The 115,343-nt window shown below is 44.8% G+C and carries 86 protein-coding genes, 3 pseudogenes and 1 riboswitch (2 of these 90 only partly in view); of the genes and pseudogenes, 66 read left to right on the forward strand and 23 right to left on the reverse strand.

Annotation, left to right across the window (positions count from 1 at the left end; genetic code table 11):
* From NQ117_RS02475 to purT, 9 genes are all read left to right on the forward strand, one after another.
* On the forward strand, window positions 1–337 hold the 3' portion of the coding sequence (locus NQ117_RS02475) for an STM4011 family radical SAM protein (RefSeq protein WP_258276437.1). Its footprint begins 521 nt before the window's first position; the window shows 337 of its 858 coding nt (coding positions 522–858); its start codon lies beyond the left edge, outside the window; the stop codon is at window positions 335–337.
* 14 nt (window positions 338–351) lie between these two features.
* Complete coding sequence (gene cysC / locus NQ117_RS02480; protein WP_258276438.1) at window positions 352–861, forward strand: adenylyl-sulfate kinase; 510 nt, start codon at window positions 352–354, stop codon at window positions 859–861.
* Window positions 862–1,070: 209 nt separating this feature from the next.
* Window positions 1,071–1,496 carry a hypothetical protein gene (locus NQ117_RS02485; RefSeq protein ID WP_258276439.1) on the forward strand — a complete coding sequence of 142 codons (426 nt, stop codon included), beginning with the start codon at window positions 1,071–1,073 and terminating at the stop codon, window positions 1,494–1,496.
* Window positions 1,497–1,864: 368 nt separating this feature from the next.
* On the forward strand, window positions 1,865–2,584 hold the full coding sequence (locus tag NQ117_RS02490) for a suppressor of fused domain protein (protein WP_258276440.1): 720 nt from the start codon (window positions 1,865–1,867) through the stop codon (window positions 2,582–2,584).
* Window positions 2,585–2,685: 101 nt separating this feature from the next.
* Entirely contained in the window at window positions 2,686–3,270 is a 585-nt protein-coding gene (locus NQ117_RS02495) for a hypothetical protein (RefSeq protein WP_258276441.1), read from the forward strand.
* 50 nt (window positions 3,271–3,320) lie between these two features.
* The gene (locus tag NQ117_RS02500; RefSeq protein WP_258278141.1) at window positions 3,321–3,938 is read left to right on the forward strand and encodes a suppressor of fused domain protein; all 618 of its coding nucleotides are present in this window, start codon (window positions 3,321–3,323) and stop codon (window positions 3,936–3,938) included.
* A 46-nt stretch (window positions 3,939–3,984) separates the two neighbouring features.
* Window positions 3,985–4,860: a hypothetical protein gene (locus tag NQ117_RS02505; RefSeq protein ID WP_258276442.1), complete on the forward strand. Its 876-nt coding sequence runs from the start codon at window positions 3,985–3,987 to the stop codon at window positions 4,858–4,860.
* Window positions 4,836–5,648 (forward strand): class I SAM-dependent DNA methyltransferase, encoded by an 813-nt coding sequence (locus NQ117_RS02510; RefSeq protein WP_258276443.1) that lies wholly within the window; start codon window positions 4,836–4,838, stop codon window positions 5,646–5,648. The genes NQ117_RS02505 and NQ117_RS02510 overlap by 25 nt, the downstream gene beginning before the upstream one ends.
* Before the next feature lie 83 nt (window positions 5,649–5,731).
* A riboswitch (ZMP/ZTP riboswitch) is annotated at window positions 5,732–5,812 on the forward strand.
* 84 nt (window positions 5,813–5,896) lie between these two features.
* On the forward strand, window positions 5,897–7,057 hold the full coding sequence (gene purT, locus NQ117_RS02515) for a phosphoribosylglycinamide formyltransferase 2 (RefSeq protein ID WP_258276444.1): 1,161 nt from the start codon (window positions 5,897–5,899) through the stop codon (window positions 7,055–7,057).
* Between the two features lie 100 nt (window positions 7,058–7,157).
* Here the strand turns inward: purT and NQ117_RS02520 are convergent.
* Window positions 7,158–7,247: pseudogene (locus tag NQ117_RS02520) on the reverse strand (recombinase family protein); the annotation flags it as partial.
* Window positions 7,248–7,522: 275 nt separating this feature from the next.
* Between NQ117_RS02520 and NQ117_RS02525 the strand changes: the two are divergent.
* The 18 genes and pseudogenes from NQ117_RS02525 (at window position 7,523) to NQ117_RS02610 (ending at window position 48,671) form a co-directional block, all read left to right on the forward strand.
* Window positions 7,523–8,935 carry an NAD(P)-binding domain-containing protein gene (locus tag NQ117_RS02525; RefSeq protein ID WP_258278142.1) on the forward strand — a complete coding sequence of 471 codons (1,413 nt, stop codon included), beginning with the start codon at window positions 7,523–7,525 and terminating at the stop codon, window positions 8,933–8,935.
* A 34-nt stretch (window positions 8,936–8,969) separates the two neighbouring features.
* Window positions 8,970–9,893, forward strand: a complete 924-nt coding sequence (locus tag NQ117_RS02530) for a DMT family transporter (protein ID WP_258276445.1) — start codon at window positions 8,970–8,972, stop codon at window positions 9,891–9,893.
* A gap of 713 nt (window positions 9,894–10,606) precedes the next feature.
* The gene (locus NQ117_RS02535; protein ID WP_258276446.1) at window positions 10,607–10,765 is read left to right on the forward strand and encodes a hypothetical protein; all 159 of its coding nucleotides are present in this window, start codon (window positions 10,607–10,609) and stop codon (window positions 10,763–10,765) included.
* A gap of 571 nt (window positions 10,766–11,336) precedes the next feature.
* Window positions 11,337–12,404 carry a ribosome small subunit-dependent GTPase A gene (gene rsgA, locus NQ117_RS02540; protein ID WP_258276447.1) on the forward strand — a complete coding sequence of 356 codons (1,068 nt, stop codon included), beginning with the start codon at window positions 11,337–11,339 and terminating at the stop codon, window positions 12,402–12,404.
* Window positions 12,401–13,417, forward strand: a complete 1,017-nt coding sequence (locus tag NQ117_RS02545; protein WP_258276448.1) for an aminoglycoside phosphotransferase family protein — start codon at window positions 12,401–12,403, stop codon at window positions 13,415–13,417. The genes rsgA and NQ117_RS02545 overlap by 4 nt, the downstream gene beginning before the upstream one ends.
* Window positions 13,418–13,612: 195 nt before the next feature.
* Window positions 13,613–14,238 (forward strand): annotated as a pseudogene (locus NQ117_RS02550) (preprotein translocase subunit SecA); the annotation flags it as partial.
* 827 nt (window positions 14,239–15,065) lie between these two features.
* On the forward strand, window positions 15,066–15,449 hold the full coding sequence (panD, locus tag NQ117_RS02555; RefSeq protein ID WP_258276449.1) for an aspartate 1-decarboxylase: 384 nt from the start codon (window positions 15,066–15,068) through the stop codon (window positions 15,447–15,449).
* A 28-nt stretch (window positions 15,450–15,477) separates the two neighbouring features.
* Window positions 15,478–27,660, forward strand: a complete 12,183-nt coding sequence (locus NQ117_RS02560) for a non-ribosomal peptide synthetase (RefSeq protein WP_258276450.1) — start codon at window positions 15,478–15,480, stop codon at window positions 27,658–27,660.
* Window positions 27,661–27,806: 146 nt separating this feature from the next.
* On the forward strand, window positions 27,807–28,679 hold the full coding sequence (locus tag NQ117_RS02565; protein ID WP_258276451.1) for a CPBP family intramembrane glutamic endopeptidase: 873 nt from the start codon (window positions 27,807–27,809) through the stop codon (window positions 28,677–28,679).
* A gap of 4 nt (window positions 28,680–28,683) precedes the next feature.
* A complete protein-coding gene (locus NQ117_RS02570) occupies window positions 28,684–29,493 on the forward strand; it encodes a CPBP family intramembrane glutamic endopeptidase (protein ID WP_258276452.1) in 810 nt (269 codons plus the stop codon).
* Window positions 29,490–30,293 carry a CPBP family intramembrane glutamic endopeptidase gene (locus NQ117_RS02575; protein WP_258276453.1) on the forward strand — a complete coding sequence of 268 codons (804 nt, stop codon included), beginning with the start codon at window positions 29,490–29,492 and terminating at the stop codon, window positions 30,291–30,293. The genes NQ117_RS02570 and NQ117_RS02575 overlap by 4 nt, the downstream gene beginning before the upstream one ends.
* Before the next feature lie 14 nt (window positions 30,294–30,307).
* Window positions 30,308–40,579, forward strand: a complete 10,272-nt coding sequence (locus NQ117_RS02580; RefSeq protein ID WP_258276454.1) for a non-ribosomal peptide synthetase — start codon at window positions 30,308–30,310, stop codon at window positions 40,577–40,579.
* Window positions 40,580–40,612: 33 nt separating this feature from the next.
* Complete coding sequence (locus tag NQ117_RS02585; protein WP_258276455.1) at window positions 40,613–41,584, forward strand: hypothetical protein; 972 nt, start codon at window positions 40,613–40,615, stop codon at window positions 41,582–41,584.
* 40 nt (window positions 41,585–41,624) lie between these two features.
* Window positions 41,625–42,341, forward strand: a complete 717-nt coding sequence (locus NQ117_RS02590) for a thioesterase II family protein (RefSeq protein WP_258276456.1) — start codon at window positions 41,625–41,627, stop codon at window positions 42,339–42,341.
* A 21-nt stretch (window positions 42,342–42,362) separates the two neighbouring features.
* A complete protein-coding gene (locus NQ117_RS02595) occupies window positions 42,363–43,640 on the forward strand; it encodes an ACP S-malonyltransferase (RefSeq protein ID WP_258276457.1) in 1,278 nt (425 codons plus the stop codon).
* Between the two features lie 14 nt (window positions 43,641–43,654).
* The gene (locus tag NQ117_RS02600; protein WP_258276458.1) at window positions 43,655–45,022 is read left to right on the forward strand and encodes a M20/M25/M40 family metallo-hydrolase; all 1,368 of its coding nucleotides are present in this window, start codon (window positions 43,655–43,657) and stop codon (window positions 45,020–45,022) included.
* A 1,134-nt stretch (window positions 45,023–46,156) separates the two neighbouring features.
* Window positions 46,157–47,434, forward strand: coding sequence for a cytosine permease (codB, locus tag NQ117_RS02605; RefSeq protein ID WP_258276459.1), 1,278 nt, complete (start codon window positions 46,157–46,159; stop codon window positions 47,432–47,434).
* Entirely contained in the window at window positions 47,403–48,671 is a 1,269-nt protein-coding gene (locus NQ117_RS02610) for a cytosine deaminase (protein WP_258276460.1), read from the forward strand. Before codB ends, NQ117_RS02610 begins: the two co-directional genes overlap by 32 nt.
* A 260-nt stretch (window positions 48,672–48,931) precedes the next feature.
* Here the strand turns inward: NQ117_RS02610 and NQ117_RS02615 are convergent, their stop codons facing one another.
* A complete protein-coding gene (locus NQ117_RS02615; protein WP_258276461.1) occupies window positions 48,932–49,210 on the reverse strand; it encodes a hypothetical protein in 279 nt (92 codons plus the stop codon).
* A gap of 925 nt (window positions 49,211–50,135) precedes the next feature.
* On the opposite strand from NQ117_RS02615, the gene NQ117_RS02620 reads away from it, so the two are divergent.
* From NQ117_RS02620 to NQ117_RS02650, 7 genes are all read left to right on the forward strand, one after another.
* Window positions 50,136–51,260 (forward strand): RICIN domain-containing protein, encoded by a 1,125-nt coding sequence (locus tag NQ117_RS02620; RefSeq protein WP_258276462.1) that lies wholly within the window; start codon window positions 50,136–50,138, stop codon window positions 51,258–51,260.
* A 171-nt stretch (window positions 51,261–51,431) separates the two neighbouring features.
* Complete coding sequence (locus NQ117_RS02625) at window positions 51,432–52,415, forward strand: alpha/beta fold hydrolase (protein ID WP_258276463.1); 984 nt, start codon at window positions 51,432–51,434, stop codon at window positions 52,413–52,415.
* Between the two features lie 109 nt (window positions 52,416–52,524).
* Window positions 52,525–52,698, forward strand: coding sequence for an asparagine synthase (locus NQ117_RS02630; RefSeq protein ID WP_258276464.1), 174 nt, complete (start codon window positions 52,525–52,527; stop codon window positions 52,696–52,698).
* 258 nt (window positions 52,699–52,956) lie between these two features.
* Window positions 52,957–54,951 carry an NPCBM/NEW2 domain-containing protein gene (locus NQ117_RS02635; RefSeq protein WP_258278143.1) on the forward strand — a complete coding sequence of 665 codons (1,995 nt, stop codon included), beginning with the start codon at window positions 52,957–52,959 and terminating at the stop codon, window positions 54,949–54,951.
* 180 nt (window positions 54,952–55,131) lie between these two features.
* Window positions 55,132–55,848, forward strand: coding sequence for an alpha/beta hydrolase (locus NQ117_RS02640; protein WP_258276465.1), 717 nt, complete (start codon window positions 55,132–55,134; stop codon window positions 55,846–55,848).
* Window positions 55,849–56,151: 303 nt separating this feature from the next.
* Window positions 56,152–56,523, forward strand: a complete 372-nt coding sequence (locus tag NQ117_RS02645; RefSeq protein WP_258276466.1) for a hypothetical protein — start codon at window positions 56,152–56,154, stop codon at window positions 56,521–56,523.
* Window positions 56,524–56,856: 333 nt separating this feature from the next.
* Window positions 56,857–57,315: a cupin domain-containing protein gene (locus NQ117_RS02650; protein WP_258276467.1), complete on the forward strand. Its 459-nt coding sequence runs from the start codon at window positions 56,857–56,859 to the stop codon at window positions 57,313–57,315.
* A 208-nt stretch (window positions 57,316–57,523) separates the two neighbouring features.
* Here the strand turns inward: NQ117_RS02650 and NQ117_RS02655 are convergent, their stop codons facing one another.
* Window positions 57,524–57,856, reverse strand: coding sequence for a BLB8/JUQZ-1 family protein (locus tag NQ117_RS02655; RefSeq protein ID WP_258276468.1), 333 nt, complete (start codon window positions 57,854–57,856; stop codon window positions 57,524–57,526).
* A gap of 154 nt (window positions 57,857–58,010) precedes the next feature.
* Between NQ117_RS02655 and NQ117_RS02660 the strand changes: the two genes are divergently transcribed.
* The 5 genes from NQ117_RS02660 to NQ117_RS02680 all read left to right on the forward strand — a co-directional run bounded on the left by NQ117_RS02660 (window position 58,011) and on the right by NQ117_RS02680 (window position 65,288).
* Window positions 58,011–59,696 carry an extracellular solute-binding protein gene (locus NQ117_RS02660; protein ID WP_258276469.1) on the forward strand — a complete coding sequence of 562 codons (1,686 nt, stop codon included), beginning with the start codon at window positions 58,011–58,013 and terminating at the stop codon, window positions 59,694–59,696.
* On the forward strand, window positions 59,663–61,474 hold the full coding sequence (locus NQ117_RS02665; protein ID WP_258276470.1) for a cache domain-containing sensor histidine kinase: 1,812 nt from the start codon (window positions 59,663–59,665) through the stop codon (window positions 61,472–61,474). The genes NQ117_RS02660 and NQ117_RS02665 overlap by 34 nt, the downstream gene beginning before the upstream one ends.
* A gap of 51 nt (window positions 61,475–61,525) precedes the next feature.
* Window positions 61,526–62,821, forward strand: coding sequence for a response regulator transcription factor (locus NQ117_RS02670; RefSeq protein ID WP_258276471.1), 1,296 nt, complete (start codon window positions 61,526–61,528; stop codon window positions 62,819–62,821).
* 596 nt (window positions 62,822–63,417) lie between these two features.
* A complete protein-coding gene (locus NQ117_RS02675; RefSeq protein ID WP_258276472.1) occupies window positions 63,418–64,107 on the forward strand; it encodes a DUF6518 family protein in 690 nt (229 codons plus the stop codon).
* A 338-nt stretch (window positions 64,108–64,445) separates the two neighbouring features.
* Window positions 64,446–65,288: a hypothetical protein gene (locus NQ117_RS02680; RefSeq protein WP_258276473.1), complete on the forward strand. Its 843-nt coding sequence runs from the start codon at window positions 64,446–64,448 to the stop codon at window positions 65,286–65,288.
* A gap of 149 nt (window positions 65,289–65,437) precedes the next feature.
* On the opposite strand, the gene NQ117_RS02685 is transcribed toward NQ117_RS02680, so the two are convergent.
* A complete protein-coding gene (locus tag NQ117_RS02685) occupies window positions 65,438–66,076 on the reverse strand; it encodes a cysteine hydrolase family protein (protein WP_258276474.1) in 639 nt (212 codons plus the stop codon).
* A gap of 846 nt (window positions 66,077–66,922) precedes the next feature.
* On the opposite strand from NQ117_RS02685, the gene NQ117_RS02690 reads away from it, so the two are divergent.
* Entirely contained in the window at window positions 66,923–67,654 is a 732-nt protein-coding gene (locus NQ117_RS02690) for a DJ-1/PfpI family protein (protein WP_258276475.1), read from the forward strand.
* A gap of 87 nt (window positions 67,655–67,741) precedes the next feature.
* Window positions 67,742–67,966 carry a hypothetical protein gene (locus tag NQ117_RS02695; RefSeq protein ID WP_258276476.1) on the forward strand — a complete coding sequence of 75 codons (225 nt, stop codon included), beginning with the start codon at window positions 67,742–67,744 and terminating at the stop codon, window positions 67,964–67,966.
* Between the two features lie 340 nt (window positions 67,967–68,306).
* On the opposite strand, the gene arsC is transcribed toward NQ117_RS02695, so the two are convergent.
* Genes arsC through NQ117_RS02710 form a run of 3 tightly spaced genes read right to left on the reverse strand, consistent with a single transcriptional unit; the run spans window position 68,307 to window position 70,346 of the window.
* Window positions 68,307–68,729: an arsenate reductase (thioredoxin) gene (gene arsC, locus NQ117_RS02700; protein ID WP_258276477.1), complete on the reverse strand. Its 423-nt coding sequence runs from the start codon at window positions 68,727–68,729 to the stop codon at window positions 68,307–68,309.
* A gap of 24 nt (window positions 68,730–68,753) precedes the next feature.
* A complete protein-coding gene (locus NQ117_RS02705) occupies window positions 68,754–70,046 on the reverse strand; it encodes an arsenic transporter (protein WP_258276478.1) in 1,293 nt (430 codons plus the stop codon).
* Between the two features lie 15 nt (window positions 70,047–70,061).
* Entirely contained in the window at window positions 70,062–70,346 is a 285-nt protein-coding gene (locus tag NQ117_RS02710) for an ArsR/SmtB family transcription factor (RefSeq protein ID WP_258278144.1), read from the reverse strand.
* 218 nt (window positions 70,347–70,564) lie between these two features.
* Between NQ117_RS02710 and NQ117_RS02715 the strand changes: the two genes are divergently transcribed.
* The 5 genes from NQ117_RS02715 to NQ117_RS02735 all read left to right on the forward strand — a co-directional run bounded on the left by NQ117_RS02715 (window position 70,565) and on the right by NQ117_RS02735 (window position 74,501).
* Complete coding sequence (locus NQ117_RS02715; protein ID WP_258276479.1) at window positions 70,565–71,017, forward strand: MarR family winged helix-turn-helix transcriptional regulator; 453 nt, start codon at window positions 70,565–70,567, stop codon at window positions 71,015–71,017.
* A gap of 63 nt (window positions 71,018–71,080) precedes the next feature.
* A complete protein-coding gene (locus tag NQ117_RS02720; RefSeq protein WP_258276480.1) occupies window positions 71,081–72,145 on the forward strand; it encodes a flavin-containing monooxygenase in 1,065 nt (354 codons plus the stop codon).
* A gap of 134 nt (window positions 72,146–72,279) precedes the next feature.
* The gene (locus NQ117_RS02725; RefSeq protein ID WP_258278145.1) at window positions 72,280–72,627 is read left to right on the forward strand and encodes an ArsR/SmtB family transcription factor; all 348 of its coding nucleotides are present in this window, start codon (window positions 72,280–72,282) and stop codon (window positions 72,625–72,627) included.
* Between the two features lie 97 nt (window positions 72,628–72,724).
* Window positions 72,725–74,101: an NAD(P)-binding domain-containing protein gene (locus NQ117_RS02730; RefSeq protein ID WP_258276481.1), complete on the forward strand. Its 1,377-nt coding sequence runs from the start codon at window positions 72,725–72,727 to the stop codon at window positions 74,099–74,101.
* Window positions 74,102–74,123: 22 nt separating this feature from the next.
* Complete coding sequence (locus NQ117_RS02735) at window positions 74,124–74,501, forward strand: GNAT family N-acetyltransferase (protein ID WP_258276482.1); 378 nt, start codon at window positions 74,124–74,126, stop codon at window positions 74,499–74,501.
* A 422-nt stretch (window positions 74,502–74,923) separates the two neighbouring features.
* Here the strand turns inward: NQ117_RS02735 and NQ117_RS02740 are convergent, their stop codons facing one another.
* Entirely contained in the window at window positions 74,924–75,946 is a 1,023-nt protein-coding gene (locus tag NQ117_RS02740) for an MBL fold metallo-hydrolase (protein ID WP_258276483.1), read from the reverse strand.
* A 218-nt stretch (window positions 75,947–76,164) separates the two neighbouring features.
* Between NQ117_RS02740 and NQ117_RS02745 the strand changes: the two genes are divergently transcribed.
* From NQ117_RS02745 to NQ117_RS02755, 3 genes and pseudogenes are all read left to right on the forward strand, one after another.
* Window positions 76,165–76,746 (forward strand): TetR/AcrR family transcriptional regulator, encoded by a 582-nt coding sequence (locus tag NQ117_RS02745; protein ID WP_258276484.1) that lies wholly within the window; start codon window positions 76,165–76,167, stop codon window positions 76,744–76,746.
* A 373-nt stretch (window positions 76,747–77,119) separates the two neighbouring features.
* Window positions 77,120–77,257: pseudogene (locus tag NQ117_RS02750) on the forward strand (carboxymuconolactone decarboxylase family protein); the annotation flags it as partial.
* A 30-nt stretch (window positions 77,258–77,287) separates the two neighbouring features.
* A complete protein-coding gene (locus NQ117_RS02755) occupies window positions 77,288–77,554 on the forward strand; it encodes a hypothetical protein (protein ID WP_258276485.1) in 267 nt (88 codons plus the stop codon).
* Window positions 77,555–77,566: 12 nt separating this feature from the next.
* On the opposite strand, the gene NQ117_RS24110 is transcribed toward NQ117_RS02755, so the two are convergent.
* Complete coding sequence (locus NQ117_RS24110) at window positions 77,567–77,866, reverse strand: stalk domain-containing protein (protein ID WP_375163013.1); 300 nt, start codon at window positions 77,864–77,866, stop codon at window positions 77,567–77,569.
* 185 nt (window positions 77,867–78,051) lie between these two features.
* Between NQ117_RS24110 and NQ117_RS02760 the strand changes: the two genes are divergently transcribed.
* From NQ117_RS02760 to NQ117_RS02815, 12 genes are all read left to right on the forward strand, one after another.
* Window positions 78,052–78,750 (forward strand): response regulator transcription factor, encoded by a 699-nt coding sequence (locus tag NQ117_RS02760; protein WP_258276486.1) that lies wholly within the window; start codon window positions 78,052–78,054, stop codon window positions 78,748–78,750.
* 134 nt (window positions 78,751–78,884) lie between these two features.
* The gene (locus NQ117_RS02765; protein WP_258276487.1) at window positions 78,885–79,676 is read left to right on the forward strand and encodes a sensor histidine kinase; all 792 of its coding nucleotides are present in this window, start codon (window positions 78,885–78,887) and stop codon (window positions 79,674–79,676) included.
* 106 nt (window positions 79,677–79,782) lie between these two features.
* On the forward strand, window positions 79,783–81,291 hold the full coding sequence (locus tag NQ117_RS02770; RefSeq protein WP_258276488.1) for an alpha/beta hydrolase family protein: 1,509 nt from the start codon (window positions 79,783–79,785) through the stop codon (window positions 81,289–81,291).
* Window positions 81,292–81,304: 13 nt separating this feature from the next.
* Window positions 81,305–82,225, forward strand: coding sequence for an ABC transporter ATP-binding protein (locus NQ117_RS02775; RefSeq protein ID WP_258276489.1), 921 nt, complete (start codon window positions 81,305–81,307; stop codon window positions 82,223–82,225).
* A 1-nt stretch (window position 82,226) separates the two neighbouring features.
* The gene (locus NQ117_RS02780; protein ID WP_258278146.1) at window positions 82,227–82,988 is read left to right on the forward strand and encodes an ABC transporter permease; all 762 of its coding nucleotides are present in this window, start codon (window positions 82,227–82,229) and stop codon (window positions 82,986–82,988) included.
* 808 nt (window positions 82,989–83,796) lie between these two features.
* Window positions 83,797–86,412: a winged helix-turn-helix domain-containing protein gene (locus tag NQ117_RS02785; protein ID WP_258276490.1), complete on the forward strand. Its 2,616-nt coding sequence runs from the start codon at window positions 83,797–83,799 to the stop codon at window positions 86,410–86,412.
* Window positions 86,413–86,777: 365 nt separating this feature from the next.
* Entirely contained in the window at window positions 86,778–88,583 is a 1,806-nt protein-coding gene (locus NQ117_RS02790; protein ID WP_258276491.1) for a hypothetical protein, read from the forward strand.
* Window positions 88,584–88,609: 26 nt separating this feature from the next.
* Complete coding sequence (locus tag NQ117_RS02795) at window positions 88,610–91,393, forward strand: hypothetical protein (protein WP_258276492.1); 2,784 nt, start codon at window positions 88,610–88,612, stop codon at window positions 91,391–91,393.
* Window positions 91,394–91,430: 37 nt separating this feature from the next.
* On the forward strand, window positions 91,431–92,936 hold the full coding sequence (locus NQ117_RS02800) for a hypothetical protein (protein ID WP_258276493.1): 1,506 nt from the start codon (window positions 91,431–91,433) through the stop codon (window positions 92,934–92,936).
* A gap of 199 nt (window positions 92,937–93,135) precedes the next feature.
* Window positions 93,136–94,170: an McrC family protein gene (locus tag NQ117_RS02805; RefSeq protein WP_258278147.1), complete on the forward strand. Its 1,035-nt coding sequence runs from the start codon at window positions 93,136–93,138 to the stop codon at window positions 94,168–94,170.
* Window positions 94,171–94,313: 143 nt separating this feature from the next.
* Complete coding sequence (locus NQ117_RS02810) at window positions 94,314–94,940, forward strand: ATP-binding protein (RefSeq protein ID WP_258276494.1); 627 nt, start codon at window positions 94,314–94,316, stop codon at window positions 94,938–94,940.
* Between the two features lie 907 nt (window positions 94,941–95,847).
* Window positions 95,848–96,444 (forward strand): hypothetical protein, encoded by a 597-nt coding sequence (locus NQ117_RS02815; RefSeq protein ID WP_258276495.1) that lies wholly within the window; start codon window positions 95,848–95,850, stop codon window positions 96,442–96,444.
* Between the two features lie 135 nt (window positions 96,445–96,579).
* Here NQ117_RS02815 and NQ117_RS02820 read toward each other — a convergent pair whose 3' ends face one another.
* The gene (locus tag NQ117_RS02820; protein ID WP_258276496.1) at window positions 96,580–97,455 is read right to left on the reverse strand and encodes an ATP-dependent DNA ligase; all 876 of its coding nucleotides are present in this window, start codon (window positions 97,453–97,455) and stop codon (window positions 96,580–96,582) included.
* Between the two features lie 221 nt (window positions 97,456–97,676).
* Here NQ117_RS02820 and NQ117_RS24115 point away from each other — a divergent pair, with 221 nt between their 5' ends.
* From NQ117_RS24115 to NQ117_RS02825, 3 genes are read left to right on the forward strand one after another with little or no spacing between them, the layout of a single operon-like run.
* Window positions 97,677–97,856 carry a Ku protein gene (locus NQ117_RS24115; protein WP_375163044.1) on the forward strand — a complete coding sequence of 60 codons (180 nt, stop codon included), beginning with the start codon at window positions 97,677–97,679 and terminating at the stop codon, window positions 97,854–97,856.
* A gap of 8 nt (window positions 97,857–97,864) precedes the next feature.
* Window positions 97,865–98,176: a Ku protein gene (locus NQ117_RS24120; protein ID WP_375163014.1), complete on the forward strand. Its 312-nt coding sequence runs from the start codon at window positions 97,865–97,867 to the stop codon at window positions 98,174–98,176.
* A 20-nt stretch (window positions 98,177–98,196) separates the two neighbouring features.
* A complete protein-coding gene (locus NQ117_RS02825; protein WP_258276497.1) occupies window positions 98,197–98,466 on the forward strand; it encodes a Ku family protein in 270 nt (89 codons plus the stop codon).
* 960 nt (window positions 98,467–99,426) lie between these two features.
* Here NQ117_RS02825 and NQ117_RS02830 read toward each other — a convergent pair.
* From NQ117_RS02830 to NQ117_RS02840, 3 genes are read right to left on the reverse strand one after another with little or no spacing between them, the layout of a single operon-like run.
* Window positions 99,427–100,083 carry a GAP family protein gene (locus tag NQ117_RS02830; RefSeq protein ID WP_258276498.1) on the reverse strand — a complete coding sequence of 219 codons (657 nt, stop codon included), beginning with the start codon at window positions 100,081–100,083 and terminating at the stop codon, window positions 99,427–99,429.
* Complete coding sequence (locus NQ117_RS02835) at window positions 100,080–100,856, reverse strand: MerR family transcriptional regulator (protein WP_258276499.1); 777 nt, start codon at window positions 100,854–100,856, stop codon at window positions 100,080–100,082. Before NQ117_RS02835 ends, NQ117_RS02830 begins: the two co-directional genes overlap by 4 nt.
* Window positions 100,857–100,881: 25 nt before the next feature.
* Complete coding sequence (locus tag NQ117_RS02840; RefSeq protein ID WP_192023747.1) at window positions 100,882–101,022, reverse strand: hypothetical protein; 141 nt, start codon at window positions 101,020–101,022, stop codon at window positions 100,882–100,884.
* Between the two features lie 270 nt (window positions 101,023–101,292).
* On the opposite strand from NQ117_RS02840, the gene NQ117_RS02845 reads away from it, so the two are divergent.
* On the forward strand, window positions 101,293–101,871 hold the full coding sequence (locus NQ117_RS02845) for a DUF4097 family beta strand repeat-containing protein (protein WP_258276500.1): 579 nt from the start codon (window positions 101,293–101,295) through the stop codon (window positions 101,869–101,871).
* Between the two features lie 150 nt (window positions 101,872–102,021).
* Here the strand turns inward: NQ117_RS02845 and NQ117_RS02850 are convergent, their stop codons facing one another.
* The 8 genes from NQ117_RS02850 to NQ117_RS02890 form a co-directional block, all read right to left on the reverse strand.
* Window positions 102,022–104,640 (reverse strand): metallophosphoesterase, encoded by a 2,619-nt coding sequence (locus NQ117_RS02850; RefSeq protein ID WP_258276501.1) that lies wholly within the window; start codon window positions 104,638–104,640, stop codon window positions 102,022–102,024.
* Between the two features lie 404 nt (window positions 104,641–105,044).
* Window positions 105,045–107,177, reverse strand: coding sequence for a serine hydrolase domain-containing protein (locus tag NQ117_RS02860; RefSeq protein WP_258276502.1), 2,133 nt, complete (start codon window positions 107,175–107,177; stop codon window positions 105,045–105,047).
* 41 nt (window positions 107,178–107,218) lie between these two features.
* A complete protein-coding gene (locus NQ117_RS02865; protein ID WP_258278148.1) occupies window positions 107,219–108,151 on the reverse strand; it encodes an alpha/beta fold hydrolase in 933 nt (310 codons plus the stop codon).
* Between the two features lie 295 nt (window positions 108,152–108,446).
* The gene (locus tag NQ117_RS02870) at window positions 108,447–109,460 is read right to left on the reverse strand and encodes an alpha/beta fold hydrolase (RefSeq protein WP_258276503.1); all 1,014 of its coding nucleotides are present in this window, start codon (window positions 109,458–109,460) and stop codon (window positions 108,447–108,449) included.
* Window positions 109,461–109,695: 235 nt separating this feature from the next.
* Window positions 109,696–111,075 (reverse strand): sensor histidine kinase, encoded by a 1,380-nt coding sequence (locus NQ117_RS02875; RefSeq protein ID WP_258276504.1) that lies wholly within the window; start codon window positions 111,073–111,075, stop codon window positions 109,696–109,698.
* Complete coding sequence (locus NQ117_RS02880; protein ID WP_258276505.1) at window positions 111,072–111,746, reverse strand: response regulator transcription factor; 675 nt, start codon at window positions 111,744–111,746, stop codon at window positions 111,072–111,074. The genes NQ117_RS02875 and NQ117_RS02880 overlap by 4 nt, the downstream gene beginning before the upstream one ends.
* A 102-nt stretch (window positions 111,747–111,848) precedes the next feature.
* A complete protein-coding gene (locus tag NQ117_RS02885; protein ID WP_258276506.1) occupies window positions 111,849–112,154 on the reverse strand; it encodes a hypothetical protein in 306 nt (101 codons plus the stop codon).
* A gap of 158 nt (window positions 112,155–112,312) precedes the next feature.
* A complete protein-coding gene (locus tag NQ117_RS02890; RefSeq protein WP_258276507.1) occupies window positions 112,313–112,690 on the reverse strand; it encodes a VOC family protein in 378 nt (125 codons plus the stop codon).
* 353 nt (window positions 112,691–113,043) lie between these two features.
* On the opposite strand from NQ117_RS02890, the gene NQ117_RS02895 reads away from it, so the two are divergent.
* The gene (locus tag NQ117_RS02895; RefSeq protein WP_258276508.1) at window positions 113,044–114,513 is read left to right on the forward strand and encodes an amidohydrolase family protein; all 1,470 of its coding nucleotides are present in this window, start codon (window positions 113,044–113,046) and stop codon (window positions 114,511–114,513) included.
* Window positions 114,514–114,769: 256 nt separating this feature from the next.
* On the opposite strand, the gene NQ117_RS02900 is transcribed toward NQ117_RS02895, so the two are convergent.
* Both NQ117_RS02900 and NQ117_RS02905 read right to left on the reverse strand, forming a co-directional pair.
* Window positions 114,770–115,279, reverse strand: a complete 510-nt coding sequence (locus NQ117_RS02900) for a PCYCGC motif-containing (lipo)protein (RefSeq protein WP_258276509.1) — start codon at window positions 115,277–115,279, stop codon at window positions 114,770–114,772.
* Window positions 115,280–115,339: 60 nt separating this feature from the next.
* A protein-coding gene (locus NQ117_RS02905; RefSeq protein ID WP_258278149.1) for a YfbM family protein crosses the window boundary here: on the reverse strand, window positions 115,340–115,343 show its end. 479 nt of this gene lie beyond the right edge of the window; 4 of the gene's 483 nt are visible here — the last part of the coding sequence; the start codon falls outside the window, past its right edge — the gene reads right to left on this strand; the stop codon is at window positions 115,340–115,342.

Here is a 115,343-nt window from a genome sequence, read left to right on the forward strand (position 1 = left end):
TAAACCAGATTACTATTCTACCGAGGAAACTGCATTTTTGAGCGATATGGACCCTTATTTTATCCTTAATGCCAGAGATTACGATAGCATGGACAAGCCGTGTCGTGCCGGAAAAAATGTGTTTTATGTCCAAGGAGATGGGCGCGTAAAGCGTTGCTACAAAGATCGTCAAGTGATTGGAAATTTGTATAAAGACGGGCTTGATGGAATCTCTAAAGAACGCCCGTGTCGTATGAAGCAATGTGATTGTTATATAGGCTATATCCATATGGAAGAGCAGCCGTTCGATGCTATTTACGGAGAACGCGTACTCGAACGGATCGCAATATTATCGTAAAGGGGAACCGTGCATTGACAGGGAAGGCAATATGGTTAACAGGGATTCCAAGCTCTGGTAAAACGACAACAGCGTTAGCTTTGTCAGCGGCTCTTCAGGAAAGAGGCGTTAAGGTCGAATGCTTGGACGGCGATGAACTTAGACACAAGGTAGGACGAGAGCTTGGATTCAGTAAAGAAGATCGAATGGAGAATATTCGTCGTGCCGTCTATATTAGTAAGCTGCTGAATCGCAATGGGGTTACAACGATCATCTCCATGATTGCGCCATACAAGGAAATGCGGGATTATGCACGAGCAGAGCTGGAGCCATACGTTGAAGTGTATGTGCACTGTCCATTGGAGGAATGTGTGCGCAGAGATGTGAAAGGCTTATATGCAAAAGCAAAAAAAGGTGAGATAGCGGCATTTACCGGTATTTCTGATGTCTATGAACCGCCAGTGCATCCAGAAATTACGATACATACAGACCAAGATAGTGTGGAGTCTAACGTGCGTCACATTTTGGAGTACTTGATGAAATAATCAGAAACAGTGTCTCCGCCAAAAATCACTTACAAATATATCAAAACACCTTCAAGTGAACGACCACCTCGTGAGAGCGGGAGCACAATTTGGAGGTGTTTTTGCGTTTGCAGTAAAACTTTCACAAATTGAATTGGAATGCATATCCATAAAGGGTGATCTAATAATACTCTTGGTGAAAACTTATTTTTAGGAGGACAGTTGAAATTATGAGCTTGCGTAAAAAGGCACGGACAAGAATCTTTTTGTTGTTACTTACACTAGTATGTATCGTTCCATTAACAACGGCGAGCGCATTGGGGGATCCGCCAGTGACTCCTCAGAGCGGGGATGGAAAGTGGAATTGGGTAGGTGAAGATCGGCTAACTAGATTAGGCCCCAATTTTTATGTAAGCAGTCCTACTGTGAATTCTACTGGGGGAGATTTCAGAGTTTGTTCGACAGCGAACGATTACTATACTTTATATGAAGCTGATTCTGTGCCTAATCCTCCTGATTTAGTATGGACTGAAAAAACGGGTAGCGACGGTTGTGCGGTTTGGCGAAAAATCGGTAGATTTGTGGACGGAGACAACAGGAAAGCTGAATTTTATATCATTGGCTCTAAGCCGGCATACGTATGGTTTTATGATTGATCTGGAAACACATTATAATAATTAATCATATTAATTAAAACGTCATAAAAATCCTCAAAGGATGAAAAAGCATGAGATACACCTCTTATAATACCTATTGGAAGAGACTCTGGGCTTAGCCAATGAACATTATAGGGGGTGTATAATGTGACACATCGTATAACAATCGGTTAGAGAACATGAACACATATAGATAGCAATCCGCGCCCAGCGCGGTTTTTTTATTTTAACGATATAAATGTTAAACACATTATAAAAGTGCAAAGACTTTAAAAATATTGAATAGATCGGACTTTTCCCCTCGAATATAGACAGTATGGTATGATGAATGAGATGGAAATTAGAGGAATATAAAAGGAGAGGCTAACATGTCGAAATCTACGGAATATTCGGAGTCTGGGAATTTGATCTATCGCTATAGCGATAGACAAAATGAATGGCGGCGTCCAGTGCACGGGGAAGAAGAATGGATCGAGCAAATCGAAGACCACGTGCGCCTGCATATCGGGGAAGTCGAGTCCGTTTTTCACGAAATTCTATCGGATGTCGTTCATATTGACGTCCATGTCATAAAACCGACTCCCGAACGCAATTATTATACTTTGTTCACAACGGGCATGAGCTTTCTCCCCATGAATACGCCAGAAGATGCGGAAGACTTCGAATACGCGGAATTGATGATCTGCTTGCCGCCGGATTGGCCGCTCTCGCAAGAAGATTTGCAAAATCCGGACTACTATTGGCCTATTAAATGGCTGAAAATGTTGGCCCGCTTTCCCCATGACTACGACACTTGGCTAGGCTGGGAGCATACGATGCCTAATGGAGATCCCGCCGAGCCGCTATCGCAACAAACAGAAATGAGTGGAATCATTTTGTTGCCCCCCCTTGAAGTAGATGAAGATTTTCTATCACTAGAAATGGAGGATGGGCGGACCGTACACTTCTATTCCATTATCCCTCTCTATTCAGAAGAAATGGACCTCAAGTTGAAGTACGGTAGCGACCCGCTGCTGGATAAATTCGAAGAATACGGCATTAACGAGATTATCGATTTGAACCGGCACAATACGTGCAAAGCTGACTAGAAGTTTTGCAAAATAACAAGTGTGTTTCGATCGAAGATGACGGAAGCGGGTGGAAAGAGTAAAGCAACCTGATAGTTCATGAATTAGCGTAGGAGGCAGATATGGTAGATGAAAGGCATCTTATTTATTTCAAAGAACTCCTAGAAGGGAATGCTGAACTTTCTTTTCGGGCATATTTTTCAAATCATGAAGATTCTTTGCGTAAGCAATTTTCTCCGGCAAGATTTGCAAGACTAAAGTTTAAATCAATGGATGAAATAATAAAGATTCTTGACGAAGAAAAAGTATCCTACATCATTAATGTTCAGGCTGTTAGAAACGAGAAATATTTGGCGACATTTCATCCGGATGTATTGAATGAAAAAGGCAGGCTCAAGGAAGGATTCAAAGACACCCTATTTAATGGGACTGCTCACGATTTTAAAACTAAGGGGGAAAATGTAGCAGTACTTACCCTCCATACATTTATCGAATTCCCTAAAAACATCAATAATAAAAAGAATATAGAAAAGCTCGAAGATATCGAATATTTCGCCGAAACAGAATTATGGCTAGGAGATAGAAATCTTGGCCTCTTTTTACTGAAGGTGCTAGCATCTATTGAGTGTCAGTTCTCCGATGTAGATGATATTGTCCGTAGAGCAAAAGAAACTGTCACTAAGCACCAATCATTGAATGGAAACTAACTAACACCAGAACCAAAATTTAACCAAGAAAAGAAATAAAGCAAAAGGTGATGGCTGTGCAAATTAATAGAGAGTTAAGCCAAGAAAAGATTCTGAACTTCGACATCAGAAGAACAACTATTCTTCATTTATATATGAAAGAATGGGCTATGCCGGAGTATAGGGTCATAATGACAAAACCGGAGAATGGCATATATATTGAGATATATTATTTCCCATCCATTAATGATCAAACTCCTGCAAGATTCGCAACAGTCGGCCTATCTAATTCCATTCGAAAAAGTGGAACACCCACTGAGACTGAATGGATGTTAGCTATAACCCCCGATTTGGGACAAGAAAGCATGGATCGCATATTCTCCTATTTCTGCGACCTAATTGCCCATCATATTGAACATATAAAATCTTCCGAAGTACCACGAGTAATGACTGAGAGCGCACTCGCACCAGAGAATTGGACTACGAAAGCCCTTTTGATTGATGAACTAAGGGGCGAAAGTGAGGATTTAGAAGAAATAAAAATAGGTGAAGAAATCATTAGTGTCCTATGGGTAATACCAATTACTCATAATGAAGCAAGTATTATTTTACAAGAGGGCATAGATGCTTTTGATGCATACATAGAAAACCTTCACTATTCAATAATAGATCCCACTCGTCCTTATTAATTAGCAGTACACTGAGGAAAATAAGCTGAAGAGGATGGTGCACACTGTGAACAACAACATTACAGAAATCAATAGCCTAGAGAATTGGCAAAATGCTTCTTCTAAACGACGCGAAGATATTTGCAATTCGATACTAAATAAATTACCTGAAAGATTCAAACTTGCTAAACCATATGTTTTTAAAAACCCCCATAATGGTAATGAAATAGAAATACCATGTTTTTATGATGAGCTTTACGAAACACCTTTGAATTTAGTGTTTGGGGGAGACTTTATTTATGGTGCATCCGCTCAACATATGGAGAGCATCAGAAATATTTGCACCCCTAACGACTGGTCAATGATTTCTCAACTTATCCATCAATCTAAGGGTGATGAACATACTCGAATAGCCCCGTTCCTAATGAGCCGTTTCCCTGTTTACGAGTGGGTGCTGGAGGAGAATATCAATCTATCAAATGAGGAAGAAAGGCCTGATTTCTATAGCGAAGATGGCCCTTTCCCTACCTATGTTAACTTACAAGAAGCCGCATCTTTTTTAGAAAAAACCGGGTATAGAATGCCAAGGGATTGCGAGTGGGAATATGTCTCCAAGGAATTAAAGAATAATGTATTCATTTGTGGAGATGAAATTCCATCACGAGATTTATCCGATGACATTTGCCTTACACAGTTTGGTGATAGCAGGCTTAATAAGGCCGCTTCCAATATATTCGGCATAGCAGGTCTCGCCATCGCGGCATACACCCGCATTGGAGGAGTGAAGAACGAGATAATCGTTCGTGGAGGTGCTGCGGGATTTTACCCGTTTCAACACCCTTCGCAATGGGCTATGCTATTGACTGAACTGCAATTACCTCTAAAAAATATGCCTGGACAGTTAGCAGGCTTGCGGCTATGTCTCGACATACCAGAAATATAAACAGTGTTCCTGCTGAGTCGAAGTATTTTATGAGATGGGGAATGGTGATGATTGAACATAACAATCTTGAAGAATATCAAGATCCGGTCCATTACGATCTTGAATTTGACGGTGAAATGGACAAATATCAGTTCTATCTTGAGCTTGCTAGATCGAATCCTGGTGAAGTATTAGAACTCGCTTGTGGTACAGGCTTAACAACGATACCCCTGTCGAAGGCCGGCATTACAATGACCGGTGTAGATATCTCTTCAGAGATGCTCGCATATGCACGGTTAAAGGCGGAAGGGTTGACTGTTACTTTTATGGAAGGCGATGCCCGTACCTTCGAATCAGACAAGCGATTTTCGATGATTTATTTGACTGGTAATGCATTTCAGGCATTTTTAAGTGATCAAGATCAAATCGATTTGCTTACGACTGTTCATAAACATTTACAACCCGATGGAATCTTTGCATTTGAGACTCGTAATCCGGAGGGAACGGATTTATCCGATCAAGAGGAGGCAGAATGGGGATCATTTATTGATAAGGATGGGAATAACGTCAAGGTATCAGGCACACAATGTTACGATACGAGCCAGCACATCATGCATTGGGTCACGATGCGTGATTGGGGGTATAAGCGAACGACTTCCCGAATAGCTTGTCGGTTCACAGATCAGAATACGCTGCATTCTTTATTAACCCGTCTCGGCTTTCGTGTCGAACATCAATATGCTGACTGGGATAAAACGCCGTTCTCTCCGTTATCTTCATCTATCATTAGCGTTTGTAGGAAAGGTTAGGAGAGACGTAATATATTGCAATGAAAAATTGGAAATAGTTGCATTCCAGAAAGAAGTTCAGTATGATTTAACTGATAATGAATAGGTTTATGTGTGACTGGCGTAGCATGGGGGACCATGAGGGAGCACATAGATGACAACGGCCGTACGCCTGGGCAGAGGTAAGGGAGTGTATTTCCCTTGCCTCTTTCTTGTTTTTTTGTGACATTACTGATCTATTAATCTATGAAAAGGGGAATAAAACAACGATGCTGAACACAAAAAAGCTGTTATTGTTGGGCTCGGGAGAACTGGGCAAGGAAGTAATCATCGAGGCTCAACGCTTAGGAATCGACACGGTGGCAATTGACAGCTATGAGCATGCACCGGCTATGCAGGTTGCACACCGCCGTTACGTGGTCGATATGCTGGATGGGGAAAAGCTGCGGAGCGTGATCGAGCTGGAGAAGCCGGATTTGATTGTACCTGAAATTGAGGCTTTGGCTACGTCAGAGCTGGTGAAGCTCGAAGATGAGGGATATCGCGTAATACCGACCGCCAGAGCTGCGAAGCTGACCATGGACCGCGAGGGGATTCGCAGACTAGCCTCTGAGAAGCTGGGCTTGCCTACGGCAGGCTACCGATTCGCAGATACATACGAGGAATTTGTGGATGCGGTGCAACACATGGGCTATCCGTGTGTGATTAAGCCATTGATGAGCTCCTCCGGCAAAGGGCAAAGTGTCTGCCGCGGCGAGCATGATATTGAAGGTTGCTGGCAAACTGCCATGGAAGGCGGACGTGTGCAAAACGGCCGGGTCATCATTGAAGAGTTCATTACCTTCCAGTCCGAGATTACGCTGCTGACGGTTCGTTCAGTGAACGAAACAAGCTTCTGCCCGCCCATCGGGCACATTCAGGAGGACGGAGATTATATCGAGTCGTGGCAGCCACATTATATGACCGAACAGCAGCTAGAGGAAGCGAAGTCGATTGCTCAGGCTATCACAGATGAGCTCGGGGGCTATGGGTTGTTTGGTGTTGAACTGTTCCTGACGGCGGACAAAGTGTACTTCAGTGAAGTTTCGCCACGTCCGCATGATACCGGATTAGTCACCCTCGTCACCCAGAATCTGTCTGAGTTTGCGCTGCATGTCCGAGCTATCCTCGGATATCCGATTCCGGAGATTGAATTGATAACACCAGGAGCCAGCCGACCGTTGAAAGCGCCGCAAGCGCTGGAGGATTATAGGATTACAGGCGTTGAGCATGCTTTGGCCGTTCCGAGCACACAGCTGCGCATCTTTGGCAAGCCGGTAACTAAAGTAGGTAGAAGGATGGCGGTCGCCCTATCTGGAGCGGACACTGTGGAAACCGCACGTCAGCGCGCAAAGTTGGCACTGGATCAGCTGCAGGTGGAAAAAGCTTAATTCAAGTAGTTTAACAAACGTATCAAATAAAGAGATGGCGGTGTTTAGGATATTGATCCTTGCACCGTCATTTCTTGTTACTGGGACCGTTTATGTATTCTTCGAGTCCCTCCATTACTCTTTCAGCAATGAGGTTTCTTTCTAATTCCGCAATCACACACATCATTTGGAACATGGCTTTACTGTAGGGGTTCGTCAAATATCTATTTTATTTTTTTTATAATAAGCCCTTTACATACTATAGGGGGGTAGGGTATATTAATGTAAAATTAAGGAGGTGAGGCAATGTCGATGATTTCAGAAAATCTTAATCAAATCGTTGAAATCGATCCATGCAGCTCATAAGACGGTGCAAGATAAAGCCACCATTCAGATAAAGCAAGGAATACCCAAACAACAAGATTAAATCAAATCCAAGCCATGTGTACCATAAAAAATTCAAGAAGGGGAAAGGAATGAAACATGATGAGTTTAGAAGCTTTAAATGAACAAGTAAAAAGGGATCTTTCTTATCTTGCATTTGGAGGAGAGGACTGGATATCCCCAACCCATCATCCTGAGGGACATGTCTACGATACAGTTATTATAGGAGGCGGCCAGTGTGGCTTAGGTGTGGCCTTTGGGCTTTTGCGTGAAAGAATATCTAATATCCTTATCATCGACGAAAACGTTGAAGGATATGAAGGGCCATGGGTAACTTACGCTCGTATGATGACATTGCGTACGCTTAAACATTTGACATCCATTGATCTTGGAGTGCCTTCTCTGACTTTTCGCTCCTGGTGGGAAGCTCAATTTGGACCACAAAGTTGGGAGGACGTCGATAAGATTCCACGGAACGATTGGATGAACTATCTACGTTGGTATCGAAAGGTTCTTCATTTACCTGTTGTTAATGAGGTAAAGATGAAGCTTATTGAGCCTACAGGGGAAGATGTTTATCGACTGCATATTGAAGGAGCAGGAGCATCTTCTAATACATTACTGGCCCGCAAGGTTATCTTAGCTACTGGTATTCAAGGCGGAGGGGAGTGGCATGTACCATCTATGATTTCCGAAACATTACCTCGTCACCTCTATGCACACACCTCAGAAGACATTGACTTTAAGGCCCTAAAAGGTAAGAAGGTGGCCATTTTAGGCGGTGGGGCCTCAGCTTTTGATAATGCCAATTTTGCATTATCTGAAGATGTGGATTCGGCTCATGTGTTTGTTCGCCGTACGGAGATGCCACGCATTAACCCAATTCGAAAAATGGGGTTGTCTGGTCTAATTGATCGTTTTCATGTTCTATCTGATGCTGATAAATATTCCGTTATGGACCATTACTTTAAGCATCAACCTCCTACAAATGACACATTTGAACGTGCAGCTTCACATCCCGGTTTTGCATTACACTTAGGTGCACCATGGCTTGCCGTACAGCATGAAGTTGAGAAGGCTGTTGTCACTACTCCACAAGGTGATTTCACTTTTGATTTTCTAATCATCTCCACTGGTCTTGCGACTGATCATTCTTTACGTCCAGAGCTTAAGCTGTTCGAACACCATATTGCACGTTGGGGCGACTATTATCATGCACCTGATGAGATCGCCAACCATAGGCTTGATGCGTATCCTTACCTTGGCCCTGGCTTTACTTTCACATGCCGGGACAAAAAGGATACAAAGCTTCTTCATGGGCTCTTTGCTTTTAACTATTCCGCTTTAGTTAGCTGTGGTATCTCATCCTCTTCGCTTCCTGGAATGAGATATGGGATACCTAGACTCGTTTCAGCTGTGGCAGACCAGCTGTTCTCTGATAATCGTGAGGAGATTCTTAAAAACTTCTATTCTTATAATGAAGCCGAATTTGTAGGAGAATGGACAAAGACTTAATTTATGATTCAACGATTGAAGGGAGGATAGACAATTGGGAAAGGTCTTTACAAAATCGACGTGGGCATTACTATTATTAGTCTTTATTTGGGGTGGAAGTTGGCCGATCTATAAAATGGCTGTGCCTTATACGCCCCCGTTATTATTTGCAGGTATGCGTACATTGATTGGGGGGCTTATACTTGCAGCTCTCCTATATAAAATGAGAGACAGGATCAAATGGCGTGAAAATTGGTCGAAATATTGCATTTCCGCATTCTTGAATACGATTCTCTTTTTTGGGTTACAGACAGTAGGACTTAGTTATTTGCCAGGAGGACTGTTTTCAGTGCTTGTCTATTTTCAGCCCGTCCTACTTGGATTGTTTGCTTGGATTTGGCTTGGAGAGCACATGTCGCCGTTTAAAATCATCGGTATGATTATCGGATTTATTGGAATTGTAATTGTCAGTATGGACGGATTAACCGTTCATTTATCAATCATTGGCGTTGTCTTAGGGTTGCTTATGGCATTGAGCTGGGCACTTGGTGTGGTTTATGTGAAGAAGGTGAGCAACGAAGTAGATGCTTTCTGGATGGTGTCTTTGCAGTTTATTATTGGTGGAGTTATTTTAATAGGCACTGGATCAATTGTTGAAAGCTGGTCAGCAATTGAATGGAATGGTAAGTACCTTCTGGGACTCGGATACGGCGCCACTTTTGGCATTCCACTGGCATATCTCATTTACTATAAGCTTATTAATGCGGGAGAGGCAAGCAAAGTCGGTACATTCACGTTTCTTGTACCGATCATTGCAGTATTCAACAGTACGGTGTTTTTAGATGAACCGGTAACTTACCGCCTTGTCGTAGGGCTGTTATTAGTAGGTGTAAGTATTTATTTCGTGAATTATCGCGGAAAAAAGGTGAATGCTTCATTATTCAATAGAGCGCAGGCGAAATTTAATACGGAAAAGTAAAAGCGTAAGTTCTAGAGTAGCCAGAAATATTGTAGAACTTGGCACACCATGACGTTAGTACATTGAATTATCTGCTTACATCAACGGAAAAACACTACAAGGATGGATGCCTAACGTCATTATAGGTTGAAAATAAAAGTCTGTTTCCTAGTAATATCCCCTTTAAGTAGACACTCAAAAAAGACCGCATGTTATCATGTGGAAAAGAGTACCTTGAAGGGGATATTTTTTATGTCTAAAAAAGGACCAGTATTTCAACAGTATACGGATGACTTCAAATCAGAAAAACAATCGAGATTCCTCTAAGGTTACCGAACCTATATTCTTTTATAAAGTAGATACAACGTAATATTCGTTAAGAAAACTTCTAAAAAAAGACTGAATTATATACCGTCCAGTTGTATAAAAAGAGCCCTTGCATCCGTTTTGCGATTGCAGGGGCTCTTGCGTTTTAGATTACAGTCGACAGAATTAAATACCTTAGGTGAGCTGCCATGAAAGGGATATATGCTACAATTTGTTTTTCTGTAACTTTTCAAATAGGTTCATGCACTCTTCCAGTAAACGAGATTTTCTTTTGGCGCCAATGAGCCACCCAAATGAAACAGGGGTTTGATGAAAATCTTTCAGTTCAATAGGTACTATCTGCTTTTGCTGAACAAGAGGATGTTCAAAAAGAGGCCACCCTTACCGCGACGCTAGGTTATCTCAATGTGTATAAAGATGTTATCGCTATGATCGCTTCTGGACAGTTGGATGTCAAATCAATTATCACCAAAAAGATCGCACTGGACAACATTATTGAGGACGGCTTCCAAGCACTGACTACCGATAAGAGCCAAGCGAAAATTCTAGTTAGCCCTGAAATGTAAATATTAAAAAACACATGTAATTTAAAAAGCAGAGCACGGTAGCTATCGCCGCGCTCTGCTTTTCTATAGAGTCTTAAGGTCGCATGACAGCGAATTTATATATTTTATCGAATGAGTTTCTAAGGTAGCCGTAATGACAGCACTCGCGGCTCACATCATTGTTAAACTGTTTGAATAATTCTATTGATTTCTCACAAAGGGTTATGTTTAACTATAGATGTGAAATTGTATTTCTACTTTTTTCCTGCGAAAGGGGATGTTTTTAAATGACTGCTTATATGGTATTGGTGGTTTTAACTTAACCGAATATCGGGTGTAGTAAATTCCAATCTTTGATTATAGCTTGGAATGAGAAAAACCGGGAATATCACCCGTGTTTTTTGCTATGCCGTAAACAGTAACCTTTCGTGAATACTGCTGTTAGCGGGATACGATGATGGTCGTATCCCTTTTTGATTATAAGCCGACTTTTTGGCTTTTCGCCGCGAAACAGCAGCTTCTTAGGAGGCTGCTTGTTCGCGGTATTTTTATGCCCAAAAACAACTTTAGTTTATAGGGAAGGATCGGTTCAATGATTGATTTGAAACAATACGGCTATATCGAAGCCGAAACACCACCGATAGGTTTCATACCTGGAAGGGTTACAGAACTTCAGCGTGATCAATATACGGTCATCACCGAACATGGAGAAGTGACAGCTGTATTGAAAGGCGCGTTCTACCACACTGCGGGGACTCGGGAAGATTTTCCGTGCGTTGGCGATTTTGTATTGCTGCAATACAACGAAAACGGAGCTTCGCGCATTGCCAAATTGCTGCCTCGCCGCTCGAAATTTTCCCGTGCTGACTATTCGGGACACGCAGCAGAGTATGCCAAAACCATACTGGAGCAAGTCGTAGCAACGAATTTTGATTACGTATTTATCGTGTCGTCCCTAAACTGGGACTTCAAGGTCAGCCGTATCATGCGCTACCTGACACAGACACGGCAGAGCGGCGGCCAGCCTGTCGTAATCTTAACAAAAGCTGACTTGGCCCCGGATTTCAGCGCACCGTTAGCTGAGGTTCGGAAAACCGTTCCTGATGTGCCGGTACACGCAGTTTCTAGTCACACTGGGATTGGTTTAGACGGGTTGAGTGAATATCTGCAACCAGGTAAAACCGTGGTATTCCTCGGCATGTCCGGCGTGGGAAAATCCTCGCTGCTAAATGCCTTGATGAATCAGGAAGTGATGACTGTCAAGGCTATCCGTGAGATCGACAGCCGGGGCCGGCATACAACAACGCATCGCCAGCTTTTCATGCTCCCTTCCGGCGCGATGGTTATTGATACGCCAGGTATGCGTGAACTTGGGCTGTTCGATGCGGACGACGGGATCAGCGCGGGATTTAACGATGTGGAGGAAATATTCACACAGTGTCGCTTCAATAACTGCCGTCATCAGACGGAGCCGGGCTGCGCAGTTCTTGCAGCCCTTACTAATGGATCATTGGCGCCAGAGCATTGGGAGCGTTACCTTGTGCAGAAGAGGGAAAACAAGTTTGTGGATGATAAATCGAGGTATCTCATAGATAAACGGGCGTGGAAAAAGTCGATTACCATGCAACATAAGAGTAAAAAAGGAGGATACAAAAAATGAATAACGATGATGAAAGATTTGTAAAGCCCGAAATACTGGCGCTTGTTTTGAGTAAAATGCTCGACAAGACGATAATCCGCGCAGATTATCAACTCAAAGAGTTGCAGGGTGGGACAGTAGGAGATGTTCAGCTTGTAACAGGCATGGTTGAAACTTCCGATGGTGAAAATCTGCTGTATAAGGTGGTTTGGAAAACACAGAAAAAATTTGAGCGTTATGGTGATCCGAATTCATGGCGAAGGGAATATGACCTCTATTCATCGGATATCAAACAGCTTTTCTCCGATTCGTTCCGTTGTCCGGAGTGTTATCACGCCGAAATAAATGGCGATGAGATTCAACTGTGGATGGAATATATTGATGGTGTGTCAGGCTTACATCTGACCTCGGAAATGTATGAACATATAGCCGAGGAATTGGGGCGATTTCAAGGCAAGCTGTACACGGAACAACCAATCGTATTGCAGAATCTGCCCAATTTAAGCAAGGTTGAGTTTACGAAAAACTACTATCTGCGGTATCGGTCATGGAATGTTTTGTATGATTATATACGCTCCGATGACTGCGAAATTCCGAAGCACCTGTGTAAAATGCTCATAGACTTAGACAACAATGCGGACGAAATATTCAGTCGCATTGAAAAGCTACCAATCGTGCTTTGCCACAGAGATTTTTGGGTGGCAAACCTATTCTATTCGGACAGTAAAATCGTACTTATCGATTTGGATACCTCCGGATGGGGGTACATGGGCGAGGATATCGCGAGTTTAATAACGGATGAAGCGGACGTCTGTCATATGGTTGAATACTACCAAAAATGCATTCCGGCGTATTATAGGGGTTTTTCGGAATATGCGGATGTGTCCCATATCTCCGATCATTGTATCTATGAACTAATCCTTGCTATGTTCGGATACAGGCTTGTGGAGTGGTATAAATTCGCTGAGTCGCCCGAAGATAAATTATTGCACCTTACTACTTTGCAAAAAATCCATGAAATGAGAAATAGGTAGATGAATAACAAAAACAAATTCTTATTTCTCAAAGTCTGACGATTAACCAATTAGAAAATCGCGCTACATCAACAGCTCTAGCCTACAACTTTATTTACTTTCTACAAAAGTCGCTATTTGGGCGGCTTTTTTTATTGGACAGGGAGTTTGATTCATCCGGTGATTTGGTGTCAAACCGCCTTCCGGGGAGTGAGCCTGATTCACAAAGGGGGAGAAATCGGCGCCGTGATGGTGTCTACGAATATGGCAGGACGCGGCGTAGATATTCGGCTCGGCGGCGGCAACCCCACGCAAGCAGAGGTTGTCGCCAAGCTGGGCGGGTTGTATGTGATTGGTCTCATGTGAACGAAAGCGTGCGGATCGACGACCAACTGCGCGGGCGTTCCGGCCGCCAAGGTGATCCGGGAGCTTCCGTATTTTTCGTAAGTTTGGAGGACGAGTTGTTGCTTCGGTTCGGCATCAATAAAGCGATTCGCGCTCCTAGGCAGGATGAGGCTCTCGAAGAATCGGTGCTCCGCAGCCAAATTGCGCATATTCAGCGTTTTATTATGGGCCAAAACTTCCATATTCGTCAGGAACTGAACTGTTATTCAGATATGGTGGAGGATCAGAGGCGAATTCTATACGAGGAGCCGCTCGGAGGTTCGAATGATTCGGCAAAGTTTGAAGAGTTCGGGCTGAAGAGCCTTGCTTCCACTCGGTCTTATATTATCAACGATCAATACATCCAGAATAGGCGCAGCTCGTGGACCGCAGTGCCCATATTTGCTTTTTGGATTCGCAAGATGTTGAGTCCGGTATTCAAATGGGCGAAATTATGATCGAGAAGAATATGAGCAGACTCCTGTTATTAGGAGATTGCTCATATAATGTAGGAAACGGCCTGTGAGATTAGCAACGAGGGCAGGGGGCGATTCCACCTATGTCATCAAAATAAAGAACACGCTATTTTCAGAGTCTTCTTTATTTTTGATAGTGGATCGCGAGTAGAATGAATTTTAAATAAATATATGTTTATGTTTGTTAAGCTGCTGTTTCAATCAAAAGCGGAAATGCTTTTTTTTGTATAGGGCTCTTAATCTCTGGTATGGATGACCAAAAAAGAATTTTCCCCCTGTATTGTATAATAATCTCCCTATCGCAAGTGAAAGTTTAGCACTACTATAAGGGTAGGTTTCGATAACTTTCATGTATTTATGCTGTAACACTTTAATTAGTTACCGCTAAACCCTAGTTACGCGATTTGCAGCACCGAACTACCTGTATGATGAGCTGCTGTGATGTCAAGCCACTTTTTTAGTTTTACTGTAAGGATTTACAACCTACTAGAACCCGCACAATAGCAATAACCTGCCTAATTAACATGAGCTCGTCCAATAGGATGAGCTTACTAGCAACAAGATTCCACATATAAGCATGAGCTTGTCAGTCAACTTGCCCCCTCACAATCGCATGAAATTACCTATTCAACTCTGATCCCACACATAAGCATGAACTTACTTATTCCGTACGAACAGCTACATTGTCAAGCGTTTGTCACAGAATTACTTTTTTCAAAGGGCTGGATTGCTTCAGCTTGTTCTTTTCGTTAAGTCAGAGAAAGAACGTTCATTTTATCCAAAGACTACTCCATAAGGAGAGTGAATTCATGTTTAGAGAAATGCATAAGTCCAAAATTCACCGTGCTGTTGTGACAGAGGCCAATTTGAATTACGTAGGAAGCATAACCATCGATCAGGATATTTTAGATGCATCGAATATCTTGGAGAACGAAAAAGTGCAAATTGTCAATATAAATAATGGAGCCAGGCTAGAGACGTATGTTATAACCGGCCCAAGAGGATCGGGAATGGTTTGCTTGAACGGCGCTGCTGCCAGACTGGTGCAGCCTGGGGACCGCGTCATTATTATTTCTTATGCAATGATGGAGGAATCGATGGCCCGCACGTATCGTCCGCATGTTGTCATTATGGACGAGCATAATCGCATCGTGACGGAGGATTATCAGGAACTGCATTCCACAACGGTGTGATAAAACACAGAACGGAGGGCTGCCGACAATGAGAACCATCCGTAATTTGTCCAGCGTATTGCTGGAGCGCAAGGAAAATAATGCGGGAATTTTATTTTGCGAAAGTGGTCAGGAACGCTACTTGTCGTACAGCCAATTACATGCAATGGCGGGAAGAGCACTCCATCTGCTGCGCGAGCAGGGCCTTGGTCCAGGCGACTTTGCCGTCTTGCAGACGGAAGATAACGAGCGATTTATCCTTCTGTTCTGGGCTTGTGTGCTTGGAGGTATTGTCCCCGTACCTGTGACGGCTGCGCGTACAGACGAAGGACGCAAAAAGCTGATCCAAGTATGCAAGCAATTGAAAGCGCTTATATTTCTCTGCGATGAAGAGCTTTGGCCGGGAATTCAAGGCCACGCTTTGAAGCACGGAGAAGCGGAGGTGCTGGCCCAGCTCGAGTCTGGCAGAGTGCCAATTGCGGAGGTGCTTGTGGCGGCTGCCGATGCAGACCGGCCTATGGCGGAGCCGTATGACGCAGCCGAGACAGACACCGCATTCATCCAGTTTACATCGGGCTCTACCGGAGACCCCAAGGGAGTCGTACTGACGCATGGCAATCTTCTGTCGAACATGCGAGCCATTATCCAAGGGGCGCAGTCGACAGAGCGGGATTCTTCGCTAAGCTGGTTACCGCTGACGCATGATATGGGGCTCATCGGCTTTCATCTTTCGCCGCTGTTTTGTGGCATGAATCAGTTGCACTTGCCGACCTCGACGTTTGTGCTTCATCCGATGAAATGGCTGGAACTTACGCATAAGCATCGGGTGACATGCCTCTCTTCGCCGAACTTCGGTTATGTGCATTTTCTGCAGCACTGGAAGCCAGAAAGGGCGTCCGCATGGGATTTGTCTTGCGTCAGGCTGATTTTTAACGGAGCCGAACCGATATCGATCACTCATTGCCGCGATTTTTTGGAGGCGATGAAGCCGTACGGGTTAAAAGGGAATTGCATTTTCCCGGTATACGGGCTTGCTGAAGCGAGTCTGGCCGTGACGTTCCCGGGTACGGAAGAACTCCTAAATACCGTTAAGGTTGAGCGGCAATCACTCGCTGTTGGACAGCCTGTACGAATGGCTGCACAAGATGATCATGCCGTGATCGAGATCGTCGAACTGGGTTTCCCCGTACAAGAGTGCGAGGTGTGCATTTGTGACGAAGCCGGAAACCCTTCGGCGTCAGGCATCGTAGGCTTGATTCATATTAGAGGCCGTAACGTTACAAGCGGCTACTATAAGCGGCCCGATGTAAACAAGCAAACAATTTCCCCCGACGGATGGCTGAATACGGGAGATTTGGGTTTCTTACTGGAAGGGCGTTTATATGTGACCGGTCGCATGAAGGACGTCATTTTCGTCAATGGGCAAAATGTGTATCCGCATGATCTGGAGGCGTTGATTAGTGGCCTGAAAGGAGCCGAAATCGGGAAAACGGCGATTACCGCCGTTCAAGATGAGACGACCAAACAGGATGCGATCGCCGTTTTTATTCAACATCGAGGTAAGATCAGCGGATTTGTACCGCTGATGACCGAGGTGAAAAAACTGCTGAACGGATCAGCTGGTCTCGATGTTGTTTTTGTTGTCCCCGTTCGACGAATTCCGAAAACGACCTCCGGCAAAATTCAACGCTACCTATTGGCGGAGACGTTGCACGAAGGCGAGTTTGCCGATGTGCTTGCCGAACTGGCGGAACTGGAATCGTTGGCCGCGTCTACGCGCTGTGATGCGGAAGGCGACGATGCCTTGCGCGGAGATGTCGGCTTGGAGCCGGCCACAGAGACGGAGCAGCGGATCGTGTCCATCTGGCGCGAGGTATTGAATAAGGATTGCATAGGCCTGAAGGACAGCTTTCTTGAGAAAGGAGGCAATTCGCTCAAGGCGACCTATGCCGCGGCTAGGCTGCAAGAGGCGTTTGACGTCGAACTTACGCTAACAGAGCTGTTTTTGCATGATAAGGTGAGTGCGCTCGCCGCTTTGCTGGAGCAAAAGGCGCAGGAGGGTAAAGGAACTGCCACCACTGTTGCGCCGCCAGTGGCCAAAGCGGAGGAGAGGATGGTTTATCCGGCGACCTCGGCACAAAAGCGGCTGTTCATTTTGGAACAGCTAAATCCGGGGCTGCTCAACTACCATCTGTCGTTTGCGGTCCAGGTGAAGGGCCCTCTTAATATCGAACGATTCCATATGGCATGGCGGGCGCTTATCGAGCGTCATCCAGCGCTGCGGACGTCCTTTTATATGGAAGAAGGAAATGTGATGCAGCGCATCGATCAGGGGGGAGAGCCACCACTTGCCGTCGTTGACGGAAGAGGCTGGTCGGCGTCTACGCTGGCGCTGCGGCAGCGCAGCTTCCTGCAGCCGTTTCGTTTAGAGCAAGCGCCGCTGCTGCGCATGGAGCTTGTGCGCCTGGAGCACGAGTCCAACATGCTGCTGCTGGATATGCATCATATCATTACGGATGGAACATCGATGGGCATTTTGATGTCCGATCTTATGAAGTTTTACGAGGTGAACGCATCGGAGGCGTTATCCATTCATGGCGGGGATATAGCGCTGTGGGAGAAAGCGGGCCGAAGCGAAGGCTGGCTGGAGCGCCAGAAACTTTATTGGCGCGAAATCTTTCGGAATGGCGTGCCATCTCCGACGCTTCCGTCCCCCCTTCCAAGGCCGCATACGCCAAGCTATCGCGGGGCAATTGAGCGCTTCGAGCTGGATCCAGAACTTGCCGGATCGCTGCGGGCGTTGGCTAGACACGAAGGCGTAACGTTATACACCGTCTTGCTCTCGATTTATTATGTGTTACTCGCGAAATATACGGACGAATTGGACATCGTTGTCGGCACGGCAGCCGCGAGACGGGTGCGGCCGGAGCTGCAAGGCGTAGTCGGGATGTTCGTCAATATGGTTCCGATCCGCCTGCGTGGGGAAAGCGTTTTGCGTTTCGATCAGTGGTTGAAGCAGGTCAATGGAGAGGTACTGGCATCCATCGGCAATGGGGATGTGCCTTATGAAGAAATAGCCGAGCTGGCGAAAGTAAACCGGGAATATGGGCGAAATCCACTGTTCGATTCGGTGTTTACGCTGCAAAATATGGAGCTACCTGAATGGCGGAGCAAGGATGTCGTTTATACACCCCAAGCGATAGACAGCGGCTCCGCAAAGTTCGACCTGACTTGGGAGTGCGCGGATAACGGCGTTAGTATCGCATTTACGCTAGAGTATGCGCTGGATTTGTACGATGAGTGTGCCGCCTCGCAATTGGCTCGGCATTATGTAGCGCTGGCGCGGGCAGTTGCCGCGCAGCCTCATGCGACGCTTGGCGAGCTAGAACCTATCGCTGCGCAAGAGCAGGAACGGCTGCTCCGCCTTGGCCGTTCATTCGCCACACTGCCGCAGGAGTTGTCGCTGCACAGGCTGTTTGAACGGCAAGTGGTGAAGACACCGCGGCAGATTGCCGTTGAAATGGGCGAACGGGCGTATACTTACAGCGAGCTGAACGAGCGTGCCAACCGCTTCGCGCGAGCGCTTATGCGTTGCGGCATCGCGCCGGGGGATAAGGTGGCATTGCTGTTGGGTCGCTCGCCCAATATGATTGCGGCAATATTGGGAGTGCTGAAAGCCGGAGGCGTCTATGTGCCGATTGACCCGCAATATCCCGAAGAGCGGATTTTGTTTATGCTGCAGGATACGGAAGCACGGGTGATCGTGGCTACGGCTGCGACGATGGAGATGGTTGCCCGGATTGCTGAAGACAGCATAGATGTCATCGATATGGATGAGCTCGATACGAGATGGGCTGGCGAGTCTGGCCATGATCTGGACATCGATGGCTCGGCAGACGATCTCGCTTATATCATGTACACGTCTGGCTCGACTGGCAAGCCGAAAGGGATTATGACAGCGCATCGCAATGTGTCTCGGATTGCCGTTCATACCGATTATGTAAGCATTTCGGAAAATGATGCGTTGTTGCAGCTATCCAACTACGCCTTTGACGGTTCAACGTTCGATTTGTACGGAGCGCTGTTGAACGGCGCGAAGCTTGTGTTGGTAAGCGAAGAAGAGGTTGCCGACGTATTGCGGCTGACCGAGCTGATTGAGGGCAGAGGCATTACCGTATTCTTTGTGACGACGGCGTTGTTCAATACGCTGGTCGATCATGGGCTGGATTCGCTGCGGGGCCTGCGTCATATTTTATTTGGCGGAGAGCGGGCTTCCGCGCCGCATATCCGCAAAGCACTCCGCGCACTTGGACCGAGCGTGCTGCTGCATGTCTACGGACCTACGGAAACGACGGTGTTTGCTACCTGCTATCCGATCACGGAGTCATGGGACGAACAAGAAACGGCCACCGTGCCGATCGGTACGCCGATCGCGCGTTCAGAAACGCTGGTGCTGAATAAGCAAGGCCAATTACAGCCGGACTGGGTGCCAGGCGAGCTGTGGATTGCAGGCGACGGTGTCGCATCCGGCTATGTGAACTTGCCGGAGCAGACCGCTTCGAAGTTCCGGCCGCATCCGTTCCGGGAAGGTGAAACCGTGTATGGAACCGGTGACCTTGTACGCCGATTGCCTGATGGGAATTTGGAGTTTCTGGACCGGGTCGACAGCCAGGTCAAGCTGCGGGGTTACCGGATAGAATTGGGCGAAATCGAAAGCAGGCTGCTGGATTGCGCGGGCGTCAAGGAAGCATTTGTGACGCTTATCGAGAATGACGGCACGCGATATTTATGCGCTTATATCGTTGCGGATCAAACCGAAAGGCAAGCAAGCGTTCTGAGCCAGCTGACAGGTAAGCTACCGGCATTTATGATTCCCGCCGCGTTTGTGCAGTTGGAGAAGCTGCCTTTGAACGCAAACGGCAAGGTGGACAAAAAACATCTGCCCGCGCCGGAGCGCACGGCCCTATATGAAGCGCCCGCCACAGATACAGAAATCCTTGTCGCAGGATTGTGGCAAGAAGTGCTTCATGCGAAGCAGGTTGGCGCGCTTGATCACTTCTTTGAGCATGGCGGCCATTCCCTGAAAGCCACCGCATTGACCTCGGCCATCTACAAGCATTGCCGAGTGCGCATGCCGCTTCAGGAAATTTTCAAGCTGCCGACGGTCAGAGAGCAGGCTGCCTGGATCGATAGGGCTGCCAAGGAAGTGTACGAACCTGTTGCAGACGCGCCAAAAGCCGCATCATATCCGCTCAGCCCGCCGCAGCGGCGCATGTTTTTGGCGGAAAGCATGGCTGATATTGGACTAACCTACCATATTCCGCTTGCGCTTAAACTGTCGGGTGCGGTGGATGAAACCAGAATCGGGTCAGCACTTAGGGAATTGATCGAACGGCATGAGCCACTGCGGACCTCCTATCATTGGATCGACGGCGTTCCGGCCCAGACCGTGCATAATTCGGCCGATTTTATTCTGCAAACGGCGGAGCTCGCGCAGAGGACGCTGCAGGAATTCATGAGCGAGTTTTTCCGGCCGCTCGAACTTTCCGCTGCGCCGCTGCTAGCCGCATGTTATTGCCGTCCCGAATCAGAGGGAGTAGAAACTTATCTGCTGCTCAACATCCACCATATCGCGGCGGACGGCATATCCGTCAAGCTGCTGCTGGAGGAGTTAACCGCTTTGATCAACGGTGCTGAACTTGCGTTGCCGGCTCTGCATTACAAGGATTATGCCGTTTGGCAGGAGCGACAGTCCGACTCGGAACGAGCAAAGGCAAGCCGTGCGTTTTGGACGGAGCAGCTTGCAGAACCGCCGACGCCGCTCGATATGCCGCTGGATCGGCCGCGCGGCGATCGTCAGACATTTGCGGGAGATACGTATACCTTCCACATTCCGGCTGCTCTTGCCACGCGGTTGAAAGAGACGGCCGCAAGCGCCGGAGCGAGCATGAACAGCCTGCTTTTTGCGGCTTACGCGCTGCTGCTCAAGGGAACGACGCATCAGTCGGAAGTTACAATCGGTTCTTTGGCGGCAGGACGAACGCATCCGGACACAACCCGGATGATCGGCATGTTCAACCAGTTTCTGCCGATTCGGATGCGGGTGGCGGATGAGCTGCCAATCCAAGCGTTTGTCAGAGAGACCCATGGGCGATTGCTTGCCGCATACGAGCATGGAGATGTCAGCTTCGAACACATGATGGAAGCGGCCCGGTATCCACATGACCCGTCGCGCAACCCGTTGTTCGATACGATGCTGATCGTTCACAACCAGTTTGAGGACGAGAAGCTGGCGGCGCGCGGCGACGGCTGGAGCATGGAGCCTTTGCCCGTCAGCCACGGAACATCCAAGCTGGACTTCAAGCTTGATCTGTATAGCGATGGCGAAGGTGGTCTTCGGGCGGAGTTGGAGTACAATACGGGATTGTTTCATAAAGGCACGATGGAGCGGTTGGCGGATAGGCTGATTTACATTTTGGAGCAAACGACCAGCTGCCCCGACCTGATCTGTGGCGACGTCGCAATGACGACATCTGCCGAAGAAGCCGCCTTTACGGCATGGAATGATACGGGGCATCCGTACCCAGCAGAGAAGACGATTCACGGATGGTTTGCCGAGTCCGCCCGGCGATGGCCTGATCGGACGGCAGTGCGGTCGGCCGAAGGCTCGCTGACGTATGGGGAACTGAATGAGCGTGCCGAATGCATGTCTGCCGTGCTAAGAGGCAAGGGGGTTGCGGTCGAAACGATTGTGCCGATTGCCGCCCAGCGCTCGTTGTCCATGATGATTGCGATCATGGCGGTGCTCAAGGCGGGAGGGTCCTATTTGCCGATCGACCCGGAGCATCCGTCTGAGCGTATCCGAAACATTCTGGAGGATAGCGGGGCCAGGCTGCTTCTGGCGGGGGCCAAGTGGGTTCATATTCTTCCGGACTTTCAGGGAGAAACGCTCGATCTGGACGCGCTTGCGGCTGCCGCCGTATCGGAGCTGCCGAAGGGCGAAGAAGAAACGGACCTGTCGCCTCAAGCGGGCCCCGAGCATTTGGCGTATGTCATTTATACGTCAGGCTCCACCGGCAAACCTAAAGGCGTTATGGTGGAGCACCGTGCAGCGATCAACCGGCTGAACTGGATGCAGACGGCTTATCCGCTGAAGGAGCACGACGTTATTTTGCAAAAAACGCCGATAACGTTCGACGTTTCCGTATGGGAGCTGTTCTGGTGGAGCTTTGCCGGCGCTTCGCTTTATTTGCTGGAGCCCGGCGGGGAGAAGGAGCCGTCGGTCATGCTGCGCACGATTGAAGAGCAGGCGGTTACGGTTATGCATTTTGTCCCGTCCATGCTAGGTGTCTTCTTGCCCTATGTGGTGGACAGCGGAAGAAACGGTGAGCTTTGTTCCCTGCGATACGTATTTGCGAGCGGCGAAGCGCTCAAGCCCGCGCATGTCGCAGGTTTTTACAGCCTGATGGAGCGTGGCGGCGGCCAATGTAGGCTCATTAATCTGTACGGTCCGACGGAGGCAACAGTCGATGTCAGCTATTACGATTGCCCGGACACCGGAGTGGGTACGATTCCGATCGGCAAGCCAATCCATAACATCAGGCTTTACATTGTGGACGAACGGATGAGACCGCAGCCGATCGGCGTGTCCGGCGAGCTATGCATCGCGGGTGCGGGTCTTACGCGAGGATATCGCAACAGGCCGGATTTGACGGAGCAAAGCTTTGTTCCTAATCCATTTGCCGCAGGAGAGAAGCTGTATCGTACAGGCGATAGAGCAAGGTGGCTACCGGACGGCAATATTGAATATTTGGGACGCTTTGACCATCAGATCAAGCTGCGCGGTCTCCGCATCGAATGCGGCGAGATCGAGCACGCGCTGCTCTTGCAGGTGGAAGTTCGCGATGCTGTGGTGACGGCGGTGATGGACCATGCAGGAGAGCCGGCGCTTTGTGCATATTTCGTGACAGCGGATGGAGAGGCTCCGGAGGAAGCTAGCCTGCGGGCCGCACTTAAGGAACTGCTGCCGGAGTATATGATTCCTTCGTATTTTGTTGCTATGGAAGCGTTTCCTCTGAGTTTGAGCGGTAAAGTCGACCGCAGCCGCCTGCCGCAACCCCAGTTCGCTAAACAGGAGGCTTGCGGCGAGATGCCGGCTACGCCGACGGAGCAGCGGCTGGCCGAGCTTTGGCGGGAGGTGCTCGGTCTGGCCGCAAGCGGGCCAGACGACCCGGTGGCGATCGGGAGAGAAGCCCATTTCTTCCAATTGGGCGGCCATTCTTTGCGCGCCGCACAGCTTGCAGGCTTGATCGAGCAGCGTTATGGAGCGGCGTTTGCGATGAAGGATGTGTTCGACGCTCCTCTGCTGCGGGAAATGGCGGCCCGCATCGACAGCGCAGCTCCAAAGCAGGCTGCGGTTATTGCCCGGGTGGAAAGTCGGTCGTTCTACCCGTTGTCGCTCGCGCAGAACAGACTGTTTGTGCTGCAGCAGCTTTATCCCGACAGCACGGCCTACAATCTTCCGCTCGCTCTGAACCTGACGGGCAAGCTTGATCAGGACAGGCTTCGGGAGGCGATTCAAGGGCTGATTGACCGCCATGAACCGCTGCGTACCAGCTTTGACTGGGCAGACGGCAAGCCGGTTCAGTATGTTCATGAGCGGGTTTCGTTTAAACTCGCCGTGCATGCCTTGATGGATGCCACAGACTTGAATACATTTGCGCGTGCGGTCGTCCGCCCGTTCGATTTGCAAAAGGCTCCGTTAATTCGGGCGTTTCTCGCGACGGACGGCGAAAGTCGGCATACGCTGCTGCTGGACATTCACCACATCGTCGCCGATGGCGTGTCCATGAATGTGATGGCGCGCGATTTTGAGCAGCTGTATCGTGGCTGCTCCTTGCAGCCGCTGCCCATTGACTATAAGGATGCCGCCGTTTGGCAGCAGGAGTGGATGGCTTCAGAGGCGAGAAAGCAGCAAGAGCAATATTGGACGTTCCAGCTAGCAGGTACGCTTCCTACACTACAACTGCCGACCGACTATGCGCGTCCTCCTGAACAAAGCTTCGAGGGCGCCAAGCTTGCGCTGCCGATCCCGACAGTGCTTGCTGAAGGGATTGGAGCGGCGGCAGAGCAATGGGGCGTTACGCCATTTCATATCTGGCTTACCGCCTACCATACGTTATTGCATCTGGTGACAGGGCAAGACGATCTTATAGTCGGCACGCCGACCGCCGGCCGTTTCCATCCTGCAACCGAGTCTCTCGTCGGCATGTTTGTCAATACGCTGCCGATTCGCAGCAGGCCATCCGGAGAACTGTCATTTAGAGCGTTCGCTGAGCAGCTCAAAGAAACCGCGCTTGCGGCGCTGGACAACGGCTTGCTCCCGTTTGAGCATATGGTGACTATGCTGGATGTTCCGCGCGACCTGAGCCACAATCCGCTGTTTGACACGATGTTTGTCATGCAGCATATGGAGGCCGGACAAGCCGTGGCGGGCGCCATGCAATTCGAGGTGCAAGTGCCAGACAATCGCGTATCGAAGCTGGACTTGACGTTTGAGATTGCGGATCAGGGCGCAAAAGGCGCAGCCTTGACGATCGAATATGCGACTGCGCTGTTTAAAGAAGACAGCATACGCAGAATGGCGGAATGGTATTTCCGTATTGTCGGCCTTACACTAGCCGAGCCGGAACGACCGCTCGGAGAGATCGGACTGCTTGACGCCGCGGCGGCGGAGAAGCAGAGCGAAGCATTCAATCTTACGTCCGCGCCGTATGCAAGCGACGATACGGTAGAGGTTTACCTCGAAAGACAAGCGGCGGTAACACCTCAGTCCGTTGCAGTTGTGGCAGAGGACGGAGCGTTGACCTATTCGGAATTAAACCGGAGGTCGAACCAACTGGCGCAGGCACTCAGAAAGCAAGGCGTCATGCGCGAGGAGCGCGTGGCCGTCGTGATGGATCGTAGCCTGGAGATGATGATTGCAATTTTTGGCGTGCTAAAGGCGGGCGGAGCTTATGTGCCTATTACACCGGGCTTGCCGCCGGAGCGAATCCGCTACATGCTGGACAACTCCGGAGCCAAGCTTGTCTTGACGAAAGGCAAAGCCCAGGAAGGGCTAGAGATGTTCCTACCATCTATAGACGTTCATGCTATGGACGTTCATGAAACGATGGCGCAGGAGTGGGACGACTCTCCTGTCGAAAAGCTGCATGATTCACGTTCACTTGCTTATGTGCTCTACACTTCGGGATCGACCGGGCAGCCAAAAGGCGTCATGATCGAGCATCATTCCGTCATCAACCGGATTGGCTGGATGCAGAAGCATTACGGTCTGGACGCAAGCGGAGTCATTATGCAGAAAACGCCGATTACCTTCGACGTATCGGTCTGGGAGCTGTTCTGGTGGAGCTTTGCCGGGGCAAAGCTAGTCCTGCTGCTTCCGGGCGGTGAAAAGGACCCCGCGCTTATGCTGGACACGATCGCGCGGCATGGCGTAACAACGATGCATTTTGTGCCATCCATGCTGCATCTGTTCCTGGAGCATCCCAGCTTGCTAAGCGGTGAGGTAAGGCTCAAAAGCCTGAGTCATGTGTTCGCCAGCGGCGAAGCGCTAACTGCAGATCAGGTGCGACGCTTCCGTGAGCGGATCGGAGTTCCGTTTGATGCTAGGCTTGTGAACTTGTACGGCCCGACTGAGGCGACGGTTGATGTTTCCTATTACGATTGCTCTGATGGCGATATTCCGATCAACGATACTTGGCTCAATGTGCCGATTGGCAAGCCGATCGACAACATCTCGCTTTATATCGTGAGCGAAGCGATGAAGCTCCAGCCTGTCGGCATTGCCGGGGAACTGTGCATATCCGGCGCCGGACTGGCGCGAGGTTATATCAGCCGACCCGATTTGACGAAAGAAAAATTCGTTGATAATCCGTTTGCGGCGGGAAGTCTAATGTATCGGACAGGAGACCTTGCCAGATGGCTGCCTGACGGAACGATTGAATATTTGGGCAGAATCGACCATCAAGTAAAAATAAGAGGCCAGCGCATCGAATGCGGGGAAATCGAGCATGTGCTGCTCAGCCATCCGGCGGTTGTGGAAGCGGTGGTCATGAAGCGGGACGCTGTAAGCGGGAGCGAATATTTATGCGCGTACATCATTTGCTCCGAACCTGTGGGCCATCAGGAACTAAGGGATTTTGCTGCGCTGCGCCTGCCAGATTATATGGTTCCGCGAACCGTGGTGGAACTGCCAGCCATGCCCCTGTCTCCAAACGGAAAAATCGACCGAAAGGCGCTGCCGGAGTCGGAGCTGGCGGCGGATAGCGTCACTCCGTTTGTCGAAGCGGCAAGCGATATCGAACTGGCGATTGCCACCGTATGGCGCGAAATCCTGCAAAGGGAAGACTTCGGCATCCATCATCGTTTCTTTGATGTTGGGGGAGAATCGCTGCTGTTGGTGCGGGTGCATCAACGGCTGGAGGAGTTGTATCCCGGCGCTCTCGGCGTAACGGATTTGTTTAACTATCCAACGATCGCATCGCTTGCAGCGTATCTGGAGTCGAAAAATCGCGAGCTCGCGAACTGGAGCTGGAGCGGTCTGCCGATGGCAGAAAACTGCCTTAGTAGCGGCTATGTTGCAGAGCGTATCGACAGCGTTCAATTCCAACTGGACAGGGCCGTTGCGGAAGGGCTTGCGGAACTTGCAGCATCCCGCTCGGTGACCGTTGAAGCAGTGGCGTATGCCGTATATCTGTACTTCTGGCGCGGCGAGTCTGGCAGCAATCTGCTTGTGCTTCCGGCAATGACGGACAACGGGCTGATTGCCACGAAGGAAATTGACTTTACGGAGGTACGCGATTTCGATACGCTGCTTCTGCATGCTGCCAAACGGGTGAGCGCGGGAGAGTGTTATACCGTGCGGCAAATCAGAAAGCAGCCACAAGCCGAAGCCGGATTTGCATTGTTCCCGTTATTTGCAGGAGCAGCGCAGCACGGATTCAAGGAGCGGGAGGCACTATTGGAACGATTCGATGTTGTGCTGTATATGGCTGGCACTGCCGCACCAAGTGGGTCGGAAGGGTCAGAGCTTAGCGGGGTATGGACGTACGACGCCCGGCGCCTCGGTAAGAAGGCGGTGCTGGATTGGGCTTCCGCTTATCTGGAGCTGCTCTCGAGCGTGGTTGAGCAGTATCGTGCTGTAGCCGACAGGGCCGAATCAGGAGCGTAGCATGGACCAAACCGGGTTGCGTCCGACTTGAGCATACATCTATCCAACCGAAGTGCTTTGTAAAAACCACATCGAAAGCATAAGCTTCGGTGCTGAATGTCCAACTTTTTAAACACGCAATGCCAGAAGAAGAAAGGAGCTTTCCTGTGAAAAAAGTATTGTCCGTGATAGGGAATATCGCGCTTTATCTCGGCGTCTTTTATGCGCTGCTCTACCTGCTTCGCTCTACTTACAATTACGAAGCGACGCTATCCTTCGCCAAGTTTCTGGATCGCAACCCGGCCATGTTTATGGTTGTTCTATTCACGTTGATTACGCTTGTGTACATGCTCATCTTTCGTATCAAAGGCTGGATCTGGCCCGATGCGGAAAAAAATCTATTCCGCGCTGCGGGTTTCAAACGGCTGAGCGCCTCACGCGCCTTGCTGATGATTGGCCTAGGTCTTGCCGGAAGCTTGTTCAGCATCGGCCTTATCGTCATTGACGATATTGCGCAGCAATTTCCATCCATTCCCGCACTGGTCGACGATCTGATCAGGGGGGATTCGATCTGGTACGTCATTCTGGGCGCTGGTTTGATTGGCCCGGCATTTGAAGAAATATTGTTCAGGGGCCTCATTTTTAGGGAGTTTCGCAGAGTTGTGCCGGTATATGCGGCCTTGGTGCTGCAAGCCGCGGCTTACGCCTACTTCCAGCCGAGCGCGGCGCTTTCGGTCATCAGCATCGGTTCGGGTCTGATTTACGGGGTGCTTTATTTGCGCACCGGGTCGCTGTGGGCGCCGATTCTGGTACAAAATACGGCCATGGGCACAATCTTTCTATTTAAATACATCGGGTTCTATGAATGGTTTGACAAGCTAGGCGATGTTTCACTGTATATCATTACAGCGCTCTGTCTGGCTGCGTTGATTGGAGGTTCCGTCTATGTCTGGCGGACCTCCAGCAACGGCGGCATCGGCGCACGCGCGGATCAAGCAATGACGAATGACACGCCGCCGATAGCACAAAAGGGGGTCTGACCGCATGAAGGTGTGGGGAATGATGTTGGCTCGCGTTGCCGTTGTTATCGGCTTGTATTTTGCATGGTTTTTTACCGTGACGACATTATTTTTCGATTATGTGTATCCCACAAGCACGTGGTTTGAACAGAACACGGTAACCGTCATTATTTTGAACGATATAGTAGGTTTGCCGCTCATGGTGCTGGCCTGGAGGTTTATATTCAAAGAAAATCTGTTTAAGGCGGCCCAATTCCGCCTGATGGGTGGCAAATCGGTGGCGATCGCTCTATGGATCGGGTTTGGAGCCGGCCTGTTTACGGTCGCATTTTCCCGTCTTCCCATGATTGCATCCGACAAGTACCAGTTCCGTGAATTGTTTGATTACTTGAACCGCGCGGAATGGTATGTATTTCTGGTTTTCCTGATTCTCGGAAATATTTACAAGGAGACGTTGTTCAGAGGTATTCTGATGAATGAGTTCAGACGCGTGCTCCCGGTCTGGATCGCAATTGTGATTCAGGGCGTGTTGTACGGAGCGTTGTTCTTTTTCGGAGACATTCCGCTGTCGCTGTACGGTTTTCTCGGTGCGGTTATATTTGCGCTCTTGTATGTCTGGTTTAAATCCATCTGGGCGCCGATTGCCGCGCAAGTCGCCTGTCAGGGCAGCCAGTATCTGCTTTGGCATTACGGGCCTGAGACGACGGACGTCACCGTCATGTCCGTCGTGATGGCTATGGCGGCCGCCATGATTGCGGTTGGCATATTCCTTGCGCTCAAGCATCGCTCTCCGATCTCCGCGCCACTACCTTCCAAGGCGGTGACGTCGACATGAAGGGATTACGAATAGTGGGAAATACCGTCTTATATTTGGTCATTTATGCGGCGATTGTGATGCTTGTCAATCAAGTGCTCTTCAACTGGGTCGGCGATCCCGGGCTGAAAGACTGGATAAAAGGCAATTCCGGCATTGTGCTGATTGTATCCAATATCATCGTGCTTGCTGTCTATCTTCCGCTGCTGCGCTGGCAAAAAATTTCGCTGAGGGATTTGGGGTTTGTTCCTGCGCGAAGTGGATCATTGCTGCTATCCGCAGGGACGGGCATCTGGCTCGGCTTGTTTATCGCCGCGTTTACCCATCTTCCGTGGATAAAAGTTACATTTCCGGCTATTTCAAATCTGGTCGATTTTGTCGCCGGGGGCAGCCTGATCATTTTTGTGCTAGGCAGCTTGCTGCTGGGGTCTTTGCTTGAGGAATGGCTGTTCAGAGGAATGCTGTTCCATACGCTCACTCAACGCCTTTCGGTTCTGTGGACGGTTCTGCTCCAGGCCGTATTGTTCGGCGCGGTATTTATGAATGTGACGGTTGGCGCATTTGCGGCGCTGGGCGCGATCGTATACGGTGCCGTTCGCGCCGGATCGCATTCGCTTTGGGGTTCGCTTGCGGCCCATGTGTGCAGTACAGGTACCTTATATATCGTACTGCAATGGGCAGGTGATTGGAAATCCGGTACGCTTGGATTATTAGCTCTGATCAGCGGACTCGGCATCGCGGTACATGTGTTGCTGCTGCTGCGTGGGAGCGGCGGGAATGCGGTAAAAAAACAGGCCGTCAGAGATTCCATTACTAACTAGGAGGGGGAGGCGCCATGTTTCAACTGGATTTGCTGGATACCAAAAAAGACACATCAGGGAAGAAGGGGCGGAGCGGGGGCTCCGTCTCCAATGTTTCCCTCAAGGATATTGCGATTGTCGGGATATCCGCCAAGCTACCGCGCGCTGAATCCCATGATGCCTTCTGGGAGCTTCTACGGAGTGGTAAGGACCTGGTAGGCGAGTTTCCGGATTCCCGGAAGGAGGAATTGAAACCGTATTTGCGCCGCATGGAAGCACAATACGGATCCGTTTCCTTTTTTGACGGGGCGTATATCGAAGATATTTCAGGTTTTGACTATTCTTTTTTCCGGCTTTCGCCTAAGGAAGCTTCGCTGATGAGTCCGGCACAGCGCCTGTTCCTACAGACGGCTTGGGGCGCGCTTGAGAATGCGGGGTACGGCGGAGATGCGATGCATAGTTCGCGCACCGGTGTCTTTATCGGCTATAACGGTGACGCGCTGCATGATTACAAACGAATCATCGAAGCCCTGGACCCTGAAGCCTTGTCCATGGCGGCGCCCGGCAATCTGAGCTCCATGATCCCGAGCCGGATTTCGTATTTGCTTAATTTGCGTGGACCGGCAATCAGCGTGGATACCGCCTGCTCCTCCTCGCTAGTAGCGGTCCATCTGGCATGCCAATCAATTCGCAGCGGCGAATGCGAGGCGGCGATTGCCGGCAGCGTCAAAATTAACGTGCTGCCATTGGATACCGGCATACGGCTTGGCATCGAGTCAAGCGACAACCGGGCCAAAACGTTCGACGACTCGGCGGACGGAACGGGCATCGGCGACGGCGTGATTGCTCTGCTGCTGAAGCCGCTGTCCCGTGCGCAGGAAGATGGCGACCCCATTTATGCCGTCATCAAAGGCAGTGCGATCAATCAGGACGGCAGCTCGGTTGGCATTACCGCGCCGAACGCCCTCGCGCAGGAAGATGTCATTGCGCGCGCATGGCAGGACGCGGACATTGATCCCGAAACGATAACGTATATGGAGGCGCACGGCACGGGAACCTCGCTCGGGGATCCGATCGAAATCGACGGCCTGACGAGGGCCTTCCGAAGATATACCGATAAACGACAATTTTGCGCCATCGGCTCGCTGAAAACAAATATCGGCCATCTCGACCATGCCGCCGGCATTACAGGGCTGCTCAAGGCGATCCTGTCGCTTGCACACAAGCAGCTTCCGCCAACGCTTCATTACCGCTCGCCAAATCGCAACATTTCGTTTGTGGATTCGCCTGTTTATGTCAATGATGAGTTGACTCCATGGGACACGGACGGTGGAGCAAGAAGATGCGGAGTAAGCGCGTTCGGCATGAGCGGGACCAATTGCCATGTTGTGCTGGAGGAGGCTCCCGCCAGGCTACCTTCGGGTCATTCCGACAGAGTGGAGCTGTTCTGCTTGTCCGCGCACAGCATGACGGCACTGGAGCAACTCGTGCTGCAGATGCGAGACTGGACTCAACAGCATCACGGTGATGAGAGCAGCAGTCTGGCCAACCTTTGCTACACCTTGGCCGTCGGCCGGGGAGCCCATCGTTATCGCTTGGCGATTGCAGTAAGCAGCTGGGAAGATCTTGCCCAGACCCTGCATGCTGCAGTAGAAAGCGGCCTTACCGACCTTGCGCTGCCGAACGTCCGCTTCGGGATAGCCGATTCGGCTACGAAAGGAAATATGCAGCAGAAACCCGTTCCAAACGAACGGGAAATGGAAGCGCTGGAGCTAGGCCAACGGTACGTGAGCGGATACGAGATCGACTGGAAGGCGATCTATCGGGGACAACGCCGCCTTCGGATGTCGCTTCCTACGTATCCATTCGATGCTCATCGTTGTTGGGTGGAGGAGGCGCGTGCTGGAGCAGTACTTCCTACGCCATTTGCGGCCTGGAACGGAAATTCGCTCGGTGGAGATATTCCCGAGGAGCTTCAACAAGAAATGAACGAGACGTTTGCCAGATGGCAAGCCGCACTGCAGCGGAGCGGCGGGATGACGAGTCAGCGCCGCCAGGGCATTGCGTTAACTGGGGAGCGTTCCGGTCTGGAATGGGAACAGCATGTCGCAGATGTCTGGGGAGAGCTGCTTGGTTATGATGAATTGCCTGCGATGGCTAGGTTTTATGAGTTGGGCGGAGATTCCATAATTGCACTCAAAATTGTAAACCGGCTCAGCGAGCTTGCGGGTGTCCGCATTCAGGCGGCGGATTTACTGGGGCACGCGGATTTGCCTTCATTCACAGCCCTTATCGAGCGGCGAATCAGGGAGAGCGGCGCGGCGACAGCGCAAAGAACGAACGCCCAACATGATGGGCAAGGGGCGGACGTTGGGAACGGCGGACACGAGGTGAATGGCGGTTATGATGGGCAAGTGTCCAACAGGGGTTATGGCAGGCAAGCGGTGGCTGGTGGTGTTGGCTTCAGCGAGCATGTCAGGCCGTTGACCAGCCAAGCGTCCGGCGCATTGGCCGACGATAGGCTTGAGCCGATTCCAAAGGCCGCCTCGCAAGAGTATTATCCGGTTTCATCGCCGCAGAAACGCATGTATTTGCAGCAGCAGGCGATGCCGGATGATCGCAGCTACAATTTGCCCGAATGTTTGCACTTGGACGGGGCTATCAATGCAGACCGGCTGGAGGCCGTCCTGCAAGCCATTGTGGAGCGTCACGAGACGCTTCGCACCACCTTCCACGTCATCGAAGGGGAGATCAGGCAGCGCATTCACGCCGCCATTCCTTTCCGCCTGATTCGCATGGAGGCCGATGAAGCAGAAGCAGACGGCGTACTGCAAAGCCTGTTCCGGCCGTTCAGGCTCGATACGGCACCGCTGCTCCGCGCAGCCTTGCTGACGCTGGGGCCGGAGCGCCATGTGCTATTTCTGGATATGCATCATATTGCATCCGACGGCATGTCGGCGGGTATTCTTTTGTCCGACCTGATGACTTTATATCAGGACGGTTCGTTGCCGCCACTGCCGCTGCAATACAAGGATTATGCGGTATGGCAGGAGAGCAAGCCGCTCTCCGGGAACGCCGAACGGTATTGGCGCGAGCAATGCCAGAGAGAATGGCCAACGCTGGAACTTCCGACCGATGCCCCGCGTCCCCCAGTCAAAAGCAATCGCGGCGAAACGTTCGACGTGTACGTCGAGGCCGGTTTGATGACGGCTGTGCGCAGCCTGGCGGCCGAATCGAGCACAACTCCGTTTATGGTGCTGCTATCGGCATATTACACTTTTCTTGCCCATTATACAGGGGCCGAGGACATTGCCGTCGGCACGCCGATTGCGGGACGGACAAGGCGCGAGCTGGAAGCGATCGCGGGCATGTTCACCGGCACGCTGGCGCTGCGCGCTTATCCGCGCGCGGACAAGCCGTTCAAAGTCTTTTTGTCCGAAGTGAAAGAGATGGCGACCGGGGCTTATGCTCACGCCGACTATCCATTCGAGGAAATTGCACAATGGGTCGACAAAAGAGACGCCAGCCGAAGTCCATTGTTTGACACGATGTTCATCATGCAAAACCTGGGTATTCCAAATGCTTCATCTACGGGATTGTCGTATCGCCACCAGCGCTTTGAGCATGGCACGGCCAAATACGATTTGATGATTCAGGCTGTGGAGAATGGTGAGGAATTGCGGCTTGTCGTGGAGTATAATGCGGATTTGTTTTATCGCGCAACAGCCGAGCGGTTCATGCGGCATTATGTGCAGCTGCTGCGCAGCGTGACGCTTCGTCCCGATGCCGCGCTTGGTGAAGCGGAGATGCTGACGGAGGAGGAGCGCCTGCACATACTGGCGCTGGGGAGACGCAAAGCAGACTTTCCGACGACGCGCTGCCTTCATGATTGCTTCAAGGAACAGGCGGCGGCCGTTCCCGATCTGCAGGCCGTATCCTGCGGCGGTAAATCCATGACCTATCGGGAGCTGGATCACCGCACCGATGCGCTGGCGCGAACCTTGCGTGCCAAAGGTGTGGGACACGGCAGCGTAGTCGGTATCATGGCGAAGCGCTCCATTCCTATGCTGACCGCTATGCTCGCCGTTATGAAAGCCGGAGGCGCTTATATGCCTATAGATCCGCATTACCCCGAGGAGCGCATCCGCTATATGCTGGAGGACAGCGGCGCGGAGCTGGTATTCGCGGACGGCGTGCGTTCCGGAGCCGCGGACGGCGTACCGGCCATCTTGCAGGTGCTGGACATTGCGGATGAGACGCTATTCTCTGGCGGAGACGATGACGCCGCCCTAAGGCCGCAGGACGCAGCCGATCCGATGTATGTCATTTATACCTCCGGTTCTACGGGTCAGCCGAAGGGCGTCATTGTGCCGCATCGCAGTTTTTACAATTTCGGACATTCGCTCCGTTCGTTTTTTGAGGGGCAATACGGCGAAAGAGACAGATGTCTTAGCCTGACCAATATTTCGTTTGACGTCAGCGTAGCGGAGCTGTTTATGCCGCTGATGTTCGGCGCTTGCACGGTGCTGTACCCAGAGCCGAAATTGCTTGATCCGCGGCGAATTGCCGAGGTGATTGCGGAAGAGCGGATTACCTTCGCTTATTTGCCGCCGTCTTTGCTGAAAGAGGTTGCGCGGCTCCTAGAGCAATCGGCTTCCGCGATTACGCTAAACAAAATGCTTGTTGGGGTAGAGCCAATTCAAGATGGAACGTTGGAGCAGTATACGAAGCTTAATCCCGAGATTCGGATTATTAACGGCTATGGCCCGACGGAGGCGACGATTTGCTCCAATATGTACACATACAAGCCGGGTGCTTATCGCGGTGGCTATGTGCCGATTGGCGAGCCGATGCACAATGTCGAAATTTATATATTCGGCTATGGCGGCCAGCTTGCCCCTATCAATGCAGCCGGGGAGCTGTATATTGCCGGCAGCGGTCTTGCCGACGGTTATGTGAATAAGCCGGATTTGACAGATGAGCGCTTTTTGCCGCATCCGTACCGTGAGGGCCACTTTATGTATCGAACCGGCGATATCGCCAAGTGGCTACCGGACGGTAATGCGATGTATGTGGACCGGGCCGACCAACAGGTAAAAATCAGAGGCGTGCGGATTGAAATGAACGAGGTTCGCTCGCAATTGATTTCCCTTCCCGAGGTGGAGGATGCAGTTGTGGTCGTCCGCGAGCAGGCAAGCGGCGATAAGGAGCTGTGCGCGTATGTGGTCGCCTCGGACAAGCTCTCTTCGCGGGAATGGCGAAGAAGACTGAAAGACAAGCTGCCGGAGGCGATGATTCCGGCCTATATCACGGCGATTGACGCGATACCGCTGACGCCGAACGGGAAAGTGGACCGGCGCGCCTTGCCGGAGCCTGAATTCGGGCTTCGGGAACGGGGAGAGCTAGAGCTACCGCGAGACGAGATGGAAGAGCGCGTTGCCGCCATTTGGGAGGAAGTGCTGGACGATACGGCTGGGCCCATCGGTATTCACGACGACTTTTTCGAGCTTGGGGGCCACTCTTTGAAGGCTGCCATTTTGGCGAGCAAGCTGCAGCAGGCGACGGGGGCCTTGGTTCCGCTCAGTCTGATATTCGAGCTTACCTCCATTGCGGAAATGGCCGCCTGGCTGAAGGATCAGGACGGCACCGCTGCGGCGGCCGAGCCGATCCCGAAGGCGAAGCGCCGCGAGTGGTATCCGATGTCGCGCGCCCAGCGCCGCCAATACATGATGCAAATGCTGGCCGGAGACGCCACCATGTATCATGTGCCTTTCGCGCTCCGCTTGCAGGGCAGGCTGGATGTGGCACGGCTGGAAGACGCGTTTACGGCGCTGATCGGCCGCCACGAAAGCTTGCGGACGACCTTCCAAATGACAAAGGACGAGTTCAGGCAAATGGTTCATCCGCCGTATGCGTTCAAGCTGGAGAAGCTGGACCCTGCTGCTTTCACCGGGAACGAAGCGCTGCCGCTTGACGGCGCCAAGGTGACGAGGCTGATGGAAGTCTTCCAGCGTCCGTTTCATCTGGGCAAGCTGCCGCTGCTGCGGGCGGGGCTGCTGCGACTGAATGAGGAGGATCATCTGCTGCTGCTGGATATTCATCACATTATTACGGACGGCGTATCCTCCGGTTTACTGGTGAATGAGCTGTCGCAGCTGTATGCCGGACAAGCGCTGCCGGAGTTGCGCGTGCAATACAGCGATTATGCAGCGTGGCAGGAAGCCGGATTTGCAAATGCCGCTTATGCAGACGATGAGCGGTACTGGATGGAGGTCTTCGAAGGCAAGCTTTCTGTGCTGGAGCTGCCGACCGATCGGCCACGGCCGTCTCTGCCGAGCTATAAGGGCCGTCGCCATTCGTTCCGTCTGGACGCGCAGACAACGACGGAGGCGAGAAAGCTGGCGCGGGAAGCGAAAACGACGCTGTATACGGTGCTCCTGAGCGCTTTTGCCGCTATGCTGGCCAGATACAGCGGGCAGGCCGAAGTCATTGTGGGCACCCCCGCCGCAGGCAGGGATCATGCTGATACACATGGCATGATCGGCATGTTCGTCAATACGCTGGCGCTGCGGACCAGGCCGGAAAGAAACAAGACGGTACGGGCCTATTTGGCGGAGCTGCATAACCATGTCGTAGAGGCGCTTTCGCACCAGACGTATCCTTTTGAGGAGCTTGTCGAAGGGTTGAAGGCCGATGGGGACAGAAGCCGAAATCCTTTGTTTGACGCCATGTTTGTCCTGCAAAATATGGACCGTGCGGTGATGGAAGCAGGCAGCCTAGTCTTTCGCGAAGTACCGTTCGAGGCGGGGACAAGTAAGTTCGATCTGACAGTGGAAGCGGTAGAGCGGGAAGCGGAAATCGAGCTTCAACTGGAATACGCAACGGATTTATTTCATGAGGAAACCGCGCGCCGCATGGCGGAGAGCTATACCGTACTTGTGCGGGAGATGTGCAAATCACGCGATCGCACGGTTGGCGAGCTTGAGCTAATGAGTGAAAGCGAGCGGGGGCAAATGCTAGCTCAGTTGGTCGGTGGAGGCATGACGGTACAGGTCGCGAGTAGAGAAAGGAGCGATGGTAGGATGGAAATCCGAGCTGAGAAAGACATGACGGACCCGCAAGGATTCGCGGTGGCGGCTTCCGTGCAAGCAACGGCGGAATGGACGGGGTTTGTGCAGGAAGTGGAGCGCCAGGCGGCACGCACGCCAGATGCGGCAGCCATTCATTTCGGCTTGGAGACGGTGACGTACGCCGAGCTGAACGAACGCGCGAATCGGCTTGCCCATTCTTTGCGGGCGAAGGGCGTGGGGCCTGAGCGTATTGTTGCGCTGATGGCGTCCCGCAGCCCGCAGCTGCTTGTCGGCATATTGGGTGTTCTGAAAGCCGGAGGCGCATATGTCGCCATTGATCCCGCTTACCCGAAAGAGAGGATCGACTGGATGCTTGAGGATTGCGGCGAAGCGCTTCTGCTGACGGAAAAAGCATATGCGGGAGTCGTAACGAGAGCCGTTGCCGAGTGGTATCTGGACGATCCTGAGCTGTATTCGGCGGACAGAGGCAATCCGGAATGTGTCCATAAGCCTCACCATTTGGCGTATGTGCTGTATACGTCGGGCTCGACCGGTCGTCCCAAAGGAGTGATGATCGAGCATCGCGGGCTAGCACATTTCATCAGCGGCTTCAGAAACCGGATTCCATTTGAGAAGGGCCAGAGTATTTTGTCGATGGCATCGGCCTCCTTTGATATTTTTGTCGTTGAAAATCTACTTCCGCTCACAATGGGTATGCGGGTTGTATTGGCCAATGAAGAAGAACGAGGGGACGCCGCCTTACTGCAAGGCCTAATCGACACTCACAGCGTTGATGTGCTGCAAATTACGCCGTCGCGCTTCAAATGGTGGATGAATCAGCGTGACGAAACGGACGGTTTGCAAAAGCTGCGTATATTGATGATCGGGGCGGAGCCACTGACGGCCGATGTGCTCGGCAGGCTTCGCGCCGCCACCGGAGCCAAATTGTTTAATTTGTACGGCCCGACGGAGACGACGGTGTGGACCTCGATTCGGGAAGTGACCGAAGGCGAGGATATTTCGATAGGCACGCCGATTGAAGGCTCCGTCATGATGGTGCTTGATGAAGGACTGAAGCTGCAACCGACAGGCGTGACGGGCGAAATTTGCATCGGCGGGCCAGGCGTTGGGCGTGGGTATCTCAGCCATCCTGAATGGGATGTCGCTTTTGTGCCAAATCCGTATGCGTCGGGCGAACGCATGTACCGCACCGGGGACCTTGGGCGCAGGCTTGAAAATGGAGAGTTTGCCTATGCGGGACGCCGTGATTTCCAAGTGAAAATCAGGGGACACCGGATTGAAATCGGTGAAATTGAGCAGTTGCTGCTTCGCCATGAGCAGGTGAAGGAAACGGTGGTCACCGCGTTTCAGGAAGAGGATGGGGAATATGCGCTTTGTGCATATGTCGTTATGCAGAACGCCGCTGCAGCGGCTGCGGACCAAGGCGGCGCCTCGCCATCCGGTAGGTTGACCAGGCAGCTGCGCGAATATCTCGGGGACAAGTTACCTTCTTATATGGTTCCGGCTTTCATGGTCGTTTTGAATGAGATTCCGCTTACGCCAACGGGCAAAATCGACAGAAGGGCGCTGCCGATGCCGGGACCGGCCGACGCTGGCATACGTGAACTTGTTCCACTTTCGACAGATACCGAGCACAAACTGGCGGAGATTTGGAAGGAACTGCTCGGTACGGATACGATCAGCGCCAAGGACAGCTTTTTCGAGCTCGGTGGCCATTCCCTAAAGGCGGCAGGCATGGTTAGCCGCATTGCGGAACGCTTTGGCATCCAAATGCCACTCCGCGATATTTTTATGAATCCTACGCTGGAAGGTTTAGCGGCTCATTTGGACACTAGCGGAACCGAGGCGGCCGCACGCATCCCGAAACAGCCGGAGCGCGCGCACTACCCGATGTCAAGGCCGCAGCGCCGCCAATTTATGATGGAGCTGATCTCGGGCGAGGCAACGATGTACCATGTGCCGTTCGCCGTGCATATGCAAGGCAAGCTCGATGTGGAGCGTCTGGAGGAAGCTTTCCTTACGATAATGCGCCGCCATGAATCGCTGAGAACGACGTTCCATCACGAGGAGGACGAGTTCCGCCAGCGCGTGCATGCGGAACCGATATTTACGCTTGAACAGGGCGCCAGGCTGAGAATGGCGGCAGGCAAACTGCTCGCGGAAGGCGGAGACGAAGGATTGTTCGGCGGCATCAGCGCGCTGATGGAGCGCTTTATCCGCCCGTTTGATCTCGGCCGTCTCCCGCTATTCCGAGCCGGTTTAATTCCACTTGGCGAGGAGCGCCATCTACTGCTGCTGGACCTTCATCATATTATTACCGACGGCGTCTCCGTCAGCGTCCTGCTACAGGAACTGACTACATTATACGGCGGAGGCGAGCTTCCGGAGTTGGATATCCAGTATCGGGATTACACGGTATGGCAAGGAGAACAAATCGGCAACGAGGCCTATATAGGGCATGAGCGCTACTGGCTGGAGGCGTTCGAAGGGGAGCTTCCGACGCTTGATCTCAAGACGGCATCGCCAAGGTCAGAACTGCAAAACTTCGAGGGCGGTCTAATCAACTTCATACTGGATGAGGAGCTGTCGATCAAGATCAAGACGTTTGCGCGCGAGCGCAGTACGACGTTGTATACGGTGCTGCTCGGGGCTTATTCGATGCTGCTGAGCAAATGGAGCGGTGAGGAGGATATCATTATCGGAACGCCGGTAGCGGGACGCAATCATGCGGGGCTGGAAGGGTTGATCGGGATGTTCGTCAATACGGTCGCAATTCGCAACTTCCCGGAATCGTACCGGACCGTTGGCGATTATTTGTCCGAGCTGCATGAGGATGTGCTGCGGGCGTTGGAGCACCAGAATTATCCGTTCGAGGATTTGGTACAAAAGCTCGGAATCGAACAGGACCGCAGCCGCAATCCACTATTCGATACGATGTTTATTTTGCAAAATATCGATCGCGTCGCTTACCGTTCGGGCGGCATTGAATTCAACCCCAAGGAGTTCGATCCGGGCGTCAGCAAATTCGATTTAACACTTGAAGCGTCGGAGCAGGACGGCAGGCTCCGCTTTGCGCTGGAATATGCAAAAAGTCTTTTCCGCGAAGAGACTGCCCGGATGCTGGCGGATGATTATATGGCAATCCTACGCGCGCTGGTTGAAGACGGGGCAATGAAAAAAATCAGTGCTGTGCTTGCTGCTAGCAAACTTGATTGAACCAACATTTTTAGCCTAAGGAGGCGGCGAACGATGAAGCTGTCGATGGAAAGGAAACCGTTTAACGAGTTTTGGATGAACTGCATGCTGAACCAGGCATTTTCTATTGCGGTGTCGGTGGAGCCCAGCTACAGGGATGCGGCATATTTGAACATTTACCGTTACTATCCTTGGGAGGCCGCAACGGACAAGGACTTTCGCTATCCGACAATTGACACGCTGTATTATTTAGACGATCCGGCTAGATTCCCGCTGTCGCATGTATTCTGTTATATCGAGCCCGGTCATTTCCGCAGCAAGGAGACGGTACCGGAGGAAATCAGGGCGATGCTTGCCGGGGGACGCAATTTGAGCGTAAACGTCGATCTGTATGACTGGTTGCCAGGCAGCATGGCCTGGAAAAAGTTCCATTGGTATCATTATTCGCTGTTTAACGGATACGACAAGGAGCGAGGCACTTTCTACGTCATTGACGATACGCTTGCGGGCTATGAGGAGCACGAGGTGCCGGAGGAAAGGCTGCTCAAGGCGTACGGCAACTCGGAATACAACGTGAACCCGGACTATTTGGGCCCTGCCTTCTACGTATACAACCTGCAGGAAAAGGTCCAGCCCTACGAGTTGAAGCTGGCTGAAGTGGTGGAAAATGCGGAGCGGCTGGTGAGGGAGCTTGGCGAGTTCTCAATCGAGGGCATGTGGAATGTAGATTCCGACCCGGAGAAGAGGCAAGCGCATTTGACCTATGGCCTTGTCGGCGTCAACATCATTTGCAACCGACATATCGCCAACATGTCGCTGCTCCGCTCCATGCGGGAGAAGAGTCTGATCGACGAAGCCTTGTTCGAGTCGCTGTCCGGTCAGCTTGGCGCAGTGAAGGATGGTTGGGATCTGGTGAAGGACCGCTTTGTGACAGGAGACTTCGAACGCGGTAGAGAGCTGGTACTGGCAGATGATTTGTTCGCAAAAGAAAAGGTGTTCTGGACCACGCTGGTCGCCGGCGCGTAAAGGCCGTTTAAGTCAACATGTTACTCGGGAGGCGGGCGTTTTGACGATATCTTTAATTTGCTTGCCCTATGCAGGCGGCTCTGCACAAGTGTACAGGCGCTGGACGAACCAGTTGCATCCTGGCGTGCGTCTGGTGCCGGCCGAACTGGCGGGCAGAGGAAGCCGCATGGGCGAGCCATTCTATGCGGACGTGGCGGAGGCCGTGCGGGATTTGCTGCCGCTGGTGCTGGAGACGGCGCGTGGCTCCGATTCCTATGCTTTATTCGGCCACAGCATGGGCAGCCTGCTTGGTTATGAACTGCTGCATACGCTGCGTGAGGAAGGATTCCCGCAGCCTAGGGCAGCCTTCCTCTCAGGCAGAGGGGCGCCGCATTGCGAGCAGGAGGAGGCTCGCCAGACCCATATGCTTCCGGATGATGAATTTCTCGAAGAACTGAAACGGCTCGGCGGCATGCCGAGCGAGCTGTTCCATCATCGGGAGCTGCTGAATATGTTTATGCCGATCCTTAGAGCCGACTTCAAGCTTGTCGGCGAATACGAGCATGGGATGCGGCCGCCGCTGCCGCTCCGGCTCACCATCTTGAGCGGCAAAGATGATAGCTCCGTCAAAGGCCCGCTCGTTGAATGGGAGCGTTATGCGACGGGAGGATGCGAACTGATGCTGTTTGAGGGCGGACATTTTTTCCTGCATGAACGGGAACATGAAGTTGTAGCCATGATAAACAAAATGCTTACCGAGGCGCCTGCCCCGATCTGACTCTGAGGAGCGTGATGGAAGATGCTGAACAAACATGCGATATGGTTTCCCGGTCAAGGCTCACAGCGCGTTGGAATGGGAAAAGCGTTGAGCGAGCGGTATGCGGTTGTCAAGGCGACGATAGAGGAAGCGAACGAGGCGCTGGGCATGCGCCTTGACAACCTGATGTTTGAGGGACCAATGCCGGAGCTGACACGGACAGACAATGCCCAGCCCGCCATTCTTGCGCTTGGCGTGGCAATGTACCGCGTCTACAGCCGGGAATGGGGATACCTGCCTGCGGTGGCTGCCGGCCATAGTCTGGGCGAGATTACGGCTTTAACTTGCGCGGGGGCCATAACGTTACCGGATGCGCTCCGGCTCGTACGCCGCCGCGGCGAGCTAATGCAAAGGGCCGTCGCGGCGGGGATCGGCACGATGGCCGCCGTGAACGGACCGAGTCCCGATGTTGTAGCCAAAGTATGCTTGGAAACAAGCGCAGCCTGTGCGGAAGGCAGCCGTATTGTTGTGGTATCGAATATAAATTCAGAGCGGCAAACGGTCATTTCGGGACACAATGAGGCCGTCCATGAAGCGTCCGAAAGACTTTCCGCCCATGGGGCGGCAGTTATTCCACTGCAGGTTAGCGCGCCGTTCCATAGCCCGTTGATGGTGCCGGCGGCGGTGGAATTTGCCGAAGTGCTGAGTTGTGTCTCGTTTGGCGAAATGAATTTTCCCGTCGTTTCCTCTTTGACGGGTTTGCCTTACGGGAATACGGCAGAGATCGCGGGTATGCTGGCAAGGGGATTGACGGACCTCGTCAATTGGCCCGCCGTCCTTACATTTCTGAAGAGCATGGGCATTGCCGCTGCCGTCGAAATGGGTCCGGGCTATGTATTGAAACGGCTGGCTCCAACGGCACTGCGCGTATTTGCTTTTGACGACAAGGAGGATGAGGCGCATCTGTTTGCCGCAAGCCGGCAGACGGACGCTTATTCCATTGAACTGCTTAATCGTTGTCTGGCTATCGCCACTTGCGTCCGCAACCGCAACTGGAACACAGCCGAATATGAACAAGGCGTCGCTTCGCCTTACCGCGGTGTGCAGCAGTTAGTCGATCGGCTGCGGGAGACGGGAGAGCAAGTGGAAGAGGCGCATGTTCGGCAAGCGCTGGCGATGCTGGAATCGGTGTTTCGCACCAAAGGCTCTTCCGCCGAAGAGCAGGAGCGGCGGCTCGCAAGGCTGCGCGACGAGTTCGACCTTCCCAGCTTGCCAGGCGTTTCTCCTGCCGAGCGATCATACGCGGGCAGTCTATTATAGGAAGGAGCGGAGGCATGGGTATCCGGCTGGCCAATGACGAGTTTGAACAGGAGGGAGTCGAGCGCCCTGCGAAGCTGCCGTCTCCCGTGGAGATTTTGCAAGCATTGATCCGCTTCAATACAACAAATCCGCCGGGCGAGGAAGCCGCATGCATCATGTATATTCAGCAACTACTTGAGGATGCGGGCATTGAGACGCGCATTGAAGCGCTTGATCCAGCCCGTCCCAATTTGCTGGCCAGGTTGAAGGGCAGTGGAGAAGCACCGCCGCTGCTGTTGTACGGGCATGTCGACGTTGTTGGTGTCGACATGCAAGCTTGGAGTCGCGACCCGTTTGGGGGCGACATCCACGACGGCTTCGTCTGGGGTCGGGGCGCTCTTGACATGAAAGGCGGCGTGGCGATGCTCGTATCGGCTTTCCTCCGCGCGCATGTCCGCAAGCTGCCGCTCCGAGGAGATCTCATTCTGGCGATTGTCAGCGACGAGGAAGCAGGGGGCGAATACGGGGCTTCCTTCCTGGTCGAGCGGCATGCGGATTATTTTGCGGGCGTCAAGTATGCGCTCGGCGAATTCGGCGGCTTTACGTTTCATGCCCTAGGGAAAACCTTTTATCCGATTATGGTGGCGGAGAAACAGCTATGTTGGCTCAAAGCGACGATTCGAGGAGATGGAGGCCACGGATCCATGGGTAATTCGGGAGCCGACTGTATGGCGCAATTGGGGAATATGCTTCAATCGCTTAGCAGTAATAAGCTGCCGATACGTGTTGCACCAGCGGCCCGGTTAATGATTGAGGGAATGGCCACCACACTGCCGCTGCTGCCGGCGATGCTGCTGAGAGGGCTGCTGCGTCCCTGCTTAAGCGGCCTCATCCTGAAGCTGCTGGGAGAAAAGGGAGGGACGTTCACCCCGCTTCTGCGTAATACAGTCAGCGCGACCGTCGTTCGCGGCGGCGAGAAAATCAACGTTCATCCAAGCGAGATTACGGTTGAGCTGGACGGCCGAACGCTGCCGGGCGTCACGCCGCAGCAATTTATGGACGAGCTGCGCCGATTCGCGATTCATGATTCGATCGAGCTGGAAGTACTGCGCCATGACCCATGCACCGCAGTTCCCGACATGGGGTTATTCGGTTTGCTGTCCGATGTACTGAAAGAAGCAGATAAGGAGGCCGTACCGGTGCCGATGCTGCTGCCCGGAGGGACGGACGGTAGATGGTTTGCAAGGCTCGGCATCCAAACCTACGGTTTCCTGCCAATGCCGCTGCCAAAGGACATGCAGTTTACCAAACTGATTCATGCCGCGGATGAACGAATTCCTGTAGCAGCGATCAGGTTCGGCACGGATACGATTTACCGAGTGCTGGAGCGGTACGGTGTATAGCCATGATGTCTTTTAAAATGTTCTGAATACTCGCATTTACAATTTTATTAGCGCTTGAAATGGTCATTCGCATTTCAAGCGCTTTTTCATATTTGGAGGCCGACTGATCTTTTACATATTTGTGAAAGAAAATATAGTATTTTCTAAGAGTTTAGAAGCCAAATTTCACATTTTACTGTACTGTAACTTATCTTTGTTATTATGAACTGTGACAAGGTGCTAATCGCTTGGAAGGGATTAGAAATTATTGGATAGAATAATTATGAAGATGATGAGGTAATAAATTTGTACGCATAAGGAGATAAAACTATGGCAGAAAACAAATATTGGTTTTGAGCCAGCAGGACATGGTTTCGGCCTTGACACAAATAAACGGTGGGCTATATCATAAAATCTGTAAGTATATCAATGTAAAGGGTGTGGTACTTTTGAAAAGTTCAAGCTCCCAATCTTTTTCCACAAGCTTATTGTTAAGTGTTTTACTATTATTTTTGATGATTTCTATTAGTATCATCTTTACTACAGATGCTGGAGTGAAGCATACTGAAACTGGAAATCCATTATTTATTGCATCAGACAGACAAACGGGTACAGTTAAAATCTAATATACGTATTGAAAAAGAGGGACTGAGTCCCTCTTTTTGTACTTCAAGGGGCTTACATTGTTTATTTGTTAAGAGATAATAAGGTTGTAGACTACGAGCCTTGACATGAAGGGGTTTTCCTCCATCAAATTTGCTAACCACCACGAAATAAAAATTAAACTGAAGATCATAAAGAACCGCGCCGCTGATCCTATCAGAGTAGCTGTTAACATGAGCGAGAGGCGACGGAGACTTCACTTGCTAAAAAGGATAGATAACCAATGGTTAATATTGACATTGACAATTATATGTTTTTTCAAAATAATAGAATGTAATTGAATACTGGTACCTTTAAATCAGTCCAGAGAGGCTGGCAAGGGAAGCGGATTTATTTAATCACGCGTATATCAGGGCATATTCCGTCAGGAATGCTCTGCTTCTACGCGCGGTTTATGATGAAAAAAGAGGCTACTTGTCAGTTTGGAACATGACGAGTAGCCTCTTTTTCTGCTTTTTTGGTATCAGGACACTTTAAGCTGGAGGTATTCTGATGAGCAAACAAGATCAAGAGTTTTCGTGGCAAGAGGTACCGAAAACGCAAAGAAACCATTTTTGGAAGACGTTATCGGTAATGTTAGGGTTCACTTTCTTTTCGGCAAGCATGCTAGCAGGGGGAACGTTGGGAGTCAGCTTGACGTTCATGGAGTTCATAGGAATTGTGCTGGCTGGCAATTTGGTACTCGGCATCTATACAGGAGCACTGGCACATATCGCAGCCAAAACGGGACTTTCCACGCATTTGCTGGCAAAATATTCGTTCGGTGAGAAGGGTTCGTACCTGCCTTCGTTCCTACTGGGCTTCACGCAGGTCGGATGGTTCGGTGTCGGCGTCGCCATGTTCGCAGTTCCAGTCGCCAAAGCAATGGATTGGAACGTGTACCTGTTGATCTTTTTGTTTGGTTTCGCAATGACGGCAACAGCCATTTTCGGTATGAAGTCGCTCGTCATTCTGGGCTATATTGCGGTTCCGGCCATTGCCATTCTAGGTAGTTACTCCATGTTCGAAGGAGTAGGCTCACTTGGTGGATTGCAAGGGCTGCTCGATTACACGCCAACAGAGACGCTTACCGCAGCAGCAGCATTGACCATTTGTATCGGATCATTCATTAGCGGCGGGACGCTGACGCCTGATTTTGCCCGGTATTCCCAGACGTCTCGGCAAGCGGTTACCGCAACAGTCATTGCGTTCTTCCTGGGGAACTCACTCATGTTCCTGTTCGGCGCAGTCGGCGCAATGGCTTATAACCTGGCAGATATCTCGGAGGTCATGTTCCTGCAAGGTTTGACCATTCCCGCGATCATCGTTCTGGGGCTGAATATCTGGACGACCAACGATAATGCCCTTTACGCTTCCGGGCTGGGCTTTGCCAACATCACTAAAATTTCGAAAAAGTTTTTAGTGGTAGTAAACGGCATCGTGGGTACCATACTGGCAATGTGGATGTATAACAATTTCGTTGGATTCCTGAGTGTGCTTAGTGCGGCGGTACCGTCCATAGGGGCTATCATCATCGCGGACTACTTCTTTGTGAAGCGCAGAAACTATAAACCGTTTGCCGAGACAACTTTCATGAAGGTGAACTGGATAGCGATGGTGGCTTGGGCCATCGGCGTTGCCTTCGCCCAACTGGCTCCAGGAATTACGCCATTGAATGCACTGCTCGGTACGGCTGTGGCCTACATCGTGTTGACGTTAATCGTTCCTGCGAAAAAATATAATGAAAAGGGGAAAACAAATGATTATACAGAATGCAAAATTGCGGGGTAGAGAAGGTTTATGGAATATCGTCGTAAAAGACGGGAAGTTTGAACGAATCACGCAATCACTTGAAGCAGCTATAAATGAGGAGATAATTGACGTCAACGGTTCGCTTGTGCTGCCACCATTCATTGAACCTCATATTCATCTGGATACAACGTTAACGGCGGGCGAGCCAGAATGGAATTTGAGCGGAACGCTGTTCGAGGGCATCCAGCGTTGGTCAGAACGCAAGGCATTCCTAACGCACGAAGACGTAAAAACGCGCTCCAAAACGGCACTTAAGTGGCAGATCGCACAGGGCATCCAGCATGTCCGGACACATGTAGACGTCACCGATCCAAGCTTGACCGCCGTTAAAGCGCTGCTTGAAGTGAAAGAAGAAATGTCATCATACATTGATATACAGCTTGTTGCTTTTCCGCAAGAAGGCATTCATTCTTACCCGAACGGTGCGGAATTGCTGGAAGAGGCGTTGAAAATGGGCGTTGACGTGGTCGGCGGCATTCCGCACTTCGAATTCACTAGGGAATATGGCGTTGATTCGATGAAGGTCGCATTTGACCTCGCTGAAAAATACGACCGTCTTGTCGACATCCATTGCGACGAAATCGATGATGAGCAATCCCGTTTCTTGGAGGTTGTTGCTAAAGAAGCCTACGAACGCGGGCTAGGCTCCCGCACGACGGCAAGCCACACGACGGCGATGGGGTCATACAATGATGCATATACGTACAAATTGTTTAGATTGCTGAAGATGGCTGACCTTAATTTCGTCTCTAATCCTTTGGTCAACATCCACCTGCAAGGACGCTTCGACACGTATCCGAAAAGAAGAGGGCTGACTCGTGTCAAAGAGCTACAGGAAGCTGCTCTTAATGTATGCTTCGGTCATGATGACATCTTTGATCCATGGTATCCGTTAGGTACGGGCAACATGCTTCAGGTTCTGCACATGGGCATACATGCTTCGCAGCTGCTCGGTTACGATCAAATCGTGAATTCAATCGACTTGATTACGAAAAATAGCGCAAGAACGCTGCATATCGAGGATGTGTACGGCATTGAAGAAGGTAAAGATGCCAACTTCATCGTTCTTGAGGCAGAGAACGAATATGAGGCTATTCGTAAACAAGCCGGAGTGCTTTATTCGTTCAGAGGTGGCCGCAAAATCGCGGAAACAAAGCCACGTGATACGTCGATCATTCTTGAGGGCGGTTCGGAGAAGGTTACTTTCAATAAATAATCGAATGAATGAAACATGCAATGCATCAAGCAAAGCCTGCGCATTAGCCAAAGATCCCCTCATGGTGGACAGGGTAACAAGAGATCGCGTAATCGCGAACTCTTCCTGGATACAAGAGGGGATTTCTTGTGCATTCTCATTTACGTCCTCAGTTATTATAGTGATGTTCCAAATCTCAGTAGTGGCAGATCAGAGGATTATAAGACTGATAAATTCCATAAAAGATATCGAATATTTCGTCACTCAAAAAGCTCTGCTTATTATTTATTCTTTACGACTTCTTGATATAAGGTCTCCAAATACTGCTGAACACTTCGAAGTTCATCTTTTCCTCTTGGAGTAATGTCGTATAGGGAGTCCTGGCTATATAGATAACCTTCACTCAAAAGATAATCCAGTTCTTGTTTAACTTGCTGAGGACTAAATAGATAACCGTGACTGTTAATTTTGGATTGGATTCCGTCAGGCGTAATTGCATGTTGATCCGCATGAAACAACAGGTGAATTCGTGCAAATGAATTTTCGAAATCTGAATGCATATTGAAAAATCTCCCTTTTCATAAATTGTTCAATCACAGTTATTATTATTTTTCTGTCTCTACATTATGTATTTTCAGATATCAATAACTATAAGTTGTATTCTAACCAATCATGTAATTTCCATGTCCATATCCTACGTTCAATTAGAGATGCATTGAAATGCTATCAACATATTTAAAAGCAATGTGTCACATCGTGAACATAGCTAGCTGAAATAATGCTTTATTTTCAATGTTCGAAAGAGGCTGTTGGCATTGCGACTATTCCTCGGATAAAACATAAAATTGATGGTTTACATTAATGGAAACGCATGGTAAATTGAATACAAATCCTTTAAGTAGTCGCAAATCAAAAGGAGGGCGATCAAGAGCAGTAACAAAAGAAACGATTTCATGAGTTAAAGCAGTAAAATAACACACCAGAGTTTACAATCATTTGCTTCCCTCACTCCTACTTTACCCTCAAAAATATCATTTCACACTACAGCTATTTCCCTCACTACAGTCATATCTACTAAGCACTAAATTCCTTCAATCACCTTAAAACAGCTATGTAGCAACAAAGAATTATTCACTTCAGCACAGGACAATTTGAAGATCTTTCGATAAAGCTGAATCTATGCAAAGGGATTCCTTCTTCAAATTTTCACTCCCATGAAGTCTTTTTCTGCTATGCCTTTTTTCCATACCAACTCTCGTTCGACTGAAATAATACGCACTATCCACCGTTCAAACTTGACATATTGAGTACAGTATCTCTCTTTGCAGACGAGTTGATTCTTTGCGCATTCTTCACTGCGGCATCTATGTATAAATCTCACTTTACATACACCATGATCGGTACAAAATTCGGCTAACAAACGTTTACTCCTTACATTTGTTGAAGCTTTGTAAGAATATGATTGCCCAAATTAGGAGGGATACTATGAACTTTTTATCTAAAAAGGCATTGTCACTGTTAATGGTAGGTGCAATGAGTCTTTCTTTCTGGGCTCCTGTAAGTGAAGCTGCAGTTCCAGAGAAGAATCAATATTATAATGTTAAGTTGAAGGCTGATCTTAACAAACAGTGGGATAATCCTAATTCAAGCCAATCTAATAACAGTGGAGTTAATTTACACTATGCACACAATGGTGATAATCAAAAATACGTATTTTTCCCCCTTGATGGAGGATTGTTTGCCATTGTAAATAAAAGTAGTGGTAAAGCTACTTCATTTGCAAATTGGGACACAGAGCAGTTGGTACAACAAACTTGGACTGGCGCCACTAGACAACAATGGTATTTACGAAGTCAAGGAAATAATGATTTTGAAATTGTAAATCAAGAAAATGGGAAAGTCGCATCTTTTGGATCACGTGGCAGTGAGGAGTTTGTAGATTTGGATCATGCAAATCCTTCTGATCCAAATCGGCTATTTCGACTTTCAGCAGCCAATAGCAGCATTACGTTACCAACTTTGCCGGCAATAGGAACTAGACCGATTGCTCCAGTTTATACAACTGGAAATGTCGATGAACAATTACCTGATACTTCAAGCTCTGCTGTAGTTGGGGCGACTTTATTACCTTTTATCGTAGTACAAGATAACCAAGCGAGTGATTATACAAAAATAAACACTTCACCTTATTATGTTCTGGTGAAAGAGGAGTACTGGGAGAAAACGTTCTCAGCGGTTGTTCCAGCTGGACTTACTTACAATTATTCATTTACATCGGGTGTGAGTTCTGAAGATCAGCGAACGTTGACGGATACACTTTCAATAACTGTCGGAGCGGATTTTGGATTCGCATTTAAAGCAATAACAGCATCAATAAGAACCGAAATCACGAAATCATTACAAACAACAGTTAGTTCAACAACTAGCAAAGCAACAGAAGAAACTGTTTCAAGTAGTGTAACAAATCCATCTGGGGTAACAACAGGGTATACAGGATATCAACTGGTAACAAAATATACGTTAAAGAGAGCAGATGGCACACTTGTTCAAGAACCTTGGATTGTAAAAAACAACAAGATAACAATCGCAAGAAAAAATCCTCCACAATAATCATTTAGTAGAAAAGCTTATTGTAAAAAACCGCTGTAAGTCGCTATTAAAGCGGCTTTTTTTGTTCATGCTCCGTTCATATTGCATTCATGGAGAGGACATCTTGGTTTGCTAGACTTGCATCAGAGGATCGTAAAGCGATTGTACAGATAACAAGAGGAGCTGAACAGTTTGACACAACCAGCAGGAAAGGAAGTAAGGAATCGTACAAAAACAAAGACAGTCCTACATATTTTGCTTAAAGTAATCGTCGCGGTCGTTATAGCCATCCTACTTTTTATCGCGATTGTGTATACCACAAATAAAATCAGCAGTTATACCGAACAAAAAAGATTGGAACCATACGGTCAGTATGTATCTGTAGATGGGAAACAGATGAATGTGTTCATTCAAGGTCAAGGTGAAGAAACCATTGTGATTCTTCCTGGTTATGGAACAGCGGCACCTGCACTTGATTTTAAGCCACTTATATCAGAGTTAATCCCTTATTATAAAGTCGTAGTGATTGAACCTTTTGGTTACGGTTTGAGCGATCAAACCCAAAAGGGGCGCAGTACAGCAAATATCGTAAGTGAAATTCATGAAGCGTTACAAAGTCTCCATATAGATCGTTATATTCTCATGGGTCATTCTATTTCGGGGATTTATAGTCTGGATTATGTGAACCAATATCCAAACGAAGTGAGAGCGTTTATCGGGCTGGATAGCAGTGTTCCATCGCTGAGTGAGCGGAAGATTGATCCATCAGAAATAGAACCGATTAAATGGTTCCGCAACTTGGGCTTTCCCCGTTTACAATTGAAGCTGAGTGCTGACCCTTATGATGGACTACCCTATGATGAACAAACGAAAGAACAGTTGAACATTGTAAGACACAAAAACATGTATAATACAACCCAATTAAATGAGGCAGTGAGCATGTATTCCAACTTTAAAGCAGCAGAACAGCTAACTTTTCCTCCTCATTTACCTGTCCTATTCTTTGTCCAAGCGAATCACCCTGTGACGGACCGATGGATACCCGAGCATGAGAAGCAAATAGAGGAGTCTGTACATGGAGAAATGGTTTTATTGGATGCGGGACATTATTTATATCGTTCCCATCCAAAAGAAATCTCTGAAAAAATAATGGATTTTACGGGAGGAATAAAATAATTTTAGTTGCTTCAAAACCTTATCATCTTGAAGCATATTTAAACTAGTTAAGGTAAAAATAAAGATGGTGTATAAACACCAACTAACTACGATGTAGGGGGACTTTACAGTGAATATTCGTGAAGGTCTAATACCAACTGCATTAGGTTTGGCTGTTACAGGTGCAGGTTATGCGATGAAACAAAATCGCGGATCAAACAAAATGATTGCTAATACCGTTTTTGGTTTCGGTTTAGCACACGTAGTATTAGGCGTAATAGACCTTGTAGAGCATCGTCGTTAGAAACAAGGAGGGCCGAGCTGTGTTAAGCTCGGCTTCTTACATGATAGAAGGTTGAGTAAAAGGTGTTGCGGTCACTGATATTTATAATGATTGCACACGCTCTGTTAATTAAGCAGGGTAAAGTGTAACCCATCTGGGCTGCTAGCCCAAGCTTCAGAGGCAGCCATTACACAGCAGAGCAATCTTGTTGTTCAGCGAAACTTTGAAGTAAAAGCCCTTGGAGATATATGGGCGGAGGGCGATCGAGAGCGTAGATTTATAAATGCTCGAAAAGTATTTCAGCCAACAGGTCTATATGCACAAGCCAATGAACAAATTAAAATTGAAGTCACAGGTAACAAACCAATTACAGCGGTTATTGGGACACATCGTCATGATCAAGAGTGGGCGATTAGTTATCTATTACAAGCAGGTATAAACACCATTTCCTCACCAAATGGCGGTTTGTTGTCTTTTGATAACAGCAACAATGAAGGTAGTATTCAAGTAAATGTAGTAAGTGGGGGTAGTCCTGTTCCATTCTTTGTATTAGGCAAGCATACAAAAGCGGATTGGCAGGCAATGTTGAATGCTTATCCTACTTCACCTTCTGTTGTTCTTCAATCAGAAAAAGCTCTCTTCGTTTTCTATTATGCTACTGCTAAAGCTCATATCTTGAATCAAGACCCAGTTCCTGTGTTACAGACTTATGATACGTTTATTGCAGCACAGGATAAAATATCTGGACTATCTAATTCTGATCCTGATCCTAGACATCGCTTAGATAAGCATTTGATTGGGTTTGTTGAATCACAAACAACCATACCAGGGGCGTATGCATATGCAAATTGGGATGGGGCAATTATGCCTAAAGATACTGGAGCAAGTGCCGATACTTTAGACCTTACAAGAATGGGTTGGGGGCAGTATCATGAGGCAGGTCATTTAAGACAACAAGCACCTTGGAATTGGGATGGGATGACTGAGGTGAATGTAAATCTATATTCTATAGCCGCTAAGAAGGTTCTTAAACCTACTGAGCCTGGAAGGTCACAAGGCGAGTACTTAGCTGCTTTCACGTTTGTAGATCAGCCAACCAAAAATTTTTCAAACTCTCATTCAAAATTAGAAATGTTGTGGCAGCTTAATCTTGCTTTTGGAGATAACTTCTACCCAGAGTTACATCGATTATATCGTGAGATAGCAAAAGCGGATCTGCCAACAACAGATGATCAGAAAAAACAGGCATTTATTCTAAATACATCAAAAGTGGCCCGCTATGACTTGACGGCTTTCTTTGATAAATGGGGTTTACCTGCAACAAATGAAACACAAACAAAGATTAATTCATTGAATTTACCTCTTCTAACTGCACCAATATGGTTTGGGTCAGAGTCCAACATCATTAAACCGACTGATGGAATGGATAAGGTAAAGGGTATCATTGGGGTAACAACAAATAGCCAAGAGACTTCCAGTGCTTATGATGCAGCAGTACATGCATTTGACGGAAATACAAATAGTATCTGGCATAGTGAATGGAATAAACAAAATCAGTTTCCTTTCCATATTACAGCCAAGTTCGCAAATCCATCTACATTCTCCAAACTAACCTATCTACCACGACAAACTGGTGGACAAAATGGTATTATTACAAATTATAAAATCCTAACTAGTCTTGATGGGGTAACATTCAATCAGATTGCAACAGGCACTTGGGCAAATGACAGCACAGAAAAGACAGTCACTTTCACACCTACGCTTGCTAAATATGTTCGACTTGAAGTACCTCAAGGTGGTGGCACAAATGGCTTTGCATCTGCAAGTGAGATTAAAATCTTTGAAGCACCACAAGCTGTTACAACATATCTCAGCGATATCAATTGGTTCTCTGCCACAATAGGTTGGGGAACCATTCAAAAAGATCGTAGTGTTGAAGGAAATACACTTAAGTTAAATAACAAGACCTATACAAAAGGTTTGGGTACACATGCTAATAGTGAAATTGTCTACAAACTGAATGGGCAGTACACATCCTTTGCCGCGCTTGTTAGGGTAGATAATGAGGTAGGTACTGTAGGTTCTGTGGAGTTCCAAGTTGTTGTAGACAATCAAGTTGTATTCTCTAGTGGTAAAATGCATAATACTACAGAGGCAAAAGAGGTAAACGTTAATCTTACTGGAAAGAATGAGCTAAAACTTATCGTAACAGATGGTGGAGATGGTATTAATAGTGACCATGCCGATTGGGTAAATGCTCGTCTTATTAAATAGTTAGCCAGCAGGTGCAGTAAGTGAGAGGCCAAGTAGGAAGTGGCTAGTTGCAAATCACTCCCATTATAAAATGGGGGTGATTTTGCATTATTTAAACATAATTCAGTTGTGCAGATACATGAATACGTACATAATAAAAATTCAAGTTTAAAATGTAAACATCTTTGGGAGGTAATATAGGTGAAAAAATGGATAAAAGTTGCTGCATACTCTGTATTAAGTATATTCATTGGGGGCATTATTATTTTTTTCGTTTGGTCCCAGTTTACTTATAAACCAACCGAGGAAGCGCTCTTATTAGCAGAAAATAAAATAGATGAAGGTAACTTAGTGTTTGGACAGAAAGAAGCTAAAACAGGGGTTATTTTTTATCAAGGAGCAAAGGTAGAAGTAGAGTCTTATAGTTATTTAGGCAAAGAGCTTATGAACAGTGGATATTTTGTTGTGATGCCCAAATTACCATTAAACTTAGCAGTATTGGGAACAAATGCAGCAGACAGTATCATTGAAAAATATCCTGAAATTCAGAAATGGTATGTTGTTGGGCATTCACTGGGTGGATCCATGATTTCAAGGTATGCATTTCACCATGAAAATAAGGTAGACGGTATTATTTTTTTAGCTTCTTATCCAGCGGATGACTTCTCTACGAAATCAATTCCAATGTTATCTATTTATGGTGAAGTAGATGGTTTAGCAACTGTAGAAGAAATAAAAAATAGAGAAAATGTAATGTCAAAGAATACAACTATGCACATGATAAAAGGAGGTAATCATGCTAATTTTGGTATGTATGGTGAGCAAAAGGGGGACAATGCTAGTTTAATTACGCCAAAAGCTCAACAAGATGAAACTATAAAAGTAATGCTCGACTGGTTACAAAAACAACAAAAATAAGTTAGCACGCAATTTCTTAAAAACCACAATACAGAACACTTGTTCTTATTAAAATATGTATCATTTCCCCGCCATTCTTTAAATGTACTACATTTAATCTGCGTCAAAGCGGGTATTACAAAAAGAATCGGGGCTCAAGCGGTTAAGTTCAAAGATTGCCGTCCAAATGGATATGCGCTGCTTGAATAGCACGTACTAAAGTTGAAGATTGAAATTTCAGCAAGTTGACATCATGCTTCGTCCACTCCATATCATCTCGCATCTCATAATCTAAAATATGTTGAATAAGGAGATTGATAGATTATGAGAAAAGCACCTTTGAAAAGCAAAAAGGGAGCAGTACAGTCGGGGAAGAAGATCATAAGCCATAAAAGAATCGTTGTAAGTATTAAAAATGTCGTTCGAATTACGCAACTTGGCGATGGTTTTGCAAGGTTTGCCTTGGCACCGGTGACTATACCTGCATTTAGCTCTAGAAACATTACGGCTAGTATGAACGGGTACAACATGATTAGTGGTTCTTGGTTTTTAACTGGCACACAACAAGGTACACAACGAGGTTATGTGCACAATAACTATTCATCAGGAGAAAGCACATGGTTCTTCACTGCCTGGAATCCATCAAATGTAGCCATATCTGCTTTTTTTGTTGTTATTGGGAAGAGAAAGCCATAAGCATCTATTCGCATCAACGTTGAAGAATGTTCACAAAAGATTTGAGTTTATCTATTGTAATTAGCTATGTTAAGGATAAACTAAAAGGGAGCATGCAATTTTAATTCTACAGCGCGTGGAACACCCGTTTCACTCACATTGAAAATATAGTAGAAGACTACAAAGGCGTAGTCTTACTAAAGCAAAGAGGCTTAAGGTTATAGCATTCCTACTTCATAGGAAGCGGTATAACTTTAGGCCTCTTTGTGTTTATTTTCTGGTAATGGTTGCTTTGCTCATTGAAAGTAAGACGGTTTCTACAAAACTGCACCTTAGAAGTAGAGGAGAGTACTCATGAATATCGATAAAAAGATGATTGAAGATATGGTTCGTAAAATGGTCATGGAAAAAGTAGCAGCTGATGCTATTGAACAGAACGTTCATAAAGGCCCTGGAGGGATTACCTCTGTTAAAGTGCCAAATATGAAAGTAACAGAAGAGGATCGTCTCGATACAGGTAACCCTAATGATATCGTCTATTGTAAAGATCTTTTTTCTCTACAAGAAAGTCCAAGACTTGGCTGCGGTATCATGGAGATGAAAGAAACAACCTTTGACTGGACACTTAACTATGATGAAATTGATTATGTGATTGAGGGACATCTGGATGTTATCATTGATGGTACAAAGGTGTCAGCTGGTCCAGGAGAAATAATCCTGATTCCTAAAGGAAGTAAGATTCAATTTTCTGTTCCAGAATATGCACGATTTATTTATGTAACCTATCCAGCTAACTGGGCAGAACAAGCCTAATATTCTAGAGGAAAAGCGGTTAGAACACAAGAACACGATGAATATGAGATAAAGCTGTCGGATGACAAAAAAGAAACTAGCTATTAATTTAATTTTTACCCTTTGCACACGTTAGAATGGATGGGTCCTGAGCCCTGTTCATAAAATGACAGGGGTTTTAGATAAAAAGATGACCCCTGCAAATACAGGAGTCATCTTTTTATCTATCTTAACCTTTGACTGTGAAGTAATAGCGAGCAACACATTCACCCGTTTTGTCATTGTACACTTGGCCGTCTGCATTACCAGTTGTTGTTCGTGCAGTGACTTTTCCAGATTTGGATACGTATATTGCATCACTTGAATACAAGATATAAGAATATTTAGAACCTGTAGGCTTCATTTGAAAGGGGGCACCCTTGTACAGATCCACAAATTCTCCTGAAGGGCAGCTTGATAATGTTGCAGCAGCTTCAGCTTTCGTGAAGTTAGATGTAAATACTGTTCCCGTCACGCCTAAAGCAACAGCTAAACTTAAAAGTCCAAGTTTTGCTTTTTTCATATTGAATTCCCCTTAGTTAATTGAATTTAAGGCAACTGCCTCATATCCAAATGATAGCTAGAATCCTGATTTTCAAATAGGGGAATGGTATGACTACTTTTGGTAGTTTAATGACTTTTATCCCGCCAACTGGGCTCATATAGCTTAACGTTCTGTGAATGCCTTCATTTATGTAACACCATATTTCCCAATATATTTTATGTTTCCTTTGAAGTCTATTTATTATAGTGATATAGTAATAATTGATTCAATCATATGGATTAACTTACTATTACTAGGAGGTGCTTCTCATATTAAAAAGGAGCATAGAAACAAGCTTATCGTTTTGTCATCGATTATTATTTTGGTAGCAAGTGCAACTTGGTTTGCAAGGATATTGTTTGATCTACGAAACACCAACCCGTTAACCCCACAAGAAGTGAACCCTAAACACCAATCTGCATCAATCGTTATAAATAGTTTAAACTTTACTTTTCCTGAAGGAATGGACGAAAACAACAATCCATACTTACATTATATTGAAGACAAAACTAACATCGACATTCGGGTTAAAATGCCGTCTGTAACAACGTATGAAGATAGCCTTAAAGTGGAATTATCCAATGCAACTCCCCCTGATATGCTTACTACATATGAACCTAAAACATTTTATGATCTAGTAGAACGTGGAGAGCTAGCGCCACTAGATGAGCTTATTGCGTCATATGGGGCTGATCTGCAAAAGTATATTCCAGAAGAGGCATGGGATACCGTTCGTGTTAATGGTCATATTTATGCGATCCCAACTTCAAATGAAGCAAGTGGTGAAGAAGTGATATATGTTAGAAAAGATTGGCTTGATAATCTTAATTTAGACATTCCGACAACGATAGATGAGATTGAACATGTCATTCGTGCTTTTACGAAGGAAGACCCTGACCGTAACGGGTATGCGGATACATACGGTGTAACGTGGATGCAACATTTAAATCAGACGAGTCCGTTATTAGGTGCTTTTGGTGTTCAATTTGACCACTGGGTAAAAATTGATGGTCAATTAGCATATGCGAATATTTTGCCGGGAATGAAAGAAGCCGTATCCTTTCTTGCAGCATTAAACAAAGAGAAATTGGTAAAGCCGTTTTTATCATTTTCATCAACAAAAAAAGACTGGCTGCACCATACGATCGTTGATAACAACGTTGGTATGTTTTCTGGCTCGTATTATCACCAAACTTTAATTCATGACCTCCAACGTGAAAACGGAGTGGAAGCGGAGTGGATAGCAATTGATGCTCCGATAGGAAAGAATGGTGAACGGAGCACGAAAGCGCTTCCTTTAGTCAAAGGATATCATTTTGTACCTAAAAATAGTACCAATAAGGCCGAAGTTATAAAATTGTTAAATTTTATCGTTGAAGAAGGCAGAGAAACGTTAGATATGGGCTTTGAGCATCAAGTGTGGCATCGACAGGGCGAAAAAATCGTTTATGACTCAAATGAAGATAAAAAAGCAGAATACCGTGGCATCTATTCGATCCTTGCTAATGTACAAAATCGAGAATTATACGAAGCGAGAATTAAGCACAAAAAGGCGGTGGTTGAAAATTTACATAAGGCGGAACGTTTCGCTGTTGAAAGTGAATTCAAATTATATCAGACACCGACGATGCATCCCCAACATAAACAGCTTGAGCAGCAGCTGAAAGATTTATTAGATTTATTTGATGAAATGATTAATGGACAATCTTCAATGGATGAGTTTGATCGTTACGTTAACGAGTGGAAAGCGCTTGGTGGCGATCAAATTACGAAGGAAGTGAACGAATGGTATGCATCAAATCGTGCAAACAAAAAGTAACGCGATTGTGGTGCAAGGCGAGACAACAATATGTAAAACGAACGCAACTGCGCCTAAGCGTTTATTTTCTAATCGTAATCGTACCGTTAATAGTTGTAAGTTTATATGCTAATTTTCGCACACAGCAAATTGTAAACGATGAAGGAGATGCAACAACGAGCATCCAACTTGATATGCTAGCTATGTCTATTGACGATGTGGTGGAATCGATAGAAAGTTTATCATTCGATTTTGCAAATGATGAAGACACGATTGAGAAGCTTAAAATGATGAAACTTCAACCATCACCATCCCCTGTTGATGAGATCTATCTGCTCGATCATCTAGAAAAAGAATTGTCTCCACATGCTATTTTTTCGCACATATCCATCATTGATGTTCAATTGGAAACGATTTTTTCAACCAAATTTGGCGCGCGGAGAGAAAGTAGGTCGAAGATACAGCAGACAGCATCCACAATTTCTAAAATCATAGACCGTGGTCCCATATTTATAGATAACACAGAAAGTTTGCTATATGGCTCTCCAGCACGTGTATCTGATGTAGAGGGCGTTTCAATTATTCGGAAAATGAGCGATTACGATGGTGAAAATGCGGAACGTTATTTGTTTGCGACTATAAAAAAGAGCGTGTTAAATGAGAAATTAAGGCCACTTCAACGCCATGAATCTGTGCGAATCGATTTGTATTCAAAGCAGGGTACCCCAATTACAAGTGTTGGACGCGAAGCGCCTTCAGGTGATTGTAATGAAGGATGCGTTAAAGTGAAATATACCGATGATTATCATTGGCGCCTCGTATATCATGATCCAACGAAGCAATCGTTAGCTCAAACCGAACATATTAACTATTTTACAGTACTCATTATTATCGTTAGCGTTATATTGGCAATCTTGATTGCTTGGGGAGTGTATACACGTATTGCTGCACCGTTAGACAAATTAACGCGCGCGATGCGTAACATGATGCGTGGCAATTACGACGTTCGCCTAGAGAGTGATCGCGAAGACGAGTTTGGTTTTCTCATGGTAGCTTATAACCAGATGGCGGCGCATCAGAAGGAGCTTATTGAAGGTCATTATGAGCAGCAATTGCAGCTTACGCAGGCAGAGCTCAAATTTTTGCAATCACAAATTAACCCTCACTTTATGTACAACACGCTTGATTCGATTTATTGGATGGCTAAACATTACGATGCAGACGAAATTGGGGACATGGTACTAAACTTGGCGGCTTTTTATCGTGCTAGTTTACATAAAGGTGCGAGTACGTGCACGATCGAAGAGACGATTACACAGTTGAATTATTACGTTCGTGTACAACAAATCCGATTTTCGGACAAATTTGAAGTTATGTACGATATTTCGGATGACAGTAAATCCATTCCTCTATTAAAGCTGCTGCTGCAACCTCTAGTTGAAAATGCAATCATCCACGGCTTAAACTCCAACATATCAGATGGTAAATTAACGATTTCCAGTCACACGATAGACGATCGTCTTATGCTGCAAGTAGAGGATAACGGCAAAGGGATAGCGCCAAACAAACTTGCGATGATTCAAAATGTGCTGCATACGATACAAACACCAACTTGTGTTGCAAGCATGAAGCAAGTAGACGATGGGCAATTTTATGGATTAAGAAACGTGATGTCACGGGTTAACATGGTTTACGGTAATGATGCAACGATGATCGTCCATAGTGAAGAGAATCAAGGTACATCCATTACGATTGAACTTCCGCTCAAGCAATGCTGGGCAGCTGTTCATCACAAGTAACGGGTTCTATTGATATAATTTGCGTTAAACATAGAAATTGGGGGCGCATGTATGAACTTGCTTATCGTAGAAGATGAAGAGCGACTTCGCAACAGTTTAGTTCATTATATTCCGTGGGAAGAACATGGCATTCAAATTGTAGGCGCAGCAGAAACGGGCGAACAAGCGCTGCAATTAATCGAACGAAGACAGCCAGATATCGTGCTGCTCGATATTGAAATGCCGGATTTAAGTGGATTGGTCGTTGCAAAACATGTATCTAAGCATTATGAACATATAAAAATGATCATACTGAGCGGGCATGACGATTTTCAATCTGTCCAGAAAGCGATGGAGTTTGGAGTTAGTTTGTATTTGCTTAAGCCGGCAGGTGCAGAGCAAATAGTAGACTACGTGTTACATGTCGCTAATCAATTAAGAGAAACGTGGGCGCAGCAGCGTGAGCAGCTGTTGCTTCGGGAAAAATGGGAATATTACTTGCCTGGTGTGCGAGGTCGTGCGATTTGTGACATTTTAAATGGAAAGTATGACCGTGAACAATTAGGAATGTTAAATAATGACCTGCATCTTGGGTTCATGATGGATGGTTATTACGCGGTTGCTACGATTAAATTAGATGATCAACTTGCGGGACGTAGTGACGGTGGGTTACGTTCACAGCAAACGTTTGTGCTTTCCTCGATGATGCAAACTTGGCTTGCGGGGCATCAATGTTGGATTAATTCAGAGCAGAATGGCACGTTTGACATTATTTTCGCGTTACAAAATGATGCTGTAGACGGGATCATTCAAATTCATGCTTTATTGGAAAAAATATTAGGTCACATACGAATATGTTTGCAGTTGTCGGCAAGTGCCGGTATTTGCGGAAGCGTAGGCACGGTTGAAACGATTTGTGCGCAGTATAGTGAAGCGCGATCCGCTTTGAAGCAGCGCCATATTTATGGCAGTGGCATCGCCATACCATACCAAGCGACATATTGCGCGGGGCAAGGTGTTCGAAATAAGACGGTGCAATGCATCGTCCAAATTGTAAATGAAGAGATGGAGCAGGAAGTGACACTGCACGGGGTTGCTGAGCGTTTATTTGTTAACGCTTCTTATTTGAGCAGATTGTTTAAGCAGGAAATGGGCACATCGTTCTCGACCTATGTCATTGAGCGCAAAATGGAGCGGGCGAAACACATCTTGTTAGAAGGCGCCAAAGTGTACGATGCCGCCTACCGCGTCGGTTATCGCGACGTTAGTTACTTCACGAAAGTATTCCGAAAACATTGGGGCGTAACTCCCGGAAACGTGAAGCAAAAACGAGAGTACGACGATTATGCCGAGTTCGGGACACGGTAGCGAAGGGTTGATGTTGTAGCCTATGTTGATGGCGTTCATAGGAGGAGACAAGATGGACACCTTTTTAAAGTGCCTGTCTTGTCTCCTCTTTTGGTGAAACTCACAAAATGGATATTCTTCTGGATACGGAACAGCGCGGAGCCTTGAGCTGTTGCTGTGGCGATGGCCAGCTGCGCGCGATCTTCAAATCTACTACTTTATTTCTTTTGACACAATGTCCCCAAGTTCTTATCAAAATGAAATGACAAGAACTTTGTATCATTCCCGACATAATCCTCATTTGACCAGCTACAGACAATATGCTCAGCCCTTTTTAATTGAACTAACGGGAGAAGATTGGTTCAAATAAATTGGTTTTAACAAGTATCTCGGGTTTATGGTAAAATGTTTATTACATCTATTTTCCAAATAAATTCTACACTATTACGAAATTTGGGTAGTTGGAGATATGACAGGTTGGCTTAATGGCATTTTTGGTACTTCGGTAGATCATCGGCTATGTGTACTAACAGGACCTCGAGAAAAAGACTCTTTTCGATATTCTTAAGCTACTTGTCTCTGGATATGATAATAAGTTTGAGAAATTGGAGGGCATAATGGAAATATGTAATAAGTTGAATCAGGTTAGAATTGCGAGTAAATCAACTACAAAACAAAAAGTTTTTTCAATAGTAATTGCAATTATTGTCGGAGTTATTTTGGGTTTACTAGCAAAAGTTGTGGATAGTCCTGATTTCAACCCAATATTCACGAATATAGGTGATCGTCTTGGTATATGGGTATTTGTTGCAACCCTTTTATCGGTGTTCAGCTATTCGCCCAATTTAGCGGCTGTAAAAGTATTCGCCTTTTTTGGGTCGATGCTTACCGTTTATTATGTTTACACAACGCTAGTGCTACATTTTTCCCCGGAAAGAGAGATTGTTCTTTGGAGTATATGCGCGGCGGTATCCCCTGTTTGTGCTTATATTATGTGGTATGCGCGTGGAAGCGGATTGTTTTCTAATATTGTTTCGGCTCTTCCAATCGCAGTGTTGCTGTCAGAAGGGTTTGAATTACGTAACGCTTACTTACCCTTTCACACTCATTACTATTTAATATCATGGCTTATGGGAATATATTTCATAATGATAGTTGTGATGTTACTTACAATCTCAAAAAGCAAAAAGAAACTACTGACCATCCTACTAATAGCTATTATGTTATCTTTAATCATGATATATTTTAATGTCTTTGCCCGTCTATTCCCTGGGCTGAACAGTGGATTGCAAAGCGTGATCTTATAGGCATTACAGTTGCTTCAGCTATAATGTCAGAAAAAATGGGCATTTTTTATACGAAGGAATCAAGGAGGTATAATTTCATTCGTAAATCGGAATGGAAAGTGATCCTGAACCATTGGTCTTACTAGCAATCACTAACCCATCCAGCGCTGAATTTATTGATTATGTAAGTCAATGGGTGGTAGCAACGCTAGAGCATGTGGATGAAATTGCTGTCGAAGGGAATTTGTAATTTACTGATGCAATAGAGACACTGGATGTTGGGCACTGATTCTAGTGTTTTTTTTATGTGATACAATGAATGAAAGGGTAGAAGTTGGAAATTAGAACGGAGTGAAAGCTTGCTTAAGTGGAATAGCGATGTATGGGGAAAGCTGACAGGACCGTACAGTTCTGCAGAAAACGTATCTGTTTTATTGCAGCAGCTAATGCGGCAATATAGTCAGGAGATTTTTGATGAAATCTTTCAAGAGTACTTGTTCCATCAAAATACGATATATACGGCTACATATGCAGCGATGCCGTTTTTGGCACAAATAGCATGTTCTACATCTGATGCTGAAGTGCGCAAAGAGCTGTTTGTAAATTGCGGTATAATCGAGGCAAGCCGTGATGGGCACGATGAGGAACCATTTCCAGAATCTTGGGCTGAACTGGCTGAAGATGTAGGCAGCTCTGTCTGTACTGAATTGTATCGTGAATATCTAGAGGCCATTGGGAAACTCAAGGCGCTTACAAAGGAAGTATTCACCTATACAACTCATCACTCCATCGATGAGTCGGAAAAACGTTATATTCTTGTTGCGGATGCCGCTTATCGAGGTTCGTATATACTTGCCGATATGTTGATGACTTTTATTAACGGTGATGAGTATGTGGCCATGTGTCCGACCTGCGAAAATGATGTATTCATCTGGCCTCATGAAGATAATTCTGTAGAAATCGAAATACTTAAAGCCTATGAACAAGATCCCGTCTTTCACACTGATCAGGAATCCTATGAGATCATCCCGGTCACGTCATTTGCAGATGAAGAAATACGAACATTAGCGGAGCGGGCGGAAGCGATTGGGGAGCAAACATTGGTTAGGCATCTGTATTATTTAGCGGGGGAAACATTATGTCCATCCTGCCGCGAGAAAATTTCCGTATGGCCATCTTTACTTAGCACATTTTCAAAGTAGAGCGCAAGTATAGACATTATACTAGATTAGATTAGGGTAGAGTAGCCTAATCTGAGTTCGATAGCTCAATAAACGATAAGCAAAGGCTGCCGGCTGGGCAGCCTTTTGTGATCATGATGAGGTGGAGATTGATTAATTTAACGTTCAGTCTAACTGCGAGGAATATACTTCTCAATGAATTGATCGACGGTAATCGATTTTCCGAAATGATGAACTACGTGTTCGAGGACATGCTTTCTTTGTTCTTGTGTAAAAGCGGATGTTGCGTCTTCGACAACCGTCACCTCATAACCAAGGTCGTGTCCGTGTCTAAGCGTAGATTCTACGCAAACGTGAAGCGCATAACCTGCGATGTATATTTTTTTGATCCCTTGATTTCGGAGGAAGCTATCCAAATTTGATCCCGCAAACCCACTGGCCCCAGTTCTGCCCGACACAACAAACTCTCCGGATTCAGGAGTAAATGCTTCTCCGAATCGGCTTCCTGGTGAGCCTTTAATGAATGTTTTAAATGTGGAAATGGCAGCGCGCAAACCATACGTTGTATTGCCTAGTTCAATATGGTTTTCCTCAAAGAACAGTCCGCAGTGAATAATTTGGATATCGGTTTTCCTTGCTACCTCTAGTAATTTTTTGGAGCTTTCAATCGAATCAGCAAATTGTTGATGATCTTCGATCAAATGATGAATTTTTCCGTCTTTTGAGAGCCATTCATTCTGGTATTCAATTAATACCAGAGCTTCTTTTTCACGGATCGATACGTGGGAAGGTTGTTGTTGAATGGACATTTGAGTTCCTCCTTATATTTGTAAATGAAGTTTTCTATACAGTTCCATTTAAAGAAGGCGAAGGGACGATTAGGAAATACGAATATCACAGTATAAAAAAATTTAGTAGACGAGCTTTAGGAAAACGGCTTTACCTTGGATGCGGCTACGAAGAAAGTGGAGAAGCGATGAGGATGCAATGATGTGTTTAAAAAACACTTGGATATCACCATAATATCAAAGGTCCTATTAAGTTTAAAGAGATGTTTGTGTTGGAGATTAGTATCACGAACATCCCTTAACGATTTTCGTGACACAAACTTGTACTTATAAAGAAGGCCAACTGTTTATGTGAACGCTGTGGGACAAACTAGAATAAATGAGCAGGGAGAGGTTATTTAAGGAGCTGACTAGTGAAGATGCGAGCATCGAATGGCACGTACACGTAGCAAACAAGATATAACTTCGATCTTGCTTTTGATGACATCCCTGACGTACAAACACTCAACAGCAAAAAACGCAATGCGAAATTTGATGTTTCTCAATACATAGAAAATCCAAAGTTGCCAGAACGATTACCAAAGAGTGTTTCATTACAAGATGCAATCAAACCTGGGAAAGCATAGGTCTTATCGTATTGGGAAATGAAAATCTATTGATCAGAATTTGAAGTATGGCAATTACAACGATCATTTCATTTATACAATATGATTATTTTCCATATTCATACTGAAAAACTGCTATATTATCTAAAAGCGTAAACTTTCATTATATTAATGGTGGAGCGGGTAATCTTCCCTTCAGTATCATTACAATAATATCAATAAAGTGGAATAGTAGTTATATTTTATAAAAAGGAGGATAATTATGACCAAACAAGACATTTCGAAAACATTGCGGGAGGGACTGACGGCGAAGACCGAGAGAGTAGGAACGGCGGCGATGCTGCTGTATCCGGGGATGACGGCTCTGGACCTGGTTGGTCCGCAATACGTGTTCGCTGCGCTGATGCAATCCGTACATCTCGTTGCCAAGTCAAATGAGCCGGTGTTATCAGATACGGGATTGGCGATTGTCCCGACGATCACCTTCGAGGACTGTCCAGAGAAAGTGACGATTCTGTTTGTTCCGGGAGGTTCCGAAGGAACGCTAACCGCGATGGAGGATGAAGCCACGCTGTCCTTTGTAAAATCGAGAGGAGGGCAGGCGGATTATGTGACAAGCGTTTGTACGGGCTCTTTGATTTTGGCCGCCGCCGGACTACTTGAAGACTACAAAGCGACGTCCCATTGGGCGACGAAACACCTTCTGGAAGAGGCAGGCGTAGAGCCGGTGGAAGGAAGGGTGGTATTCGACCGGAATCGGGTGACTGGCGGTGGGGTTACGGCAGGGATTGATTTCGGCCTTGCGTTAGCCGGCCGTATTCGCGGTGACGAATACGCCAAGCTCATTCAGTTGATCGCCGAGTATTCGCCCGAACCCCCATACCGGGCTGGAACGCCATGTGAAGCAGGTGAAGCTGCAACCAAACATGTAACCGAAATGTTCGTCCCGTTCGTGACCAAAGCTCGTGAATTGCTGCAACGAGCAAACGATTGAACGTCTGAGGCATTACAACGCAATGATAGATCGTTTTATTTTGAACTAATCTTTATTTATATTAATTGAAAAAGAGGTTTTGAATCAATGAATAGCAATATCATTTGGGGAATAGTATTATTAGCGCTGAGTCTGTTTCTTAAGCCATTATTGGCGATTGTGGGGCTGAATGAAAAGTTGTTCGGATTGCACTTGCAAGGTGAAACTGTGTTTTCATTGAGTCCAATCTTAGTTAGGATTATTCTAGCAGTAATTGGGGTTATCATGCTTATCATCGGTGGTATGCAAGCTGCAAAGAAGAAGAATAAATAGTTGAAAGTATAAAGAGCACAACAATTGATCTTGCTACAATATTGAACATTTATAACCAAGGTACGGGGAATTTTTAATGCTTGCCCAAATAAGCGTAAGTGATATTAACGCCTTATTAGCCCCACAACAGGTCGGATCATCGATGTAGAATGCAGTTAAGATTAGAAATGGGATCGATAATTTTTCTTTTAAAGGATATCCCTTTAGTACTTGTCTACCTGCCAGCTTTATGTACAGAATGCATGTTAATACAACTAATTAGCTTTGTATTAGAAAAGGCGGCCGTTATTTTACGGTCGCCTTTTCTAATACCAGTTTTATATATAAGTATACAAGTAGCTTATTGACCTTCTTCAACAAACTTAACAATACGCGCTTTTATAGCGTCTCGAACGATTCTAAAGTGCATCATAATTTCTTCTTCAGTACCTGTAGTTTTTGCAGGATCTTCAAACCCCCAATGCCACTTCACAACAGAAGAGTTCGAAATGACAGGACAATGCTCATCCGCATGCCCGCAGAGTGTAACAACATAATCCGCACGGTTTAAAATCTCCGGATCAATGACATCCGAGGTATTATTACTGATATCAATGCCAGCTTCATTCATTGTTTGAATGGCTCTAGGATTTAATCCATGAGCTTCTAGGCCTGCACTATAAATTTCATAGCGATCTCCGCCAAATTCCTTCATAAAGCCATCCGCCATTTGACTGCGGCATGAATTACCTGTACATAGGAAGTAAATGAGTTTCTTCTCCATTTTTGTATTTCTCCTTTAGATTTACTAGTGAATGATGCTTAGCCATAAATACAGCCCTGTTAAAGTAATGAATAGTACGGGGATAGTCAGTACGATACCTACTTTGAAATAGTAGCCCCATGTGATTTTTACATTTTTCTTACTGAGAACATGAAGCCACAACAGTGTAGCAAGCGATCCAATAGGCGTGATTTTTGGACCAAGATCAGAACCTATAACATTGGCATAAATAAGTGCCTCACGAAGTACTCCTTGTGTATTCGTCTCCTGTATGGCCAGTGCGTCAATCATAACGGTTGGCATGTTATTCATAATAGAAGAGAGGATAGCTGCAACAAATCCGGAGCCCACTGTCGCGATAAACAGCCCTTGATCGGCCATCCACTGAAAGACCTTACCAAGTTCTTCTGTGAGTCCTACATTGCGCAGGCCGTATACTACGACATACATGCCGATGGAGAATACGACAACTGACCAAGGAGCGCCTTTGATAACAGCACCCGTTTGGACGACCTTACTGCTTCGAGCAAATACCAGAAACACGATAGCAGCTATGCCAGCAATGATGGATACTGGAATCTGTATGAGTCCACTTACCATGTACGCAATCAACAATACAGAAAGTACAATCCAAGAAAGCTTAAACATCCGCATATCTTTAATTGCTTCCTTAGGTTGTTTTAGTTGACTGAGATTATAGGTTTTTGGAATACTTTTTCGGAATACAAGATACAGCATGAGCAAACTTCCAGCAATAGAAAAGATAGTTGGAACGATCATTCGACTCGCATATTCAGCAAAACCAATGCCAAAGAAATCGGCCGAAACAATGTTAACTAAATTACTAACGATAAGTGGCAGCGATGCTGTATCTGAAATAAATCCACTCGCCATAATGAATGGCAAAATCATTCGGTCATCAAATTTGAGTGCCCGAACCATAGCAAGTACGATCGGAGTCAAAATCAGTGCTGCTCCGTCGTTTGCAAACAACGCAGCTACAGCTGCTCCTAGCAAAACAACATAAATGAACATGAGCGTTCCGTTGCCTTTAGCAAAACGCCCCATATGAAGGGCTGCCCATTCAAAGAAGCCTATCTCGTCGAGGATAAGCGAAATAAGAATAATGGCTACGAAGGTAAGTGTCGCATTCCATACGATACCTGTAACATCCCATACATCCTGAAAGTTAACGACTCCGAAGAGAAGGGCCAAGATAGCACCGCCAACAGCAGAATATCCGATGTTTAACCCTCTAGGCTGCCAGATGACAAAAATAAGGGTAACGATGAAAATAAGAGATGCAATGGCTAACATGTACTCCTCCTTATGTTATTTACAACAGTTTGGATTTATCTTGCTTAGTTCATCTTTCATAGACGGCAGTTCTTCAAGAATACCTTGTAAGTACGGTTTATCGTCCACATTCAAGGAATAGTAAATCCACTGACTGCGCCTTGTTTCTACGACTAACCCGCCATTTTTAAGCTTTTTCAAATGCTGGCTAATGTTAGGTTGTGTAGTTTGTAAAACATCGACGATATCACAGACACACATTTCCTTCTCTTTCAGAAGGGCCAGAATAGTCAATCGTGTTTTATCAGCTAACAGTTTCATCGTTTCAACAAGAGAATCTGTAGTTGATGTCAAAAAGAACACTCCTTTTAAAGATGATGAGATATTATCACCTTGAGGTGATGTATATCCAGAGCTTATTATACACAGAACATTATATAAGTAAACAGTTATATTAGTGATTAATTATATAAAAGATTCTTTTGTATTAGTTGCAAATTGCAAATATAACGGGTATAACTAAATGGAGGTGAGCAGGAATGAAGCCCAATCCTAGAGATTTACTACAAGTCATAGCACGTAATTTTGGTTTGTTGAATAAGAGCTGTTGTAATGTAGGTCATCATGATATATCACTAGTCCAAAGCCAAATACTTTACGAAATTGATCGTCAGCATCAACCTTCCGTACAACAAATAGCTGATACGTTGGGGATAGATATAACAACTTTTAGTCGACAAATACAATCGTTAGTGAAAAAGAACTTCGTTAAAAAGATTCAATTACCTGAAGACAGAAGGGTGTATGTCCTACTGTTAACAACGGAAGGTAAGTTTATTGCAGCTGCGATTGATAAAATGATCCAGGATTATTTAGAAAAAGTATTCTTGTGCATGAGTGAGTCGGAGCAAGACACCGTTCTGCAAGCTTTACAACTATTGAATGAAAGCATAATTAAAGCTAAATCGTTGTACTCGGCCGATGAATGCTAGAGCTAATTCTGCATTCACGCATAATACTTGTAAAATGCAAATATTATTAAGGGGATAATCAAGATGAGCATTAAATCGTATGACACCATAGTGATCGGTGGTGGGCAGGCAGGGCTGGCTTCGGGTTATCATCTACAGAAACAAGGGCTGTCTTATCTTATTTTGGAATCTCAACCTGAAGCAGTTGGTTCCTGGCCTAGATATTATGATAGCTTAAAGTTATTTTCACCTGCACATTATTCATCTCTTCCTGGAATGGAGTTTCCTGGTGAGATGGGCCGTTACCCAAGAAGAGATGATGTTATTACTTACTTCAAACAATACGTTAAGCATTTTTCACTTTCAGTAAAGACCAATGAACATATTGTACAGGTGAAGCGGGAAGGCGGACGATTCAATATCTACACTGCTTCTGGAAACACGTATGTATCAAAGACAATTATTAATGCTACAGGTTCCTTTCATAGTCCATACACCCCTCGAATTAATGGAATAGACAAGTTCAAAGGAAAAGTGATTCACTCATCGGTTTATCGAAATGCAGAGCCTTATAAGAAGCAGCGAGTTATAGTCGTTGGACGTGGTAATTCAGCTGTTCAAATCGCCATTGAATTGGCTGATGTAAGCCAAACCAGTTTAGCAGTACTTAAACCAGTTCACTTTGCCAAGCAGCGTATACTAGGGAAAGATATTCACTTTTGGTTTCGTCTAACTGGATTAGATACATTTCCTTTTTGGCGCTTCGGGATAAAGTCACCGAATCCAGCCTCCGTAATTGATTTGGATAATTATAAGAACAGAATAGATGCATTCAATCCGGATCAGAAAACGATGTTTACAGCTTTTTATCCCGAAGGGGTTATTTGGCCTAGTGGAGAAAAAGAGAAAGTTGACTCGGTCATCTTTGCCACGGGATATAAATCAAGCCTGTTCCATTTAGAGGGACTAGGTGCTGTGCATGATAATGGCGATCCTATACAAAAAGGAGGAGTCAGTACAGCTGTTCCAGGGCTTTACTATGTAGGTTTGTATGGTCAACGCTCGTTTGCATCAGCTACGATTCGCGGGGTAGGTTCCGATGCAGAATATGTTGTTAAACAACTTATGAGGTATCTGAAAAGAACATAGTTATAGAAGTGTCAATCTTTAAATCAAGAATTTTTGATTTAACATTGACTTTCATAAAAAATGGATGATATGATACCACCATAAATCAAATTAATTTGATTAAATGAGATTATAAAAGAGTAGGAGGGAAGATGATGTTTAAAGAACTTCCCATCGTGCAGCAAGGAGCACCAGAAGTCGATTTTGCAAAATATGAGGCAAAGTTTAAAGCATTAGCAGATCAAAAACGACTACAGATTATGTATGAGCTCACACAGAGAGGAAACACATGCGTGTGTGATCTAACCGATATTTTCGATATGCAGCAGTCTAAACTGTCATACCATTTAAAAATTTTACTGGATGCTGGTTTAATTCAGAGAGAAACGAAAGGTACATGGAGTTATTACGAACTTAACCAAGAGGAAGTTAACAATCTTCTCTCACCAGAGCTATGCTGCGTTTTCCGTTTGAATGATGTTAAAACAGGCGATTGTTGCTAATCGCTTTTGTTTTATGTAATTAATCAAAATAATTTGATTAAGAGAATGTGGAATTAATACTAACGATACGAAAATCAATAAATTATGGAGGTAATGAATGATGAATAAATGTTGTGGTGTTTTGCCTATAGCGATAATTGGTGGGGGGCCTGTAGGCTTAGCAGCAGCAGCTCATTTGGTTTCAAAAGGCGAATCCTTCGTTCTATTTGAGACAGCTAACGATATAGCAGGGAATATTAATCGATGGAGTCATGTACGTCTATTCTCTCCTTGGCAATTTAATATAGATAAAGTAGCCAAACAGCTACTCGAAGAAAATGGTTGGAAGGCACCGATTCATACTGATATTCCAACTGGTGCTGAGTTAGTAACGCAGTACCTTGCTCCACTATCAAAACTGCCGACAATTCAACCACATATCCACTTTAATGCAAAGGTTACTGCAGTAAGTCGTAAAGGTTTGAGTAAAGTAAAAACAGCTGGACGTGAAAAGCTGCCTTTTGTGCTGCATGTCACGGAGAATGGTGAAACAAAGGTCTACGAAGCAAAGGCTGTTATTGATGCTTCTGGTACATGGGCAACTCCTAATCCTGCTGTATCGAATGGGATATGGACGGATAAAGAGCTTGAATTGAAAGAACAGATTACTTACGAAGTTCCTGATTTGCTAGGTAAACAGAGAGAACGTTATGCTGGTAAACACGTACTTGTTGTTGGAAGTGGTCACTCTGCTATTCATGCACTGTTAGATCTTGAAAAGCTTAAGGAACAGGAGCCAGATACAAACATCTCTTGGATCATTCGCAAATCCCAAGTAAAAGAAGTGTACGGAGGACAAGAGAAGGACAGTCTTCGTGAACGTGGACAGCTAGGTATAAGGTTAGAGAATCTTGTCCTTTCTGGAAAAGTGCAAGTGTACCCATCATTCATGATTGAGAACTTCGAGCAATCAGGAAATCAGATTAATGTAATAGGATACAGTAACGGTCAGACAATCCAAGTTGAATCGATTGATGAAGTCATTAGTAATACCGGATCTCGCCCAGATATGGGCTTCCTTCGTGAAGTCAGAACGGATATCGATTCAGTAGTTGAGAGTGTCGGTGTGTTAGCTCCACTTATTGATCCTAATCTTCATAGTTGTGGTACCGTAAGGCCACATGGAGAGAAGGAATTACGTCAGCCTGAACAAGACTTTTACATCGTTGGAGCGAAAAGCTATGGTCGTGCACCAACGTTTCTTATGGCAACCGGATATGAGCAGGTTAGATCCATTGTGGCAGCTTTAACAGGTGATTGGGAAGCTGCAGAGAAGGTTGAACTAGATCTACCAGAAACAGGAGTATGTAACATAAGTCTAACTCGTGAAGAAAGCTGCTGTGAGACAGAGGAAGCTACCAAAGAAAAAATGGCTGAAAGTACTTGCTGTACAGTTAATCCAAGCCCAAGTAAGAGTTCATCCTGCTGCGGATAATCCTAAGGGAAGGGAAGCTACTATGAAGATCGAGATACGTAGAGCCAGGATAGATGATGCAGCTGCTCTAAACGATATTTATAACTATAATGTTGTTCATGAGCGAAACTCGACATTTGAGAGCAATTCTAAGACGCTTGAAAGCAGAGTGAAATGGATTGAGGAGTCAGGGGATCATTATCCTATCTTAGTAGGTGTTAGTGAGAATGTAATTGAGGAATGTGAGAAACTTCATTACTGGAAGTTACTTTCCCGTATTTTTGACTTTAATACAGGCAGCCGACAATTGTGTCGGAGTTTAGGTTTTAGAGAAGTTGGTGTGTATGAAAAACATGGCCAATTAGATGGTATATGGCTTAATGTTGTGATTGTTGAGAAGCTGTTTCCAAGCAATATGTAGATTCTAAAAAGAACATCATTTGTAAGAGCAATCAGGAATGAATAAAAGAAGAGATGTCATTGATTGTGACACAACATCCATATTGTCGGATGACAAGAACATAAGGACATTACCGATTAAGGCGGTAACTTTGATGATTGAGAGCGTCATTCACAGAATGCAGACGCCGCGAGCTTTTAACTTGGCGGACTATAGCCGAGCAATTAGGTCCACGTTCTGAACAGCGCCTGATAAATTTGTTATTCACAAATAAAATTCATATAACGAGGCGGTAAATTAGTGTTGATTCAAGCGATATTCAATCAATTTGGTGAAAAAGAAAAGAACAGGCAATCGACAGAGCGCTGCATAGAAGCGCCTAATCGTGCCTGTTTCAACTTCAAACAATCTATAGTAATCAATAATATTGATAATTCAAATTGCTATTCTTGCCAAACACTCATAGGGTCCCATGGTTTGATCTGATCGCCATATTTCCCAGCCAAAAAAGCTTTCATGTCTTCCAGCTTAGCAGGCACCTCGTTCCAAATTGGAAGGGGTGGTAACCCTCGTTTGCTCTTCAATAGGATATCCACTGTAACATACAAGCGTTCTGGCTGAATCCAATGAAGGAAGCGGGAAATATCAATTTGCTTGGTCAGGGACAAGGAATCAATATCGTCATTGTAATGCTTGTTGAACTCGCTGATCAGGTTCAGGAGGTACTCTCTCTGCTCCTTCACGAAGTCCAGGTCGCAGATGGCGCCATGTCCTGGAACAACGATTTCGGGTTTAATTTCATCAATAATGCGATCAAGCACTTTAACCCAATTGAGGGTTCCCTCTTCGCTGTATGCTGTACAACCGTTAAACACGACATCGCCAGCGAACAGCACCTTTTCTTTTGGCATCCACAACAGTAAGTCACTGTCAGAGTGGGCTGGAGCTACGTTGTAAATCATAACTTCCGTATCGCCAAGACGGATGTTGATATCGTCCTTTATCTCAATATTCGGGAGCACCCATTCTACGCCTTTCAGGTCGAATCCTTCAAATTCCGCTGCAAAAAACCGCTCCCCCGGAGTCAATTCCGGAGAATCCTTTCCTCTTCTGATGACGCTGTCCATCCAGGCGATATTTTCGGTGAGACGCTCTCTGGAGGCTTCCTTGTGCATAATAATGCAAGCATCTTCAAACACTTTGTTTCCCCAGGCATGGTCGCTGTTATAGTGCGAGTTCACCACATATGCGGGAGAGCCGCCGTTGCTTACTTCCACAAAAGCCTCCCGCATTTCCCGCGCATGGAACAAATCGAAGAACGTGTCATATACCAGCCCATCACCCTTGTTGATGAACCCGGCATTGGCCCAACTGATGCCGCGATACGGTGAAATGCCAGCAAAGACGTCATCTGCGACTTCAAAAAATTTAACGCGAGGTTTTTGGATAATACGTCCATACTTCATGAAAATTCTCCTTTGCGTATATGTTTTTGGGGCAAGGCATACTGACTATGTTTTTATTATAAAGAATGGAAAACAGGCATGCAAGCGTGCACTTGCATGCATCTGTTCTGTGCGATATGATAGTAACAAAGCAACATCACACTACATGGATGGAAGCGCTGCTGCATATACAAAACTTGTAGTAGAATAGGCTTAACATATATAAAAGGAGAAATACAATGCAAACTTCAGACAGAATCATTGAAGCTGCGACACGGCTCATCAAAAAGAATGGCTATCGGGGAGTAAGCACCAAAGCCATTGCAACGGAAGCTAAAGTCAATGAATCTACGATTTTTCGGCAATTTGGAAGCAAGCAAGGCATATTGGAAGCCATCATTGAAAGACATTCGGATATCCCGCAATTTGAGAAGCTGTTAAAAGAGGACGCGACCGATAATCCAGAAGTCGATCTGCTGAATGTAAGTCAGCAGTACCGTTTGTTTTTTCATAAAAATGCGGACATCATTTTAATTGGTATCCGCGACAAAGGAATGCTTCCCGTATTAGACAGAGTGCTAGCTGATCCGCCGCTGAAGCTGCACTCCTTGCTGGTTGAATATTTTGAACGCTTGCAGAAGAAAAAAGTTATAGCCAGACAGGATGCGCGTCTTGCCGCCATGTCTTTTCTCTCGATGTGCTACGGATTTCAGATGAGCGAGCTGATTCACCGGCAATATCAATCCCAACTCGTCACCGAGGAAGAGTTCTACAAGCACAGTGTCTCATTGTTTGTTAAAGGAATCTTGTCTCAGTCATAAGCTTTGTTGATTTATTTACATATGCCGAAGACTGCTTGCGCAGCTCTAACTCTAGAATAATCGAGAGAAGATGCATCAAGATGCTCGAAAGCACGTTATACTGCAACCGGACATTATTAATTTTCAAACACCAAACTAATAAAGCCTGTAGCCAGAAAACTGAACTACGACCTAAGAGATGGACACTTTTAAAAAAAGTGCCCTCTCTGAGAGCCCTGAAAAAGCCTTGCTTTTGAGTAAAAGAGAGATTCAATTGGGAAATGTAATCAAGAATACTAAAAAGCAGCTGCTCCTCATACGAGGGTGGACTGCTTTTTCTCGACTAGCTTTACCATTCGATTCACATTCATAACAAGTCGAATCACTTAAAGATATTGCTCCTGACGTTGCTAACTACATTATCGAGTTTGCATTTGGCGATATTTATTCCAGAGAAGGACTGAACCCAAAACAGCGGCAACTGTTTACGATTGCTTCCCTGACAACCCAAGGTGGAGTCGAGTCAGTACTTTATCTTAGAGCTGCTTAGGATTAGGCGCCCTTGGAAGTATGGATAGAGGTTATTGAAAGTTATACTGACATAAGGGTTTGGATAGCCCAAAACAAATTTATTCCTAATGAGATTATGGAAGTTCTTTCAGAAGATTCTTCAGAACGTGTGAGGTGGATGATTGCTTCAATAAACAGGTTACCTGAGCATCTTCAAATAAAAATGGCAAAAGATCATGACCTAAAGCTGCGCCAGCCGCCCATCCTAGTTGGTGTTAGCGTTAATGTAATGCAGGATTTGACGGAGTGGGATTATTGAAGGTGCAAACCATTAGACTACTGAAAATTCCACTGTTCCCCCCAGTGGTTCTGAGAGAAAACGTAGAGGAAGATAAGTTCTACCATCTTTAATCGTTACAGGGACGCTTTTAGCGTTAACCTGGGCTGTTTTGGCTCCACCATTAAGGCGTACAGTTAATTTCTTTTCTTTATTAATTATTATTATCGTTTTCGTAGCCTGTTCATAGGAATACATTAGTTTTACAGGATCTTTAAAAGATTTTATCTGTACCATTGTCCTTTTGTTTACTGTTAGTAGATTCTCCTGCAACGCGCCATCAATATAAACCAATATTTGTTTTTACGGCGCAGCGGAGATAGCTGATACAGGTGAATCTAGGGGAAAAGGTTAATTGAAATCATACATATAAAACTTAAGAAAAATAGTATACAGATAAAAAATCCCAATAGTGTAATTGTGGTGCTGAAAACCTTGTCTAGTAATGTTAAAATTTAGAGGGAAAGGAGCTTACTCAAATGATGAAAATTCTCGTCGTTGAAGACGATTTGGAGATTAACCAACTTGTAACTAAATATTTGGGAAAAGAGGGCTTAGAGATCGATTCGGCATATGACGGTCAGGAAGCACTCTCCTTTATTTTTAAAAATGAATACCAGCTTGTTATTTTAGATATGATGCTTCCAAAACTAGAGGGTCAGGAAGTATTGCGCAACATTCGGAAAAACAAAACGATTCCTGTGATTATCTTGTCAGCTAAAGATAGAGAGATGGATAAAATACTAGGTTTAGAGCTTGGAGCTGACGATTATATGTCCAAGCCGTTTACGATCGGGGAGCTGATTGCAAGGGTCAAAGCCCAGCTTCGCCGTTACACGAAATTTAATTCGAATGCCGCCGTCGGCGAAGCAGAGTTCATTCAACATGGAGACTTAAACCTGAATATGGAAACATTCGAAGTCACGGTCTCCGGTCAGAGAAAGTCTTTAACAGCAAAAGAATTTGCTATCTTGAAACTGTTTCTGACCCATCCCACCCGTGTTTTTACAAAATCACAAATTTTCGAAAGGGTTTGGCGGGAGGAAAGTATATCCGACGATAATACGGTGATGGTACACATCAACAGGCTGCGAGCAAAAATAGAAAAAGACCAGTCAAACCCCGTACATATTCAAACTGTGTGGGGTTTTGGTTATAAGCTCGGTGAGTTGGGATGAATATGTCCATTATAATTCTCGTCATCGTTCTTATCCTGTTGTGTTTCACTCTCCTTCTTAGGAACTTTCGTCTACAAAAGGAGATCAAAAAGATCGCGCAGACCACGAAACAAATACGAGCAGGCCATCTTAACTTGCGTTATCGGCTACTTACACCCCATAAACCTGTCGAAGATTTAGGCGGAGAATTAAATCGTCTAATTGATTATTTTCAAAAAACTTTTGACCGGACTCAATTTCTGGAGGATGAACGTAAGCAGATGATTGCAAACATTTCGCATGATTTACGTACGCCGCTTACCTCCTTACTCGGATACTTGGAAGCCTTAAGTTCTGACTCGACACTAACAGTTGAAGAAAAAAACAACTTTATCCGCATAGTCTCCGACAAAGGAAACCTTTTAATGGAACGACTCCAAGATTTTTTTGAGCTGGCAAAGTTGGAAGCAGACGACTCACAATCCGAACTTGTTGAAGTCAATTTGACAGGCATCTTACAAGAAGTGTTGGTTGAATTTTATCCCAATTTTCAGAAAGCGGCGATTACGCCTATTGTTAATATCCCTGATTCTCCCCTGTATGTCATGAGCAATCAAATCCAGCTAAGACGCGTTATAGAGAATCTGATGTCGAATGCTTTGCGTTATGGTCTGGATGGCAAAGAGGTTGGTGTTGCTGTTCGGGAACAATCGGATTACGTATGGGTCGATATATGGGATCGCGGTAAAGGGATATCTCCACAAGACCTGTCTCGTGTGTTTGAGAGATTTTATACGGGAGCAGCTTCTAGAAATCAATCCCTTCGCGGAACAGGATTGGGTCTTACTATTACGAAGAGCTTAGTTGAGAAACAAGGCGGTCAGATCACCGTATCCAGCATTGTGGGCGGGATAACCGTTTTTTCATTTAGCTTGATTAAAGGTTGAGAGGCTGCAGCACCGAACAGCTTGAACAATTAAGATTTTTGTTAGATATACGAAAAAGGTATGTTAGAAAGAGCTTGTATAGTTGACTTCAAAAGGAGGAAGTCAAATGAGAGGATTTGAAATCGCGTTAATTGCTATGAATTTGCTAACTGTGTTTTTAGGACCAAGTAAAAAACGGTCTAAGGCTTTTTTGTTGGGACTTGCAAGCATGAATGGGGTTGTGTTTGTTCTCCATGGAATAGTTGAAGGATTACGGTATCAAATGGTTTTTTCATACATTTTTGTTTTTTTGTTTGCGGTTTATGCTGTAGTAAAGGCAACTGTCGCGATCTCGGAAAACAAATTCACAAAAATTCTAAAGGGAATTGCAATCAGCATATCTATCCTACTCCTCACCATGACGTCTCTCATGGCTTATGCTCTTCCCGTCTTTAAACTCCCTTCGCCCACGGGCAATTACGATGTAGGCGTTCAATATACTTACTTTACGGATGATCAGCGCCTAGAGCCTTTCTTGAAAGGATCGACCGATAAGAGGGAACTCTCGGTGAAAATATACTATCCTGCGATACAGGATAAATCCAAACCCAATATTACTTATTTTCACGATTCTCCTAAACTCATAGAGGTATTCACCAAAGGCAATCGTTTGCCTAAGTTCCTGTTCAGCCATTTACGACTAGTTCAGACGCATTCACAAGAGGGCTTGCTATTGTCCGATAACGAAGAAAACTATCCAGTGATTTTGTTCTCCCACGGCGGCGGCACAACCATGGAAGTGTATATGTCCCAATGCGAGGATTTGGCCAGCCGTGGATATATCGTTGTTGCCATCAACCATACCTACGTATCGTCAGCAACCGAACTTCCTGGAAGAATTGTAACGGATCGAGATGCTACGGTGAACTTTGAAGGCGACCCATTGGATTCCATTACTCATATAATGGCTGATGATGCGAGTTTTGTGGTTGATAAGTTGGAGGAAATGAATGCCGGAAAAGTAGATTCTATCTTTGCAGGAAAACTCAATCTAGAGAAAATCGGTATCGCTGGTCATTCGTTGGGCGGTGCGGCGGCGTACAATCTGGCCATCAACGATAGTAGAATAAAGGCCGCAATTAATTTGGACGGCGCCGTGTATGCAGTTTCTGATGGCACCAAAGCGATCGCTCCTTTTCTCATGCTGGCGAATGACGAGTACATGATTCAGTCGGTTATGAGAGGTGAGCCCTTCATGCTTAAACTGGAGGAGATCCCGGCCCAAGATCAGGAAGCAGTCGCATCAGCCTATGGCGGTAAAGAAGCCTACATGGACATTTACAGAAAACAGGAACAAGCCGCCAGTGAACTTGCCGAAACTTTGAAGTCGTCCGACAGCTTATTGTTTATCGAAGGCAGTTCTCATATGAAATTCGCCGATATCGGACTTTTTATGGGTCCCGGTTTCCGCCGCTTTATCGGAATCAATGGGGAAACCTCATCTGAACAATGTTTGGATATAACCAGAGCTGTCACATTGAACTTTTTCAACCAATATTTGAAGGATGAAACCGGGGATTCACTGGAATCCGTACTACGCCAATATCCGAAGCTGCAAAAAGCCAAGTGGATGTAAGGGAGGTTTGCATGTGAGCGAGATTATACGAACCCGAAATCTGACCAAGCGTTACAATACAAAAACGGTTGTAAGCGATGTGAACATGACGATAAGAACCGGCGATATCTACGGCTTTCTAGGGCAGAACGGTGCGGGAAAAACGACAACTTTACGGATGTTAAAGGGGCTCATTCGACCGTCCGCCGGAGAAATCGAATTATTCGGTACACCGTTGCATGGAAACAAAGCAAAAGCGAAGGAGCGCATCGGCGGCATTATCGAGTATCCAGGTTTCTATCTTAATCTTAACGCGGTGGACAATCTGGATATTCATCGCCGCCTTATGGGTATGGGCAACAAAGAATGCATAGAAGATGCCCTAAAGACTGTGGGGTTGCTTGATGCTAAAAGGGTTAAAGTTAAAAATTATTCGCTCGGCATGAAGCAACGGCTTGGCATTGCTCGTGCCTTGCTTCATCAACCCGAACTTCTTATATTAGACGAGCCGACAAATGGTTTAGACCCCGGAGGAATTAAAGAAATACGACAACTCTTCCAAGAGCTTGCTAGTAAACGCGGTATTACGTTCTTAATTTCCAGTCATCTACTGAGTGAAGTCGAACAATTGGCCACTAAAATCGGCATCATTCACAAAGGACAATTACTTGAAGAAGTTGACCGCGAAAATTTGCGAAAAAAGACTAGGAACCATCTCCAGATTAAAGTGACGGACGAACAGAAAGCATCCTTCATTATGGAACAGAAATTGGGCATAACAGATTACATCGTAGACGGTTCTGGTGTCCTCCGACTTTACGAGCAGTTTGAGCTTCCAGATCAGATTAGTTTGCTTCTTGCGAACAATGGGATCGGAATCAAAGAGATGATGCTGTCGGGAGACAGCCTTGAGGACTATTTTCTTAAAGTAACTGGAGGTGAGAGACTTGATTAGCGTGATCTATACTGAAATCATGAAGCTGAAGAACACTAAGATTTATTGGCTGGTGCTTATTGGCGCACTTCCGGCAAATCTCGTAACCTTATACGTTTTCTTGCCGAGAGTAACGCCCGAGGGTGTTTCCGCTGGTATTGACGTGCAGGATATGTTTTATCGGCAGGGGATGGCGATTACCATTCTGGCGCCGTTTATATTCGCCTTGATCACAGGCTATATAATTTCACGAGAATATCAGGAACGTACAATTAATCAGCTGTTTTCATACCCGATCTCTCGCATTATGTTTCTCTTTTCAAAATTGGCAACTGTGCTTTTACTAATCGCAATAACTTGGGCTCTCTCATGTTTCTCGATAACCGTGACTAGCATTCTCATGTTATTCACGCAGCAAATCGATTTTGAAATGGTTTGGTCAGGAATCCGCATGAATATACTGGCTTGTGTCCTATCATTAGGCACGGTTCCTGTGGCGGCCGCACTGAGCATGGTCGGCAAGAGCTTGATACCTTCGGCGGTTTTAGGGGGATTTGCCACAATTGTTACCCTTATCGGAGAAATGGGTCATAGTATGGAAGTTGTTCTAGTTCCCTGGCTAATGCCTTATTGGCCGGTTCGGGAGTTGGCTCAAGGGTTAGCACAGACCGGCCCAAACCCATATGTGGCGTCTGGAATGACAATTCTTTTGACGACCTTTATTGTTTCACTCATTTTCGCTATCGTTTATTACGAGAAATCGGAGGTTCATAGCGGTTCTTGAAACATCGCTGTCTAGGCACAATTTTACTGAATTTATTTCTTATTGGTGTACCTCTAGCAAAGAATAAAGAGATTAGTGAATTTGGAAAGTTTATTTAGATTGAAGATCCTGAAGTTCGACTGGTCGAGCTTTGGGAGAAATAACGAGTTTTAATTCATTTGTTATTGAGCTAACGGAAAACGTTAGTTCAATAAGGACAGCGGCAGTCTAAGACTTTATTTTTCAAGTGCTGTGAGAAAATAGACCTCGGTACTTGGCTATTGCCATACTGTGGAACCTGCATTTTTCCGTATTAATGTAGAATTTATACTATAAATATGTTGATCATGAATCATCAGGACAACCAGAGATTTCTGGTCATCCTATTTTGTTGGTCGTTATATTATGGCGGTAGCCGGGAGGAGGTACGGCTTTTAGGGGTTCAGACCCCTAAACAAAAACTGAACAAATTGAAGCATTGAAGAACGGATGGTACAAGTAGCGAAAGTACTTTAACGATTTACGTCGACATCGACTAACATGATGCGCTACATACGGAAGACGGAATGGGCCATTCGGCTTGGATGCATGGTGTGGGGAAGTATGTGAGCTTTGCAACCTGGAGGAAGTGTCCTGTCGGGATACAGTTGAAACGACCAAAGTCGAGATTCAGTGGATTTACAAGCTTTCGAAAATGAAGCGCTAGATTATTTCTTAGAAAGCGCCTTAAGTAACGTATGACCTGAAGATTCCAAATTGTGCGTGTGCTTCCAAAGATGCTGTGGTAAGTGTTGTGAAAATAAATCTCGAATTAGGAGAAGGCTTATCGATGAAAGAAATAGGGACACAGTATACGAATTTCTTATATGACACGCCACTACTGGCTACTAAATTACATATTCCCACAACCTCGGTTGAAACATTGGTGCGTACGAGGCTGATCGACCAACTAAATCAGTGCACGCAGTGCCGGCTAACACTGCTGAGCGCGCCGGCTGGTTTCGGAAAATCAACCTTGCTGCAGCATTGGGCGCAGCAGGTCCCCGAACGTCCGGCGTGGATCTCTCTCGATATGGCGGACAACGATCTGATTCGGTTCTGGCGATACGTTATTTCGGCCATCGACTCCATTCGACCGGGATTCGGGGAGAAGGTGGCCGACGTCGTCAAACTGATTCATCCTTCCGACTACGTGCTCGCTTTGACGATGCTCCTTAACGAACTCCAGCAGATGGAGAATCCGCTCAAACTCGTTCTCGACGATTTTCATGCGATCACCGATGAGCGTTTGCTCGCTTCCTTCGCTTATTTTCTTGAGCATGTGCCGGAGCAAACTCATCTCATTCTTGCCAGCCGCACGGAGCTTCCCCTTCCAACCGCCAAACTGCATAGCCGCCAGCAGATGAACCGGCTTGACATCGAGGAATTCCGCTTTACTCCGCAGGAAGGTGATGAATTTTATCGGACATGCATGTCCCTCGACCTGCCGGAAGAAGAGACGGGCAAGTGGGTCCAGCGGACTGAGGGTTGGATTACGGCGATGAAGCTGGCTGCCCTGTCGATGCGCAGTACGGATCATCCTTCCATTTTGCTGCGGAATTATACTGGCGCCTCCTCCATGTTGGAACAGTATTTGATGGAAGAAGTGTTCGTGAAGCAGAGCGAGACTGTACGGCGATTTCTCCTGGATTGCTCTGTTCTGAAGCGAATGAACGCCTCTCTGTGCCAGAGCGTCACCGGTCATGACTGTGGCCAGGAAATGCTTGAGTTGCTGGAGCGCGAGCAACTGTTTGTGATTCCGTTGGGCGATCGGAGAGACTGGTACCGATTCCACCATTTGTTCGCGGAATTTTTGTATCGGCGATTGGAGCGGACGAATCCTTCGAGAATTCCAGTGCTACAGGAAGCTGCGGGGCAATGGTGCGAACGGGAAGGGTTAAGAGAGGAGGCGCTCGATTATTATTTGACATGTAGGGAATATGATCGTGCGGTCGGCTTGCTGAAAGAAATGACGGCAAAGATGACGCGCGTGAACGAGCTTTGGCTAGGAGCGCAGTTTGCACGCATTCCCGAGTCGCTTCTGTTGGCGCACCCGATATTATACTTTTCCTATGCACTCTTGCTGCTGTTGGGTAACGACGATTGTCTGAGAGGAGAACGAATGCTGCAATTCGCCGAGCAGGCCTATGAGGAGAAGATATCGGAATGGACGGCAGAAGCCAGAGATGAATTTTGGGCCTGCTATTTTTTCGTCAAAGCGATGAAAGAGCTTGTTACCCGCGGGGATCAACAAAAAGTAATCGAGTATATGATGCGATCGAAGCAGCATAAGCCAGGGAGCGTGGGGCTTATCCTCCCGCGGCCTAATCGAGTAGGCCTGCCTTCGATTTTGAAAGTGCATGCGCAAAACGAGAACGAAGACCACGGCAAGGAGGTTCTGATTTCTGTTTTGTCTGAGCTGTCGGATTTATTGGAGAGGGCTGATCTGGCTGCCCCGACGATCGCTTGTCTGGCGGAGTGTTACTATGAGTTCAACGAGTTGGAAGAGGCGGAGAAAGTCGCGAGAAAAGCGATCCGGTTGATGGACTTGTACGGACCTAGCGGCACGAGCGATGCGCTGCTCCCTGCCCGGCTTGTTTTATCCCGCATCCAGCGCATCCGAGGCTCGCTCGATGCAGCGAAAGAGACGATGCGAGAAACGAGACGGGATATCGTCGAGCTGGGCATGGCCGACTCGCTAATCTATTGTGATGCCGAGCTGGCATTGATTGCATTGGAGAATGGCGACACAGCCCCTTCGGATGCGTGGGTACGGTTGTACCGCCTGGAAGAGTGCGACGGGTTCACGGTCCGGCAGTTGTTCGAATACGTCTATTGGGCGAAGCTTATGATGAAACGGGGCGACGATAGGCAGGCGTGGCTTTTGACGGACCGGTTGTTGGCTGTTGCGGAGCAGGGGGATCGATACTACCTACAAGTGGAAATCGGTTTGATGCAAGTGCTGTTGCTGCACCGATCGGGGCGGACGGATGAGGCACTTCTACGGCTTTTGCCGATCTTATTGGTGACGGAGCCGCGCGGTTTAAAGCGCGTCTATCTGGATGCCCACGAACCGATGGCTGAGTTGGTGGCGCTGCTGCTGCAATCGCGTTACCGCCCGAAGGAGGGAAAGGCTCCATCGCTTGGCTATCTCCGCAGCCTGCTATCCGCCTTCGGAAGGAAGGAAACTGCCGGCAACGCTTCTGCGGATTTGGAGCTGATCCTAACGAAGAAGGAGCTCGAAATATACGGGTTGCTGGTTCGGCGGCTCACCAATCGGGAGATTGCGGAGAAGCTGGGCATTGGCTACGGTACGGTGAGAGTCCATTTGAACCATATTTATAGCAAGCTTTACGTGAACGACCGATCGGAAGCAATCCTAAAAGGTGAGCAGATCGGACTCTGAACGTTTCTTCTACTCCTCTGTTCTATACAGGGGGGTAGTTTTTTTTGGGCGCAGGGCCTTCTATACTTTAGATCTGTGTCGGCTTTTGAGCCCTTTCTTTACGGAGGCGAACTTTCGAGAGAAAAGGCATTTGATATCCTATTTGACGGCAATCATTGAGGCATTATTACTTCTTTAGCTTCTTTATCCTACTTGAATCAAATCTTTAGCTGACCTTAGACGTAAGTTTAAATGCTTCTTTTAACATTGAAGAAAGTCAAACAATTCGGATAACAGAAGGAAAATGCTCTTACGATAGGTGTTGTAGGGTAGTTCATAGCAAGTGGATTTAGATAGTCATTAACACTGTGGAAGGATGTGAATTTATGGGACTAATTAAAACAGCTTACACGCAGCTCTTCCAATCAAGGGGTAATATTACTCAGGTATTTCGAAATTTTCATTCGGTTCAGTATGCATTAGTACAGCCAGCTGGAAGCCCTAAAAACGTCATTAATAACTTGCAAAAGTATAATTTTTTCAACAATGACAGGAATACATTGAAGATTGCAGTAGGTCCGGAATTTTCTATGAATCAAATAACAAACAATGAAGTTATCCCAATCTCGAAGAAAGATTATCTTCAGGCCAGGAATATATTTATAGAGCAAGCTAAAGCTTTGCCTGAAGGAGGTTTGTTTTGTCCAGGAACTACTGCAGTAGATACTGGTGAGAAATCGGCAGGCGGTAAAAAAACAGGAGTAAATTTAGGATATTTCATCGCAACAGGGTCAGGTGAAATAATGGAATGGGCCAAAAAGTCCGTCAGTACGAATGATAACTGGCCAAGTGATTACGAGGTATCTAAAGGTGTTGAGGATGTTGTAGTTCTTGTCAAACGGTTAGGTGGACAAGGAAGAGATGTTGTTCTTTTAATGAGTACTTGTCTTGACGTTACCTTCCTGTCAAAGTTAAATCCGGATGTATCCCCTGACTTCATCATTTCGCCAGCCTACGGTTCTCCACTACCGTTGGGTGTAGAGGTAGTCTATCCGGGAGCAATATTCATTGTTGCAGACAACGGCAATCGTGATTTGGATACAGTCATCAAAAAAGGAGAAGAGCGTGAAGGGGGATTTGAGGATATATCAGAGCTTGTTTACAATTCAGGCATGTGGGATAAAACAAGCAAGGAAAAGTACTGGTTTTCGGGTATATCAGACTTTGTAGGTAACTTTTTTTCTTACTGTGTCAGTAGCATAATTCCCAGTCTTAACGGAGCCAAAAAGATCACAGAAGTATACTCAAAGATCGATACATTGGCGTCCTATTATCCTGAAGATAATTTAGCCATCTCTGAGAAAAGAAAACTAAAAGATTTAACAAAAGAACAACTTGATGCAAGGATTTTGTACCCAAACTACAACGTCTTTTATAACAAGTTAGATCCAGACACCCTACTAGAAAAGTTGATAGAAGCCACGAAGACTCTACAGTGGGATGTTATTCAAGACGAACTAAATCAATTCATTAGAGATTACGTATCAAAAAAGCTGTCACCAGAGGATCCACTTCAAAAGTCTCCAGATGAATGGGTCATAATTATAAACGATTCCAAGTTAAAAAGTGATTTATTGGCAACGATTAGTCTCAAAACTTTAGAACTATTAGTCAGCATGGGTAATGAAATAGTTGACGAGGTTGCTGAGCATTACGGAGATAGCATAAATGGACTGGTTCGCAGTTCACTAGGGCAGAAATTACTCAACAGAATGCTGGATACTGTTTCTGGCCCTTCTTATGTAGATCAATTAATAAAAAGCAATGTATTTTGGGAACAGTCACATCAATTGTCCCAACAAATTGAACAAATTCAGCAGCGTTTAGCGGAAAACGCGTCAAACAGCGAAGTCACCAAACAAGAACTTAGACAAAGGTACAAGGATCTAGAACAGATACGAGAAGAACTGGCCACTAAAAAGGACGATCCTGAATTACAGGAGAAAGAAAAAAGAATTGATGTTGAAATAGAAGAGTTGATTGAAAAAGCGAAGCAAATTGAAAAAGAACAACAAGAGGCCGAAAAAGAAAAACAATCCAGTCAGAATGAAATGCAGAACAAAAATCAGGAGAAAAATGATATAGATAAAAAAGAAAAAGAGAACAGTAAGGACATTTTTAAAGCGATATAAGAACGAAATTGAAAGGAGGTAAGAATTTGATGAATCAATTGAGCAATAATATTCAAGATAGCGAAACAGACTATCTGCTATTATCTCAAATACAAAAGGAAATCCAAGCCTTAACGATCGGGAATTCGATTGTATATCTTAGCGTACAAGATGATCTCCCGATTGGAAAAGGAACGGATTTGGGTGGCACATTTGATCAGGATCTTTATGTTTATGCAGAGCAATTGACATTGAACAACTCACTATCTTTAAAAAATGCTTTGCTATCAACTAGTTTTCTTGTAGCGAATGAGCAATCTACTATTGAATTATATGGAGATCCCGGCACCACACCTACTGATAACATCAACGGGACTGACGGTAAAGCTGGTGGGGTATTGCAGCTTTTTATAGGAGAAGTTCCAATTGATGATCCGAAGTTTAGCATTCATGCTAAAGGCGGGAAAGGGGGGGATGGGCAGGATGTACCGGCATCACTGGCAGGAAACGGCGGGAATGGTGGAGCTGGTGGAAATGTGACGTCTATCCAATACCACCCTTACGCAATGATACTTCATCGGTTAGTTGAGATCTACAAAATGGTATCGCTGAAGGAAAAACTAACGGCAATATCAGATTTAAAGAAAAGATATGGGCAATATCAGATTATTTCTCCTTTATTTCAAAATGCAGAATCGAATCCTGATCAGAACTCTTTTAACCAAACATTACACAATGTCGCATTTAGCTTGCAAACCGCTTTGGGGAAATCGCAAATTGATGCCCAGATGAAAATTGACGTATCAGGCGGAGCATATGGCGTTTATGGCGAGGGAAAACCAAACGGTAACGATGGAAAGAGCGGCGGTATGGGAAAAACAACCTTAATTGAAATTGGCGATCCTTCTCAGTTTGCAACACTCAACCAGCAGTCGTTTTTCCCTTGGATCCATTCGGTACAATGCCAGATGCTGCAAGAGAAAGCTAAGATGGCGTATTTTTGTCTCGATCCACAAAGTCAGGATGCCGTTGAGGAAATATCGATTTATTTTCAAAGACTTCAAAAAAAGACGGCACCTTTTCAATTTACGCAACCTGGAGACGCACTTGATAAGCTGTGGTCGGCCAGCGAGCACATAATCGGGGCGCAAGATAGCATCGCCACATTTAAAAAAATATACGATAACTCCGTAATTTATTTGAATAGTTTGAGCCGTGGTAACGACTACTTCGGTTATCCCTACAATTATGTACCTGTCCTTTCATTTGACTTTTGTAGAGAACAATTCCAAATGCTTGTATCCAATTTCGATGTCATCGAAGACCATTATAACAATCAGATTAATTTGCTCAAGGATGTTACTAAAGCAAAAGACGCTTTACTTGCAGCAAGAAATCAAGCAGAATCCAAAATGAACAGCAATAACTCCAAGTTAACCAAAATCAGCGAAATGTATGAGAACACTGCTAAACTTATTAACAGTTATACTCCTTCGGTAGAGCAAAAAAAGCAGATAGCAAACGAAAAATTGCAAGAGATCAAGGATGACTTAGCAAATCACTTCGATTGGAATTGGGATGATCTATTTGCTTCACTTGGATCACTTGCGTTCGCACCTACTGAGTCCGTAATGTGGATCGAGCAGGCCTCTAAAATCGCATTTGATGGCATGACTAAAATTACGGATAATACTGGTGCCCAAATAAACAAAGATTATTTAGTGGATCAAATTAGCTCGGTAAAAGACGATATCTCTAGCTTAAAAGAAAACTTCTCAACGCTCCCTGACGGTACAATCCAGCCTGATGATCCCGGTGCCGCTAAACTAATCGGAGATGAAGACAGTATCGAGAGTATTCTGAATCAAATATCATCCCGTATAGACATAACGGAGGCAAGGGAGGCCCTACAAGATTATGTTAGTACAATTAGTGAGCGAAACAATCAAATTGTAACATACAATACACTTATCTCCTTGTTTCTCAAAACGCAGAATGAACAAAGCGACTTAAATGGGGAGATAGTCAAGTACAATGATTCGGTTATTGATGCTCTTACGGAAGTATCTCCCGTCTACGTGGCTTTTGTATCCAGAATGTACTTCGAGGCCGTCAGCCAGCTAATTGAAATGATCTATTTAGCTGCCCGTTCCTATCAGTTCTGGGCGCTAAGTGTAGTGCAGCCTAATACTTTGCTTGGCGGGAATCCAGGGCAAATCACTTATGCTGATCTTACCAGTGCTAAATCTCAAATCCTCCAACTTTATAGTGATGCAGTTACTAACTTTAAGACGAATCCCTCAATATTTCCTGCTAATAGCGCTAATACAGGCATCGAGTACAATTGCAAGCCTCTTCAAGTTGAATTAATGAAAAATAACTTTGAAACAATGGTGACTATACCAGTATCTGATAAAACAACGTCGAATACAGATAGTCCATTCTCTGGTTTGTCCAATGTTAGAATCACAAAGGTACGTTGCTATCTACATGGCGCTCAACCAAAAGACCACTTAAAAAACAGTGAAGTACTGATAAACATTTCGCACACCGGAACCGAAAAGATCGTATCCCCGAATAATCATACTTTTTTGTTTCAACATGATAAAAGAGAAGTACCTTTCAAGTATGATCTTAACTCGTCAATCATCAGCATCGATGGAGATTTTGGAGTTCATTACCCTGAAGAAGCGACACCATATGCGTTATTCGGCCCTTTTACTACGTGGAAGATAGAAATCGATCCATCATTTAGGGATCAACTTGATTTAAGTAACTTGGAAGATGTAACTTTAGAATTCTACGGTACTTGTTATTCTTTCAATACTTAAATAAATCAATACGATGGAACTAATAAGGAGGGATAGTATGGCTGCTTCACAATCACTATCATTACCCGAACTTGTAACCAAAATGCAGGGTGGTAATTCTACAACGTGTAAATGGGATGTTGTTTGTTCTTACAGTTGTTCTCATCTCAATTCATACCTGCAGCAAAAATATGATGCCGGTATGTTAGCTAAAGATGTTCAACTTAGCACACAAATTGAAGACCCACTATCCGGTGAGACAATTACAATTAATTATGACATTCAATTTGCTTCTCCAACTATAAGTTTTGATGGGTATGATGGGAATGCAACATTAAAAATGCTTATGAATACAGGCACCATTACAGTTACTGCTCAGGGAGGAACACCTGAATCCTACGAAATACCTGCGAACACTTATAGTGTCGAAGCTACTAACGTGCCGTTATCCGTAATAAATGGAACTACAGGTGAAATTGATGATCAAGGTAATATAATCGTATTTGAGGACGGAATAATAAACGAGAATAGCATCATCATACACTTTAGAACATCAGATTCAAATCTAGTCAGTTTTAATATCACTCCAGAACCAAGTCCTGATCTTATACTAGTACTTGGAACTGTTTACCTTCCACTTTTGGCTACTTATTTTAAAACGTCTATATCTGAGATCGATTATGCACTTGCGAATGTTAACAACACTCCATCGACAAACGGTAATCTTAATCTCACTCCAAGTTCCTTTATTTTTTCATCTATGGCATCAGATGATGATGCAAGTGGGGTTCTCAGTATATATATTCAAACCAAGGAGAGTCAAAACCAACCAGGATCACTAGAACCATCTTTTATATTGAACAACACAACATACAGTCCGATACCACAAGGTTATACAGCAAGTCTTATCATATCTAACTCCCTTGTATCTTCATTCATAAATACACAATTTTCAAATCAAGCCTTTAATGCGTCCTATACTAATGATACGAGTGGAAGCATTTTGGCAAAGCTGACAGCGGATTATTCTGTTATTGCCAATGACGGTGGAGGGAGTACGATAATTAATCATACTTCGTATGAGGGACTTAACATAAGTTTAACAGATAACCCAATCTCATTTGCTATTAATAATTCTGAAATGTCAATAACTTGGAGTGGTAAAACTTCATCAAACTGGTCCAATTATACACTGGGCACTCAAGCACAATATGGAACTATTGATATAAGTATTAGTGTTGACGAAAGTCAGCCAATAGTACTCAGTGATAACTATGAGATTGAAGGGACTATTACGGTCACCAGTTCACAATTTGATACACAATTATCTGCAGAAAAGTGTGGAATTTGGCAAACCGGTTGTTCCGAGAGTATCCCGGAGTTTTATCAAAAACTCCAGCTTTCCGTACCATCTATTACGATTGCAAGTATTGGTCTTAATTTTTTCAACACAACAAATTTAATTACTCCAGGGCAGAATGTCATTCAGTTCGATACAAATGCCGGGGTTCAAACACCTTATGACTTTCTGCTAGTTGGTAATGTATTATCTGATCAAAATTGACTAAATGAAATACAAAATGTAGTTTTTAACTCTTCGAGAGTCAACTTTTACACCAAGATATAAAATGATTAGCGTGTATATAAAAACTAATCCTTGATATCGAGAGGTCAGGGATTAGTTTTTATTTTGAAATTAGAATTAAACCTTTATAATAGCGACAAAAAGTTTAAGACACATCGACATTGTACCTAAACTACAGATTGGGGAAGATGAAGGCAAGTCGGCCCTGCTTAATATGCTTGGCGTATGCGGCTATATCCCATACAAAATGGGATCGGCCGCGGCGGCTGTACAAGTGGTAGCGGCGTATTGGTTAAGCTGGACCGCTGCCGCCTTCTGTATGGAGCTGGAGAAGCAGTTAAAGCGGGGATTAGCGACCGGTTATGCCGAGCTGGAGGAAAACTCCCAACGACTGAAGGGAAGGCTTATGGTAACGAAGCGCCTCCAATATAATGCAGCCGATAAGTCACGGGCTTATTGCAGTTTCAATGAAAGGACTCACGCCATCCCTTTAAATTTTTTTTATAAAACCTTGGTAATCCTGAAACGGAAGGTGTTGGATCCTTCAATCCGGAAAAAGTTGCTGCACCTATGCGGGTGTTTTGAGGAGTTAGACGTCCCGGGAAATGTGAAAGAGTTGCTTAATCAGGTGCACTTTGACCGACAGACCTCCAGATTTGAACCAGCCTTCCGGTTAGCGAAATTGATGCTATCCCACATGTCGGTACTACACAGGGGAGCGAAAGAGGAATGTTTCTCCTTCTTGTTCGAAGTGCATTCGCTCTATGAGATGTATGTCGGCCGTGTCCTGCAGCAGATGACATTAGGAAGAGAAGCCGTAATTCGGCTTCAGCATAAAGAGGTTAAGCTGCTCAGAAATGAGGACTCTGGTCTGGATAATATTCAGCTGATCCCCGATATGGTCTTGGGAGAGCGGCAGGTAAATGGGGAATATGTCTGGACTTTAATAATGGATACGAAATGGAAGGAGATTACCAAGTATCAGCAAGGTGATATCTATCAGATGTACGCCTACGTGACGGGATACCCAGATGCCAGAAGAGCCGTTTTACTGTACCCTGCAATGGATGAAGCGGCTTACGGCCGGAATTGGACCTTGGCAGCCAACTCAAGGAAGCGAATTTGTGTACGGATGGTACGAATTACACATTGGTTAAAGACCCAAGAGGACTTACGAGGGATCATAGCTGAATCTGGATGGGAGGAGAAATAGGTTTAAGGGAAGATAAGTTGAGTGAACGATGTAGCAGACAATGGACAACAAATAGGCCTATTACATGAGCGTGCCTATTTGTTGTCCATTATTTCAGTTATAAATTTAAGTTTCCCTTTCCCTCCCAAAGAAAACCTTCCAACATGAGAAGTCAGATTGTAAACTTGCTTATTGAACAAGGAGAGAAATCAAAATTACGTAGAGTCGTCCTCATAATTGATGAGGCACATCGTTTAACTGAGTTACATTACAATTGGCTGATTGATATTTATAACGAGCTCGATCGTGCGAAGATTAGTCTAACTGTCATTTCAGTTGGTCAAGAAGAATTGTTGTCGCGAAGGACATTCTTTTTAGAACAAAAGAAATCTCAAATCATTGGTCGATTTATGACAAAGGAGCATCAATTCTATGGTATTCGTACAATTGAAGATATTAAGTTTTGCTTAAAATGCTATGATCAGGTTTCCGAATATCCTGAAGGAAGCGGGTGGAGTTTTACACGATATTATTTCCCAAAAGCTTTCGAAGAAGGACATAGATTAGAAAAATGTGCAGCTGATTTATACAGTCTTTTTAAAGACATTCGGCGAGAATATGGTTTATCAAAAAGTTTAGAAATTCCTATGGAGTACTTTGCATTTACGGTTGAGAATGCAATGAAACAAGGTTGTGCAGATGATATATACTGGCCGACACAAGACCTTTGGAAGAATGCTATTAAAGACTCTGGGTATATTGAATCTGAAATATATATGGCTCTAGCTTAGTTTAAATAAAGGATGATTGATGTCGATGAACGTTATTTGGAGAAAAGAGTGGATTCATCCATTTGAATCCCCATGGTCCATTTTAGAAAAATTCGCTTTTGCCAATGTCCTAAGTCATAAAGAACTCGTAAGTGTAATCGGTAGAAGAGTAGGGCCAAATATGACTCCTTCATTTACTAGGTCTATGCGTAATTTAATTACATTACAGGGTGTAGGTAGTGATGCTCTTTCTAAATTTTTGAACTACAACCTCCATGCTCATAATAACGAATATTTTGATTCACTTATTAGATGTGTAAGGACGAACTGCAATTACGAACAATATTGGCTAAAAAATAACCTGCATTGGTGTGTAGAATGCATGGAGGTTGGCCACCATAGCCTCTGTCATCAGTTTTTGCTTATTGACTACTGTCCGTATCACAACTAGCAGTTAATTAATTTATGTCACAACTGTAAGCAGCAGATTCCGTACTTGTTAGGTGAGGGTTTATCAGATGCATTTACTTGTAAATGTGGTCATCCATTGTTAGATCTTAGTACGAAATGGAGCCGATGGAGCCAAAGATTTAAGATTCAAAACAAATCACTTACTAAGTGGATAATCAACAATACAAAAAATGCTGATCAGACACGTGGATTGCATTGGAGAATTATTAACGATCTTAGTAAAAGAAGAGTAAATTTCGACTTTGAACAACTGTTACTACCAAGTGAAGTAGAAAAGCAGATTCGATATGAATATTATATGGGAGAAGAATCGACTTAATCTTTCGACTTTAATAACACCTGGATATACAATCAAATCTATGACATTACTAGAGACGTATTTAAATCAATCGATAAATATTTACGTCGTACCTATACACATAAACATAAGTCATGCATTAAAAGATTACATTGTTTATTGAAAGAACCTGGTGAGCCTTTTCCAGAGATTTGTCCCTACGCATATGCTTATGTCTTTTGGAAGCAATCCCTATTAAAATATCCACCATTTTACGAAAAATTCTGTGGTGCTCGTAAAATGAATGCTGTATATGATTTCACGATATCTACACCATTGTATGAAGATGTTATTAGAGAGCTATACGATCAGACTATCATACACAGTGATTACTTTAGAAACTATAGTTTTAATGCGTTTAGATGGATGCTTGCCAAATCTATTGGGATGATGTATCTAGATTCGTTTTATAGTTGGTATGATTCGGCCAAACAAGGAGCAAAGGGAGTCTATTTACCAAACATCCCCGAAAATCTCATTGTTGCATTTGGATTTTCTACAAAAAACAAAAAAATTCATTTCCGAAAGATAAGAATTTCTGAACATAAACTAGACAAAGATTTAGTATGTCCATTCAATACTAAGAGTAAAAGGAAGGTCAGTCCTTCCGCATGTGAACATACTCCGTTAGCGTTAATAATGTTAAATCGCTCAAATAATACCGAACAACTTAAATACGTTAATGATTATATTAGACGATTAAGTATGACTCAATAGAAGGAATTTCGAGCCAATGGATTAATCCTTTAGACCACTTATAAAGAAATAAAAAAACTGAGTAGCGGAAGCTCAGTTTTTTTATTACAAAGACTTTTGAGTTCTCTTAGTTATATGAAAGGTATACGAATGAAACTAGTCTACTACGAAATCAATAAAAATCGGAACTCTCAACATTCCATTTGAAGTCCAGTTCCTTATCTTCACTTTAGCTTGGATTCTAGGTTCAATATATACGTATTCGTTATCTTCCTTGAAGAGGTTGGATTTACAATAGTCCTCATAGAATTTTCTCTGAGCATTAGTCATACCGTATTGAACAATACCTGTTTGTTTGTATTGACCATTATCTAAACGTATAGAAGTTAACCATCCTAAATCATTCTTATGATATCCAACTAAATAAACGGTGGTATATGTCCAATTAATTATTTTTAACCAGGAGCTAGATCTTTTTCCTGTATAAATGCTATCTTTTAACTTCGCAACCATTCCCTCCATGCTGTGTTTCTCAATATAGTCAAATAGAACAACTCTTTTATTTTCAAACATAGGAATAGTAGTGATTTGATCAAAGCCTTCCATACATACTTGTGAAAGTATATCTTTCCGCTGGATCAAGGGTAAGCACCGAAGGTCTTGATTCTTATACCACAATATATCAAAAGCAATGAAGGTAGCGGGTAGATTAGCAGATAATATATTAATCCTCGTACTGCTTTCAGTTTTAAGACGTTTCATGACCGATTCGTAATCGATTTTACCTGTATTATTGCAAGCTATTTCTCCATCCAATACAACATCATGTTGCCAAGTAATTCTATGTAGTTCAGGATACTGACGGGTAACATTATTGCCATAGCGTGTATATATGCTAGTTTTCTGATCAAAATGCGTTAATATTGCTCGATGACCATCTATTTTAGGCTCAAATATGTATTTATCATCATCAAATGGGTGATCATGCATTTCAAGTAGCATTGGTGAAAAACGAATAGTAATGTTACTCACTCCTTATATTAACTATATTAAAATTCTTAACGTTAAAAATCAGCAATATACATAAGTCATAGATAAAAGTGGTGTAATTTAAAGTGGTTATGTAGGGGAGATCTGTATAATTCATAACCAATACGGGAATAATAATGATATAAACAGGGAAGGGTAGATAGGTTATGCACACATTGTGGAAAGGTGCACTAAGTTTCGGTCTTGTTCATCTCCCCGTAAAGATGCACGCAGCAACTGAGGATAAAGATATTTCAATGAAACAAATTCATAGAGCTTGTGGTGTACCAATTTCATTGCTTAAAACGTGCAATCAGTGTAATAAAGAACTTGCATCTACAGATCTTATAAAGGGATATGAATTTCAAAAAACCAATATGTTTTTTTTGAAAAAGAAGAATTAGATGAACTTATGCCAGAAGTAAATAAAGAAATAAGAATTGTGGATTTTGTGAGTATCGAAGAAATTGACCCCATATACTTTCAAAAAACATATTATCTATCTCCTGATGGCCGAGCTGATAGAGGTTATACGCTTCTAATGGAGGCATTAAAAAATACTGGGAAAATTGGAATATGTCAAGTATCAATTCGTACGAAAACGAGTCTAGGTGCAGTCAGAGTTCTAAATAACTGCCTTGTCTTAGAAACACTGTATTACTTTATTACTTTGATGAAGTTAGACCAATTGAAGAAGTTCCTAATATACAGACAAATCCGGTAGTTGATCCTAGCGAGTTAAAAATGGCGCAATCTATTGTTCAGCATCTTTCAGTTTCTTTTGAGCATACCAAGTACCAGGATGACTATAGGAACCGGCTACAACAAGTGATTGCGAAAAAGATTCAAGGGGAAGAAATACTAAAAAATGAGGTTGCTCATCCAAAAAGTAATGTTCTTGATTTAATATCTGCACTTCAGGCTAGTCTAGATGCTTTAGATAATAAAAGCAGCTCAAAGTCAATAAAACCAAAGGGGAAACGAAAGAAGGAACAAAATAGCATGATATCGTAAACTAAAAGTAGGACAGTGATAAAAAGCGATCCTGCTTTTGCAATAAATAGAGTAGAAGTGAACCTAATATATATTAATCCTCTTAAACCTACTTATTTCGTTGGATAAATTCCGAAGGTAGGTTATTTGTTATGCAGTCACCATGTACATTTAAGAAATACAATCATAAGTGTTCATTGAGACGATCACTTATGATTGTATTTGGGTGGAGATTTGATTTAAGTATAATGTGCTTAACTGACCAGCATAAAAACGTAAAGAAGCCAGACAATGAAGTTTAAGGTTAGCTATAATTCTTAATATGATTCTTAAAAGGAGATTGCACACAGGAATGTCGTCAACTTCTTGTCATCCGACACATATGAACGAGAGTTGTAGTATAAGGGCTTTTCATTTGAATATGACATGTGTACAAAATACGGGTTTTGTGAAACAGTGTTAAGTGGCTTAAAATAGACCCTCGTTGATTGGCTCTATTTTAAGCCACTTTTTTAATTTATGCGTTATGCGTATATCTATGTTGTTTACCATACCATCTTTATCTTTAATTAATGCTGGCTGCTTTAGATTTTTTCTACGTTTTGTTTCAACATTCATGTAGTTTTGTATGTAACGTTTCACGTAAATTTATAGATTAACTCTGATCATTTATTCGTGCTGCACACTGGCTGATGCTAAAATCTTATTGTTCATCATTTCATTTTTGATTTGAGCTTTAATCTGAACTCGCTTCATATAAAGCCATTTTTCAGACTTAATTATCATTAAGCTTGCTTCAACAGTTTCAAAATCTTCTTTTTCGAAAGCGCTTACTTTAATCGACTATATATTGGGCCACTCTAGTATTTAGAATAACCCAATAATAAGCATCAACATACATCAATAGTTCTTTCACATATACTTACTCTTGAATTTACACGTACTACACGCGCTCTAATAATCCCTCCGATTCACGATGCATTACAAATAATCCACGCTATAAAGCATTAATAGCACGCCAACAATGCACATGATCCACGAAGCTACAGAACTAGAATTTTTAGTAAATTGTTTCTGCATGTATGTTAATGGCCTCTGTATGGCTCGACCTAAAAGTACATATAACAAGTACAAAATCAATGCCGGGAGCACCATGACTACATTATAAGCTATTAAAACCGGGAACCACTGATACCAGACTACTCCTGCATTCGTCATAAGCGCAATTGCCGTGAAATAAGGAAATGCCGTTCCAACCTCTACAAGCGATGTTGTAACTCCTAATGCTACCATTGCAGATTTGCTCTTTGACTTTGGATTTGTTATTCGTGACTTTTTGCTCTTGGGAACATAAAAACTCCAAACAAACAAGATCCCACCTACAATAAACAGGAACCAGCTAACTACACGATTCTGTAAAAACGATGAAAACACTTCAAAAAAGATACCAAATCCAATCTTGAGAGCCACACCAACACTAAAATAGAATCCAATCACGGTCATTAAATAAATGATTAGTCTCGATCCTAATTTCTCTTTTTCAGTGAGAAGTAAGTAAACGGTTACGCCTAATATGGCAGGACTCAGAGTATCCAAAAGGGACAATCCACCAATCATCACCAACAGCTCGGTATTCATGTTCCCTCACCTAATTGAGTGTCTCTTTCTCCATCGCTGGATATAAAAATCTCGTATGCACGCTCCATATATTCCAGAACCTCCGGCTGAATGGGATACAAACCAAGTTGTTCAGAAGAATCTGGACATTTTCTCACTTCCCATAGTTTATTAATAAATTCGTCTTCATTTTCAAATTCCTCTTTTTGTTTTTCTAGCATTCTTCTTATCACATTTTGAACACATGGTGATGAAGGTTCCTTACATGTATGGTATTTGGTAAGCAAACCAATGAGCCCTATCCACTCCATGGATTCAGGATTTCCACCATTCATATTGGGAAGGTTTCTCCATGATTCAAGCTCTACATCACTAAATATGGCTTTTTTGTAATGCTCACGTCTCTTCTTGTCCTGCATCGTTAACTTGATCAGCTTCTGTATTGCCCCTTCCTGATTTCCCTCCTCAACCGTAATACCACTTAGTAAGGTTCGTATCGTTTGCTCCATTTCTCTTAATCGTGCTTGTTCGTCCAATATATAAGTTAATTGTTTGACTAACCCGGCGTTCCAGTTCCAATCCGGTTGTGTCAGCATCTCTTTAATATCTGAGATTCGATATCCCATGCTTTTATAAAATTGGATCTGCTGCAGCTTTTGAAGATCTTCTTCGGTATACAGCCTGTGACCACCTTGCGTTTTAGCGGAAGATGCCAGTAATCCGATTTGATCATAGTAACGGAGCGTTCTGGCGGTAGTATTCGTTAGATTCGATACTTCATTAATATGAATCATTGTATAAATGCCTCCGTTTCACAAATCACTTTTCAAACATCGTAAATTTAATTAAATAGCCTACTCCAAGGCCAATGCATACTGCTGGTAGTGGGTTGTCGATCAAAAGGCCGATTCCTGCACCAATGATTACACATCCGTATATAATCATGTCATCTTTCTTCATGCTCACACCCCTTTTTTAATCACATTTGCATCCAAAGTATAGTAACAAAGTTTATTATAATAAATGACGTAACGTCAGTTTCAAGGTTTAATTTAGATTTACATAAAAAAAATGATTTAGGGCTTGAAGTTGACGCAGCGTCATCAGCTATAATGTCAAATCATATATAGCTGAGGTGATACTTTGAAAAAACGGTACAGATTCCCCCTATTGGTCATCATGTTATTTTTGATTAGTGCGTGTTCTTCTGTTGAAAATGAGGAGACACAAATGGTTTCACTAAAGGATATACAAACCATTTATATCAATCATGGAAGTACAGCACTTCATGTTAGTTCCTATGATGGTGAGGATCTTAAGACCTCCTTTATCGCTTATGATGACGGTCCAGGAATCAAACTCGACAAAAGTAAAAGTGAACTCAACATATCCTTGAAAAGTGATATTAGCCGAATGTTAAACCTCAAAGATAAGCCAGAACTCTTCGTTCAAATACCTTCACAATACGAAGGAAGAGTCATCATCAAGGGTTCTTCAGGACAAGTTAATATTCAGGATACGAACGCAGAAACGCTTGAGGTCAGAGGGAAAAGTGGCAATATTACGATGGATTTCTCAGAAATAAAGAATCATATTGATATATCTGCAACTAGTGGAAATGTCCTGCTGAAATTAGAAAGAAAAGATTCCAATGCTAACTGGCACCTTCAAACTAGCAGCGGGAAGCGATCCATTGCTTTTCCATTAGATAATCATACATTTACAAATAAAAAAACAGAGGGTCAAACGGGAGATGGGACCTATTCCGTACAAATGAAAACATCATCGGGAAATATAACAGTTAAATAATTCACTGTTCAACAAGCTTCATAATCGCCGCCGTGAGTACCATTTTGCTCGTTGAAGCTATGCCATACGTTTCCATGAAAATATCCGCACAAAAAATACTGCCCTATTTAGTCAATAATGACATCACAGGGCAGTATCGTAGAAAGCTAGTTAATTAATCGTGCTAACTTCGACAGGGTCGGAATTGAATCTCGTACCAACAGCTTTGATGATGAATTCATAATTCATCGTCGAATTAATATTGTTTACAGTAAAGCTGTATTGTGTTTTACCTGCCACGACCGGAATATATTCACTCCAGTGTGTGGACACCTTGTCATTTTTCTCGTATAGTCTAAAACCTCTTACAGGTTCTGTACTTGCTGCAGGAGGGCTCCATGAAATAACTGCTTTGTTCCCATTTCGTACAACACTAGCATTCGTCACGGTCTCTGGCTTAACGTCGGTTCTCCTGATCCCATATTGATCATAAGCTTTTACTCCATTGTTACCTGATCCTTCGTCAGCAATTGCTGCTGTATAAGCTGTAAATGTAAGCACTTGATCAGATACATAAACGTCGGTAAACATTTTTTTGTGAGGCTGTAGATTTTTAGCCGCAAAATAATCGTTATAGCCAGGATACTTTGTATAAAATTTATTTCCGAATGCATTAGACATCAGATAGATGGTACCCTTAGGATTAATTGCATTACCTTCACTGTCAAACGTAATTTGTGAGGCTGGAACAACTTGATCATTGTACATTTGGAACGATCTCATATACATATGATCGTGAGCTTCAAACACCATATCAATTCCCATTTCATCAAAGGCAGGGATAAGATGCTTTTTGTAAAATTGAACACGTTCATCTTCATATTTTCCTGAGTTATCTCCTGCTCCATAAGGAGCTTTGTGGAACGCAACGAATTTCCACTTCTTATTACTCTTTGCAACGACATTTTTCATCCATTTCACTTGGTCCAAATATTGTTGATCTACCCACCGCACGGTTCCGTCACTGGCAAGTCCTCCATCGTATTGAGAATTAAATATGAGGTACAGTGCATCACCATATTCAAACGAATAAACAGAACCTTCATCAGTACCGGCTACAACTTGTTTGGGCAAGTTAAAATGATTATAGAAGTTATTGTTAGGTGTTGTCGCATCTCCAGGATAATCTTGAACCTCATGACCTCCGAGCACTGGAACGATAGGGACTGTTGTAAGTTCATTCTGCGCTAGACCCAGCATCCACTGCCATTGCTCCTCTAGATCCCCATTGTCTACCAAGTCACCTACATTAATAAGAAATTTAGGATCGCCAATTTTTATTTTTGCCTTCTTGAAAGTGTCCGCCCACGGTTCAAAACCTGACCGACTTGAGGCTTGAGAATCAGAACCGGCAATGAAATGGTATGGCTGATTTATTGCCGAATCTGTAGTGAAGGAACCGATCTGGCTCCAGCTGTTTGACGATCCGTTACCTACCCTGTATTTATAAGCTGTTCCAGGGGTCAAATTGTTTGCGATAGCTTTATGCGTGTAATAATACGTTTTCTTTTGAGTAGCTCTGTCTCCTTTGACCACGTAAGTACCAATTTTTTCAGAGCTACCTTGATAGGTAGTCACTCCAATCTCCGGAAACACACCACCCTGTACTGCAGAAGCCTGAACGACTTGAACGACCGTATCTGTCATTACATCGGTATACCAGGCGAAGGCTAAGCTTGTTTTCGGGTCTCCGTTAAATGTCATATTAATTAATTTGGGGATAACTGGTGGAGAAGTCGAACTTTGAACGGCAAAACTCCAAGATACATCCCGAATAAGAGGTAAATCATCTTGCCCTTTAATAAGTTCCTTCGGTACAAATACCGTATAAGTCTGTCCATTTACAAAATTGGGGTGATTGATTTTTAACGTGTTGTTATTTATAATTTCAGACGATACATTGCTTAAAGTAATGTTGTTACTGTCCTTGATGGTGGCAGAGTATCCTTGAGCGATACGAATCGGCTTATTGAATTTCACAGTAACTGGACTACCCACTGCTACATTTACTGCACCGTTCACAGGATGAAGAACCTCATCTATCGTTGGAGTACCCGGATTTGTGCCTGAGATTCGGCTTCCTTTTACAATAACATCTTTAAATAAGCTTGAACCATAAGGTCCAACAGCAGCATTACTTGGATTCGTTGCTTTAGTAGAAGTAACGAGCCAGCGAATATACAATAAATCTTGATTACTTGAGTTAAGCGGAGTATCCTGCAGTTTACAGTTCGTGCAGTTAAAATTGCTCGTTATTAACGTAAGCACACCATTTGGTACATCCGTCCATGATTGATTATCTGTACTAATTTGAACCTTGAAATCCCGAGGGCCTGTTCCTGTTGAAGTTTGCTGAGAAGATAAAGTGATATTCTCATAATTTTTCGTTGATAACGTAGCTAGCCAATATTTCGTGTTAGCTCCATTATTCCAGCCTTGATATTTAATACTATGGTCAGTTGACACAAGCGCCTCGAAATATGGACCACCAACTGCACGAATGGTAGAACTTTGCTGATTCACACCAGATGAGGCCGGAATAATTCCTTGTGTTCCCGCGCTGGTAAAATTCCATTGGGCAATAACCTCACTACTCGGTATGACCGCTGTCTCGACTGGCTGTTCATTTGTACTAGCTGCTCCTATTACATGGAATGGAAACAAAATTAGAACGAGTAGAACGGAAAGGGCCGTATGTAATCTCATTTTCAACTTCTTTTTAACCTTCATGCTCGTTACCTCTTTTCCATTTTACTTGACGTTTCATTTGCAATATATTGCAGTATCGAACCTCCATTCGACAGAACAAGATGATACCATCTTGATGTATTCTTCTGCTCATTCATTGGAAATATATGCTTATTTGCCATTGGATATTTCATGTATTTTTCGAAGCATTTCAAGGATATTCTTTCGCAAGAAAAAATCCGAGTACAGGGCATTATATAATGTCCTGTACTCGGATTTTTGTTCATTTATAAATATACCTTTCTAATTCCACGCAAATGATCAGCTGCACGTTCTCCGCCAGTTGAACCATAGCTTGTGATACCAGTTTCCTTATTGAGCCATCCAATGAAAGCTGTATTAAGTGCATATTTTGATACACCTATAATACGGTTATACTTTTTCTTTTACTTTTTCAATGTAATAACAAACTTAGAACCAGCCTCGCCTGCAAATACGATACGGCCATTCTCCGGTAGTAAGACCTCATTCTTACCGCTCACTACCGTGTAATTTATACAAATGCCTGCTTGATCATATACCGCAAAGGAAGCATTGGCAGGCATCTTAACGGACATGACCTTTCCTTTAGCAGCTGCAGGCACTGCAAACCATTTAGCATGGCCGTTCGCCTGAATCGTTGTCGTAGATTGTGCACCCGAATAAATCGGTTTTACAAGCTCTTCACTACCGTATAAATGACCAGCTAGTGTAAAATACTCAACTCCATTCTTCTTAAAGAAGTTGATTTCCATCGAATCTCGACCAGCCATCGTAGGGAGTTGCAATTTGTTAGCTGCTTTGTTGGCATCCAAAATCTTATTATTTAACACATAGCCAGGTGCATCTTTACTCATCTGAAATTGTTGAACCGCCCCACCGTTGAAATAAAACATCGATGAGTATTTCTCACTTAACAAATAATAATTTTTATTCTCGCGATGTTTCCATATAGCCAATACATCTTGGACTAATTCATTCGGTTCTAGCTTCTCTGCGATATATTCTGAGAACGCTAACTGACCAAGCCCCGATATAGATAAATAAGAGCGAGACCACAAGTAAGTACGTCCATTTTTCTCAACAACGAACTTGTACTTTTCCGTACCCTTCTCGTTTACAAAAGAACCATCTGCCGTGTACGTATACTTTCGGACAGGAATGTTCGGAGCGGTAATCGTAGATACTGTCAATTCGCCGCCTCCAGGATTCATTTCCACCTTCAGTAACGAGCCTGAGGTACCTCCATAAATGCCCGCATGCTGGGATAATTCCTGCGGCATATCCGCCTTTATGGGCACGCCATGCGACTTCTCCGGCTTCTGTTCCTTGATAACACCTTTCTCTTGTAGTGCGCTAAGCAGTAGTTCCTTTGCCAACAGCTGATCGATTGCGCTGACGCCACCTGAAGAAAGTACCGCCGCCGCCATATTGTATTCCGGAAGCACGACTAATGAGGAATGATAAGCTGCCGTATCTCCACCTTTCGTAAGCGCCTTGATACCATATTGGTTGAATGGGAACAAGCTCACGCTATCCCAACCTAACCCGTATGATAGAGAAGAATCGGCGTCTGGTGACCACATTCCCTTCTTATACTCGGCTCGTTCCATAGCCGTTACCGACTTACTAGAGAGAATATCATCCGCATCACCCGTGAAAATACGAGAGAATGTAGCGATATCTTCAGCTGTAGAGTAAATACCGCCAGATGCAATAACATTATAATTTTCGGTTGGGAGTTGCCCCTTATAATTCGCGTGATAGGTCCCTGCAAGTGCTGCTGGATCCAGATGATCCTGCGGTGTTTTCGTATGTTTCATATCTAGCGGCGCTGTAAAATACTTGTGTATAAAGGCTGTAAAGCTCATGCCGCTAACTCTCTCAACCAATATTTCAGCTAACGAAAAACCAACGTTATTGTATACAGAGAACGCACCTGGATCAGCTTTTAAATCCTGTACTTCCAATTCCTCTAACAATGTATCATGTGCATGCGTATCATTATCATTAAATAATGTAGCATTGGGGCCGATATATCCATGAAGGCCTGAAGAGTGATTCAGCAGCATGCGTGGGGTAATCTGCTTGTAACGATGGTCTTTCATTTTAAAGTCGGGCACATATTTTACAACGGGCGTATCTAAATCTACCTTCCCCTGATCAACTAGCTTCATAACAGCTGCAGCTAGTACCATTTTGCTCGTTGAGCCTATGCCATACATCGTTTCTGTAGTAAGTGGTTGCTCACCCTTTATGTCGTTTTTCCCTGTATGCCCAGAAATAACGATTTCGCCATGATCGATGAGCGCATATTGCACACTTGTGATACCGTACTTTTCTGTTAGCAGCTTAGCTTTCTCGGCTGCTATTTTCTTAGTTGTATCAAAGGATAAAGATTTGCTGTTCGTAGTAACTTCTGTGGCCATCGCAGACATTGGAGTGATCATCGTTATCACAAGGGTTAATGCGACGATTGAAACTAGGACTCTGTTTACACTTGCACCCAACTTCATTTTCACGACTTCTATTCGATTCATTTACATCGTCTCCTATCCTCATCTATTTAGTAGAACAGGCTTCATGATTGTATTTCGTTCATAAAAGCCCTGAATTGCTCGCCGATTTCTTTTGATTGGGTATGATGCAAATAGTGTCCGCCGTCTAATTTAATCAATTTACCATGTTCGGAATCCTTGACTTGCGCTTCGTGCAAAGGTATCCAACCTTCAACAGGCGGATTATTCCCTTGTATAAATAAAAGGAGAGGAAGATCCTTGGGAAACGTTAACGAATGTGCCCCTTTAAAATTAGTAGAAATATGCTCCATTTCGTTTAAAATAGTAGTTTCGTACGCATTTTTAAGCGAAATCATCCTCATTTGCTCTTTTGTTCGATCATCAAATGGTAGTCCATCATAGGCATCACCACTTACATTCATCATCAATCTTAGGAGACCTGATTGCTTGAGGAGTTTAAACGTTTTTATTGGGAACGTAACATCCATACCCGGTTGTGTTGGAACACTAGTATCAATACCGACAAATGCCTTCACTTCGTTTGGATATTTGTGCACATAATCAAGCCCGTAAATGCCTGCAATGGAATGACCCATTAGTATGTACTGGTCAATATTAAGCTGCTGCACTGCTTCATGAATTTCACTTACAATATGGTCTGTAATGCGCTCTTTTTCGGTCCCATCGCTTAATCCATAACCAAAAGGCTCGATCACGACAACTTTGTAAAATGGAGATAGTTCTTCGATTAACGGCTTAAAATCAAGTACTGGTGATCCTGTACCATAACCAGGCAGGAGCACAATCGTTTCTTCACCTTGCCCTTCAATCAGAACATTCATCTGTTTTCCGTCTACAGGTATCAACTGTCCATAGGATTCTATTTTTCCTTGCTCTGATTTACTGCTTATGATATTAACGGTAAACACAATGGCAAGAAAAATTCCGATTATGGCAGCTATAACACCTATTGATTTAAGTATAATTCTAAGCATTTTTCTCAATCTCGTGTCCGGCCTCTTGTTTATCGCTTCTCCTTTTAGTTCCACTCTCATCTTCTCCTGTTCTTATCTGTATTGGGATACTTATCGGATTACTAAGTAAAGCTTATCTGACGAAGATGTACTCCTCATGACCGCAATATGAACGGAGTATGAACAAGCAAAAAATGCTACGGTGTCACATGCAAGGAAGCTTGCACATGAGCCGTAGCATGGGATAATACGAGGACCGTGTTTAGATAATGCGAATGAGAGCATGTTGTTACATCAAATAGGTACAAATAAACTTTCATTTAAAAAATGATCTACTGTCTTGCTTTACTTCTTCCATAAATGCCCTGAAGTTTTCAGCGATTTCTTTTGCTTTGGTATGGTGTAAATAATGTGTTCCTTCAAATGTCATCACTTTACCATGTACAGAATTTTTTACTTGCTCTTCATGTAATGTTGACCATCCTTCAATTGCTGTACGATCCGGTTGTAAAAAGAAAATAACAGGAAGGTTTTTTGGGAATGTTACATTTTCAGCTGCTCTAAAATTAGGAATCCTATTTTCTATTTCATTCACAATGGTGGGATTTCTAAAGTTTTTGTAAGAAAGAATTCTCATTTGTTCTTTTGTTTCATCATCAACTGGTAGTGCAGCGAATGGGTCAGTACTTAGTTTCATTATCAATCTCGCTAAACCTGATTCTTTGAGTAGTGTAATTACTGAATTTGGTATTGGGGATTCAACAACCTTATCACCGTATTGCTTTGGAGCACTGCTATCAATCCCGACAAATGCACTCACTTCGTGTTCATATTTGTTTACATAATCTAGTCCGTAAATGCCTGAAATGGAGTGACCCATTAGAATATAGCGGTCAATGTTAAGACTCTGTAAGGCTTCATGAATTTCACTAACAATATTGTCTGTGCTTCGTTCCTTATCCGTTCCATCACTTAATCCGTAACCAAAAGGCTCAACCACTACGACTTTGTAAAATGGTGATAACTCTTCTACTAGTGGCTTAAAATCAAGCGCAGGTGTTCCTGTTCCCAAACCCGGTAGTAGCACGACTGTTTCTTCGCCTTGTCCTTGAATCAAAACATTCATATTTTTCCCATCTACTGTTACGAACTGACCATAAGGTTTTATTTTTCCTTCCTCTGATTTACTGCTGATCTTATCAACGACAAAAACAATGGCTAGAAAAACGACGATTGCTATCACTAATGCTGCTACTATTTTAAGTAAAATGATAAGCCATTTTCTCATCTTATTAGCTGGTTTGTTGCCTGTAGTTGTGTCCAAGTTCATTTTCTCCACCTCTCGTATTTTCACACACATCTGCTCCTATCGTTATCTCTATATTGGGCTGCCTTAACGGGCCGTGAAGGCAAGCATATACGACGAAGATGAACTCACTCTGACGTCAATATGAACGGAATATGAACAAACAAAAAATGCTACGGCGTCACATGCAAGAAAACTTGCACATAATGCCGTAGCATGGAGAATACGTGTATTTCGTTCATACAATCCAAATGACATCCTATGAATCAATCTGGCCTATGGGCGTTGTAAGTGGCAAGGAGACAATGACGGTCGTTCCTTGGCCGGACTCACTTTCCACTCGAATGTCCCCTTGATGGAGTGATACGATCTGTTTAACGATGGCAAGTCCCAACCCACTGCCTTCATACTTGCGATTATGGGAGCGATCCGCCTTAAAAAACCGCTCGAAGATGCGTTTTTGGTCCTCTAAAGAAATACCAAGCCCAGTGTCGGATATGCGGACGATTACGTTTTTAATATCTTTTTCGATGCTGATGTTAATAACACCACCATCCTTGGAAAACTTAATACTATTACCGATGATGTTTGTCCATACTTGGTTTAATAGATCATGATCAGCCACTAGACGAACAGCCTTTAAATGAAGATCGAAATGGACACTGCGAGCTGACCATTGGGGCTGAATGGCGATGATGGCTCGCCTAATCTGTTCATCAAGGCTGAATGTGGCCAGCTGTAGTGACTGTGACTGCGATTCAAGCAAACTCAGCTTGAGCAGGCTATCGCTCATTTTAGACATCCGAGCTGCTTCCGAGATAATAATATCAAGATAACGGCTTCGCTCATGATCTGCGACGTCTACTTGCTTGAGCGCTATCGCATAACCGGATATCGAAGTAAGCGGCGACTGAACTTCGTGCGACACATTCGTTACAAATTCCCTGCGCATCTGCTCAAGCTGCTGCAAATCGTGCATCATTTCTTCGAAGCTGCGAGCCAACGTACCTAACTCGCCTGTTTGCTTTATATTCAACTTGACGTTGAAATCTCCACCTGCTATGTGCTTGGTCGCTTGTGTCAACTTCTTAATCGGTCTGACGAGGAACATAGCTGAAACGAGAATTAATAGACTTCCTACGATCAACGAATAGGTTGAAAAGTTCAAAAGCCACTTGATGGCAAACGAGCTGGAAGGGAGCGCAATTGGTTCTATAAATATCGCTTTCGTTTCTGTATCAGTTTTCAGCGGCATCCCTAAGAGAACAGTAGATACACCACTCGGATTGGCTTGAACAACTGCTCCATCCAGGACTCTTTTTATTTGCTCCATCGATACCGCGACAAGATTATGTCCGTTAAGCTCTCCGTAAGACTGGAACTCGCCCGTCTCTTCGTAAATTCGAATATGATAGGATTTGAGCTGATTCATTCCACTTACGAATGTGTCGGCTTCATGTAACGGTAATGTCTCGTAAATCCGAACGATGTCCTGACCAAAGTTAAGTAAAGGGATTTGCAAGTTTTCGCTCAATTTATCTTCAAATACCCAAACTGCCACAAAAAAGGCAATGATCGTGCCCCCGATTACGGAAACTAGAAATGTCAGGACAACACGTGTATATAAGGACCTAATCATTCGTACACCTCAAGCCTGTAGCCAAGCCCACGCACCGTTTCGATACGAAAATTGGGTGTAGTCGCGAACCGTTCACGCAGACGTTTAATATGTACATCTATCGTTCGTTCATCTCCGATATAATCGATCCCCCAAATTTGTTCGATTAACTGCTCACGCGTGTAGACTTGTCCAGGTGATGCAGCGAGTTTATATAGCAATTCGAACTCCTTGAGCGGCAGCATGAGCAATTCCTGCCCCCTTACTACCTTATAGCTCTGTCGATCAAGCGTAATGTTACCCAACTGGATTATCTGCGTGGTGCCAATCTTATAGCGTTTCAGCAGTGCCTTAACGCGGGCCATCATTTCCAGCGGATCGAACGGTTTCGTCAAATAATCATCCGCCCCAAGCTCGAATCCTTTCACCTTCTCCCATGTTTCGCCTCTTGCAGTCAGCATAAGTAGTGGAAGATCCGGATTTGCTCTTCGCAGCTCCTTGCATAAAGCCCAGCCATCCATAATCGGCATCATAATATCGAGTATGACAAGATCAATTTGCCTTGAGGCATAAATAGCTAGTGCTTCCTTTCCATCCACGGCTTCGGCGATTTCGAATCCATCATTGCGTAGAAATAAACAAACCAACTCGCGAATGTTCGCATCGTCATCAGCAACCAGTATCGTAGGCATTCGTCCCCACTCTCCCTATTCTCTATCCTGTATTAAACTGACCAGTATTCTAAATATTTTACTTTGCTAGCCAAATAAGAAATATGTATATATATCAAACACTTAAAACAAAAACTTATAGCGGAATTTATCTGGATGTTTAGACATCCTAGATTTCATTCGTTGTATAAATTTCTCTCTCTCTTTTTGATCTTCCGAAATCAATTTTCGGTACTTACTACCTTTAAATGGGGCAGAAAACAGCTCATCATCAAGTAAAAATTCTACAAAGTCAGGTCTCATCTCGCAAAGTTCATTAAACCAAATCTCCTGTTTTCGCATTCGTTTCATGATGCGTTTCATTCGAGCTCTAAGGTACGTAACCATAATTAAATCTTCAATAACTAACTCCCATAAAAACGTCCACATCTCTGAAATCTGCTCCTCTAACTTAAGTAAAATAAGATGTACCAATTTATTATTGTTTACTCATATATTCATCCTTTAAATATAGCTTACCACACCTACTAATATCAAAAAACGCCACCACACAAAGTGGTGACGCTTCAATCTAACGAACCTTCAAATTACTTCTTTTCCATAACCGCAAAATAGTTTTTCTCATCGTCAGCAAAGTTGAATACACGGCCCCCAGGCAGGCTTACAACATCACCAACCGTAACACCTTTTTCTTTGAAGCTATTGTACAATCCATCGAAATTATCGGTAAATAGCATGATGGATGGAGTGCCTACATTCATATCAGGCTGCATTTCAGCGACCATTTGCTTGTTGTGAAGTACGAAGCTTGTTTGTGCTCCTTGTGACGGTGCAACTTCAATCCAACGCATAGGGCCTTGGCTCTCCTCCGTAACGACGATAAAACCTGCCTTTTCTGTCCAAAACTTCACAGCTTGGTCCTGATCATTTACATACAGCATAATTTGTCCAATTTGATTAATCATCTTGTACACTCCCTAGAAATCGAATAACAGCTATTATGCCCACAAGTCATACGACGTAAGCGATAAACCTTGGGCCATATCAAGCATAACAATGCTATTTAAGTATAATCAAATTACGAGATCGCAGACAAGCGCTAATGTAGGAGTATGGATGCTGCTTTATTTTCCTTGATACATCGATAACTCCACTTACCTACTGAGCCCATCTACTGTGTCATAAATGACGTGTAATACGAATCTAATGACAGCTCGTCACTATGTCATATGACGGATATGATTGTATATTCACCCTGTAACCACGAAGCGACTGATTGGCATGCAGCCGTATCAGCAATCAGAAAGGGTGTATCATTTTGTACAAAAATCAAGGAATTAAAAACAGTATCGTGATGTTAGTCGTTATCATGATATCCGGGCTACTCGCGCAAACAACCAATGCCTTACTCAATCCCCCTAGCCCGAAAGGAAAAAACAATCTTATCATTCAAGACGTAACCATTGTGGATGTGAAGACAGGCAAGCTTACACCAAAGCAATCGATTGTAATTACAGGCAACAAGATCACGCGTATTGATGACTCAGTAGATATCGATGTTCCTGACGATGCTCGTATCATTAAAGCTACTGGAAAATACGTCATTCCTGGACTATGGGATATGCATGTTCATATGGAACATTTTATGGATAGTGCGGTTCCTCTATTATTAGCAAATGGTGTAACAGGTGTCAGAGAAATGGGCACTAGTCTGAATCATGTGAAATTGACGCAAAACATGCACAATAAAGGTACATTAATGCCACGCATTGTCTATTCCGGGAAGGTAGCCAATACATTTCCGAATGAGGAAGCACCTGGTCATCATTTTAATTTAAAAACAGAGGCAGAAGCTCGTAAAGCTGTCCAACTGCTGAAGCAGCACAAAGTGGATCATGTAAAAATGTACACTAATATATCTGATAAGTTATACGCTGTAGTATTGGATGAAGCAAAAAAACAGAAGCTGCCTGTTGCTGGTCATCTGCCACTTACGATACGAGCAGATAAAGCTTCTAATGATGGCATGAGGAGCTTTGAGCATCTGCATGGCATGCACATCGCGACAGCATCACAAAAGTCAGGCCTCTTCAATCAATTTGTTAAGGAAGTAGCAACGGGAGCTCTAGATAGAGATCATTTGCGCTATTATGATTATGAAATCAAAGCAGCTGCGTATTACAGTGCTGGTGATTCACAAAAACTGTATGAAACTTTCAAACAAAACGAGACTTACCAAGTACCGACAATGGTCACGATGACAAGTGTAAATAAGCCAACTCCTGATCAACGGATAAAGTATGTTGCACCATCTATCCAGAAGCAATGGCTTACAGGGATTAAAAGAACTCAAAGTAATAAAAGAGAAGTGAAGTTATTGAACCAAATGGTGCAAATCAATTCGGATTTGATCCGTAAAATGAATCAGGCAGGAGTTCCTATTATGGCTGGCTCGGATGCCACATACATGATGCCAAACTTATACTATGGCTTTAGTCTGCACGAAGAATTGCAGCTGCTAGTGAAAGCGGGATTAAGCCCCCTGCAAGCTCTGCAATCTGCTACGATCAATCCAGCTCGTTACTTAGACAATGAGGAGAATCAAGGTACGGTTGAAGAAGGAAAACTAGCGGATCTCGTTATTTTAGATGCTAACCCATTGACGGATATTCATAACACAACTCGCATTCATGCTGTTGTAATGAATGGACATTTGCTAGATCAAACTAAGATCAAGAGTATGATAAAGACGTATCCTGTCATAAAAGAGTTCACACAAAAGAAGTAAGAGAAGGTATGACGCACAATCTATGTCCAGTACCCACTTTTTCAGATGAAATATCTTTCTATGATGATAAAGTTTTATCATAAATCGCGGGTTTTTAATCAAAAACTTTAGTATAAACTTAAATGTTCATTTGTATATCTATTTTATATCCAAATCATAAAAAAACTCCTGATGGTGTCACAACCTTCAGGAGTTTTGTGTCCAGTTATAAGAAGGGATATGCTTCTCCACTTATACGATCTCACTATCGCATGCACTATACACTAGGCATCGGTGTTGGAGTTGGTTTCGCGTAGCCTTCTTTGTATTTCTTATCGATCTCAGCGCGAATTTCCGTTAGAGAAGCACCATCTTCATGCATTTTGGCTGTTATTAATGCTGTTTCTATGCACACTCCACAGCGAGTTCCGTGATCATCCCATACGACGGAATCTTCATTAATTTCTTTGATGAAACAATTCAAGTTGTTATTATGCCCCGCACTTTCACCACAGCCACAATAACAAGGTATGTAGTCCAATTGCTCTGTAACCTTAGCAGCAGTCATGTAAGCCGTACGAACAAGTTCAGGCTGCTCGTCCAAAAATGCTGGCAGTTTCGCTAAAGAAGCGGTCGTTTCCTGTAAATCTCCATTTGGCGCATGCTGCTGATGACCTTCTGTATGGCTAGCATTCGAATTGTTTGAATTCGTAGAGCTGCTGCAGCCTGCAAGTAAGATGCTGAGTCCAAGGGCAAATACACCCGCGAATTTTGCGATTCGATTCATGTAGACACTCCCTTATCAAATATAAAACCTATTATATCATGAAAAATTACCCAATCTAAATCAG

Source organism: Paenibacillus sp. SC116, assembly GCF_024733555.1.
Taxonomy (GTDB): domain Bacteria; phylum Bacillota; class Bacilli; order Paenibacillales; family Paenibacillaceae; genus Paenibacillus_B.

Bases quoted from the DNA above. Each gene is read 5' to 3' on its own strand.
- NQ117_RS02485 (WP_258276439.1), top strand. From the start codon at position 1,071: ATGAGCTTGCGTAAAAAGGCACGGACAAGAATCTTTTTGTTGTTACTT.
- NQ117_RS02490 (WP_258276440.1), top strand. From the start codon at position 1,865: ATGTCGAAATCTACGGAATATTCGGAGTCTGGGAATTTGATCTATCGC.
- NQ117_RS02495 (WP_258276441.1), top strand. From the start codon at position 2,686: ATGGTAGATGAAAGGCATCTTATTTATTTCAAAGAACTCCTAGAAGGG.
- NQ117_RS02500 (WP_258278141.1), top strand. From the start codon at position 3,321: ATGGCTGTGCAAATTAATAGAGAGTTAAGCCAAGAAAAGATTCTGAAC.
- NQ117_RS02510 (WP_258276443.1), top strand. From the start codon at position 4,836: ATGTCTCGACATACCAGAAATATAAACAGTGTTCCTGCTGAGTCGAAG.
- purT (WP_258276444.1), top strand. From the start codon at position 5,897: ATGCTGAACACAAAAAAGCTGTTATTGTTGGGCTCGGGAGAACTGGGC.
- NQ117_RS02525 (WP_258278142.1), top strand. From the start codon at position 7,523: ATGAGTTTAGAAGCTTTAAATGAACAAGTAAAAAGGGATCTTTCTTAT.
- rsgA (WP_258276447.1), top strand. From the start codon at position 11,337: ATGATTGATTTGAAACAATACGGCTATATCGAAGCCGAAACACCACCG.
- NQ117_RS02545 (WP_258276448.1), top strand. From the start codon at position 12,401: ATGAATAACGATGATGAAAGATTTGTAAAGCCCGAAATACTGGCGCTT.
- panD (WP_258276449.1), top strand. From the start codon at position 15,066: ATGTTTAGAGAAATGCATAAGTCCAAAATTCACCGTGCTGTTGTGACA.
- NQ117_RS02560 (WP_258276450.1), top strand. From the start codon at position 15,478: ATGAGAACCATCCGTAATTTGTCCAGCGTATTGCTGGAGCGCAAGGAA.
- NQ117_RS02570 (WP_258276452.1), top strand. From the start codon at position 28,684: ATGAAGGTGTGGGGAATGATGTTGGCTCGCGTTGCCGTTGTTATCGGC.
- NQ117_RS02575 (WP_258276453.1), top strand. From the start codon at position 29,490: ATGAAGGGATTACGAATAGTGGGAAATACCGTCTTATATTTGGTCATT.
- NQ117_RS02580 (WP_258276454.1), top strand. From the start codon at position 30,308: ATGTTTCAACTGGATTTGCTGGATACCAAAAAAGACACATCAGGGAAG.
- NQ117_RS02585 (WP_258276455.1), top strand. From the start codon at position 40,613: ATGAAGCTGTCGATGGAAAGGAAACCGTTTAACGAGTTTTGGATGAAC.
- NQ117_RS02595 (WP_258276457.1), top strand. From the start codon at position 42,363: ATGCTGAACAAACATGCGATATGGTTTCCCGGTCAAGGCTCACAGCGC.
- NQ117_RS02600 (WP_258276458.1), top strand. From the start codon at position 43,655: ATGGGTATCCGGCTGGCCAATGACGAGTTTGAACAGGAGGGAGTCGAG.
- codB (WP_258276459.1), top strand. From the start codon at position 46,157: ATGAGCAAACAAGATCAAGAGTTTTCGTGGCAAGAGGTACCGAAAACG.
- NQ117_RS02610 (WP_258276460.1), top strand. From the start codon at position 47,403: ATGATTATACAGAATGCAAAATTGCGGGGTAGAGAAGGTTTATGGAAT.
- NQ117_RS02615 (WP_258276461.1), bottom strand. From the start codon at position 49,210: ATGCATTCAGATTTCGAAAATTCATTTGCACGAATTCACCTGTTGTTT.
- NQ117_RS02620 (WP_258276462.1), top strand. From the start codon at position 50,136: ATGAACTTTTTATCTAAAAAGGCATTGTCACTGTTAATGGTAGGTGCA.
- NQ117_RS02645 (WP_258276466.1), top strand. From the start codon at position 56,152: ATGAGAAAAGCACCTTTGAAAAGCAAAAAGGGAGCAGTACAGTCGGGG.
- NQ117_RS02650 (WP_258276467.1), top strand. From the start codon at position 56,857: ATGAATATCGATAAAAAGATGATTGAAGATATGGTTCGTAAAATGGTC.
- NQ117_RS02655 (WP_258276468.1), bottom strand. From the start codon at position 57,856: ATGAAAAAAGCAAAACTTGGACTTTTAAGTTTAGCTGTTGCTTTAGGC.
- NQ117_RS02665 (WP_258276470.1), top strand. From the start codon at position 59,663: ATGGTATGCATCAAATCGTGCAAACAAAAAGTAACGCGATTGTGGTGC.
- NQ117_RS02670 (WP_258276471.1), top strand. From the start codon at position 61,526: ATGAACTTGCTTATCGTAGAAGATGAAGAGCGACTTCGCAACAGTTTA.
- NQ117_RS02675 (WP_258276472.1), top strand. From the start codon at position 63,418: ATGGAAATATGTAATAAGTTGAATCAGGTTAGAATTGCGAGTAAATCA.
- NQ117_RS02685 (WP_258276474.1), bottom strand. From the start codon at position 66,076: ATGTCCATTCAACAACAACCTTCCCACGTATCGATCCGTGAAAAAGAA.
- NQ117_RS02690 (WP_258276475.1), top strand. From the start codon at position 66,923: ATGACCAAACAAGACATTTCGAAAACATTGCGGGAGGGACTGACGGCG.
- NQ117_RS02695 (WP_258276476.1), top strand. From the start codon at position 67,742: ATGAATAGCAATATCATTTGGGGAATAGTATTATTAGCGCTGAGTCTG.
- arsC (WP_258276477.1), bottom strand. From the start codon at position 68,729: ATGGAGAAGAAACTCATTTACTTCCTATGTACAGGTAATTCATGCCGC.
- NQ117_RS02705 (WP_258276478.1), bottom strand. From the start codon at position 70,046: ATGTTAGCCATTGCATCTCTTATTTTCATCGTTACCCTTATTTTTGTC.
- NQ117_RS02710 (WP_258278144.1), bottom strand. From the start codon at position 70,346: ATGAAACTGTTAGCTGATAAAACACGATTGACTATTCTGGCCCTTCTG.
- NQ117_RS02715 (WP_258276479.1), top strand. From the start codon at position 70,565: ATGAAGCCCAATCCTAGAGATTTACTACAAGTCATAGCACGTAATTTT.
- NQ117_RS02720 (WP_258276480.1), top strand. From the start codon at position 71,081: ATGAGCATTAAATCGTATGACACCATAGTGATCGGTGGTGGGCAGGCA.
- NQ117_RS02725 (WP_258278145.1), top strand. From the start codon at position 72,280: ATGTTTAAAGAACTTCCCATCGTGCAGCAAGGAGCACCAGAAGTCGAT.
- NQ117_RS02730 (WP_258276481.1), top strand. From the start codon at position 72,725: ATGATGAATAAATGTTGTGGTGTTTTGCCTATAGCGATAATTGGTGGG.
- NQ117_RS02735 (WP_258276482.1), top strand. From the start codon at position 74,124: ATGAAGATCGAGATACGTAGAGCCAGGATAGATGATGCAGCTGCTCTA.
- NQ117_RS02740 (WP_258276483.1), bottom strand. From the start codon at position 75,946: ATGAAGTATGGACGTATTATCCAAAAACCTCGCGTTAAATTTTTTGAA.
- NQ117_RS02745 (WP_258276484.1), top strand. From the start codon at position 76,165: ATGCAAACTTCAGACAGAATCATTGAAGCTGCGACACGGCTCATCAAA.
- NQ117_RS02760 (WP_258276486.1), top strand. From the start codon at position 78,052: ATGATGAAAATTCTCGTCGTTGAAGACGATTTGGAGATTAACCAACTT.
- NQ117_RS02770 (WP_258276488.1), top strand. From the start codon at position 79,783: ATGAGAGGATTTGAAATCGCGTTAATTGCTATGAATTTGCTAACTGTG.
- NQ117_RS02785 (WP_258276490.1), top strand. From the start codon at position 83,797: ATGAAAGAAATAGGGACACAGTATACGAATTTCTTATATGACACGCCA.
- NQ117_RS02790 (WP_258276491.1), top strand. From the start codon at position 86,778: ATGGGACTAATTAAAACAGCTTACACGCAGCTCTTCCAATCAAGGGGT.
- NQ117_RS02800 (WP_258276493.1), top strand. From the start codon at position 91,431: ATGGCTGCTTCACAATCACTATCATTACCCGAACTTGTAACCAAAATG.
- NQ117_RS02810 (WP_258276494.1), top strand. From the start codon at position 94,314: ATGAGAAGTCAGATTGTAAACTTGCTTATTGAACAAGGAGAGAAATCA.
- NQ117_RS24115 (WP_375163044.1), top strand. From the start codon at position 97,677: ATGCACGCAGCAACTGAGGATAAAGATATTTCAATGAAACAAATTCAT.
- NQ117_RS24120 (WP_375163014.1), top strand. From the start codon at position 97,865: ATGCCAGAAGTAAATAAAGAAATAAGAATTGTGGATTTTGTGAGTATC.
- NQ117_RS02825 (WP_258276497.1), top strand. From the start codon at position 98,197: ATGGCGCAATCTATTGTTCAGCATCTTTCAGTTTCTTTTGAGCATACC.
- NQ117_RS02830 (WP_258276498.1), bottom strand. From the start codon at position 100,083: ATGAATACCGAGCTGTTGGTGATGATTGGTGGATTGTCCCTTTTGGAT.
- NQ117_RS02835 (WP_258276499.1), bottom strand. From the start codon at position 100,856: ATGATTCATATTAATGAAGTATCGAATCTAACGAATACTACCGCCAGA.
- NQ117_RS02840 (WP_192023747.1), bottom strand. From the start codon at position 101,022: ATGAAGAAAGATGACATGATTATATACGGATGTGTAATCATTGGTGCA.
- NQ117_RS02845 (WP_258276500.1), top strand. From the start codon at position 101,293: ATGGTTTCACTAAAGGATATACAAACCATTTATATCAATCATGGAAGT.
- NQ117_RS02850 (WP_258276501.1), bottom strand. From the start codon at position 104,640: ATGAAGGTTAAAAAGAAGTTGAAAATGAGATTACATACGGCCCTTTCC.
- NQ117_RS02860 (WP_258276502.1), bottom strand. From the start codon at position 107,177: ATGAATCGAATAGAAGTCGTGAAAATGAAGTTGGGTGCAAGTGTAAAC.
- NQ117_RS02865 (WP_258278148.1), bottom strand. From the start codon at position 108,151: ATGCTTAGAATTATACTTAAATCAATAGGTGTTATAGCTGCCATAATC.
- NQ117_RS02870 (WP_258276503.1), bottom strand. From the start codon at position 109,460: ATGAACTTGGACACAACTACAGGCAACAAACCAGCTAATAAGATGAGA.
- NQ117_RS02875 (WP_258276504.1), bottom strand. From the start codon at position 111,075: ATGATTAGGTCCTTATATACACGTGTTGTCCTGACATTTCTAGTTTCC.
- NQ117_RS02880 (WP_258276505.1), bottom strand. From the start codon at position 111,746: ATGCCTACGATACTGGTTGCTGATGACGATGCGAACATTCGCGAGTTG.
- NQ117_RS02885 (WP_258276506.1), bottom strand. From the start codon at position 112,154: ATGTGGACGTTTTTATGGGAGTTAGTTATTGAAGATTTAATTATGGTT.
- NQ117_RS02890 (WP_258276507.1), bottom strand. From the start codon at position 112,690: ATGATTAATCAAATTGGACAAATTATGCTGTATGTAAATGATCAGGAC.
- NQ117_RS02900 (WP_258276509.1), bottom strand. From the start codon at position 115,279: ATGAATCGAATCGCAAAATTCGCGGGTGTATTTGCCCTTGGACTCAGC.